The organism is Hymenobacter duratus, assembly GCF_014698995.1.
GTDB classification, from domain to species: domain Bacteria; phylum Bacteroidota; class Bacteroidia; order Cytophagales; family Hymenobacteraceae; genus Hymenobacter; species Hymenobacter duratus.
This window is the reverse complement of record NZ_JACWZZ010000004.1, coordinates 228,493-343,835: the sequence shown is the minus strand read 5'-3', so window position 1 is coordinate 343,835 and position 115,343 is coordinate 228,493. Positions and strand designations below refer to the sequence as shown.

At 58.7% G+C, this 115,343-nt stretch carries 102 protein-coding genes, 1 tRNA gene and 2 pseudogenes (2 of these 105 only partly in view); 72 read left to right on the top strand and 33 right to left on the bottom strand.

Features of this window, described 5'->3' with window-relative positions:
* Positions 1–311, bottom strand: the 5' portion of a protein-coding gene (locus IC231_RS17590) for a GlcG/HbpS family heme-binding protein (RefSeq protein ID WP_190785788.1). 97 nt of this gene lie to the left of the window's left edge; only the first 311 of its 408 coding nucleotides appear in the window; its start codon is at positions 309–311; its stop codon lies off the left edge, out of view.
* A 317-nt stretch (positions 312–628) separates the two neighbouring features.
* Here IC231_RS17590 and lepA point away from each other — a divergent pair, with 317 nt between their 5' ends.
* The 7 genes from lepA to IC231_RS17555 all read left to right on the top strand — a co-directional run bounded on the left by lepA (position 629) and on the right by IC231_RS17555 (position 7,645).
* On the top strand, positions 629–2,416 hold the full coding sequence (lepA, locus tag IC231_RS17585) for a translation elongation factor 4 (RefSeq protein ID WP_190785787.1): 1,788 nt from the start codon (positions 629–631) through the stop codon (positions 2,414–2,416).
* Between the two features lie 103 nt (positions 2,417–2,519).
* On the top strand, positions 2,520–2,699 hold the full coding sequence (locus tag IC231_RS17580; RefSeq protein ID WP_190785786.1) for a hypothetical protein: 180 nt from the start codon (positions 2,520–2,522) through the stop codon (positions 2,697–2,699).
* 15 nt (positions 2,700–2,714) lie between these two features.
* Complete coding sequence (locus tag IC231_RS17575) at positions 2,715–3,626, top strand: bifunctional 5,10-methylenetetrahydrofolate dehydrogenase/5,10-methenyltetrahydrofolate cyclohydrolase (RefSeq protein WP_190785785.1); 912 nt, start codon at positions 2,715–2,717, stop codon at positions 3,624–3,626.
* 139 nt (positions 3,627–3,765) lie between these two features.
* Positions 3,766–4,419, top strand: a complete 654-nt coding sequence (locus IC231_RS17570) for a 7-carboxy-7-deazaguanine synthase QueE (protein ID WP_211539164.1) — start codon at positions 3,766–3,768, stop codon at positions 4,417–4,419.
* A gap of 50 nt (positions 4,420–4,469) precedes the next feature.
* Entirely contained in the window at positions 4,470–6,374 is a 1,905-nt protein-coding gene (locus IC231_RS17565) for an OmpA family protein (RefSeq protein WP_211539163.1), read from the top strand.
* A gap of 292 nt (positions 6,375–6,666) precedes the next feature.
* Complete coding sequence (locus tag IC231_RS17560) at positions 6,667–7,032, top strand: hypothetical protein (protein WP_185886324.1); 366 nt, start codon at positions 6,667–6,669, stop codon at positions 7,030–7,032.
* 253 nt (positions 7,033–7,285) lie between these two features.
* Complete coding sequence (locus tag IC231_RS17555) at positions 7,286–7,645, top strand: hypothetical protein (RefSeq protein ID WP_190785783.1); 360 nt, start codon at positions 7,286–7,288, stop codon at positions 7,643–7,645.
* A gap of 75 nt (positions 7,646–7,720) precedes the next feature.
* Here the strand turns inward: IC231_RS17555 and IC231_RS17550 are convergent, their stop codons facing one another.
* The 5 genes from IC231_RS17550 to IC231_RS17530 form a co-directional block, all read right to left on the bottom strand.
* Positions 7,721–9,010 (bottom strand): citrate synthase, encoded by a 1,290-nt coding sequence (locus tag IC231_RS17550; RefSeq protein WP_190785782.1) that lies wholly within the window; start codon positions 9,008–9,010, stop codon positions 7,721–7,723.
* Between the two features lie 232 nt (positions 9,011–9,242).
* Positions 9,243–10,634 (bottom strand): tRNA uridine-5-carboxymethylaminomethyl(34) synthesis GTPase MnmE, encoded by a 1,392-nt coding sequence (mnmE, locus tag IC231_RS17545; RefSeq protein WP_190785781.1) that lies wholly within the window; start codon positions 10,632–10,634, stop codon positions 9,243–9,245.
* A gap of 103 nt (positions 10,635–10,737) precedes the next feature.
* Complete coding sequence (locus IC231_RS17540) at positions 10,738–11,397, bottom strand: metal-dependent transcriptional regulator (protein ID WP_190785780.1); 660 nt, start codon at positions 11,395–11,397, stop codon at positions 10,738–10,740.
* Between the two features lie 140 nt (positions 11,398–11,537).
* The gene (locus IC231_RS17535) at positions 11,538–12,548 is read right to left on the bottom strand and encodes a 3-oxoacyl-ACP synthase III family protein (RefSeq protein WP_190785779.1); all 1,011 of its coding nucleotides are present in this window, start codon (positions 12,546–12,548) and stop codon (positions 11,538–11,540) included.
* A gap of 100 nt (positions 12,549–12,648) precedes the next feature.
* Positions 12,649–13,752, bottom strand: coding sequence for a glycosyltransferase family protein (locus IC231_RS17530; RefSeq protein ID WP_190785778.1), 1,104 nt, complete (start codon positions 13,750–13,752; stop codon positions 12,649–12,651).
* A 139-nt stretch (positions 13,753–13,891) separates the two neighbouring features.
* On the opposite strand from IC231_RS17530, the gene IC231_RS17525 reads away from it, so the two are divergent.
* Together IC231_RS17525 and IC231_RS17520 are read left to right on the top strand one after the other, a co-directional pair.
* Positions 13,892–14,716 carry a 2,3,4,5-tetrahydropyridine-2,6-dicarboxylate N-succinyltransferase gene (locus IC231_RS17525; RefSeq protein ID WP_190785777.1) on the top strand — a complete coding sequence of 275 codons (825 nt, stop codon included), beginning with the start codon at positions 13,892–13,894 and terminating at the stop codon, positions 14,714–14,716.
* Positions 14,717–14,748: 32 nt separating this feature from the next.
* Positions 14,749–15,546, top strand: coding sequence for a hypothetical protein (locus IC231_RS17520; protein ID WP_190785776.1), 798 nt, complete (start codon positions 14,749–14,751; stop codon positions 15,544–15,546).
* 98 nt (positions 15,547–15,644) lie between these two features.
* On the opposite strand, the gene msrA is transcribed toward IC231_RS17520, so the two are convergent.
* Positions 15,645–16,187 (bottom strand): peptide-methionine (S)-S-oxide reductase MsrA, encoded by a 543-nt coding sequence (gene msrA / locus IC231_RS17515; protein WP_190785775.1) that lies wholly within the window; start codon positions 16,185–16,187, stop codon positions 15,645–15,647.
* A gap of 230 nt (positions 16,188–16,417) precedes the next feature.
* Positions 16,418–17,308 carry a 3-hydroxyacyl-CoA dehydrogenase family protein gene (locus IC231_RS17510; protein ID WP_190785774.1) on the bottom strand — a complete coding sequence of 297 codons (891 nt, stop codon included), beginning with the start codon at positions 17,306–17,308 and terminating at the stop codon, positions 16,418–16,420.
* Between the two features lie 355 nt (positions 17,309–17,663).
* Here IC231_RS17510 and IC231_RS17505 point away from each other — a divergent pair, with 355 nt between their 5' ends.
* Entirely contained in the window at positions 17,664–17,834 is a 171-nt protein-coding gene (locus IC231_RS17505; RefSeq protein WP_185886313.1) for a lmo0937 family membrane protein, read from the top strand.
* A 112-nt stretch (positions 17,835–17,946) separates the two neighbouring features.
* Here the strand turns inward: IC231_RS17505 and IC231_RS17500 are convergent, their stop codons facing one another.
* Entirely contained in the window at positions 17,947–18,777 is an 831-nt protein-coding gene (locus tag IC231_RS17500) for a hypothetical protein (RefSeq protein WP_190785773.1), read from the bottom strand.
* Between the two features lie 17 nt (positions 18,778–18,794).
* A complete protein-coding gene (locus tag IC231_RS17495; protein ID WP_190785772.1) occupies positions 18,795–20,417 on the bottom strand; it encodes an ABC-F family ATP-binding cassette domain-containing protein in 1,623 nt (540 codons plus the stop codon).
* A gap of 240 nt (positions 20,418–20,657) precedes the next feature.
* Here IC231_RS17495 and IC231_RS17490 point away from each other — a divergent pair, with 240 nt between their 5' ends.
* Together IC231_RS17490 and IC231_RS17485 are read left to right on the top strand one after the other, a co-directional pair.
* Positions 20,658–21,128, top strand: a complete 471-nt coding sequence (locus IC231_RS17490) for a DUF4199 domain-containing protein (protein ID WP_190785771.1) — start codon at positions 20,658–20,660, stop codon at positions 21,126–21,128.
* Positions 21,129–21,412: 284 nt separating this feature from the next.
* Positions 21,413–21,814, top strand: a complete 402-nt coding sequence (locus IC231_RS17485) for a hypothetical protein (RefSeq protein ID WP_190785770.1) — start codon at positions 21,413–21,415, stop codon at positions 21,812–21,814.
* A gap of 126 nt (positions 21,815–21,940) precedes the next feature.
* On the opposite strand, the gene IC231_RS17480 is transcribed toward IC231_RS17485, so the two are convergent.
* Positions 21,941–22,336 carry a hypothetical protein gene (locus IC231_RS17480; RefSeq protein WP_190785769.1) on the bottom strand — a complete coding sequence of 132 codons (396 nt, stop codon included), beginning with the start codon at positions 22,334–22,336 and terminating at the stop codon, positions 21,941–21,943.
* A gap of 143 nt (positions 22,337–22,479) precedes the next feature.
* Between IC231_RS17480 and IC231_RS17475 the strand changes: the two genes are divergently transcribed.
* A complete protein-coding gene (locus tag IC231_RS17475; RefSeq protein ID WP_190785768.1) occupies positions 22,480–23,271 on the top strand; it encodes a murein L,D-transpeptidase catalytic domain family protein in 792 nt (263 codons plus the stop codon).
* A gap of 79 nt (positions 23,272–23,350) precedes the next feature.
* Here the strand turns inward: IC231_RS17475 and IC231_RS17470 are convergent, their stop codons facing one another.
* Complete coding sequence (locus IC231_RS17470; RefSeq protein ID WP_190785767.1) at positions 23,351–23,545, bottom strand: hypothetical protein; 195 nt, start codon at positions 23,543–23,545, stop codon at positions 23,351–23,353.
* 188 nt (positions 23,546–23,733) lie between these two features.
* On the opposite strand from IC231_RS17470, the gene IC231_RS17465 reads away from it, so the two are divergent.
* Both IC231_RS17465 and IC231_RS17460 read left to right on the top strand, forming a co-directional pair.
* Positions 23,734–24,543 carry a M48 family metallopeptidase gene (locus IC231_RS17465; RefSeq protein WP_190785766.1) on the top strand — a complete coding sequence of 270 codons (810 nt, stop codon included), beginning with the start codon at positions 23,734–23,736 and terminating at the stop codon, positions 24,541–24,543.
* Between the two features lie 99 nt (positions 24,544–24,642).
* A complete protein-coding gene (locus IC231_RS17460) occupies positions 24,643–25,554 on the top strand; it encodes a diacylglycerol/lipid kinase family protein (protein WP_190785765.1) in 912 nt (303 codons plus the stop codon).
* Between the two features lie 4 nt (positions 25,555–25,558).
* On the opposite strand, the gene IC231_RS17455 is transcribed toward IC231_RS17460, so the two are convergent.
* On the bottom strand, positions 25,559–26,800 hold the full coding sequence (locus IC231_RS17455; RefSeq protein ID WP_211539162.1) for a metallophosphoesterase: 1,242 nt from the start codon (positions 26,798–26,800) through the stop codon (positions 25,559–25,561).
* Between the two features lie 147 nt (positions 26,801–26,947).
* Positions 26,948–27,580 (bottom strand): LON peptidase substrate-binding domain-containing protein, encoded by a 633-nt coding sequence (locus tag IC231_RS17450; RefSeq protein ID WP_190785764.1) that lies wholly within the window; start codon positions 27,578–27,580, stop codon positions 26,948–26,950.
* A 238-nt stretch (positions 27,581–27,818) separates the two neighbouring features.
* Between IC231_RS17450 and mtgA the strand changes: the two genes are divergently transcribed.
* Positions 27,819–28,520 carry a monofunctional biosynthetic peptidoglycan transglycosylase gene (gene mtgA, locus IC231_RS17445; protein ID WP_317173292.1) on the top strand — a complete coding sequence of 234 codons (702 nt, stop codon included), beginning with the start codon at positions 27,819–27,821 and terminating at the stop codon, positions 28,518–28,520.
* 143 nt (positions 28,521–28,663) lie between these two features.
* The gene (locus IC231_RS17440) at positions 28,664–29,119 is read left to right on the top strand and encodes a YybH family protein (RefSeq protein ID WP_190785762.1); all 456 of its coding nucleotides are present in this window, start codon (positions 28,664–28,666) and stop codon (positions 29,117–29,119) included.
* A gap of 41 nt (positions 29,120–29,160) precedes the next feature.
* On the opposite strand, the gene IC231_RS17435 is transcribed toward IC231_RS17440, so the two are convergent.
* Together IC231_RS17435 and IC231_RS17430 are read right to left on the bottom strand one after the other, a co-directional pair.
* Positions 29,161–30,339 (bottom strand): App1 family protein, encoded by a 1,179-nt coding sequence (locus tag IC231_RS17435; protein ID WP_190785761.1) that lies wholly within the window; start codon positions 30,337–30,339, stop codon positions 29,161–29,163.
* A gap of 132 nt (positions 30,340–30,471) precedes the next feature.
* Positions 30,472–31,284 carry a M48 family metalloprotease gene (locus IC231_RS17430; RefSeq protein ID WP_190785760.1) on the bottom strand — a complete coding sequence of 271 codons (813 nt, stop codon included), beginning with the start codon at positions 31,282–31,284 and terminating at the stop codon, positions 30,472–30,474.
* A 242-nt stretch (positions 31,285–31,526) separates the two neighbouring features.
* On the opposite strand from IC231_RS17430, the gene IC231_RS17425 reads away from it, so the two are divergent.
* Positions 31,527–32,654 (top strand): DNA topoisomerase IB, encoded by a 1,128-nt coding sequence (locus tag IC231_RS17425; RefSeq protein WP_190785759.1) that lies wholly within the window; start codon positions 31,527–31,529, stop codon positions 32,652–32,654.
* Between the two features lie 18 nt (positions 32,655–32,672).
* Here the strand turns inward: IC231_RS17425 and IC231_RS17420 are convergent, their stop codons facing one another.
* Complete coding sequence (locus tag IC231_RS17420) at positions 32,673–34,262, bottom strand: hypothetical protein (RefSeq protein WP_190785758.1); 1,590 nt, start codon at positions 34,260–34,262, stop codon at positions 32,673–32,675.
* A gap of 296 nt (positions 34,263–34,558) precedes the next feature.
* On the opposite strand from IC231_RS17420, the gene IC231_RS17415 reads away from it, so the two are divergent.
* Entirely contained in the window at positions 34,559–36,055 is a 1,497-nt protein-coding gene (locus IC231_RS17415; protein ID WP_190785757.1) for a hypothetical protein, read from the top strand.
* A 32-nt stretch (positions 36,056–36,087) separates the two neighbouring features.
* Here IC231_RS17415 and IC231_RS17410 read toward each other — a convergent pair whose 3' ends face one another.
* From IC231_RS17410 to IC231_RS17400, 3 genes are all read right to left on the bottom strand, one after another.
* Positions 36,088–36,504, bottom strand: coding sequence for a hypothetical protein (locus IC231_RS17410; RefSeq protein WP_190785756.1), 417 nt, complete (start codon positions 36,502–36,504; stop codon positions 36,088–36,090).
* Between the two features lie 163 nt (positions 36,505–36,667).
* Positions 36,668–38,185 carry an exonuclease domain-containing protein gene (locus IC231_RS17405; protein ID WP_190785755.1) on the bottom strand — a complete coding sequence of 506 codons (1,518 nt, stop codon included), beginning with the start codon at positions 38,183–38,185 and terminating at the stop codon, positions 36,668–36,670.
* Between the two features lie 144 nt (positions 38,186–38,329).
* Complete coding sequence (locus IC231_RS17400; protein ID WP_190785754.1) at positions 38,330–38,800, bottom strand: ferritin-like domain-containing protein; 471 nt, start codon at positions 38,798–38,800, stop codon at positions 38,330–38,332.
* Positions 38,801–39,038: 238 nt separating this feature from the next.
* Between IC231_RS17400 and IC231_RS17395 the strand changes: the two genes are divergently transcribed.
* The gene (locus IC231_RS17395) at positions 39,039–39,476 is read left to right on the top strand and encodes a sugar 3,4-ketoisomerase (RefSeq protein ID WP_211539160.1); all 438 of its coding nucleotides are present in this window, start codon (positions 39,039–39,041) and stop codon (positions 39,474–39,476) included.
* Between the two features lie 23 nt (positions 39,477–39,499).
* Positions 39,500–40,453 (top strand): GNAT family N-acetyltransferase, encoded by a 954-nt coding sequence (locus IC231_RS17390; protein ID WP_190785753.1) that lies wholly within the window; start codon positions 39,500–39,502, stop codon positions 40,451–40,453.
* Between the two features lie 39 nt (positions 40,454–40,492).
* Here the strand turns inward: IC231_RS17390 and IC231_RS17385 are convergent, their stop codons facing one another.
* Entirely contained in the window at positions 40,493–41,674 is a 1,182-nt protein-coding gene (locus tag IC231_RS17385) for an AI-2E family transporter (RefSeq protein WP_190785752.1), read from the bottom strand.
* Between the two features lie 195 nt (positions 41,675–41,869).
* Between IC231_RS17385 and IC231_RS17380 the strand changes: the two genes are divergently transcribed.
* The 8 genes and pseudogenes from IC231_RS17380 to rplT all read left to right on the top strand — a co-directional run bounded on the left by IC231_RS17380 (position 41,870) and on the right by rplT (position 52,862).
* Entirely contained in the window at positions 41,870–43,780 is a 1,911-nt protein-coding gene (locus tag IC231_RS17380; RefSeq protein WP_190785996.1) for a DNA topoisomerase IV subunit B, read from the top strand.
* 248 nt (positions 43,781–44,028) lie between these two features.
* Positions 44,029–46,818: a DNA gyrase/topoisomerase IV subunit A gene (locus IC231_RS17375; RefSeq protein ID WP_190785995.1), complete on the top strand. Its 2,790-nt coding sequence runs from the start codon at positions 44,029–44,031 to the stop codon at positions 46,816–46,818.
* A 161-nt stretch (positions 46,819–46,979) separates the two neighbouring features.
* Positions 46,980–47,843, top strand: coding sequence for a tetratricopeptide repeat protein (locus IC231_RS17370; RefSeq protein ID WP_190785751.1), 864 nt, complete (start codon positions 46,980–46,982; stop codon positions 47,841–47,843).
* Positions 47,844–47,888: 45 nt separating this feature from the next.
* Positions 47,889–49,040, top strand: coding sequence for a tetratricopeptide repeat protein (locus IC231_RS17365; protein ID WP_190785750.1), 1,152 nt, complete (start codon positions 47,889–47,891; stop codon positions 49,038–49,040).
* Between the two features lie 127 nt (positions 49,041–49,167).
* A complete protein-coding gene (thrS, locus tag IC231_RS17360; RefSeq protein ID WP_190785749.1) occupies positions 49,168–51,129 on the top strand; it encodes a threonine--tRNA ligase in 1,962 nt (653 codons plus the stop codon).
* A 281-nt stretch (positions 51,130–51,410) separates the two neighbouring features.
* A pseudogene (gene infC, locus IC231_RS17355) lies at positions 51,411–51,968 on the top strand (translation initiation factor IF-3); the annotation flags it as partial.
* A 191-nt stretch (positions 51,969–52,159) separates the two neighbouring features.
* On the top strand, positions 52,160–52,354 hold the full coding sequence (rpmI, locus tag IC231_RS17350; RefSeq protein ID WP_190785748.1) for a 50S ribosomal protein L35: 195 nt from the start codon (positions 52,160–52,162) through the stop codon (positions 52,352–52,354).
* Positions 52,355–52,517: 163 nt separating this feature from the next.
* Positions 52,518–52,862: a 50S ribosomal protein L20 gene (gene rplT / locus IC231_RS17345; RefSeq protein ID WP_185886284.1), complete on the top strand. Its 345-nt coding sequence runs from the start codon at positions 52,518–52,520 to the stop codon at positions 52,860–52,862.
* A 94-nt stretch (positions 52,863–52,956) separates the two neighbouring features.
* Here rplT and IC231_RS17340 read toward each other — a convergent pair whose 3' ends face one another.
* Positions 52,957–53,550: an HD domain-containing protein gene (locus IC231_RS17340; RefSeq protein WP_190785747.1), complete on the bottom strand. Its 594-nt coding sequence runs from the start codon at positions 53,548–53,550 to the stop codon at positions 52,957–52,959.
* A gap of 113 nt (positions 53,551–53,663) precedes the next feature.
* Here IC231_RS17340 and IC231_RS17335 point away from each other — a divergent pair, with 113 nt between their 5' ends.
* On the top strand, positions 53,664–56,375 hold the full coding sequence (locus IC231_RS17335; protein ID WP_190785746.1) for a cyclic nucleotide-binding domain-containing protein: 2,712 nt from the start codon (positions 53,664–53,666) through the stop codon (positions 56,373–56,375).
* A gap of 137 nt (positions 56,376–56,512) precedes the next feature.
* On the opposite strand, the gene IC231_RS17330 is transcribed toward IC231_RS17335, so the two are convergent.
* The 4 genes from IC231_RS17330 to IC231_RS17315 form a co-directional block, all read right to left on the bottom strand.
* Positions 56,513–57,559: an adenylate/guanylate cyclase domain-containing protein gene (locus IC231_RS17330; protein ID WP_190785745.1), complete on the bottom strand. Its 1,047-nt coding sequence runs from the start codon at positions 57,557–57,559 to the stop codon at positions 56,513–56,515.
* The gene (locus tag IC231_RS17325; protein ID WP_190785744.1) at positions 57,549–57,947 is read right to left on the bottom strand and encodes a response regulator; all 399 of its coding nucleotides are present in this window, start codon (positions 57,945–57,947) and stop codon (positions 57,549–57,551) included. The genes IC231_RS17330 and IC231_RS17325 overlap by 11 nt, the downstream gene beginning before the upstream one ends.
* 36 nt (positions 57,948–57,983) lie before the next feature.
* Positions 57,984–59,366, bottom strand: a complete 1,383-nt coding sequence (locus tag IC231_RS17320) for an ATP-binding protein (protein WP_190785743.1) — start codon at positions 59,364–59,366, stop codon at positions 57,984–57,986.
* Positions 59,367–59,466: 100 nt separating this feature from the next.
* Positions 59,467–59,769, bottom strand: a complete 303-nt coding sequence (locus tag IC231_RS17315) for a hypothetical protein (RefSeq protein WP_190785742.1) — start codon at positions 59,767–59,769, stop codon at positions 59,467–59,469.
* Between the two features lie 463 nt (positions 59,770–60,232).
* Here IC231_RS17315 and IC231_RS17310 point away from each other — a divergent pair, with 463 nt between their 5' ends.
* Positions 60,233–61,879 (top strand): hypothetical protein, encoded by a 1,647-nt coding sequence (locus tag IC231_RS17310; RefSeq protein ID WP_190785741.1) that lies wholly within the window; start codon positions 60,233–60,235, stop codon positions 61,877–61,879.
* Between the two features lie 590 nt (positions 61,880–62,469).
* Here IC231_RS17310 and IC231_RS17305 read toward each other — a convergent pair.
* Positions 62,470–62,543, bottom strand: a tRNA-Met gene (locus IC231_RS17305).
* A gap of 136 nt (positions 62,544–62,679) precedes the next feature.
* On the opposite strand from IC231_RS17305, the gene IC231_RS17300 reads away from it, so the two are divergent.
* The 15 genes from IC231_RS17300 to IC231_RS17230 all read left to right on the top strand — a co-directional run bounded on the left by IC231_RS17300 (position 62,680) and on the right by IC231_RS17230 (position 79,115).
* Entirely contained in the window at positions 62,680–63,093 is a 414-nt protein-coding gene (locus IC231_RS17300) for an START-like domain-containing protein (protein ID WP_190785740.1), read from the top strand.
* 112 nt (positions 63,094–63,205) lie between these two features.
* Positions 63,206–64,639: an LptF/LptG family permease gene (locus IC231_RS17295; RefSeq protein WP_190785739.1), complete on the top strand. Its 1,434-nt coding sequence runs from the start codon at positions 63,206–63,208 to the stop codon at positions 64,637–64,639.
* Between the two features lie 115 nt (positions 64,640–64,754).
* Positions 64,755–65,030: a 30S ribosomal protein S15 gene (rpsO, locus tag IC231_RS17290; protein WP_022823754.1), complete on the top strand. Its 276-nt coding sequence runs from the start codon at positions 64,755–64,757 to the stop codon at positions 65,028–65,030.
* A 197-nt stretch (positions 65,031–65,227) separates the two neighbouring features.
* Positions 65,228–67,387 (top strand): polyribonucleotide nucleotidyltransferase, encoded by a 2,160-nt coding sequence (pnp, locus tag IC231_RS17285; protein WP_190785738.1) that lies wholly within the window; start codon positions 65,228–65,230, stop codon positions 67,385–67,387.
* Between the two features lie 132 nt (positions 67,388–67,519).
* Complete coding sequence (locus IC231_RS17280; protein ID WP_022823752.1) at positions 67,520–68,383, top strand: sigma-70 family RNA polymerase sigma factor; 864 nt, start codon at positions 67,520–67,522, stop codon at positions 68,381–68,383.
* 240 nt (positions 68,384–68,623) lie between these two features.
* Positions 68,624–69,571, top strand: a complete 948-nt coding sequence (gene trxB, locus IC231_RS17275; RefSeq protein ID WP_190785737.1) for a thioredoxin-disulfide reductase — start codon at positions 68,624–68,626, stop codon at positions 69,569–69,571.
* 146 nt (positions 69,572–69,717) lie between these two features.
* On the top strand, positions 69,718–70,842 hold the full coding sequence (locus IC231_RS17270; RefSeq protein WP_317173290.1) for a M23 family metallopeptidase: 1,125 nt from the start codon (positions 69,718–69,720) through the stop codon (positions 70,840–70,842).
* 74 nt (positions 70,843–70,916) lie between these two features.
* Positions 70,917–71,636 (top strand): bacillithiol biosynthesis deacetylase BshB1, encoded by a 720-nt coding sequence (gene bshB1, locus IC231_RS17265; RefSeq protein ID WP_190785735.1) that lies wholly within the window; start codon positions 70,917–70,919, stop codon positions 71,634–71,636.
* Positions 71,637–72,137: 501 nt separating this feature from the next.
* On the top strand, positions 72,138–72,830 hold the full coding sequence (locus tag IC231_RS17260) for a hypothetical protein (RefSeq protein ID WP_190785734.1): 693 nt from the start codon (positions 72,138–72,140) through the stop codon (positions 72,828–72,830).
* Between the two features lie 35 nt (positions 72,831–72,865).
* Positions 72,866–73,318 carry a hypothetical protein gene (locus tag IC231_RS17255; RefSeq protein ID WP_190785733.1) on the top strand — a complete coding sequence of 151 codons (453 nt, stop codon included), beginning with the start codon at positions 72,866–72,868 and terminating at the stop codon, positions 73,316–73,318.
* Between the two features lie 1,158 nt (positions 73,319–74,476).
* The gene (locus IC231_RS17250) at positions 74,477–75,451 is read left to right on the top strand and encodes an aspartate carbamoyltransferase catalytic subunit (RefSeq protein WP_190785732.1); all 975 of its coding nucleotides are present in this window, start codon (positions 74,477–74,479) and stop codon (positions 75,449–75,451) included.
* A gap of 153 nt (positions 75,452–75,604) precedes the next feature.
* Positions 75,605–76,885, top strand: coding sequence for a dihydroorotase (locus IC231_RS17245; protein ID WP_190785731.1), 1,281 nt, complete (start codon positions 75,605–75,607; stop codon positions 76,883–76,885).
* A gap of 89 nt (positions 76,886–76,974) precedes the next feature.
* Positions 76,975–77,313: a hypothetical protein gene (locus IC231_RS17240; RefSeq protein ID WP_190785730.1), complete on the top strand. Its 339-nt coding sequence runs from the start codon at positions 76,975–76,977 to the stop codon at positions 77,311–77,313.
* A 42-nt stretch (positions 77,314–77,355) separates the two neighbouring features.
* Entirely contained in the window at positions 77,356–77,868 is a 513-nt protein-coding gene (gene purE / locus IC231_RS17235) for a 5-(carboxyamino)imidazole ribonucleotide mutase (protein WP_190785729.1), read from the top strand.
* Positions 77,865–79,115, top strand: a complete 1,251-nt coding sequence (locus IC231_RS17230) for a 5-(carboxyamino)imidazole ribonucleotide synthase (RefSeq protein ID WP_211539155.1) — start codon at positions 77,865–77,867, stop codon at positions 79,113–79,115. The genes purE and IC231_RS17230 overlap by 4 nt, the downstream gene beginning before the upstream one ends.
* Before the next feature lie 164 nt (positions 79,116–79,279).
* Here the strand turns inward: IC231_RS17230 and IC231_RS17225 are convergent, their stop codons facing one another.
* On the bottom strand, positions 79,280–79,417 hold the full coding sequence (locus IC231_RS17225; RefSeq protein WP_190785728.1) for a helix-turn-helix domain-containing protein: 138 nt from the start codon (positions 79,415–79,417) through the stop codon (positions 79,280–79,282).
* A 254-nt stretch (positions 79,418–79,671) separates the two neighbouring features.
* On the opposite strand from IC231_RS17225, the gene IC231_RS17220 reads away from it, so the two are divergent.
* A complete protein-coding gene (locus IC231_RS17220; protein ID WP_190785727.1) occupies positions 79,672–80,481 on the top strand; it encodes a hypothetical protein in 810 nt (269 codons plus the stop codon).
* Between the two features lie 120 nt (positions 80,482–80,601).
* On the opposite strand, the gene accC is transcribed toward IC231_RS17220, so the two are convergent.
* Positions 80,602–82,110, bottom strand: a complete 1,509-nt coding sequence (gene accC / locus IC231_RS17215) for an acetyl-CoA carboxylase biotin carboxylase subunit (protein ID WP_190785726.1) — start codon at positions 82,108–82,110, stop codon at positions 80,602–80,604.
* A gap of 340 nt (positions 82,111–82,450) precedes the next feature.
* Between accC and IC231_RS17210 the strand changes: the two genes are divergently transcribed.
* Positions 82,451–83,701 carry an aminotransferase class I/II-fold pyridoxal phosphate-dependent enzyme gene (locus tag IC231_RS17210; protein ID WP_190785725.1) on the top strand — a complete coding sequence of 417 codons (1,251 nt, stop codon included), beginning with the start codon at positions 82,451–82,453 and terminating at the stop codon, positions 83,699–83,701.
* A gap of 241 nt (positions 83,702–83,942) precedes the next feature.
* Positions 83,943–84,113: pseudogene (locus tag IC231_RS20390) on the top strand (histone H1); the annotation flags it as partial.
* Positions 84,114–84,302: 189 nt separating this feature from the next.
* On the opposite strand, the gene tyrS reads toward IC231_RS20390, so the two are convergent.
* Positions 84,303–85,598 (bottom strand): tyrosine--tRNA ligase, encoded by a 1,296-nt coding sequence (gene tyrS / locus IC231_RS17200; protein ID WP_190785723.1) that lies wholly within the window; start codon positions 85,596–85,598, stop codon positions 84,303–84,305.
* A gap of 226 nt (positions 85,599–85,824) precedes the next feature.
* Here tyrS and holA point away from each other — a divergent pair, with 226 nt between their 5' ends.
* The 4 genes from holA (at position 85,825) to IC231_RS17180 (ending at position 88,341) form a co-directional block, all read left to right on the top strand.
* Positions 85,825–86,901, top strand: a complete 1,077-nt coding sequence (gene holA / locus IC231_RS17195; RefSeq protein WP_190785722.1) for a DNA polymerase III subunit delta — start codon at positions 85,825–85,827, stop codon at positions 86,899–86,901.
* A gap of 191 nt (positions 86,902–87,092) precedes the next feature.
* Positions 87,093–87,554, top strand: a complete 462-nt coding sequence (gene parS, locus IC231_RS17190; protein ID WP_190785721.1) for a type II RES/Xre toxin-antitoxin system antitoxin — start codon at positions 87,093–87,095, stop codon at positions 87,552–87,554.
* A gap of 2 nt (positions 87,555–87,556) precedes the next feature.
* Positions 87,557–88,018 (top strand): RES family NAD+ phosphorylase, encoded by a 462-nt coding sequence (locus IC231_RS17185; protein ID WP_190785720.1) that lies wholly within the window; start codon positions 87,557–87,559, stop codon positions 88,016–88,018.
* Between the two features lie 62 nt (positions 88,019–88,080).
* Positions 88,081–88,341, top strand: coding sequence for a hypothetical protein (locus tag IC231_RS17180; RefSeq protein WP_190785719.1), 261 nt, complete (start codon positions 88,081–88,083; stop codon positions 88,339–88,341).
* A 252-nt stretch (positions 88,342–88,593) separates the two neighbouring features.
* Here IC231_RS17180 and IC231_RS17175 read toward each other — a convergent pair whose 3' ends face one another.
* Entirely contained in the window at positions 88,594–89,235 is a 642-nt protein-coding gene (locus tag IC231_RS17175; protein ID WP_190785718.1) for a helix-turn-helix transcriptional regulator, read from the bottom strand.
* Positions 89,236–89,539: 304 nt separating this feature from the next.
* Between IC231_RS17175 and IC231_RS17170 the strand changes: the two genes are divergently transcribed.
* The 9 genes from IC231_RS17170 to IC231_RS17130 all read left to right on the top strand — a co-directional run bounded on the left by IC231_RS17170 (position 89,540) and on the right by IC231_RS17130 (position 101,221).
* Positions 89,540–92,749, top strand: coding sequence for a tetratricopeptide repeat protein (locus IC231_RS17170; protein ID WP_190785717.1), 3,210 nt, complete (start codon positions 89,540–89,542; stop codon positions 92,747–92,749).
* Between the two features lie 102 nt (positions 92,750–92,851).
* Positions 92,852–94,558 (top strand): hypothetical protein, encoded by a 1,707-nt coding sequence (locus tag IC231_RS17165; RefSeq protein ID WP_190785716.1) that lies wholly within the window; start codon positions 92,852–92,854, stop codon positions 94,556–94,558.
* Positions 94,559–94,657: 99 nt separating this feature from the next.
* Complete coding sequence (locus IC231_RS17160) at positions 94,658–95,842, top strand: HU domain-containing protein (protein ID WP_190785715.1); 1,185 nt, start codon at positions 94,658–94,660, stop codon at positions 95,840–95,842.
* A 1-nt stretch (position 95,843) separates the two neighbouring features.
* Positions 95,844–96,575, top strand: a complete 732-nt coding sequence (locus IC231_RS17155) for a MotA/TolQ/ExbB proton channel family protein (RefSeq protein ID WP_185886259.1) — start codon at positions 95,844–95,846, stop codon at positions 96,573–96,575.
* 92 nt (positions 96,576–96,667) lie between these two features.
* Entirely contained in the window at positions 96,668–97,078 is a 411-nt protein-coding gene (locus tag IC231_RS17150; protein WP_190785714.1) for an ExbD/TolR family protein, read from the top strand.
* A gap of 97 nt (positions 97,079–97,175) precedes the next feature.
* Positions 97,176–98,063 carry a hypothetical protein gene (locus IC231_RS17145; protein ID WP_190785713.1) on the top strand — a complete coding sequence of 296 codons (888 nt, stop codon included), beginning with the start codon at positions 97,176–97,178 and terminating at the stop codon, positions 98,061–98,063.
* Positions 98,064–98,213: 150 nt separating this feature from the next.
* Positions 98,214–99,545, top strand: a complete 1,332-nt coding sequence (locus tag IC231_RS17140) for a bifunctional folylpolyglutamate synthase/dihydrofolate synthase (RefSeq protein ID WP_211539154.1) — start codon at positions 98,214–98,216, stop codon at positions 99,543–99,545.
* A 92-nt stretch (positions 99,546–99,637) separates the two neighbouring features.
* Positions 99,638–100,300, top strand: a complete 663-nt coding sequence (trmB, locus tag IC231_RS17135) for a tRNA (guanosine(46)-N7)-methyltransferase TrmB (RefSeq protein WP_190785712.1) — start codon at positions 99,638–99,640, stop codon at positions 100,298–100,300.
* Positions 100,301–100,381: 81 nt separating this feature from the next.
* Complete coding sequence (locus IC231_RS17130; RefSeq protein ID WP_190785711.1) at positions 100,382–101,221, top strand: maleylpyruvate isomerase N-terminal domain-containing protein; 840 nt, start codon at positions 100,382–100,384, stop codon at positions 101,219–101,221.
* A gap of 9 nt (positions 101,222–101,230) precedes the next feature.
* Here IC231_RS17130 and IC231_RS17125 read toward each other — a convergent pair whose 3' ends face one another.
* Positions 101,231–101,860, bottom strand: coding sequence for a beta/alpha barrel domain-containing protein (locus tag IC231_RS17125; protein ID WP_190785710.1), 630 nt, complete (start codon positions 101,858–101,860; stop codon positions 101,231–101,233).
* Between the two features lie 195 nt (positions 101,861–102,055).
* Here IC231_RS17125 and mnmA point away from each other — a divergent pair, with 195 nt between their 5' ends.
* The 6 genes from mnmA (at position 102,056) to IC231_RS17095 (ending at position 109,839) form a co-directional block, all read left to right on the top strand.
* Complete coding sequence (gene mnmA / locus IC231_RS17120) at positions 102,056–103,228, top strand: tRNA 2-thiouridine(34) synthase MnmA (RefSeq protein WP_190785709.1); 1,173 nt, start codon at positions 102,056–102,058, stop codon at positions 103,226–103,228.
* 19 nt (positions 103,229–103,247) lie between these two features.
* Positions 103,248–104,018 (top strand): hypothetical protein, encoded by a 771-nt coding sequence (locus IC231_RS17115; protein WP_190785708.1) that lies wholly within the window; start codon positions 103,248–103,250, stop codon positions 104,016–104,018.
* Between the two features lie 184 nt (positions 104,019–104,202).
* Positions 104,203–105,900 (top strand): S8 family serine peptidase, encoded by a 1,698-nt coding sequence (locus IC231_RS17110; RefSeq protein WP_190785707.1) that lies wholly within the window; start codon positions 104,203–104,205, stop codon positions 105,898–105,900.
* A 152-nt stretch (positions 105,901–106,052) separates the two neighbouring features.
* On the top strand, positions 106,053–106,376 hold the full coding sequence (locus tag IC231_RS17105; RefSeq protein ID WP_185889877.1) for a hypothetical protein: 324 nt from the start codon (positions 106,053–106,055) through the stop codon (positions 106,374–106,376).
* 198 nt (positions 106,377–106,574) lie between these two features.
* Positions 106,575–107,282, top strand: coding sequence for a ribulose-phosphate 3-epimerase (gene rpe, locus IC231_RS17100; protein ID WP_190785706.1), 708 nt, complete (start codon positions 106,575–106,577; stop codon positions 107,280–107,282).
* A gap of 1 nt (position 107,283) precedes the next feature.
* Positions 107,284–109,839, top strand: coding sequence for a TonB-dependent receptor (locus tag IC231_RS17095; protein WP_190785705.1), 2,556 nt, complete (start codon positions 107,284–107,286; stop codon positions 109,837–109,839).
* A 91-nt stretch (positions 109,840–109,930) separates the two neighbouring features.
* On the opposite strand, the gene IC231_RS17090 is transcribed toward IC231_RS17095, so the two are convergent.
* The gene (locus tag IC231_RS17090) at positions 109,931–110,845 is read right to left on the bottom strand and encodes a DUF2911 domain-containing protein (RefSeq protein ID WP_190785704.1); all 915 of its coding nucleotides are present in this window, start codon (positions 110,843–110,845) and stop codon (positions 109,931–109,933) included.
* A 512-nt stretch (positions 110,846–111,357) separates the two neighbouring features.
* On the opposite strand from IC231_RS17090, the gene hisG reads away from it, so the two are divergent.
* From hisG to IC231_RS17070, 4 genes are all read left to right on the top strand, one after another.
* On the top strand, positions 111,358–112,209 hold the full coding sequence (gene hisG / locus IC231_RS17085) for an ATP phosphoribosyltransferase (protein WP_190785703.1): 852 nt from the start codon (positions 111,358–111,360) through the stop codon (positions 112,207–112,209).
* A gap of 123 nt (positions 112,210–112,332) precedes the next feature.
* Positions 112,333–113,634 carry a histidinol dehydrogenase gene (gene hisD / locus IC231_RS17080; protein WP_190785702.1) on the top strand — a complete coding sequence of 434 codons (1,302 nt, stop codon included), beginning with the start codon at positions 112,333–112,335 and terminating at the stop codon, positions 113,632–113,634.
* Between the two features lie 186 nt (positions 113,635–113,820).
* Positions 113,821–114,873 (top strand): histidinol-phosphate transaminase, encoded by a 1,053-nt coding sequence (hisC, locus tag IC231_RS17075; protein ID WP_190785701.1) that lies wholly within the window; start codon positions 113,821–113,823, stop codon positions 114,871–114,873.
* 80 nt (positions 114,874–114,953) lie between these two features.
* On the top strand, positions 114,954–115,343 hold the 5' portion of the coding sequence (locus tag IC231_RS17070) for an Imm50 family immunity protein (protein ID WP_190785700.1). Its footprint extends 21 nt past the window's final position; 390 of the gene's 411 nt are visible here — the first part of the coding sequence; it begins with the start codon at positions 114,954–114,956; its stop codon lies beyond the right edge, outside the window.

Genomic DNA, 115,343 nt, shown 5'->3' with positions numbered 1-115,343 from the left:
TGGGCGTCTTTAATCGGGATGCCGCCGGGGAAGGTGATAAGCCCGCCATTGGAGTGCTCGATGTTGTAGAGCGAGCCGCCGGGCTGCGACAGGCCTCCAATGGCGCCGGTGGGCATATCGAAGAAGCGCGCCGTTTTGGCCTTCTTGATGGAAATGTCCAAGGAACCCAGCCAAGCGTCGTCCATGCGGATGAAGGCCGTGAGGTTGGCACCCGCATCCACTACAGCAATATTCATTTTGACGCCCATCTCAATGGACTTCTGATGCGCGGCCTGCACAGCGGCCTGTGCCTGTTCGAGAGTTATGCTCATGATGAAGTGGGGTTAGAAAGTGGAAACGATGCCTTCAACAACGCGAAACTTAATCTGTTGGCCAATCCAAGCAGCATAGTTGCGACGATATATGCTGCTTTTGCGACGATAGTACAGTTCGCTCTCAGGTATTGCCAATAGCATTAGCCCGCCCGCCAGGCCAGGACTTGGTTTCCGCTATAAAAGGAGGGAAGCAGGGTGCCGCAGTGGGCTGCTACGGTGGCGGAAAAGGCCATACGGCCAGCGGTTGCTGCCGGGCTTAGTTAGCTTTTCCGCCCCTTGTTTCGTACCTTCGCCCTCGGAAAAAACCGCCTCTAGTGAAGAACATCCGCAATTTCTGCATCATTGCTCACATCGACCACGGCAAAAGCACGCTGGCCGACCGTCTGTTGGAATTCACCAGCACCGTGGCCAAGCGCGACATGCAGGCCCAGCTGCTCGACAACATGGACCTGGAGCGGGAGCGGGGCATCACTATCAAGAGCCACGCCATTCAGATGCAGTACCCCTACAAGGGGGAAACCTACACGCTCAACCTGATTGATACGCCCGGCCACGTCGATTTCAGCTACGAAGTATCCCGCTCCATTGCGGCCTGCGAAGGCGCGCTGCTGATTGTGGATTCGTCGCAGGGAATTGAAGCCCAGACGATTTCGAACCTGTACCTGGCCATCGGCTCCGACCTGACCATCATTCCGGTTCTCAACAAAATCGATTTGCCGCACTCCATGCCGGAGGAGGTGTCCGATGAAATTGTGGACCTGATTGGCTGCGACCGGGACGAAATCATCCCGGCTTCGGGCAAGTCCGGTATCGGTATCAAGGAAATCCTGGACGCCATCTGTGAGCGGATTCCGGCCCCGAAAGGCGACCCGGACGCGCCGCTGCAGGCCCTCATCTTCGACTCCGTTTTCAATTCCTACCGGGGCATCGAGGTCCTGTTTCGTATCAAAAACGGTACCATGCGCAAGGGCGACAAGCTCCGCTTCATGGCCACCGGCAAGGAATACGGCGCCGACGAAATCGGTATTCTGGGCCTGAACCAGGAGCCGCGCCCCGAAATGAGTGCCGGCAACGTGGGCTACCTGATTTCGGGTATCAAAGAAGCCCGCGAAGTGAAGGTAGGTGACACCATCACGCACGTAGCCCGGCCCACGACGGAAGCCATTCAGGGCTTTGCGGATGTGAAGCCGATGGTATTTGCCGGTATCTACCCCGTGGATACCACCGAGTACGAAGAGCTGCGTTCCTGCATGGAGAAGCTGCAGCTCAACGATGCCTCCCTCGTGTGGGAGCCCGAAACGTCGGTGGCGCTGGGCTTCGGCTTCCGCTGCGGCTTCCTGGGCATGCTGCACATGGAAATCGTGCAGGAGCGGCTGGAGCGCGAGTTCAACATGACGGTGATTACCACTGTGCCCTCGGTGCAGTTCCACGCTACCGGCACCAAAGACCAACTGCTGACCATCAACGCCCCGAGCGAAATGCCCGAGCCGAATATGATCAAGTACATTGAGGAGCCCTACATCAAGGCCCAGATCATTACGGCGGCTGACTATGTGGGGCCTATCATCACGCTTTGCATGGAGAAGCGTGGCATCATCAAGGGCCAGAGCTACCTGACTTCCGAGCGGGTGGAGCTGTCGTTTGAGCTGCCGCTGTCGGAAATCGTGTTCGACTTCTTCGACAAGCTCAAAACCATCAGCCGCGGCTACGCCTCGCTGGACTACGAGCTGATCGGCTTCCGCGAGTCGGATATGGTGAAGCTGGACATCATGCTCAACGGGGAGAAGGTCGATGCGCTGTCGGCCATCGTGCACCGCTCCAAGAGCTACGAGTGGGGTCGTCGCCTCTGCGAAAAGCTCCGGGAATTACTTCCGCGCCAGCAGTTCGAAATTGCCATCCAGGCCAGCATCGGGCAGAAAATTATTTCGCGCGAAACCGTGAAAGCCCTCCGCAAAAACGTAATTGCCAAGTGCTACGGCGGCGATATCAGCCGCAAGCGCAAGCTGCTTGAGAAGCAGAAGGAAGGCAAGAAGCGGATGCGCCAGGTAGGTTCCGTGGAAATACCTCAGGAGGCCTTCTTGGCCGTTCTGAAAATCGATTAAAGAGTGGAACGCGCCCCGCCGGGGCGCGTTTTTTTGTGCTGCTTTCCAATTTTTCACCTCATACACTTCTTGACACGGCGTGATATGATTATTCATCAAACAAATGCCTGACAAACTCACCAAGAACTGTACGAGCCAGGAACAGCTGGAAAAGATCATCAAAGGGCAGGAGCGCAAGTTCCGGTGGAGAGACGACTGGCCCACAATGGAAGCCGCTCTCCAGGCCGCCGGCACGGCCGCCATTGCCGCCCACGAAAGCAAAAAAACTTCCGACCAAGCTTAAACTTCTGTTTCCTGCATGAGCACTGCCCCCGACGCCACCACCTACCGCCTCATCGACGGCAAGCAAACCGCCGAGGCCATTAAAGAGGAAATTGCTGCCGAAGTGGCCCAGCGCAAAGCTGCCGGCCAGAAGGTGCCTCACTTAGCCGCCATTCTGGTGGGCCACGATGGGGGCTCGGAAACCTACGTGCGCAACAAGGTGCTGGCCTGCGAGCGGGTAGGCTTCGAGAGCACGCTGCTGCGCTACGAGGACACTATCACCGAGGCTGAGCTGCTGGCCAAAGTGGAAGAGCTGAATCAGGATGCCAGCATCGACGGGTTCATTGTGCAGCTGCCGCTGCCGCGCCACATCGACACCAACAAGGTGATAGAGGCGGTGCGGCCGGAGAAGGACGTGGATGGGTTTCACCCCATGAACATCGGGCGGATGGTGGCCGGGCTGCCCGCCCTGCTGCCCGCTACGCCCTCGGGAATCGTGGAGCTGCTGCGCCGCTACGAGTTGCCTACCGACGGGAAGCATTGCGTGGTAATCGGGCGTAGTAACATTGTGGGTACGCCGGTTAGCATTCTACTTGCCAAGAACTTAGAGCCTGGCAACTGCACCGTGACTTTATGCCACTCCCGCACTCAGAATCTGCCTGAAATTACCCGCACCGCCGACATACTGGTGGCGGCTATTGGCCGCCCCGGATTCGTGACGGCGGACATGGTAAAGCCCGGCGCCGTGGTTATTGACGTAGGTACCACCCGCGTAGATGATGCCGCTAAAAAATCGGGCTGGGCCTTACGAGGCGACGTAAATTTCTCTGAAGTTGCGCCCAAGGCATCCTACATCACCCCGGTACCGGGTGGGGTAGGCCCCATGACCATTGCCATGCTGCTCCTGAACACGTTGCGTGCTGCCAAAGGCGAGGTGTATCCGCGCTAGAATCCAATAAAAACCGCCCCGGACTTTTGATTTTCGGGGAGTTGTACTACTTTTAAAGTCGGGCCGACGGCGAAGGAGCTGAATTACGTAAATTCAGAATGCCTGCCGCCAGCCCGGCTTTACTTGTTTCAATACCGTTTTGCTGCACCAACTTCCTCTTGTGTCGGCGGCCTCCGTTTCCTCTGAGGCACCGGCTCCCGCGCTGCCCTTAATGGAGCAGTTCTACACCATTCAGGGTGAGGGCTATAACACGGGCCGCGCAGCCTACTTCGTGCGCCTGGGTGGCTGCGACGTCGGCTGCGTCTGGTGCGACGTGAAAGAGTCCTGGGATGCCGATAAACACCCGCGCGTAGCCATTCCCGACATTGTGGCGTCTGCTACGGCCCATGCCGGCCGCAACGTCGTCATCACTGGCGGTGAGCCGCTCATGTACAATCTGGGGCCCCTCACACAGGCTTTGCACGCGGCCGGTTGCCAGAACTGGATTGAGACTTCCGGGGCGTATCCGCTCAGCGGGGAGTGGGACTGGATCTGTGTGTCGCCGAAGAAATTCAAGGCTCCCTTGCCCGAAACATTGCGGCAGGCGCATGAGCTGAAGATTATTGTATTCAACAAATCGGATTTTGCCTGGGCCGAGGAACACGCGGCGCAGGTAGGGCCCGGCTGCCGGCTGTATCTGCAGCCCGAATGGAGCAAGTCGCTGCAGATGATGCCGCTGATTGTGGAGTATGTGAAAGACAATCCGCGCTGGCAGGTGTCGTTACAGACTCATAAATACCTTGATATTCCGTAGGATTTCGCTCTATGCGCCTAGTACTATCTGCCGTACCACTGTTGGCCTGTGTGTTGCTGTCCCTGAACGGAACTGCTCAAACCACCTTAGCTACGGCTAATACTAAAGCCCGCAGCCTGTGGGAAAAGGCGCAGACGCAGGCTAAGGAGCGTAACTTCGATAAGGCCATCGAGACGCTGACGGTGCTGAACCAGAAGTTTCCTTCGCTGGGCGAGCCACACGTGCTGCGCGGTTCCCTGCTGAAAGCAATGGGTGAAAACCGGGCGGCGTTTGAAGCCTACCGGGACGGACTGGCCAAGCTGCCCGCCGACCCGAACCGGGCTACCGATTACTATACGCTGGGCGAACTGGCCATGAGTTTCGGGGAATACCAAACGGCTTCTGAAAGCTACAAGCGGCTGCTGAAATCAGGAGGCCCCAAAGCCCAGCGCTTTGCCCCGCGGGCGCAGCGGCAGCTGCTCAACTGCGAGTTTGCCCTCAAGGCCATGGCCGCGCCTATCGGGGTGCAGCCGGAGCGGCTGCCGGCTCCGCTCAATACCTTCCGGTTCCAGTATTTCCCGGCTCTCACCGCCGATAACCGGTTTCTACTGTTTACAGGCCGGGCAACATCCGAAAGCGGCGAAGATCTGTTTGTGTCGAAGATGAACAAGGACGGTACCGTTGGCGACCCGGCGTCTATTTCGCCCTTCATCAACACGCCCTATAACGAAGGCGCCGGCACCATCTCCGGCGACGGCAAAACCCTGGTATTCGCCTCCTGCGACCGGCCGAACTCAGTTGGTAACTGCGACCTTTATATCTCGCGCCGTACCGGCAACAGCTGGAGCAAGCCGCAGAACCTGGGCCGCACCGTCAACTCTGTGGAATGGGACTCGCAGCCTACGCTTTCGGCGGACGGACGCACACTGTACTTCACTTCCACGCGCCGGGGCGGGCAGGGGCAGGAAGATATTTACATGACCACCCTGGACAGCAACGGCAACTGGACTCCGGCCCGCAACCTTGGTAAGCCGGTCAACACGCCCGGTAAAGACATGGCGCCCTTCATCCATGCCAGCGGCACCACGCTCTATTACGTCACGGACGGGCTTGTAGGGATGGGCGGCCTAGATGTATACCGGTGCGAAATGCAGAGCGCTACCGCTTGGACTGAGCCACAGAACTTAGGATATCCCCTTAATACACACGAGAATGAAGCCTCGCTCTTCATCTCCTCCGATAACCGCCGGGGCTTTTGTTCCCGCTCCCGTGCCGCTGAGCCCGGCGTTAAGCAGGAGCGCGACAGACCGGTAGAGCTGTTTGGATTTGAAGTGCCGCAACAGGTTCGTTCCCGCGAAACCAGCACCTACACGCAGGGCCGCGTGTTCGATGCTATTACCAAAAAGCCCATTCGGGCGGAGGTGCAGCTCTACGACCTGAATACCGACGAGCTGACACAGTTCGTCACATCGGACTCGGAAGATGGCGACTATACGGTGGTGCTGAACGAGGGCCGGCAGTACGCCATGTATGCCGCCGCCGACAAATACCTGATGAAAAGCCTGAGTTTCGACTACAGTGATAAGCGTACTTTCGACCCGCTGACGCTCGATATCTATCTGGAGCCGGTGCGGGCCGGGCGCAGCATTGTGCTGAACAACCTGTTTTTCGACACCAAGCAATACGACCTGAAACCCAAGTCCCGGACAGAGCTGAACCGGCTGGTAGGCTTTATGAAGCAGTATCCCGACGTGCAGGTTGAAATCAGCGGCCATACCGACGATGTAGGCTCTGATGACGACAACTTGGCGTTGTCGCAGAATCGGGCGAAGTCAGTATACACGTACCTGGTTAGTCAGAAGGTACCGGCCACCCGGCTGCGCTTCAAAGGGTACGGAGAAAATAAGCCGCTCGTCCCGAACGATTCGGACATGCACCGGCAACAGAACCGCCGCATCGAACTGCGGATACTATAGCAGGTAGAGAGGGGAGGAGCAAGGACCAGATGGCCCGGCAACACATGTTGCCGGGCTTTTTTTATTTGGAGTATTTCTTTTTGGTGGAATATTAAGTTGCTGACAATCAGAATAGATGAATGCAGGCGTAAAATGATTTAATTAGAAAAATTATAAAAAATATTTGTTAAGTTAAATTATGTGTTTATATTTGACCATCCAATCAGGATGCTGAAGCTCCTCCCCCATTAAGCTTCTCTCCTGCTGGCACCACATTGACGTCTTCTTTTTCTCACTTCCAATCCTTCCCATTATGAAGAAAGTTCTTCTCCTCGCTGGTCTGGCAATTGCCCTGGTTTCTGCCGCACATGCCAAGTCTGGTGGTGATGCCTCTGCCACCGCTCAGGCCCGGGCTACCGCCCTCACCCGCATTCAGGCTGAGAAAGCCCGCCTCGATGAAGGTCAGTATCTGAAAGTGAAGCAGCTGAACATCCGGATGTTCTCCGAAATGGAAGACCTCAAGACACGCTTCGCCGCCGACTTGGCTATTCTCGACGAGCGGCTGGCAGTTGCGCAGGTTCGCTACGAAATGGAGCTGACTTCTATCATGCGCCCCGCACAGCTGGCTATGTTCCAGAAGTCGCGCAACACCATGACGGCGCTGAGCACCTCCCGCTAGAAGTCTGCCCACACACGAGCCCATAAAAAAGCCTGCCGCGAGCAGGCTTTTTTATGGGCTCGTGTGTGGGCAGCGCAGTCAGGATTATGGCGAATGATAGTGAATCGTATTAGTGTAAATATATTCATAAAATATGCTGACATTATTTAATAATATAGTATATTCATAATAGAAACAATAGAAAGTCGGCAATCCTGAAAATGGAGCCACCACCGGAACCTGCTACTATCTACCCTCTAAAAACTCCCACGTCATGAAACACATTTCCGCTTCTCTGATCTTCCTGCTGGTTCTTGCCGGCAACCTGGTATCTGCCGGACCCGGCGACCAGAACAAGCTGACCATGCGGGCCACGCAACTGACGCGCCAGATGGCACAGAAAACGCCCCTCAACGAAGGGCAATATGTGAAAGTCCGCCAGCTGAATATGCGGCTGCTAGCTGAGGTGCAGGCTGCCCAGGCGCGTTTCGCCAATGACCTGGTTGCCCTCGATAAGGAATTGGCTGAGGTTCAGACGCGCTACGAATGGGATTTGGCCACGATACTCTGGCCGCGCCAAATGATGGCTTACACGCAGGCCAAAGCCGACCTGATGGCGTTCAGCAACCGCTAACACTGAAGCTATAGAAACAGGAAGGCCCGCTCTCAATTGAGAGCGGGCCTTCCTGTTTAGCGGTAGAGCCGATTACTAGTTGCGGTTTTCGATGCTGACATAGTCACGCTCCAACTCGCCGGTGTAAATCTGGCGTGGGCGTCCGATTGGCTCTTTGTTTTCGCGCATCTCTTTCCACTGCGCAATCCAGCCGGGCAGGCGGCCCAGCGCAAACATCACCGTGAACATCTCCGTTGGGATGCCGATAGCACGGTAGATGATGCCGGAGTAGAAGTCGACGTTGGGGTACAGCTTGCGCTCAATGAAATACTGATCCGTGAGGGCAGCCTGCTCCAGTTCCTGCGCGATTTTCAGCAGCGGGTCATCAATACCAAGAGCAGCTAGCACGTCATCGGCGGCTTTCTTGATAATTTTGGCGCGCGGGTCGAAGTTCTTGTAGACACGGTGCCCGAAGCCCATGAGGCGGAACGAGTCGTTTTTGTCTTTGGCTTTGGCAATGAACTTGCTGGTGTCGCCGCCATCTTTCTGAATTTCCTGCAGCATCTCCAGCACTTCCTGGTTGGCGCCGCCATGCAGCGGGCCCCACAGCGCATTGATACCAGCCGATACCGAACCGTAGAGCGACGCATTGGCCGAGCCAACGAGGCGCACAGTAGAAGTAGAGCAGTTCTGCTCGTGGTCGGCGTGCAGGATAAGCAACTTGTTCAGGGCGCTAACAATCCGGGAATCAATTTCATACTTCTCCGTAGGGAAGCTGAACATCATGTACAGGAAGTTAGAGCAGAAGTCGAGGTCATTGCGCGGATAGTTCAGCGGATGACCCATGTTGTTTTTGTACGTCCAGGCCGCAATGGTCGGCATTTTGGCCATCAGGCGAATCACGTTCAGGTCAATTTCCTCCTTGCTTAGGTCCGGCGACACGCTTTCGGGGTAGAAAGCAGTGAGCGAGCAGATCAGGCTGCTCAGGATGGCCATGGGGTGCGCCGCCGACGGGAAACCGTCGAAAATTTTGCGCACGTCTTCGTGCACCAGCGTATGCTTGGTAATCTGGTGGCTGAAGTCTTCGAGTTCTGCCTGGGTGGGCAGCGCACCGTAAATCAGCAGGTAAGCTACTTCCAGGAAGCTAGACTTTTCGGCCAGCTGCTCAATCGGATAGCCCCGATACCGCAGAATGCCTTCTTCGCCGTCCAGGAAGGTGATGGCGCTTTTGGTAGCCCCCGTGTTTTTGTAGCCCGAATCGAGCGTCACGTAACCCGTTTGGTCGCGCAATTTGCCGATATCGAATGCCTTTTCGTGTTCAGTGCCTTCGATGACGGGCAGGGAGTATGACTTCCCGTCGAGGATCAATTCAGCAGACTCTGCCATATGAGAGAATTAGAGGGTGGTTCGGGGGCGAAGCTAAAGAATAACCGGCAAGCCGGAAAGCCTGTGGCTGGTTTGTGTACTGCTACTACAAAACGTCCCCTTGGGTTGTTTGAGAAAGAATGTAGCTACAAAGAAAAGCAGTACGGCAAAATACGCGGCACTCAGACTACGATTTAATGTGCAATTAATTCCGGATTCAGCGAAAATTCGCTCTCAGAGGCTGCAACGGAAGTTATTTGCCAATGCAGAACTGCGTGAAGATGCTGGTGAGCAAATCATCGGACGAAATTTCCCCGGTTATCTCGCCCAGCGCGGCCAGTGCATGGCGCAGGTCGGCGGCCAGCAGTTCGGTGCCCGCCCCGGTGGCCAGCCCGGTCAGCACGGCGTCCAGGGAAAGGGCGGCTGCTTCCAGGCTGCGGGCGTGGCGTAGGTTGGTGACAACGGTGCTGCTGCCAAGCCGGTCGAGCCCTTCGCCGCGTACCCGCTGCAGCAATGCTTCCTGCAACTCGTCGAGGCCATCACCACGGCTGGCGGCAATCAGAACCGTATCCGGCCGCTCCCGGAACGCATCGACTTGCTGGTCGGAGGCGGTATCTAGTTTGTTGCCAACGGCTATGACCGGTATCTGAGCCGGAAGCTTCAGGGCCTGAATCTCTTCTTCAAGCATGGCAGGGGTAGTTATCGTAATATCAAACAGATATACGACCAACGCTGCCTGCTGCACCCGCTTCATTGTGCGCTCCACCCCAATGGACTCTACTACGTCGGTGGTGTCGCGCAGGCCGGCCGTGTCCACGAACCGGAAGCGGATTCCATCTAGGCTGACTTCGTCTTCTATCAGGTCGCGGGTGGTACCGGCAATGGCTGATACGATGGCCCGCTCCTCGTTGAGCAGCGCATTGAGCAGTGTGCTCTTGCCCGCATTCGGGCGGCCGGCAATGACGGTAGTTACGCCGTTCTTGATGACGTTGCCTAACTCAAAAGACCGGAGCAGGCGGCGTACCAGCGCCTGCACTTCCTGCAGCAGCGCTACCAGACCGGTGCGGTCGGCAAACTCTACGTCTTCTTCCCCGAAGTCCAGCTCCAGTTCCAGCAACGCCGCGAACTCTACGAGTCGTCCCCGTAGATCCTTCAACTCGCGCGAGAAGCCGCCCCGCATCTGCTGCATGGCCACTTGGTGGGAAAGCTGCGAGTCAGCGGCAATCAGGTCGGCTACGGCCTCGGCTTGGGCCAAATCGAAGGCGCCATGCAGAAAGGCCCGCTTAGTAAATTCGCCGGCTTCTGCCAGCCGCGCACCACGCCGCGTGAAAAGCAGCAGCAACTCCTGCACGATATAGTCGGAGCCGTGGCAGCTGATTTCTACTACATCCTCGCGGGTGTAGGAATGCGGCCCCCGAAACAAAGACACCACCACCTCATCCAGAATCCGGTCACCGTCGCGGATGGTGCCATAGTGCAGCGTGTGACCAGCTTGGTCGCGCAGGCGTTTGCCGGTAAACGCGGCATCTGTAAGAGAAATGGCTTCGGGTCCAGAAAGGCGCAATACAGCAATAGCGCCCGCGCCGGGTGGCGTAGATAGCGCAATAATGGTATCGGACAGTGCGGGCGGAAATGCGAGGGCCACAGGCAGGAAGCAGAGTTGAAACACAAAGGTACGGAACCCTGCTCCGCAGACTGTTCTTCTGCACCAACCCTGACAGGATAGGAAAACTACAGGCGTATTATAGCTAGCCGGCTACGAAAAGATTACGGCTTGCTTCTGCCGAAAGCATTGTAGTTGTGTTTTTATTAATTCTGATTTCAAGTGAGTTATCAAATTCAATCTTATCCACCACTTCAATATGAGAGCCAAGCTTCAGGCCTGCCTTATCCAAGTACTGCAGAAAGGTAACAGACGTGTTTTTGACGGCCACAACCGGGCCCTGTTCGCCAGGATTTAGGTCGGCGACCAGTCGGTGGCGGGGGCGAAGCATGGCACCATCCTCGGTAGGAATTGGGTCGCCATGCGGGTCGAGGCGCGGGAAACCCAGGAACTCGTCTAGGCGCCGAACCAGCAGCGGAGAGTCGATATGTTCCATCTGCTCGGCTACGTCGTGCACCTCATCCCAATTGAACCCCAGCTTCTGCACCAGAAACACTTCCCACAGGCGGTGCTTGCGGATGGTAAGCAGGGCCAGCTGCCGGCCTTCGGGCGTGAGCGAAACGCCGCGGTAGCGCTGGTAGTGGAGCAGCCCTTTTTCGCTGAGGCGGCGTAGCATATCCGTCACCGATGCCGGGCGTGTCTGCAGCACTTCGGCAATGCTGTTGGTGCTTACCTCCGAGCCTGGAGCAGCCTCGGCAAGCTTATAAACGGCTTTTAGATAATTCTCTTCAGTGAAGCTGGGCATTTCGCAGGGTTAGAAGCCCAAAATTATACATTCTGAGCTACGGATGCGGAATCGGACGGGCGGCCGGGTTTTGCACACAAAAAAGTGGCCGGCAACTGCTGCCGGCCACTTCTAGTTTTTCTTCTTCTGCCAGGCGGAGGCTACCATTTGATCAGGGCTGACGCCCAGGTGAAGCCGGAGCCAAAGGCCGCCAGACACACCAGGTCGCCGCGCTTGATACGGCCTTCCTGTACTGCCTCGCTCAGCGCAATGGGCACGCTGGCCGCAGTTGTATTGCCGTAGCGCTGCACGTTGCTGTACACCTTGTCGTCGCTGAGGCCCATTTTCTGCTGCACATACTGCGTGATGCGCAGATTGGCTTGGTGAGGAATCAGCATGTCTAAGTCCTGAGGCTGATACCCGTTTTGGTCCAGCGCTTCTTTGATAACCTGCGGAAAACGCACAACAGCGTGTTTGAACACGTTCTGGCCGTTCATGATGGGGTACATGTCCAGCTCGTTGGTTACCACGTATTCCACGCGCTTATTGCGGTTTGAGCCCGGCTCCTTCACAATCAGCTCTTCAGCATGCTCGCCCTGCGAGTGAAGGTGCGTGCTCAGGATGCCGTGCCCTTCGCGAGTGCTGGGGCGCAGTATCACGGCGCCCGCACCATCTCCAAAAATGACGGAAACGTTTCGGCCACGGGTACTGATATCGAGGCCGGACGAGTGAATTTCGGAGCCTACCACCAACACAGTATCGTACATACCGGTCTTCACAAACTGGTCGGCCATCGATAGCGCATACACAAAGCCGGAGCACTGGTTGCGCACATCGAATGCCGGAATGGTGGCCTTGATGCCCAACTCGCGCTGCAGCAGTACGCCGGAGCCCGGAAAGAAATAGTCCGGCGACAATGTGGCGAAGACAATCATCTGCACATCGTCGGGGGTGAGGCCGGCCATTTCCAGAGCCTTACGGGCTGCGTTAGCCGCCATGTTGGCCGTAGTATCCTTGCCCTCCTCAAACCAGCGCCGCTCCCGAATGCCGGTGCGTTCCTGAATCCACTCATCGGTGGTATCCATAAGCTGGGTGAGGTCGGCGTTGGTGACAACCCGCGCGGGTACGTAGTGGCCGACACCGGCAATTTCAGACTGTCGTAGAGTGGACATGTGGGGAGGGAATTAGGCAGGCAGAGAAACAGCGCAAAAGGTGCCGAAAAGTAATAAAAAGTAGGCTGCTGGTTCTCTAACGGCCGGCAAAGGTCGGCAGTTACCGGATAGAATCTACTACGGCCTGTAATTTTATAGCTTCCGACTGCCAGAAGGCGTCAGTTGGGATGCCTTGCGGGTAGAACTGGTAGCTTGTAAGTTGCTCCGGCAACTGTTCTGGCACTGCCGGGAAATGCACCGGCAAGCCGGCCCTATGGCGCTGGGCCACTTGCAGCCAGAGCGGATTAGGGGGCAGCAACATAGGAAGGCCCTGCGCTAGGTATTCGTAGAGTTTGGTTGGGATGCAGCGCCACGAGCTGGGGTGCTCCCGGTAGGGTAGCAGGCCCAGGTGGCTGCGCTGAATTTCCTCAACAATCCGGTCGTGCGGAACCAGTTTGTTACCTCCAATCAGCGTGATACTCGTGTCATTAGCTAGTAAGGTCTGCAAGCGGGCCAGCACTTCGGGCTGCTGGCAAAAACCGATGATTGTCAGCTGTGTAGCCGGCCAGTAGCGCTGCAACTCTCGCGTGAATCGCACGGCCTCAAACACGCCATTCAGCTCCGAAATGGTGCCTGAGTATAACAGCCGTAGCGGCTGGCCGGGCATGGGCAGCTGGCGTGGCTGTGTGACCAAGGCCTCACCGGAATAAGGCTGATACTTGTTTTCCAACACCACCGTGTGCTCAGGCTGCGCAAACGGCAGCTCATCGGCATAGCTGCGTTCGGCCAATAGGACTTTAGCAGCCCGACGAGCAGCCAGCGTTTCCAGAATCCGTACGGTTCCGGCCAGCAGTCCGCGTAGCCAGGCTGGGTACACCTGCTGCGTCCGGATATTGAGGGCATAGTTCTCGCGCACATCATAGAGAAAGCGCCGGCCGGGTTTCAGGAGGTGCCACAACAGCGTAAGGGGCAGCAATTCGGGGGCATGCACAAGTACCAGCTGGGGCTGCAGATGCTGTAGCAAGCGCCAGTAGCGAACCTGCGCGCCCAGCCGCTCCCAGCTCAGGCGGGTGCCGTTCAGCAGCGCGTGGGTGTGCAGAGTAGCGGGAGCCTCTGCCGGGTGTGGTGCCTGGCGCCCCGCTACGTGCACTATTGTATTGGGCCGGCTGGTCAGGGTGCGCCCAAACTTCCCGAACATGCGGGTATCGTTCAGCGGTTTGAGCACCGAAGCGAGTAAAATGACGGTTGGCGGCGGCAGATGCGGCATTGTGGCAGCGAAGATGGTAAGTTTGCGCTTCCTCTTATGTATTTCCGACTCCGGTCGGCAGTCGTAACGAGCTTCACTCCCTAGCAATTAAGAACTAATGACCGACCTGCAACAAACCATCGAAGCAGCCTGGAACGACCGGAGCCTGCTGCAGCAAGCCGCTACCACGGAGGCCATTCAGCACGTAATCGAAGAGCTGGATAAAGGCCGCCTGCGCGTGGCCCAGCCCGCCACCGACCGGGAAGGCGGCTGGTTGGTAAATGACTGGGTGAAAAAAGCTGTCATCCTGTATTTCCCCATCCGCCAGATGGAAACCATTGAAGTTGGTCCGTTTGAGTTTCGCGACAAAATGCGCCTCAAGACCAACTATGAGCAGCAGGGCGTACGGGTGGTGCCGCCGGCAGTGGCCCGCTACGGCGCCTATCTGGCTCCCGGCGTTATCATGATGCCGAGCTACGTGAATATCGGAGCGTGGGTGGGCGAGGGTACGATGGTTGATACCTGGGCCACGGTTGGCTCCTGCGCACAGATTGGCGCGGGCGTGCACCTGAGCGGCGGTGTGGGCATTGGAGGTGTGCTGGAGCCGGTGCAGGCCGCGCCTGTTATCATCGAGGACGGTGCTTTCGTGGGCTCGCGCAGCATTCTGGTGGAAGGCTGTTTTGTGGGTAAAGAAGCCGTAATCGGGGCGGGCGTGACCATCACGGGCAGCACCAAAATCATCGACGTGACAGGTAGCCAGCCGATTGAATACAAAGGCACGGTGCCCGCCCGCTCGGTGGTCATTCCGGGTTCCTACGCCAAGCAGTTTCCCGCTGGGGAGTACCACGTGCCCTGCGCCCTCATTATTGGGCAGCGTAAGCCCAGCACCGACCTCAAAACCAGCCTCAACGACGCATTGCGCGAGCACAACGTGGCGGTATAGCGTATCTTGACTGCGTAAAAATTCCCTTTTCCATGAACACGAAATCTGGTCCGGTATCGGCAGCGGAAGCCCGCGACGAAATCCGGAATTACATTGCCGCCGAGCTGGAGTGCCCCGTCAATGACGTGCAGGCCAAAGTCATCTTCAACATGGATCTGCCCTGGGTAGATGGAGCAGTGCAGCCCTGCTTCCTGGTAGAATGGTTTGCCGGCCTGCACAACGGCGTAGCCGTGACGGGCCCCTATACCTACAACATGCCGGAGCTGAACGTGGGCGAGGCCCGGCAGCTGGGCAACATCAATGAGTGGCGCCAGCAGCTGCTGAATCTGTATGCCGGCTGCGAAATAGCCACCATGGCCCGGCTCATGATGCCTTTTTCGGAAAATCCTGACCCAACCCGGACCAAAACCATTCTGGAAAACCTGCAGAACCGACAGTATCCGCGGGTGGCCATCAACTGCTCGGTGCGGGAGTTTCTGCGCGTCAACACGGACGAATACTACATCTTCAACGGCGACTGGGTCTATAATCCGCATTACTCATATTCGGCTACGTTCGGCTTCAAGCCTCGCCAGGAAGACACGACGCTCGTGCTGCCTGAGGACGAAAGCACTATTCGGATAGCGCCGCACAAGTTCCTGACTCCCGTGCCGGCCGTGGGCACCGACGGTGCCTTTCCGGGTGAGCAAACAGGCTTCATCATGATGAAAAACGGCAGCATCGTGGAGTACAACGCCATTTCCGCCACCCGCTCCGTTGTCGACAAAGTGGCCATGTTCTACCTGCTCGGCCAGGAAAACGGCCCGTTTGCCATTTCCCGCAACCCGTAATCCGTACCCGGTAGTCCCAAACCCAATAGTGCTGGAAATAGCAAAAGCCCTTCCTGATTTTCAGGAAGGGCTTTTGCTGTCAATTTTCTGCTGGTTGCCTACTGCACTGTGGCTTTCTTGAGCTTCTCACCGAACACGGCGCGTACCTTATCTACTTTGGGCCGCACCACAAACTGGCAATACGGCTCACGGCCGTTCTGCTTGTAGTAGTTCTGGTGGTAGTTTTCGGCCGGGTAGAAGCTTTTCAGCGGCTCAATCTCCGTCACGATAGGGCTTTCGAAGGCGTGTGCGTCGTTGAGTTTCTGCTTGTATTGCGCTGCAAGGCGGTGTTGCTCTTCGTTGTGGTAGTACACCCCCGAGCGGTATTGGGTGCCGGTATCTGCGCCCTGGCGGTTGAGGGTGGTGGGGTCGTGCGTTTTCCAGAATATCTCCAGCAGCTCTTCGAAGCCGATTTTGGTCGGATCGTAGGTCAGCTGAATGACCTCCGCGTGGCCCGTGAGGCCACTGCACACTTCGCGGTAGGTAGGGTTGGCGATACGGCCGTTGGAGTAGCCGGACACGACCTTTTCCACCCCTTCAAGGTCCTGAAATACGGCCTCGACGCACCAGAAGCAGCCGGCACCGAAAGTTGCCTGTTCCATTTGTTTAAAAATCGTAGTTGAAGTTTAGAATGTCCGCTCTGCTCAAGTAACGAGCAGCCCTGAAAAAGGGCGAAGCGGGAGCCTGTAACTGATACGTATAAGGGTTTTGAAGGCGAAAAAGTTTGATCTGTACTCAGTGCCCACCAATACAGAACGGCGCCTCGTGCGGCCGCTCCGCAGCGCGGAACCGGCAATGCACGAAGCGCCGCTTTATGAGCAAGGCAGTAACCCTATTTCAGGAACCGCTCTGCTACCACCAGATCTTTGGTGCCGTGTCCCCAGCTGTAGAACCCTTCGCCGGATTTTACGCCCAGGCGACCGGCCATTACCATGTTCACGAGCAGCGGGCAAGGAGCATACTTGGGGTTGCCCAGGCCGTCTTGCAATACGCGCATAATAGCCAGGCACACATCCAGCCCAATAAAATCGGCAAGCTGCAGCGGCCCCATCGGATGTGCCATACCCAGCTTCATAACCGTATCAATCTCCTCTACGCCTGCTACGCCCTCGTGCAGCGAGATGATAGCCTCGTTGATCATCGGCATCAGGATGCGGTTGGCCACGAAACCCGGGTAGTCGTTCACCTCGGTCGGCGTTTTGCTCAGCTGCCGCGACAGGTCCATGATGCGCGCCGTTACTTCATCCGAAGTAGCATAGCCCCGGATTACTTCCACTAGCTTCATCACCGGTACCGGGTTCATGAAGTGCATGCCAATCACCTTGTCGGCGCGCTTGGTAACCGCCGCAATTTTGGTGATGGAAATAGACGACGTGTTAGAGGCCAGAATAGCATCCTGCGGGGCGTGCAGGTCCAGCTCCCGAAAGATGTTCAGCTTGAGGTCTACGTTTTCGGTGGCCGCTTCCACTACCAACTGCACATTACTCACACCTTCGGCCACGCTGGTATAGGTCTGGATGCGGCCGATGGTAGCGGTTTTGTCCGCTTCGCTGAGGCTGCCTTTGGCTACTTGGCGGTCCAGGTTTTTGGCGATGGTGCCCAGCGCCTTGTCCAGCGCCGGCTGGCTGATATCAATAAGGGCAACCGGAAAACCGTGCTGAGCGAATACATGAGCAATACCATTGCCCATGGTGCCCGAGCCAATAACGGCGACGTTGATCATGCGGTAAAGTGAAGGAAAGGGTGGGAGAAGAGGAACAATGGCCCTGATTGTGGGCGCAGGCAAAGCTACTTCGAAAAACAGATCCGAAAACAGCAGGGGAGCGTATCCGGTGCCGCTGAGCCTATCAGAACAGCAAAGTCCGCAAAAAGTTGGAATTCCCGAAAAGCGGGTTTGTAGCTAATGGGGCGCTTTTTTTGCCTGAATAGCACTGAAAAGCCAAAATTTTTTCCTCCGAATATATCCTTTTGGTACTCCCCGCGTACAAAACCGCAATTCGGCTTCCAAATAGCAGTCTGGCTGCTGTCAGAGCCGAAAACTTTCCATCTCTCTCCACCACCAACTCAATCCTAGCACCATGGGAAATCTATTGTACATCATTGCCGTCATCCTCATCCTCATCTGGGCTTTGGGCTTCTTCGGCGTACTGGGCGCAGGCATGCAGGGCAACAACCTGATCCATATTCTGCTGGTAATTGCCATCATCGCCATTCTGCTGCGTGTAATTCGTGGCGGACGCGTAGTCTAGTGCTACGCAGCCTGCCTGCATAGGGTCTGGCTGAAAAATAAGTCTGAAAAACCTAAAAAGGGCCATCCGGGTATCCGGATGGCCCTTTTTAGGTTTTCACAACAAGACAGTTCTATTTCAGATCGAACAGGAAGCTGAAGCGAATAACCGGCTGCCCGTATGGGGAAAGCGGATAGCCCTGCGCATCATACCCGTTGTTGAAGTTGTAGAGCAATACGATGTCGGCCGCTGCCCGGTCGCTAAGCTGGGAACGGTAGCCGGCGCCGGCCAGCGGGGTGTTCATCGTACGTTTGGTCTTGATGGCTATCAGCTGCTGAGGACCGGTCTGATAAATGTTGTAGCTCTCCGCTTTGGTCACTTCGTATTCGGCGTGCAGAAAGAACTGGTCGAACAGAGTGTACTGCAGAAACCCTTTGATGCCTACACTGTGCAAACCCAGGCTATTGGGCAGGCCCGCCGCCTGGTAGACATCCGGAAACGAGATGTTGTTGTAGGCATAGCTTATGCCGGGGCCCAGCGCCAGCTTATCGGTTACACGGTAGCCGATAGACGGGCTCAGGCTGGCGCTGAACTGGCCGCCATCATACGGATTGCTGCTGTAGCCCAACCCAAAGTTTGAGTACAGAAAATACCGGCGTAGCGGCTTCGGTTGCTCGCTGGCCCGGCTGCCGGTCGGAAAATCGAGCCCCGACGGCTTATCGGTGGACGGCTGCGGTACGGGCATAGGCTCGTAAACCGGCGCTGGGGCTGGCACTGGCACCGGCTGGTTTTGGGGCCGGGAAGCCGGAGTGGCTGGCCGTGGCGCCGTGCCGGGAGGGGCGGTATTCAGCTGTGGCTTTACAGTGGAGGTGCTGTCGGTGCGCTGGGCGTGCGCAGCCGGGGCCAGCGCCAGTCCGCCCAGCGAAAGGGCAGCCACACACAGGAAACGGGAAGAAGCGTTCATACCGGAAGGTAACGCGGTTAGGAGACGAGTTGGTATTTGCGCTGCCGCAACGCCTTGATTTGCTCATCGGCCAGGTATTCCTCGTAGTTCATGCGCCGGTCGATGATGCCGTCGGGCGTGAGTTCAATGATACGGTTGGCAATAGTTTCGATAAACTGTAAGTCGTGCGACACAAACAGCAGCGTGCCCTGGAATTCCTGCAGGCTGTTGTTCAAGGCAGTGATGCTTTCCAGGTCCAAATGGTTGGTTGGGTCGTCCATTACCAGCACATTTCCCGATTCCATCATCATTTTCGAGAGCATGCAGCGCACTTTCTCGCCACCGCTTAGCACGTTGCTTTTCTTCTGCGACTCTTCGCCCGAAAACAGCATACGGCCCAAGAAGCCACGAATAAACGACTCGTCCTTCTCGGTGCTGTACTGGCGCAGCCAGTCCACGAGGTTCAGGTCGGTATCGAAGAACTCGGAGTTTTCTTTAGGGAAGTAGCTCGGCGTGATTGTCGTGCCCCATTTGAAGGAGCCGGTATTGGGCCGGGTTTGCTCGAACAGGATATCGAACAGGAGGGAAGGTGCCCGGTCGTCGCGGCTGATAATGGCCACTTTGTCCTTCTTGTCAAGCGCGAAGCTCACGTTGCGGAATACCACTTGCCCGTCTACGGACTTGCTCAGGTCTTCCACGGTCAGCAGCTGGTTGCCAGCTTCGCGCTCCGGCTTGAACGCAATGTAGGGGTACTTGCGCGACGAAGGTTTGATTTCTTCCAGCGTGAGTTTCTGGAGCAACTTCTGGCGCGAAGTGGCCTGCTTGGACTTGGAGGCGTTGGCCGAGAAGCGGCGCACAAACTCCTCCAGTTCCTTGCGCTTGTCTTCGGTCTTCTTGTTCACGTCCTGGCGCTGGCGCAGGGCCAGCTGGCTGCTTTCGTACCAGAACGAGTAGTTGCCGGGGTACATCGTAATCTTCGAAAAATCGAGGTCGGCCATGTAGTTACACACAGCATCCAGGAAGTGACGGTCGTGGCTCACCACAATCACCGTGTTCTGGAACGAGTCGAGGAAGTTTTCCAGCCAGAGCACGGTTTCGGCGTCGAGGCCGTTGGTTGGTTCGTCGAGCAGCAGCACATCGGGGTTGCCGAACAGGGCCTGCGCCAGCAGCACGCGCACTTTGTCGGAGCCACCCAGGTCACCCATCATGGTCTGGTGCTTGTCTTCACCGATGCCAAGGCCAGAGAGTAGCTCAGCGGCTTCGTATTCGGCGTTCCAGCCTTCCAGGTCTGCAAACTCGCCTTCGAGCTGGGCTGCCCGCTCACCATCAGCATCCGAAAAATCGGGTTTGGCATACAACGCATCCTTCTCCTCCATCACCTTCCACAGGCGCGTGTGGCCCATAATGACGGTCTGGAGCACCGGAAAATGGTCGTAGGCAAACTGGTCCTGGCGCAGTACCGACAGGCGCGAGCCGGCCGGCATCATCACAGAGCCGGTGTTGGCCTCAATGTCGCCGGCCAGAATCTTGAGGAAGGTTGACTTGCCGGCGCCGTTGGCCCCGATGAGGCCATACACGTTGCCGGGCATGAATTTGATGGTAACGTCTTCAAACAACACGCGCTTACCGTAGCGCAGGCTGACGTTGGAGGTGCTAATCATATAGGGAGAAAAGGCGAAAAATTCGAAATACAGAGCCCTGGCCGGAGCGGGCCCGCAAAAATACGCAAAATGCCCCGCGTGCCCGAACGCAAAAAAAACGAGTGATTCTACAACACAACGGTGGTATTCCGGTATAAGAATGAAAAGCGGCTTGAAGGGCCAAGGCTCTGAGCAACAGTGTAGCACGCGCCAGGGTTCCGCCGTTTTGGTTTCCCGTCCACCTTTAACCGGTTCCTTTTTATGAATGATGCTCGCATTTCCCTGGAAGGCAATGGGGTCCGCTACGGTCTGCTGACGGCGCTTGGTATGGTTGTCTACTTCATTGTAGCGGCTCTGCTGGGTCTTGCCGACCGAATCGAGTTCAGCTTCCTGAACTTTGCCATTATGGTAGTAGGTATCTGCCTGTCTATCCATCATTTCAAGCAGTCCCGCAACGACCGGATGCCCTACCTGCAGGGCTTTGGCACGGGCATCGTAACGGCTATTGTGTCGTCATTGGCGTTTGGCTTCTTCTTTATCATTTTCTCCCTGCTACGCCCTGATGTAATGGACCAGATTCACGCCCAGGACTTTTTCGGCTTTGAGCTTTCAGTAACCATTGCTTTTCTGGCCATACTACTGCAGGGCGCCATGGCCGGCGTCATTATTTCCTTGATTGCCATGCAGTACTTCAAAAGCCCCGACCACAAGCCGATTGAGGGAGTAGAGTAAGGGAGACCTGTTTTGCGTGGTTCCGATTTTTTGAAGAATGGCCGTTTCTTAGTAAGAGCGGCCATTTTTTATTGTTCATCGGGCACTTTCCAGATGCGGGAAGGGTTGTCTCAGAATCAGAAATAAAAAAATACACTGAAAAATTGTTGTTGTTATTTTAGCAACATATATTTGTATTAAATATAGTGAAAGTAAAATTTAGTAGAGTATCAATCCTACTTCTGTACTCTTCTCACGTTTCTGACCGTTTGTTTTTCAACCGTTCATTCTTTTAACCACCGAATATGAAATCCGCAGTCTTTACTCTGTTGTTGTTGGTTGGCCTTGCAGGCACTGCCGTGGCGCAGAAGCAGGACCGCCATGCCGAACTTCCCGGCACCGGTGACCCCGCCCCGTCCCGCGTGGAGGAACTCACCCGCCAGATGTGTAATTCGCTTCGTCTCAACGAAGCCCAGTATATCCGTCTGCGCACGGCCAACCAAATCAAGCTGGCTCGTCTGGAGGAAATTACATGGCAGTACAAGGACAACTTGGCTGAGCAGCATGTGAAGCTCAACGAACTGGACGCCCAGTACGAAGCCGAATGCAGCCGGATCCTGACTCCTTCCCAGCTCAGCCTGTTCCATGCAGAGCAGCAGCGGGACTCACCCGCCAAAACAGATCCTTTGGAAGGTGGTATCGGCTGAAAAACCGCTAGCCAGCCTGAAGTATAGAGCAAGGGCACTCCTTATGTGGGAGTGCCCTTGCTTTTTTTGGCTACTTTGGCCTGTTCGGACAACAGGATAAAATAGCAGATTGCTATAAGTTAAGTGCTATTGCCTGGTGGCCGGCTTATTCGTCAGGATTTCCGTAACCGTGCCAAGGGAGCCGAAGCGGAGGCTAAGTTTGTTTGCGGCGGAGCGCTGGTGAGGGAGCTGGCACTGCGGGCCGGGCTCCAGGTAGTAGTTGTATATCTTCTCGGTTTGCTCCGCTAGCTCTTCTTCGTCGGGGCGGCCTAGTAGCAGCTCGACGGTAGATGTGCGGGTGCCGTAAAGCTGCTCCTTGCCCTGCAACAACGCTTTTAGCTGAGTACGCCGTACGCCCTTACACCCGTATGAGTCACTGCGCCAGATTGTGGCGTCGAAGCCGGGCAGCTCTGGCGGAGCACTGCTGCAGGAGGCAAACAGGAGCGTTGCGGGCAGTAGCGAATAAGACCAGCGAAAGAACATAGGCGTGGGTGAGGGAACTCACTATCTGTGAAATGCGGTTGGGCCAAGCAGAATTGGTTGCGCTAAAATACTATTTTTGTATTCCGGGCGTTAAGTCCGGGCCGCCCCACCGTCATTTTCCACCTGCTTCGCCTACTCAGCCGATGACATTTGCACCGACTGCCCTTGCCACCCTGCTTGTAGCTACTGGTTTGCTTTCCTCCTCACCTGTAGCCGGCTCACGTGCTGCTGCTCCGGCTGCCGTGGCTCCGGCCAGCATAGTGCGGGCCCAGCAACTGGCCGCTTTCGATCAGTATGTGTTGACGAGCTACACCGGAGCGCATCTGACGTCGTACGGTATGTCGCCTGCGGTGTACCGGGAAGCGCTGCTGGGGTACTATACGCTTACCAAGAAAGGGGCGGCAGCGGCTGGCCGCCAGGTACTCACTATTATCGACTATGCTCGCCCCAGCAGCCAGAAACGCATGTGGGTGATAGATCTGCGGCGCCAGAAAGTGCTGTTTCATACGTTGGTAGCCCATGGCAAAAACACTGGCAACGATGTCGCCCAGACGTTTTCGAACGTGGAAGGCTCTGAAATGAGCAGCCTGGGATTCTACGTGACGGGCCAGCCATACCAAGGCAAGCATGGCCTCTCGCTGAAGCTGCACGGCCAGGATGCCCGCTACAATACCAACGCCGCTACCCGCGCCGTGGTGGTACATGGGGCTGACTATGTAAGTGAAAATTTTGTTCGCCAGCACGGGCGGCTGGGGCGCAGCCAGGGCTGCCCGGCACTGCCGGTACAGCAGGCGCCCCAGGTTATTCGCACCATTCAGAACGGGACCGTAATCTATGCCCATGGGCCCAGCAGCGTGAACTTCTCTTCGTCATGGTTGCAACTGGACCCGGCTATCAATGCATTTGCCCAGCTGCGCGGGCTGCAGGGAAGCTAGTCAGACTACCTTCCGCCCCCAACAAAAAGGCCTCCCGATATAGTATCGGGAGGCCTTTTTACTGCATGAAACAGTCGGGCTACGCTCGGTCACCGGTGGCTTTCACCAGATTGATGCCGGCAAAGAAGAAAATGAGACCTACTGCAAACGGTACGAGAGAGTTGAGCTTGCCCAAGGCAACCCCGCCTACCTGCATGAAGCCTAAAGCTCCGTAGATGATTCCGATAATACCAAGGATGGTGAGAATGGCGCCAAAAGTGCGTTTCTGATTCATGAGAGGGAGGTTGTAAGGTGGTTGAAAGGGAGAGCAGCGCTGAAAGAGCGAATTGAGGACTGATACGGGGAAGCGAGGAATTTGGGTACCTGAACCGGTGGCAACCCTGTTGCGCCCGTAGCGTTACAAGCCCTGAAGCCACGTCAGTGGCGTTTTCATCTCCCGTTCCCTTTTCCACCAACCCAATCATGAGAGGAAATCTTCGCTACATAATAGCCCTGCTGATGGCCGGTATCACGCTGGTCACCTACTACTGCAAACGCTCCGTAAACGAAGTGACGGGCGAAGTGCAGCACGTCGATATGACTGCCGAACAGGAAATAGCCCTGGGTTTGCAGGCGGCCCCCGAAATGGCCCAGCAATACGGCGGCCTGCACCCCGACCGCCAGGCCGGTGCCCGGGTTGAGCAGATTGGGCAGCAGATAATTCGCAGCACCAAAGCGGGCCAGAGCCCTTACAAATTCCAGTTTCATCTGCTGGCCGATGAAAACACGATTAATGCCTTCGCGCTGCCCGGTGGGCAAGTATTTATTACGGCCGGCCTTCTGAAGAACATGAAGACGGAAGGGCAGGTGGCCGGTGTGCTGGCGCACGAAGTGGGCCACGTAGTGGGCCGCCACTCGGCCGAGCAGATTGCCAAGTCGCAGCTTACGCAGGGCCTGAGCGGTGCTGCTGCCATTGGCATGTACGACCCTGACCGGCCTGGTACCGCAGTGGGCTCCGCTGCTGCCGCTATGGTGGGCAAGCTGATGACCCTGCGCTTTGGCCGCGAGGATGAACTGGAGTCGGACCGGCTGGCCGTGCAGTACACTGCCGCCGCCGGCTATGACCCACGCGCCATGATACAGGTGATGCAAGTGCTGGAACAGAGCGGTGGCGGCAGCCGGCAGCCGGAGTTTCTGAGCACCCACCCCAATCCCGGAAATCGTATCGGGGAGCTGGAACGGGCTATTTCGGCAGAGTATCCGCAAGGCGTACCGGCCGGTTTGAAGCCCTAACATTCTAGAAAGCTGAATTGTCGGAAGAGGCCCACCAAATAGTGGGTCTCTTTCGTTTGCAGAAGCTTTACCTTGTCAGTCTTACCACATTTACGCCTTATGGCTGCTTCCGAACCAGCACCGCTACGCCGCCTGCTGTTTGTACTGAATCCGGTTTCCGGCGACATCAACAAAGCAGAGCTGGAGGGCTCCATCGTATCGTATTGCACGGAGCGGGGCCGCACGGCCGCGTTTCACCATACTACCGGCCACCAGGACCTGCGCCACCTGAAAGAACGGCTGCAGCAGCATGCCTACGATGCCGTTTTTGCGGCCGGCGGTGATGGTACCGTGAGCCTGGTAGGAGAAGCGCTGCAGAACACCCAGGTGCCACTGGGTATTCTGCCTCTTGGTTCCGGCAACGGTCTTTCCAAGGACCTGGGCATTCCGCAGGAACTGCCGGGGGCGCTGCGTCTGATCTGGGAGCATGAGCAGCGCACCATGGATACGCTGCAGGTGGGAGGGCACTTTGCCGCGCACCTCGCCGATCTGGGGTTTAATGCGCTGGTTGTGGAGCGTTTTGACAAAGGCGACACGCGTGGGCCAGGAGCGTATGTGCGCATTGCCACCCAGGAATACCTGGGCTACGAACCCGCCACCTATTCCATCGAGACTGACCGGGAAAGCTGGGAAGGGCCGGCGTTTATGCTGACTATTGCCAATGCCAACACGTTCGGCAGTAACGTCATCATCAATCCGGACAGCCGGATTGATGACGGTGAGTTTGAAATCTGCCTGATTGAGCCTTTTCCCGGCGCGGCGGCTCCCGGCATTCTCTACCGCCTCTACACTTCTGACTTCGATGCTTCCTTCTATACCCGCCGGCTGCGCTGCCGCCACGCCCGCATTACGGTGCCCGGCCAAACCGAGGCTCTAATACAGATTGACGGTGAGCCCCGGCGTCTGCCGGTTCCGGTCGAGGTGGAAATCAAACCAAGGAGCTTGCGCGTGCTGGTACCTATTGCACAGTAACAAGCTACCTGACGTCAGCCGGAACCTGCAACACGTTGGCTGTAATGATAGGGGCGGCCACTACGGGGCCAGGGTGCAGGCGCTGCCGGAATACTTCGGCAAGCGGCTGCCCGTCAGCATCAGGTTCGAGAGTGCGCAACCAGGTTTCGCCATTGGTATAGAAATCGAGGCTAAAAAACCCGGTGTGCTCATGCACGAAGGTGGCCTGACCGCCTTTTTGTACGAAGGCGGTTTTGCTGCCGGCACCGCTTACCAAAAAATGGCTGCCACTACGCTCGAAATACTGCAGATTGTGGTCGTGGCCGGCGGCATAGATAAGGTTAGGGTACTCGTGCAATACCCGCAGCAACCGACGGCGCATCTTGCGGTAGCGCGGGTGAGCCATATCTTCAGCAGCGCCTACCAGCTTACGGTAAAGCGGCAGCAACGAGCCTACAAAAGGCAGTGGTACGTAAGCCCTCTTATATACAGTTGTCAGCGGAAATACGTGTTGTTTGGCCGTAAACTTTCCGCCATGTAAGGCATTAGAATACAAGGGGTGGTGCCCTACCACTACCACCCGCTGATGGCGGTTCTCGTTTAGCAGTTTCCGCAGTTTCCGGAACGGCTCTTTGGGGTCATGGGGAGGTCGGGCGCCCTGCTGTACCCACCATTGCGTATTCAGTACAATCAACACCAGGCCTTCTGCCAACTGTATGGATGTAGGTCCGGGTGTGCCGCCGGGTGGCAGATAGAAGGCGGTGGGCAGATGTTCTGCTACATACGCCTCCTGACGCAGCAGGTACTCGTAGCCATCAGGGCGGCCTTTGTTCCAGTCGTGGTTGCCGCTGAGCAATATCACCCGCCCGGAAAAGGTGCCTAAGGCCGCAAGCAAGGTGTTCAGGCGCTTTTCGGCAGCAGCGCGGCCAGTGTGTTCTGGGGCGGGTAAACCGGTTGGGTATACATTGTCGCCGAGCAGGACGATGGTACCCTCGGCCTGCGTTTCCTGTTGCCAATGCGTCAGCAGTTTCAGAATAGCGTCCGTGCCGTCGGTGGCCACAGCGCCCGGGTCGCCAAGCAGGGCAACGCGGTGCAGGAGCGTGGCCGTAGGAGCCGGCTGGTGCAGGAGCCAGTCGTTGCGGGTAGGGGCCACGTAGGGCCGGCGTCGGTAGTGCCGCTCTTGGAAGTAGCGTAGCAGCAGCCACCCGGAAAGCAGCGCCGCCGGAACTGCCAAAAGATACGGAAGCAACAAGTTGAAAGTGTCCACGGCGGTAAGAGGAGAGGTGCAGCCTGCTATACGGGCAAACCGCCCTGCACCGTTCCGCACCGTGCAGGCTGTAGCTGACCCAACTGCAGAGTTGCTTCAAAAGAAGGTCAGCTAATGAGTTGATATGGTAATAACCCTGATACGGAATCAGAAGTTAGGCGGAGTCAGGTTTTTGAAATGGCCATTGAGACGCACCCGCTCTTTCAGCCGCTCGGTTTCCAGCAGAACTGGCAGAATGTGCTCCAGATGTTCCACCACCAGTTCCTGCCGCTCCACCTCGGTTTCGGCCTCCAATAGCTGGTATTCCTGTTCCGTATTGAGCCCCAGGTGGTGCGCAATATCATAGATACGGTAATCAGGTGGCAGCTCCTGCATCAGCCGGCGCAAGCCCAGCACGTCGTATAGCTGTTCCATGTAGGACGTGATGCGCGCCTGCAGCAGGGCATCCTGCGAGTTGTTGTCAGGCAGATCTTCTACCAGGCCTCCGGCGTAGAGTTTGCCAGGCGCCTGCCGGTAAAACTCCTCAATCCGGAACACGCCCACCGCACGGGTACGGATGTCCAGCTCACCGCTGTCGTAGGTTCTCTCAACGCCAATCAATTGCACTTCGGTGCCCAAAGAACTCACGGCTTCGTTGCGGTAGGGCGGAATGCCAAACGTAATGCCCTCACTCAGGCAGTCGTGCACAAGCTGGCGGTAGCGGGGCTCAAAAATGTGCAGATTGAGTTTTTCGCCGGGAAACACGACGAGGTTCAGCGGAAACAGAGCGAGTGTGCGCATATACTCAAATGTGCAGGTTTATAACGTGTTTTCAACAGGGTCCCCGGCGTATAGTTACGGGCAAAAGCGCTGGCAGCAAGTTGGGGGCAGCTTACCGTGAAATGCAGAAAAGAGCAGCTTTTGGCCCCGAAAGCATTACTTTTGCCGGCATCCTATCCAGGCGGATACGGAACTACAACAGACGTTTCTTTCCGGTTTGGTAACTGACTATAAAAAATTGTGGCGGCAGGGCCGGCAAGTGGCCCTGCAGGTTGTAGCGGCTTTGTTTCTGACCTCTGTAGCCTGGGTATTGATTTACCGCTGGGTGTCGCCGCCGGCTACCTGGCTCATGCTGGACCGTCGCGCCCACGCGCCGGTTGGCCTTGGCTACCACGGCATTCAGGAGGATGACCGCCGGATTCGGTACTACTTCAAAAGTCTTGATGAGGTATCGGCACAGGTGCCGCTGGCATTGATTGCGGCCGAAGACCAACGCTTTCTGCTGCACCATGGCTTTGATGGGAATGCGCTGTGGAAGGCGGCGCAGTATAATTTTAGCGGGGGCAAAAAACTGCGTGGTGGGAGTACCATCTCGCAGCAGGTAGCCAAAAACGTATTTCTGTGGCAGGGGCGCAGCTATGTGCGCAAGGCTGCCGAGGCGTATTTTACGGTGCTTATTGAGTTGTTCTGGGACAAGCGCCGCATCATGGAAATGTACCTGAGCGTAGCTGAAATGGGGGACTGCACCTTTGGCGTAGAGGCGGCTTCGCAACGGTATTTCCACAAATCCGCCGCCAAGCTTAATCGCGCTGAAGCAGCGCTGCTGGCGGGCGTATTACCCAACCCGCTGCGTTTTCGGGCCAGCAACCCCGGCCCCCAGGCCCGCGCCAAGCAACAACGCGTGATGCGCAATATGAGCCGGCTGGGCGGAACGGTTTATGTGAAGGAACTGCTGGATTAGCTTTAGATACTTAAGCGGCTTTGTATAGCGTCTCAGGTGCCAAGGCCGTTCTACGACTTACAGGTAGTAGAAACTAGCTTCTGCTGCCTGTAGTAGTTCTCGCTAGCAACTGCCTTGCACCCGAAACCTGTATACTTACCGCTATGAAACCGAAAGTACTCGCCGCTTTTTCGCTGGGGCTACTGCTCTGCGCCTGCTCTTCCGACTACTCCGACTCCCGCGACTCTCCGGCAGAAACACGCCGCGCCATTGCGCAACTGCTCGGCACCCAGACGGCCGCCTGGAACCGTGGAGATGTAGCAGGGTTCATGCAGGGCTACTGGCAGCATGATTCGCTGGTGTTCATCGGCAAACGAGGCCTTACCTACGGCTGGCAACCGACCCTCGACAACTACCGCCGTAGCTACCCCGACGCTGCTGCCATGGGCCAGCTGCGCTTCGAGGGCCTACGCATCATACCCGATGGGCCAAATACCGCGCACGTGGTAGGCCGCTGGCACCTGACGCGGCCAGCCGCCGGCGACCTGCAAGGCCACTACCTGCTGGTGTTGCGCCGCCTGAATGGCCAATGGGTCATCGTTGCCGACCACTCTAGTTAAGCTTGCTAGGCTGTATGCCTGAAAATTCTCTTGGTGCCAGACTACTGCATCACCGGTTCGCCGGTGCCTTCGCCATCCAAGTCCGATTCGGTATCGGCGGCTTCATCCTTTTGCTTCTCCTGCTCCACAGCAGATACTGCTTCCCGGAAGATAAAACCAGCATCAGCCGCGTGCTCAGCGGCCTGTACGGTGTCTTTCACGAGTAGCATTTCTACCTTGTCAGCGCGCAGTTCCTCCGTTACCCGCTCTACTAGGGCAGCCCGCTCAGGAAGGTTCACGTCGCGGATATAGATGGCTAGGATGCGGCCTGGGTGGCGGCGTACCACTTCACGGTAGATATTGGCATCCTCCTGTCCAGAGTCGCCGATGAGCACGAACGGCAGGGTTGGATAGGTGAGAAGCAGATTGTCGATTTCCTTGAGCTTGTGGCCGTGGTGAGCGGTGGCATCACCAGACTTCTTGCCAGCAACCGCCATGTCGCGCAGCAAAAGCGGGCCGGGCGGAATATCGTTGAGGTCCAGGAAGTCTTCTAGCAGGTCGTAGAGATTCCAGGGTGAACTGCTGACGTAGAAGAATGGGTTGTTGCGCTTGCCGTTGCGGCCCAGCTGCAGCTGCCGGTAAAACTCGGCCACCCCCTTGAACGGCAGGCGGGAGCGGGCATTCCGGATCAGTACAGTACGGGCCATGCGCAGCAGGTTGGTAGCCGACGTCTGGATAACCGTGTCATCGAGGTCGGATATGATGCCATACTCAGCATCAGCAGGGGGGATGAGCACCGGCGCGGCGGCGCGCAACTCTTGCGCAGTAAACGGATGTGGCACCTGCTGCAGGAGTACTTCCACCGGATACCACAGAAAATCTACTGGCTCCGGCAGGCTTTGGGGCTCTAGGTTCAGCGTGAAATAGCCTTCCTCATCCGTCACGACCGGATGCTCCGAGCCGTCTGCAGGGCGTACTACCAGTTGTGCGCCTCTGATTTCGTTGCTGTCGAAACGGCGGTACATATTCAGCAGGTTGTGCAGCCGCGAATCGGAAGCGTCGGGTTCCGTAATGCCTTTGTCGGTGAGCAACCGCCCTTTCACATAAAGACGAGTGGGCGTGCCGTAGCTGCGGTAAGGCAATAGCTGCAACGGATGCAGCATGCCCAGCCGGGCACGAGTGCGCGTGAGTAGGTCGTCGGCGCGTTCGGCAAAACTGCCAAGTTTGTTGAGGAGAGACATGGCTGCAAGTACGAAGTAAGTAGCGTAAATGATACCGAGAATGAGGTTTTGAGTGACTAGAAAACACAAAAAAGCCAGCCGTGTATACGGCTGGCTTTTTAGGTGGCTGGCTAAGAGCAAATAAGCCTTAGACTAAATAATCCGCTTCAGCTCCTCAAAACCGGTATTCGAAATAGTACGGTTCTGGCAGTTCAGCTCTGCGGCTTTCGCCTGAATTTCCTGGATGCGGGAAGCAGGAGCTGGGTGGGTGCTGAGGAAGGCCGGACCGTTGCCGCTCTGGTTTTGTGCCTCGGCCTTGATGAAGAAGCCAGCGGCGCCGTCGCAGGCATATTCCGTTTTATTGAGGTAGATGACCGAGTATTGGTCGGCCTCGCTTTCATCGTCGCGGCTGAATTTAAGCTGACCCAAACCGGCAGCAATTTGCACCAGTTGGTTTGGGTTGTCACCTACCAGGATGCTCAGCAACAGGCTGATACCGTATTGCTGCTGCAGCTGCTTGGAAGTATGCCGACGGTCGGCGTGGGCAATTTCATGGCCCAACACGCCTGCCAATTGGTTCTCGTTTTCGAGAAACTTGATCAGACCGGAAAATACGTAGATGTGGCCGCCGGGGGTAGCAAAGGCGTTTTGCACGGCATCATCCTTGATGATCTTAACATCCCAGGGAAACTCGGTGCGGTACTTCACTTCGCCGGAATTGAGCACCTTATTTACTACGCCATCGAGCAGCTGATAAGCACGGGCATTTGTAGAGTTGCGCTCTAGCAGCTGGCCTTTGGCCCGGTAGGTAGAGTCGGTTTGGGCAGCTACCTGTTCGCCAAGTGCTTTGTCGTCCTCCACCGAAAACAGGAGAACCCCGTCGCCATCAGAGGAGCAGGCGGCAGTACCGCCGAGGGTGGCAGCCAGGGAAAGCAGGAGCCAGGGTTTGAGCAAAAGACGGCGCATGAAAATCGGATTTGGGGTGTAGAAAGGGTGGTAGTCTGCGGCAGGCGGAAGAAAAAACGATGCCAGAATCACTGGATCGGGTACGGGAAGTGGCTTTTGGAGGTTGTCTGCGGAACGCATTCTGGGCTAAGGCACCGAAAACCAGTAGGAAAAAAAGCCTTTCGCTCCGCACGCCACCTTTTTCGGGCTGCCACCCGTACACCGGAAGCCGCCATTCCGGCGCTCATACTTTGCTATCTGTCATGTCCGCTTCTGCCACTACCCACGCCCGCCCCAAAACCCGCAAAAAGCACCTGCTTCCTCTGGAGGAAGCGCACGAATTGTACAAGGATCCTGCTCGGCAGGCCGAGCTGGCTGGCTTGCGTTACCAAACCGATACCAAGCCGGGCATCACCCGCAAAGCTACCCGCAACGGTAATTTTGGCTACTACACTGCGCAGGGTGAGAAAATTACGGACGAGAAAGTGCTCAGCCGTATCCAGCGCTTCGTGATTCCGCCAGCCTGGACGGAAGTCTGGATTTCGCCTTCGCCCAACAGCCATTTGCAGGTAACGGGGCGTGACGCTAAAGGCCGTAAGCAATACCTCTACCATGCCGCCTGGGACCAGGCACGCGCCCTCACCAAGTTCAGCCGGTTGCGGGCTTTCGGGGAAAAGCTGGCCGAACTGCGGGCCCAGATGCATAAGGACCTGGCCCGCCCGCAGCTGGACAAGCAAAAGGTGATGGCGCTAGTGCTGACGCTCATGGACAAATCATTCATCCGGGTCGGCAACCGTGAATACGCCGAAAAGAACAAAACCTATGGCCTCACGACTCTGCGCGACAAGCATGTGCAGGTGACAGGAGCCGATGTCCGCTTTGCCTTTGTGGGCAAAAAAGGAGTAGCCCACGACCTGACTCTGCACGACCGAAAGCTGGCCCGGCTGGTGCAGAAGTGCAAGGAAATACCAGGCCAGCACCTGTTCCAGTACTACAGCACTGATGGGCAACGCCAGGAGCTGGAATCGGGTGATGTAAATGAGTACCTGCAGCAGGTTACGGGCATGAAGCTTTCGGCGAAGGACTTTCGGACCTGGGGCGGCACCGTAAAAATGGTGGAATGCCTGGAGCGGGTACTGGACGAAGAGCCGGACTTCCCCAAGCCCAAGACACTGAAGCGGGCCCTAAAAGACGTGGCCCACGACCTGGGCAATACGCCCACAGTCTGCTCCAAATACTACATCCATCCGCAGGTAATGGAGCTATTCAACTCGGATAAGCTCATCGACTACCTGCGCCGCCACGACGCGGACCCCGCCGAAAACGACCTACTCACGCCCACCGAACACATGGTGCTGGACATGCTGGCCGAGTTGGAAAAGGCGAAATAATGAAACGGGGAGGGCCAATTACCTCCCCGAGCCGTCCCGGTCGAAGGCGTGGCTTTCTACGCCTTTGGTCGTGTTGTTCTTTAGCTCCGGAGCAGGTTCAAAGTCGTTGTTGCGCTTGGTGTCGTAGAAACGCGTTTTGCGGCGCAGGCCGGTCACGCGGGACTTATCGCGCACTTTGTCTTCGTCGGGCCCACCGTAGATATGCACGAACGGGCTGCGGCGTACAGAACCACTCAGCTCAAATACATCGTCGCCGTGCAGGCCGTGTAGTGCTATGCTGTGCGTTTCAGCGGGATTGAAGACGCGGCGGTACAGCAGCGAGTCGGGCCGTTTGGCGGAAGGCTCCAGCTCATACACCGACACGACCGTAGCCGTGTCATTGAGCCGTTCAACCACAAACCGCTCGTCAGCATCGGTACCAGCTACCAGCACATCGTGGGCGCGGAGGCGGTAGTAATCGGTGGCCGCTTTGGGTAGAGCTTCGCGACGAGCACGCAAAGCGGCAATCATCGTTGGGCCCTCACGGCGAAATACCTCCCGAGGTAGGCCCTGACGCACGGCCTGCGTAATCACCGAGTCGGTGAGGCGGCGCTGTAGGTCCTGTGCGGTGGCGAGGTAGGTACGGCGGTTCAGTTCGGTCAGGACGTGCGTGTCGATGTAGCGGGAATTGCGGGTGTAGCCCTCTATACTTTCATAGCGCGGCCCAAACGTCCGGAACTTCGCTACCGCCTTGCTCATTAGCCAAGACAGCACACCATCGTCAAACCGGAAAAAAACCTGGTCCCGATCCTGCGGTATGGGTACCCAGCGGGTCTGGCCCTGCGCCTGCGGGTAGGCAGCCCAGGTCCATTGGCCCTCATGCCGGTCCCAATCGCCGAGCCACAAATCCAGCAGGCGGGCCCGTAGAAAAGCGGCTTCATCAACGGTATTTTTCGGCGACTTATACCGTTCAGCCAGGATGTTGTCGCTCTCCTCTAGATCTGTAGCGCCGGGCAGGCGGCCGGCTATGTTTTCCTTGCCTTCCAGCTTTTCTTCCAGTAGCACTACTCGCCCCTGATACCGCTCCGAGGCTGCCCCGAAGCCAGTTTCGTCAGAGCGGACATAATAGGCTTTGGGATTGGTGTGGAGCACACCGGCGGCCTCAGCTAGCCGAGGCACTACAAACGCACCATACGGCTGTCCGGCTGCCGTGGCATCGCGCACTACATTCAGCACAAAGCTATGACGCAGCACTTTCGGCAGGGTGCGGTAGGGGTCTTTGTCGATGGAGCGAAGCGCGTAGCCTCGGCCATCTGCTCCTAGCACTGTCATGCTGATAGTCTGAAATCCACCCCCGATTTTGCCGGCTTTGAGGCCTCCAGGCACAGTGGTAGCCACATCAAGCACGGGCAGCATCACAGGCCGAGCCCAGGCCGCCCGATGGTGCTGGCCCAGCAAAAACCGCCCAATAGGGCCGCGCTGATAGTGCCGGCCGGCTGTCACCCGGGCACTATCGGCACCGGCTGCAAGGGGCGCGGTGTCAGGGCGGGCATCAGGCTGAAAGAAGGTCTGGCGGGCGCAGCCAGCCGTCAGGAACAGGAAAAAGGGGAGGGAGTAGCGAAAAATCATGCGGGGCGGAAAGCGCGGCTGGTATCCTTCAACGCAGATACGATGGACTTGTTAGCTGAACAGGCCAGGGTAACGGAATTCGAGTAGGCATGGCACTTCATACCGGCCGTTGCCAACCCCTACGGCTGTGTTTACGGTATAAGACAGTCCGCCAGCCCGGCGGCAGCTAATTGCTTTGCCGCGTGTCACGTTTTTTGCTACCATCCCGAGGTCTGTGGGCCGGCGGACTTTGTATTGGGTTGTTGTGCCATGCCTGCTCAGCTCCGGCCGCACCGCCCGTGCCGCCCGTGGCCCGTATGCTCACTGATTCCACGGTGCAGATAGCAGCCGGCCCACAGTACCAGCGTTCCGGCCTGCACACGTTCTTCTGGGGCAAGCACTACCGCGACTTGTGGGCTTTGCCCGTAACGGTACCAGTGCTGAATCTGCGCACCGTGGTGCCCGGCGGACTTACTCCGGTGCGGGAAGGCGGCTCATTCCAAACCAAAAACCTGCGCCTTGTAGACCGAAACGGGGTGCAGTACGTGCTACGCTCCGTAGATAAAGACGCAACCAAAGCTCTGCCCGAAGGCCTGCAGGATGGCCCTATTGGGCGGTTGATGAAGGACCAGACCAGCGTCATCAATCCATACGGTGCCTACGTAGTGCCTCGGCTGGCCCGGGCGGCGGGCGTTTACCACACCAATCCGCGCTTGGTATACGTCGGCGACGACCCCGCCCTGGGCGAGTACCGCCAGAGCTTTGCCAATGCGCTGTATCTGTTGGAAGAGCGGCCTGAGGGCGACCAGAGCACCGTGGCCAGCTTCGGCAACTCTTCGCGCGTGGAAAGCTCCCGCAAAGTGTTTACCAACCTGATGGCCAACCCGCAGTTTCGGGTGGATGCGCGGCGCTACCTGCGGGCGCGGCTGTTTGATATGTGGCTCGGCGACTGGAGCCGCCGGGAAGATCAATGGCGCTGGGCCAGCTTTGAGGGGCCAACTGGTGCGGTCCGGTACCATCCTATTCCGCGCGACCGGGACCATGCTTTCTTCAAGTTCAATGATGGACTCTTCACCCACATGATCGGATGGGTGAAGTCCAACTACCAGACCTTCGGCGAAAAAATCCGGCTGTCTGATGTGGAAGGGCTAAACCGCGCCGCCCGGCCCATGGACAAGTCGTTGCTGGTGTACCTGAGCCGCGACGACTTTCGCCAGATTGCCGACTCGCTCCAGCAGCAGCTGCCCGATCCGGTAATTCGGGAGGCGCTGGCCGTGTGGCCCAAAGAAGTATATGCGCTGGCCGGGCAGGAGTTTGAGCGCAAGCTCAGCCAGCGCCGCGACCAGCTGCCGGCCGTTGCCGACAAGTTCTACACGCTGTTGGCCCGCAACATCGAGCTGCCCGGCACCGACCAGCCCGAACGGTTCGTGCTCGATTCGCCTTCCGCACAGCTGGTCCGGGTTCGGGTGTACCAGCTGGGGGCCAGCCGCCCCGACAGCTTAGTGGGCCAGCGTACGTTCAGCGCCACCGAAACCAGTTCGCTCAAACTGTTTGGGCTGGGCGGCAATGATGTATTCGAATTCCGGGCACTGCCTCCCACCAGCATCACGGTTGAACTCTACGATGGCGCCGGGCAGGATGTAGTGCTGGGCCCAACGGCTGCGACCGGGCAGGCCCGTACCCGCAGCACCATATTCGAAAGTGGAGACGGCAACACGGTACTGGTTCCGAAGCCCCTGAAGGTGGAAAAATACCGTCCTGCCGCCACCGAATTTGACGCGGCTGGCTGGCTGTTGCGGCATCGGCTCTACTAAAAAGGCACACGGCAGTCCGCTACCCTGGCAAGCTATGCCTGCAAGGCAAAGGCGGTATTGCGCACCCAGTTCCGGGCTTCTTCCACGGTCTGAAACCACGCGGTGCTGAGAGGGGCCATAGGGCCCGCGCGGTGCATTATCTGGGTTACACCCTGCCGGTTCAGCACGTCCTCCGACTCTACAATGGCCATGTGCGTGATGTTAAGCTCCGCAAACCGCGGAAACCATTCCTCATTCAGCCACACCTGGTCTATGGGGCGGATAACGTGCATGCCGCGTAGGTTACCAATCCAGGCCCGGACGTTGTAGAGGCTGGCCAGGCGCAGCCCTTCCCACATTCCTTCGCGCAACTGTGCGCTGTTGGCAAAATCAAGCCATTCCAGTTCCAGCGCGTGCCCGAATCCATCATGATGAATAAGCAGGTGCGGAGACGTAAAGAGCGTTTTCATAGGCACGAAGACAAACAGAACGGCAGGGGCCGGCAGCCCACATACTTAATATACATTTTTCCTAATGCTAATGATAAGCATGTAGCAAAAACCTTCCGACTTTATAAAAAAAATACCCTGCCGTATGAGCAGGGTACAAACTTTGGCGGCAAGGCATGCCTCCTTATTTGAAAATTTTCACTTTGTCCTTGTGCTTGGTTCGCAGATACTGCCGGATAATCTGCTGCGCATCCTTGTTGTCGTTGTAGCGGGTGATGACGTTCTTGAAATCAGCCAGATTGCGGGCCGAAAACGACTCGGTGTCAACGTAGGCAAAGCCCTGATAACGGCCGTTTTCGACCAAAACTATCGTCTTTTCGTCCTCGCGGCGGCCCTGCCCAATCACCACAAATGAGCCGTGCTCATACGTAAACGACTCAATGGCTTCCTCTACGCGCTGGTTGTACTCTTCGGGCGGCTCCAGCCCTAGGCAGGCACCTTTGCAGCGGTGTACCTGATAGTCGAAACAGGCCCCTGTGGTTTTGTATAAGTCGCAGAGCTTCTGGCACAGATTGAACTTGGAAACCTTGTGAAACAGGAACCCTTTGGCCTTATACTGGTTGCCCAGCGCAATGAGCGGGTGCGACTCCGTATGGTCATCGGCGCGGCCGTAGTAGAGGTGTTTGTAGCCTTGCTCGTCGGTGCGCAGGAAAATACCGGCCGGAAACACGGAGCGCCGCAGCTTCCGATTGTAAAGAGGCTTCAGCCGCTTGATTTCGTGCGACTCGTAGAGCAGCGCCACCAACTCCGAGCCGGTCAGCTCCCAGGTAATGTCGGAGATGGAATTCTTGAATTCTATACTCTTGCGCGACTTGTAGTCAACCGCGAAATGCTGCTGGATACGCTTGTAGATGTTGATGCTCTTGCCCACATAAATCACCTCGCCCTGCTCATTATGGAAATAGTAGACGCCCGCCGTATGCGGCAGCGAAGCAACTTTTTCCGGCGTGATGTTGGGCGGCAGCAAGGCCGTGCGGATGGCTTCCTGCACTGCTTTTATCTTGCGGGCCGAAGGCGCTTTCGTGGCGGCCGTGGCCGGGCTGGCGGTGGCTTGCGGAACCGGGCGGCGGCCGGCCGGAGCGTTGGCATCCACGGCGGCCAGCGTATCGGCCGGCGACAGGCCGGGCTTGGTCAGCGCCTCTTCCTGCTGGCTGATTTTGAGCAGCCGGTCAAACAGAATAGCGGTAGCAGCGGCGTCGCCGGCGGCCCGGTGGCGGCCGTTCAGCGGAATCCCGATGTTCTGGCACAGCTTGCCCAGGCTGTAGCTGGGCTGGCCCGGCATCAGGGAGCGGCTGAGGCGCACGGTGCACAGCGTTTTGCGCGAATAGTTGTAGCCTAAGTCGCCAAACTCCTTTTTCAAAAACGAATAGTCGAAGCGTACGTTGTGGGCCACGAATACGCATCCCTCCGTCATTTCCACCACTTTGCGGGCCACCTCGTGAAACTTGGGTGCGTCGCGCACCATCTCATCGTTGATGCCGGTGAGCTGGGTGATAAAAAATGGAATGGAGCGCCCCGGATTTATCAGCGTATCGTACTGGTCCACCACTTTTTCACCATCATGAATGAAGATGGCTATTTCCGTAATGCGGTCCTGCGTGGGCTGTCCCCCGGTAGTCTCAAGGTCAATGATGGCGTACAAAAGCGGCGCGGTATCAGGTACTAAACAATACTAATGCAATTGGTAACAAAGATACAGCCCGAGAGGTTGCAACGACCTGTTCCGGCACCGCGCCCAAAAAAAAGACCCGCACGGGGCGGGTCTTTTTCAATAGCTGCCAGGAGCTTAGCGGGTCGCCTTCTGCTGGGTAATCCAGTTCTTATCGGACAGGATGGAGCCATGCTGGTGCTCAATGACAGTGCGGGCTTCGGCCGGCAGCTCCTGCGACTTCAGGGCCGTTTCGTACGACTGCAACGCCACTGAATCGCCGTTTTCGCACTCGCCCAGAATAGCCGAATCGTCCTGGCCCGTAATGGCGGATTTAATGTTGATCCAGCCCCGGTGCACAGCCGCGGCGGCATCGGCCAGCGTTGCTTCCACGGTGCTTTCCTGCGCCGGATTGATGCCGAACTGCTGGGCATGCTGCGTGAGGGCGGCGGCAAACTGCGCGCGCTGCTGGCTCATCTGGCTCAGCTTCGATTTCAGATTAGCATCAGAAACCTCCTCAGCGGCTTCCTGGTAGCCTTTGGCGGCTGTCTTATTAATTTCAACCAAGTCGTTGTATGCGCGGGCGGTTTCGCTGGTAATAGCTGCCATGGGGTAGAAGTTTAGGTGGAAAAGAGAAGTTCGGAAGCGGCCCCTTCCGGAAGGGCTGCGCCTGGGAAGTATACTTGGTGGTGGGGTGGGGAGTTGTAGCAGAACGGAATAAAATTCTGGCGTGCCGACGGGTTGCGGCTGGCTGGGTTATCGGGGCCGAAGGTTGGGCGGGTACGTGAGAAACGCTACTTTTGACCGCTCCGCTCAGTAGTTCCGGCGGGGTTGTTTGTTTGCTCCCATGTCCTTAGTGCCTGCCGAAGCCCTGCCAGTACCGTGCCTGATGCCGCTGCCCGTCATCGGGGACGCAGCTTCCGGCTACACCGTGGCGGTTGAGCCGGGGCAGCTGCCCTTTGCCGTTGCGCGCGTCTACTGGACCTATGGTACCCCGGCCGATGTACTTCGGGGGCATCATGCTCATCGCACGCTGGAGCAGCTGTTGGTTGCTGTTAAGGGCCGGCTGGATGTTACCCTCGAAAATTCGGCCGGTGAGCAGCAAAAGTTTACGCTGGAGCGTCCGGATGTAGGCTTGTACCTGCCGGGCCTGTACTGGCGCACCATCCGCTTCCACGAGCAGGCCGTGCTATTATGTCTGGTGTCGCAGCCTTACTCCGAGGCCAGCTACATCCGCGACTATGCGGCTTTTCGGGACCTGGCGAAAGCGCCCGACACGCTATGAGCCGCGTGCCTGCCGTAGCCCGGGTGGAACCGTACGCAAAAGTGCATGAAGCAGCCTGGAATGCGCTGATAGCCGCCTCCGACAATGGGCCGTTTCTGTTTCAGCAGTCCTTTCTCACCTATCACCAGGACCGTTTTCAGGACCAGTCGTGGCTGGTATGGCAGGGGCAGGAGCTATGTGCCGTTTTTGTGGCAGCCACTGCGCATACCACTACAGAGCCCGATGTGCTGATGGCTCACCCCGGGCTGGCCTACGGGGGGCTTGTGACGGTTGCAAAACCCAAATACTCTGAGGTAGCTGCCTGGCTGGAGCTGCTGCGCGCTGCCTGGCAGGCGGCTGGGTTCCGGCAGCTTGTTCTGAAGCCGGTGCCGCGGGTATTCTGCCGCCAGCCTTCCGATGGGCCGTTGTTCTGGCTGCACCAGCAGGGAGCCCGCCTCACTGGCCGCGAGCTGAACTCTGTTATCGACCTGACGCGGCCCTTCCGGATTGGCACCTGGCGGCGGGGCAATCTGCGTAAAGCGCGCCAGCACGGGGTGGTAGTGGCCGCTACGGCAGCTGACTCAGATTATGCCGCCTTCTGGGAAATCCTCACCCGAAATCTGCTCCAGGTGCATGGCCGCCGCCCCGTACATACGCTGGCTGAAATATGCCGCCTGCGCGACCAGAACCCGGACCATATAGAGCTCTGGGTGGCTCGAATAGGAGCAGACGTTGTGGCCGGGGTAGTAGTGTTTCAGGACACGCACCAGGGGTTTGTGCATACGCAGTACATAGCCGGAAACCCTTTCGGCAAGCAAACCGGCGCCGTTGATGCCGTTCTGGCGCATCTGCTTGAGGTGAAGTCAGCGCATTTTCAACGGTTTTCATTCGGCATTTCTACCGTGCACGGAGAGGTAAACCAAGGCCTGCTGAACCAGAAAGAGGGCTTCGGAGCCACGGCCGAAACCACGGACACTTACACCCTCAACTTACTATAAACAAGCAGCGCCCGGCGGTTGGCCGGGCGCTGCTTGTTATCATTCCTTGTTCAAGAGCCGCCGCCAAAGCTTCTGGACACTGTTCGGCTCGTTGTTTTCGGGCTTGGTGGAGTCCTCTCCTTCGGCCGTGTCGCCGAGCAGGAAACCCCAGGGCTCGGTGGCTTTGTTGGCATCCAGCACCACTTTGGCCACGGCCATCAGCGGAATGCTGAGAATCATGCCCGGCGTGCCCCACAGCTCCGCCCCCAGAATCAGGGCCAGAATAGCGGCCAGCGGATTGATGCTGACCTGCGAGCCGGTAATCATGGGCGTGATGAAGTTGCCTTCCAGAAACTGCACCACCACAAACACGCCGATGACCAGCGCCGCCTGAACCGGGGAACCGGTTTCGACCAGCGTGATAATGGCCGGTACCGTAGCCCCAATCATGATGCCGATGTAGGGAATGATGGCCAGCACCGAAGCAAAAATGGCGAAGAAGATGGCGAATTTCACGCCCAGCGCCAGCAGCCCGATACCGTTGAGAATGGCCACAATCACAATGACCTTGAGCAAACCCGAAATGTAGGCCTGTACCACGGTCTGGATGTTGTCGACGGTGTGCAGCACGGAGGTGCGTTTGTCAGGAGCCACGAAACGGAACATAAACTGCCGCAGATGGTCGCGGTAGAGCAGCAGGCAGAAGATGTAGATGAGTACCTGCGCCAGATTGCTGAGTACGGCCGTCGTGGTGTTGAGCGTAGTGCCCAGATAGGAGCCGCCGGATTTTTTCAGATTCTTTACCGTGGTTTCTTTCAGGTCGTCGATGCTCATGGGCTTGTAGCCAAACTTCATGTGCGCCCATTCCTGTGCCTGAGTGAAGAATTCCATCATCTTGGTCTGCAGCTTGGGCAGCTCACTCTTGAACTGCGCCAGCTGCGAGCCAAACCCCAGAATAACCCCCGCAAAAATGGCCAGCACCAGCAGCAGGCACAGAATAATGGCCAGCACCCGCGGCAGGCCGCGCAGCTCCAGCCACCGGCAGATGGGCAGCAGCAGCAGCGTAAACACCGCCGAGAACAGCAGTGGCAGCAGGATGTCGTCGAGGACTTTCAGCGAGTAGACCAGCAGTACCGCGCCAAGCAGAAAGAAGGCAAACTGAACGACGGGCGTCTGCTTGACTATCGGACTGGGCTTATGGCCGGAAGGAGGCAAATGATGCTGAGCAGCAGGAGTAAGCATTTTGCTAATATTGTTGGTAAAATTGGGAGAGAGAAAAGCGCGGCTGTGAAGTGTTTGTATTGAAATGTCCCGGAACAAACACCGGTAGTACTGGGTTGAGAAAGGAGATTTTGCTAACTTTACTAGCGAAATGGAAACGTGGAAAAGGTCCGTTTTCTGCGTTATTTTACTCCGGAATTGAATTTCGATCTACTGATGAGTGAAGAACAGATATCCGTTGCGACGCACGGCTACACCGAAGACAGCATTCGTTCCCTCGATTGGCGCGAGCATATCCGGTTGCGGCCTGGTATGTACATCGGCAAGCTCGGCGATGGTTCGGCGTACGATGATGGCATCTATGTGTTGGTAAAGGAAGTCATCGACAACTCGATTGACGAACACGTGATGGGCCACGGCCGCACGATTGAAATCAAGATTTCTGACCACCGGGTGCAGGTGCGCGACTACGGCCGCGGCATTCCGCTGGGCAAAGTGGTGGATGTAGTCAGCAAAATTAATACGGGCGGCAAGTACGATTCCAAAGTCTTTCAGAAGTCTGTGGGGTTAAACGGGGTCGGTACCAAAGCGGTTAATGCACTCAGCAATTACTTTCTGGTGCAGAGTGTCCGCGACGGACTGATGAAGTCGGCTGAGTTTGCGCAGGGCATCCTGACCAGCGACCCTAAGCCGGTGAAAACCAGCCAGCGCAACGGCACCCTGATGACGTTCCAGCCCGACGATACGATTTTCCGCAACTACCGCTTCATCCCGGAGTATCTCGAAAATCAGATCTGGAACTACGTCTATCTGAATGCTGGCCTTACCATCAACTTCAACGGCCAGAAGTACTACTCCGAAAACGGCCTCGCCGACCTGCTGGCCCGCAAAGCCGACCCCGAGAGTCTGCGCTACCCGGTCATCCATCTCAAAGGCGAGGATATTGAGATGGCCATCACGCACGGCAACGACTACGGCGAAGAGTACTATTCGTTCGTGAACGGGCAGTACACCACGCAGGGCGGCACGCACCTGGCCGCTTTCCGTGAGGCGGTAGTGAAAACGGTGCGCGAGTTCTACAAAAAAGAGTACGACGCTACCGATGTTCGGGGCTCCATCATTGCCGCCATTTCGGTGCGGGTGCAGGAGCCGGTGTTCGAAAGCCAGACCAAAACCAAGCTGGGCTCCATGAACATGGGGCCCGATGGCCCCACGGTACGCGGCTTTATTCTGGACTTCGTAAAAGAATCCCTCGACAACTTCCTGCACAAAAACCCCGCTACTGCCGAGGCGCTGCGCAAGCGTATTGAGCAGAGCGAGCGGGAACGGAAGGATATGGCGGGCGTGAAGAAGCTGGCCAACCAGCGCGCCAAAAAGGCCAACCTGCACAACCGCAAGCTCCGCGACTGCCGCTTCCACTTCGGCGAAGGCAAACAGGAAGCCGAAGCCCTGACCACGCTGTTCATCACCGAAGGTGACTCCGCCTCGGGCTCCATCACCAAGAGCCGCAACGTGGAAACGGAGGCCGTGTTTAGCCTCCGCGGCAAGCCGCTGAACTGCTTCGGGCTGAAAAAGAAGATTGTGTACGAGAACGAGGAGCTGAACCTGCTGCAGCACGCCCTCAACATCGAGGAAGGCATTGAAGGGCTGCGCTACAACCGCGTGGTCATTGCCACCGACGCCGACGTGGATGGCATGCACATCCGGCTGCTGCTGCTCACATTCTTCCTGCAGTTCTTCCCGGATCTGGTGCGCAATGGCCACGTGTTCATTCTGGAGACGCCGCTGTTCCGCGTCCGCAACAAGAAAACGACCATCTACTGCTACAACGAGCAGGAGAAGCAGGCGGCCATGCGCCAGCTCGGCCGCAACCCCGAAGTGACGCGCTTCAAAGGCCTCGGCGAAATCAGCCCCGACGAGTTCGGCAAGTTCATCGGCGACAACATCAAGCTGGAGCCCGTGATTCTGCAGTCGGACCGCAGCATTCAGCAGGTACTGACCTATTATATGGGCAAGAACACACCGGCCCGCCAGGAATTTATCATCGAAAACCTGCGTCAGGAGAAGGACTTGGTAACCTCGGATGTGCTGCCCGTGGCAGAAGTGCCCGAGGAAGATTTAGCGTAATTTTGAGTTTCCTCCGGGTGTGGCCGCGCCATAGCAGGAGAGAGGTACAAGGATAATAACTGTGGCAAGCGCCACACCCCGCCGTGTCAGAAGAGAATACTCCCCACACCCCCGAGCAAGCTGCGGCCGACCTGTTCACGGCCGGCGACACTGTTGAACTTGGGGCTGCTCCCGCTGCATTTACTGCTGCTGGCCCCGCCGGCATTCCCGCCGATTCGGATGAGGAAACAGTGGCACTACTAAGCGAAATGGCCACGGCCGAATCCTCCACTGAGGAAACGGAACCAGCCGAAACCGAAGAAATTGCGGAAGCAGAAGAAGAGCCGAAGTTCGCACCTGGCGAAACCATCCACGATGTAGCCACCGTGAATGGGATGTACCAGAACTGGTTTCTGGACTACGCCAGCTACGTGATTCTGGAGCGTGCCGTGCCCGCCATTGAGGATGGACTTAAGCCGGTGCAACGCCGCATTCTGCACGCCATGAAGGAGATGGATGATGGCCGCTTCAACAAAGTGGCCAACGTCATTGGCCAGACCATGCAGTACCACCCCCACGGTGACGCCAGCATTGGCGACGCTATGGTGAACCTGGGGCAGAAGGACCTGCTGATTGAAACTCAGGGTAACTGGGGTGACATCCGGACCGGCGACGGCGCGGCGGCTCCGCGTTACATCGAAGCCCGCCTGAGCAAGTTTGCGCTGGACGTCGTGTTCAACCCCGACATCACCGAGTGGCAGATGAGCTACGACGGCCGTAAGCGTGAGCCGACTACGCTGCCCGTGAAGTTTCCGCTGTTGCTGGCACAAGGCGTGGAAGGCATTGCTGTGGGCCTGAGCACCAAAATTATGCCCCACAACTTCCGCGAGTTGTGCAAAGCCAGCATTGATGTACTGCGCGGCCGGGAAATCCAGCTGTTTCCGGACTTTCCGACCGGTGGCCTCTGCGACGTCACGAACTATAACGGTGGCCTGCGCGGCGCCAAAATCCGGCTGCGTGCCACCATCGAGAAGGTCGATAAGACCATGCTGGTTATTCGCGACATTCCATACGGCACCACCACCACGGCGCTGATGGAAAGCATCGTGAAAGCCTCGGAAGCGAATAAAATCAAGATCAAAAAGGTAGTCGACAACACCGCTGCCACGGTAGAAATACAAGTACATCTTCCCACCGGCGTTTCGCCGGACCTGACGATGGATGCGCTGTATGCTTTCACCGACTGCGAGGTTAGTATTTCGCCCAATACCTGCGTCATCATCGAGGACAAGCCACGCTTCGTGGGGGTGGAGGACATGCTGCGCCTGAGCACCCAGAAAACGTTGCGCCTGCTGGAGCGGGAACTAGAAATCCGGGAAGAAGAGCTGCAGGAAAAGTGGCATTCGGCTTCGCTGGAGAAGGTTTTCATCGAAAACCGCATCTACCGCCGGATTGAGGAGTGCGAAACCTGGGAGGAAATCCTGCAGACCATTGATGCGGGCCTGAAGAAATTCGTGCGCATCGAAGGCGAGAAGCCCAAGGCAAATGACACACGTATTGTGATGCGCCGGTCCATTACCGAAGACGACCTCACCCGCCTCACCGAAATCCGCATCAAGCGCATTTCCAAATACGACGGCTTTAAGGCCGATGAGTACATTCAGCGGCTGGAAACTGAGCTGGCAGAAGTGGCCGACCACCTCGCCAATCTTACGCGCTACGCTATCAACTACTTCGAGGGGCTGCTTAAAAAGTACGGTCAGAACCGGGAGCGGAAAACGCAGCTCCGCACCTTTGATGTAGTAACGGCCCAGAAAGTGGCCGTGGCCAACCAAAAGCTCTACGTAAACCGCCGCGACGGTTTTGTAGGCTACGGCCTGAAAAAGGACGAGCAGGTAGAGCATGTCTGCGACTGTTCCGACCTCGACGACATCATCAGCATCAAGCGGGATGGCACGTTCACAGTGACCCGGATTGCGGAAAAAACCTTTGTGGGCAAGGACATTCTGCACGTCGGGGTATACAACAAGAACGACGACCGGCTGGTATACAACATGATTTACCAGGACGGTGCTTCGGGCATCAGCTTCGCCAAGCGCTTCCTCGTGACGGGCATCACCCGCGACAAGGTGTATGATCTGACCAAGGGCACGAAGGGCACCAAAACGCTCTACCTCACGGCCAACCCCAATTCGGAGTCGGAAATCGTGGGCGTGCAGCTTTCTGACAAGGCGCCGGCCCGCGTGAAGCAGTTCGACTTTGACTTTGCTGAGCTGTCAATCAAAGGCAAGGGCTCGATGGGCAATATCGTCACGAAGCAGCCCATCAAGAAAATCACGCAGAAAAGCCTCGGCGACTCGACGCTGGGCGGCCGCGAAATGTTCTTCGATAGTGTGGTGGGCCGCCTGAACACGGCCGGCCACGGCCGCTACCTGGGTACCTTCGATACCGACAACACGATTCTGGTGGTGTACAAGGACGGCAGCTACGAGCTGAAGTCGCCGGATCCGGCGCACCACTTCGATGTGCCCAACATCGTGCTGCTGCGCAAGCTCGACCCCGATACCGTGCTAAGTGCTGTGTACGTGGAAGCGGAAACCAAAATCCACTACATCAAGCGGTTCAAGATTGAAACCAGCACGCTGGACAAGCGCTTCACATTTATTTCCGAGCCCAAGGGCAAGCTGCTGGCCGCTACCGCCAACCCCGAGCCGCAGGTGGAAGTGAAGCTACAGCGCGACAAGAAAGCGGATAAGGAGACCGAGAAAATCAACCTGCACGAGTTCATTGACGTGAAAGGGTGGAAGGCCATGGGCAACAAGCTCAACTACTTCCGGATTCATGCCGTGACCCTGCTGACGGATGAAGGCCCTGAGCCCCAGCGCCGCGAAGTGAAGAAAAAGGCCGGCCCGGCCACCATTCCCCGGTCGGCTGCCGGGGCCAGCGAGCCGGAAGGCCCACTGCCCGACCTGACCGGCCCCGTGGACATTTCGGCCGCCGACATTGCCCAGGCCCAGGCCATTCTAAAGACTCCCAAGTCGCAGCTCAAGCTGTTTTAAGTAGCAAAAAGCCCCGCAGTTGCAACTTGCGGGGCTTTTTCATGAACTTGCAGTACGCTTGCCCTGTAGTAGGCAGCAGTTTCGCCAACAGAGTGGAGCATCCTGTGAAAAGCTGCAGCTTTGCGGCACAGTCTGCGGTAGTTGTTTGCATGGTAGTGCCTTTGGGTCGTTTCTTTTGGCTGATACTGCTTCTGGCGGGCCTGCTGGCTGTGCCTGCCGAAGCCCAATGGCGCCGGCCCTCCAAGGCCACGCCCAAGCTGCCCACCGAAACGCCGGAAACAGCGCTTGTCGCGAAGCTGCTGCGGGAAGGGCAGGAGCTACAGAGCCAGTACAAAGACTCCGAAGCCCTGGGCAAATACGAGCAGGCTCTGGCGCAGGCCCCGGCTACGTACGAAGCCCTGTGGCGGGCCGCGGTGCTCAGTGTCCGGATTGGGGCCCGCTACACCGATGAAACCCGGAAAATGGCCTACTTCTCCGCCGCCCGGCTTTACGCCAGCCGGGCGCTTGTCGTACGGGCTGAGGGGGCCGAGGGGAATTATGCGGAAGCCTTGGCGCTGGCCAACCAAGCCACCTTGCTCACTGCCCGCAGCAGGTTGCTTTCATATAAGGAGATGAAGCCATACGTGTTTAAGGCTGTGGCGCAGCGTCCCGATTTTGCGGATGCCTGGCAGCTGCTGGGCCGCTGGCACTACCGCGTCGACCACTACAACATTCTGGAGCGGATATTCAGTCGGGTGTTTCTGGGTGGTATGCCTTCTGGAGCCAGTACCCGGGCCGCCATAGAGGCACTTTCCAAAGCGCATGAACTGAACCCCAAGCGCATTGAATATGCTTACGACCTGGCGCGGGTGTACTTGAACCAAGGCTACAATACCCAAGCAACTGCGGTGCTGCAGGATGCCGTGGAGCTAACACCGGTTACGGCCGAGGAGCTGGAAATTAGCCGGCGCTGCCGTAAGATGCTGGTGCAGCTGAACCGGCGGCTGGTAAAGCAGGTGCATCGGCACATGCGCAACGTAGACTAGCCGGCCCGTGCTATCCGGCTGCTCCCTTCCGTATCTTTGCCCCCGATGTCAGCTACCGTTTCTTCCTTCCTGGGTTTTTTGCGCCCGTTTCTGCTGCTGCCTCTCACGGCACTGCTTGCTACGGCCTGCGGTGCCGGCGCCGAGGAGCAGCCTGAGACAATGGTGGACCTGAAAACAGTACAGAGCGGTCCAAAAATTCAGGCCGAAGAACTAGACGGGGCCATAGCCCGCCAACCGCGCAATGCTTCTCTTTATGCCCGCCGAGCTGCATTTCGCCTCGATGCCGGCCAGATTGAGCCTGCCTTGCAGGATATAACCCAGGCCCTCGACCTGGACGATACGCCCGGTGAGTTCTACTTCCTTAAAGCGCGGGCCCTGCGTGCCCAAGGCAAGCTTCAGAGTGCTCTGGCCGCCGCCGATATTGCGTCGCGGCGTGGCTATGCGTCTGCCGAATTGAACCTGCTGGTGGGCGAAACGCATCTGGCCTCACGCCACTACCAAACGGCCATCGACTACCTCGACCGTGCCCTGCAGCAGGAACCCGACCACACAGCTGCCCTTTTCTACAAAGGCATGGCCCACGTTGGGCTACAGGATACCACGCAGGCCCTGGACTACCTGCGCGCCAGCCTGGCTCGCGACCCGCGTCAGCCCGAAACCCTGCACCAGCTGGCCTTTCTGTCGAATGCCTACCGCCAGCCGGCTAATGCAGCCCTGTATGCAGCTCGTGGCCTGAAGGTAGCGCCCAATTATGGTCCGCTCTGGTATGACTATGGCCGTCAGTTTGAGCTGCAAAACCAGCCTGACAGCGCCGTGCGCATTTATGCCCGTACCGTGCAGCTGGATACCACCTTTTATCGCGCTGATTATCGTTTGGCATTGGCTGCGTTCAAAACCCGCAAGTATGCCGTGGCCATTCCGCACCTGCAGCGTGCCTTGCGCCGCGCACCCCGCCTAGCTGGCGCCCGCCAGATGCTGGCAGAAAGCCTGGAAAGCCTTGGCCGCTACCCAGAAGCCGCCGACCAGTACCGCCTGTTAGTAGCCGAGAACCCAGGCAACCGGCACTGGACCTACAAAGCATGGAAGGTGAGCAACCGGGCCAGAGGTATCATTGTGGACGAAGCGCCACGCCGCACCGTCGAGCCAATCGAGCCCATTTCCATTCAACGGCCGGGTCTCCCAGGATTAGGGCTCTAAGCAGTTGGCGGAGTGCTGAGTTAGGGAGTAATCAGCATCAACTTGCTGGTGCAGCAACTTTCCATTTCGCCATTTCCTTAACTTGCGGCTTCACGGCTGCTTGTATAGCCATTATCTCCCCAATTCAATGCTTAACATCACCCTCCCCGACGGCTCGGTGCGCCAGTTTGTAGATGGCGCCACGGGCTACGACGTTGCTGCCGGCATCAGCGAAGGCCTCGCCCGCAATGCCCTTGGCGTGCGCGTCAACGGCGAAGTGCGCGACCTGCACCGCCCGATTGACCAAGATGCGCAGGTTGCCATCCTGACCTGGAACGACCCCGAAGGCAAAGCGTCCTTCTGGCACTCTTCGGCTCACCTCATGGCCGAAGCCCTCGAAGCTCTGTATCCCGGCGTGAAGCTGGGCATCGGCCCCAGCATCGAAAACGGCTTCTACTACGACATCGACCTGGGCGAAGGCCGCTCGATTTCGACCGACGACCTGCCGGAAGTCGAGAAGAAAATGCTGGAGCTGGCTAAGAAGAAAAGCCAGTTTGAGCGCAAGGAAGTAAGCAAGGCCGACGCCATTGCCTACTTCACCGAAAAGCAGGACCCCTACAAGCTGGATCTGCTGGAGCGCCTCGAGGACGGCTCCATCACATTTTACACGCAGGGCGACTTCACTGACCTCTGCCGCGGCCCGCACATCCCTGATACTTCACCTATCAAGGCTGTAAAACTGCTCAACGTGGCCGGTGCTTACTGGCGCGGCGATGAGAAGAACAAGCAGCTCACGCGCATCTACGGCATCACCTTCCCAAAGGCCAAGGAGCTGACGGAGTACTTGGAGCGGTTGGAAGAAGCCAAGCGCCGCGACCACCGCAAGCTCGGTAAGGAGTTGGAGCTGTTTGCGTTCAGTGAGAAAGTAGGAGCGGGGCTGCCGCTGTGGCTGCCCAAAGGCACCGCTCTGCGCGAACGGCTGGAGCAGTTTCTGCGCCGCGCCCAGATCAAGGCTGGTTACCAGCCCGTCGTGACGCCCCACATCGGTTCCAAGGAACTGTACGTAACCAGCGGCCACTACGAGAAGTACGGCGCCGATTCGTTCCAGCCCATCAAGACGCCGAACCCGGGCGAGGAGTTCTTCCTCAAGCCCATGAACTGCCCCCACCACTGCGAAATCTACAAAACCAAGCCCCGCTCGTACCGTGACCTGCCGGTGCGCTTCGCCGAGTTTGGCACCGTGTACCGCTACGAGCAGTCGGGCGAGCTGCATGGCCTGACACGGGTGCGGGGCTTTACGCAGGATGATGCCCACATCTTCTGCCGCCCCGACCAGGTGAAGGAGGAGTTTCTGAAGGTGATTGACATCGTGCTCTACGTGCTCAAGGCTTTGGATTTTCCTGATTTTACGGCGCAGATTTCCCTACGTGACCCCGAGAACAAAGCCAAGTACATCGGCTCCGACGAAAACTGGGAGAAGGCTGAGCGCGCCATTATTGAGGCGGCCGCTGAGAAGGGCCTGACCACCGTTACGGAGCTGGGCGAAGCGGCCTTCTACGGCCCCAAGCTCGACTTTATGGTGCGCGACGCCATCGGCCGTAAGTGGCAGTTGGGCACCATTCAGGTAGACTACAACCTGCCCGAGCGGTTCGAGCTGGAATATGTGGCCTCCGACAACTCCCGCCAGCGCCCCGTGATGCTGCACCGCGCCCCGTTTGGTTCGTTGGAGCGCTTTGTGGCGGTTCTCATTGAGCACTGCGGCGGCAACTTCCCGCTGTGGCTCTCGCCCGAGCAGTTTGCGGTGTTGCCCATCTCGGAGAAGTACCAGGAGTATGCCCAGCAGGTATACGACCAGCTGGTGCAGTCCGAGCTGCGCGGCACAGTAGACCACCGCGACGAGAAAATCGGCCGTAAAATCCGCGACGCCGAGGTTTCCAAGGTGCCCTACATGCTCATCGTGGGCGAGAAGGAGCAGGCCGAAGGTATCGTGTCGGTGCGCCGCCACGGCCAGGGCGACGTGGGCGCCATGCCCATTGCCGAGTTCATCAGCAGCTTCCAGCAGCAGGTAAACGACATGATGGACGGCAAACCAGCCACTACCATCCACTAAGCCTGCCACAGGCAGCAGCTGCCAAAAGCTGACTTCACTACTACAAGCCCTTGCCATGTTTCATGGTGAGGGCTTGTTTTTTGGAGCAGCGCACTTCTGCAAGGGAAGAATTCCCTGAGTCAATCAGCAGAAAAGGACAATTTCAGGTCGATTTTATACAGGCTTTGTTGAGGGTTTGGAAAAAATGGCGGATATTTGCCCGCTGATTGAACCCAACAGGCTGCGTAAGCCTCCTGATCAATCCCAGCAAAAACCGACTTTCACCTAAAGGAGAAAAAGCCATAGCAACCCCTAACCGCCGTTATATCCCTCGCGCCCAGGTCGAGGAGCCGTTCAAAATCAATCAGAAGATTACGGCCCGCGAAGTCCGTCTTGTTGGCGACAACATCGAACAAGGCATCTATTCCATTGAGCAAGCCCGGCGCTTTGCTCAGGAACAGAACCTGGACCTCGTGGAAATTTCGCCCACGGCTGTACCGCCCGTGTGCCGCGTTATCGACTACTCGAAATTCAAGTACGAGCAGAAGAAGAAAACCCGCGAGCTGAAGGCCAAGCAGACCAAGGTCGTTATCAAGGAAATTCGTTTCGGACCCAACACCGATGACCACGACTTTGCCTTTAAGCTGAAGCACGCGCAGGAATTTCTGCGGGAAGGCGCCAAAATCAAGGCGTATGTGCATTTCGTAGGCCGAAGCATCGTGTTCAAGGAGCGGGGCGAAATTCTGCTGCTTAAGTTTGCTCAGGCCCTCGAAGACCTTGGCAAAGTAGAGCAGCTGCCCAAGCTCGAAGGCAAGCGGATGTTCCTGTATCTAGCTCCGAAAGCAGTAGCTCCGGCAAAACCGGCTAAGCCCGCTGCTCCGAAGGAAGGTGGCAAGGACGCTCCTAAGGAAACCAAACCGGCTGCTGCCCCTGCTCCCGCAGACAGCGCTGCTGAATAGCTTTTCCGGGGCTTCGGCCCCATATGTTGCGCTGGCGCACCGGCCCTAGGCAGCCGACCGCCGCAGTTTTTCACCTTTTTATCACCACCACAATGCCGAAAATGAAGACCAAGTCCGGCGCCAAAAAGCGTTTCTCGCTGACCGGCACGGGCAAAATCAAGCGCAAGCACGCGTACAAGAGCCACATCCTGACCAAGAAAACCACCAAGCAGAAGCGTGCCCTCACGCACGTTGGTCTGGTTAGCTCGGCCGACATGAACCGCGTAAAGGACATGCTCAATCTTTAATTAGTAATTGAAGAATTAGTAGTTAAGAATGTCCGATAGCACACCCGGACTCCATAATTCTTAATTCCTGATTGTCAATTATTAACTCTTTTTTTCACCAGGCGTCCGGCTGAAACAAAAGCTGCGGCAACAGTCCGCCGCCGGCCGCCAAAAAAAACTGGTTATGCCAAGAAGTGTCAACCACGTGGCTTCGCGCCACCGTCGGAAAAAAATAATGCGTCTGGCGAAAGGCTATTATGGCCGTCGCAAGAACGTATGGACCGTTGCTAAAAACGCGGTTGAGAAAGGTTTGCTCTATGCTTACCGTGACCGGAAGGTTAAGAAGCGTGAGTTCCGGGCCCTCTGGATTCAGCGTATCAACGCTGGTGCTCGTGAGCATGGCCTGTCGTACTCGCAGTTGATGGGCGGCCTGAAAAAGGCTGGTATCGAGCTGAACCGCAAAGTTCTGGCCGACCTCGCTCTGAACCACCCTGCCGCCTTCAAGGGCATCGTGGAGAAAATCAAGTAAGCAGTTCTGCCTGCTGATAAAAAAGCCTGACCCTTCCGGTCAGGCTTTTTTTGTGCGTCTTGAAAAACGGTGGTTCAGCCACTTATCATGTATGCTACGCAATGGTGTTCAGCAGGGCCTGTACTTCCAGAATCCGGTCCTGTTTGTTGGCCTCGCGCCAGGATAGGGCGGAGGGCGTCCAGTACCGGTGCTGCTGCAGAAAGCGGAGCTGAAGCTGCTGCCACGCCTGTTCGCTTCCAACAAGGCCAAGGTCGAACAACTCGTTTCGCAGGCTGTGGCTGATGGGCCAGAAATCGGGACGGCCGAGGTAATCGAGGTCGGCGTCGCAGAGAATCTGGGCGGGCAGCAAGTTGCCGGGACTTTGTGGCACCTGCGTAGCCATAATCAGCTCGCAGATAAAATCGACCTGTTCTGGCGAGTAGCCGAAGTTGGGCAACAGTTGCCGCACCAGCTGGCAGCCGGCCGCTTCGTGGCCCTGGTAGGTCGTCAGGAAGCCGGCGTCGTGGTAGAAGGCCGCCGTACGCAGCAGCGCCAGTTGTTCGGGGTCGGTGAGGCCTTCCGCATCAGCCAACGCGCGGGCCCGGGCCACAACGTCGAGAGTATGATGAGGGCCATGGTAGTAGAGGTTGGCGGGAAGGTGCTGACGCAATTGCTCGAGCACGTAATCTTCAGCGCATTGGCAGTTCATCGGGGAAGGAATAGAATTGACAGACCTAATAACAGCAAAACCGGGCGAATTGACACTCCTCGCCGCTATCTTGCGGCAGCATCAGACCCGCAGGCTTATTATTTAAATTCCGAATGACGCTACTTGAACGCTGGCAACGGCTGCTAGGAATACGGGTGGAAGAAGGCCGTACGGTAGGGCTGTTTTTCCTGCACAATTTCCTGTTAGGCATTGGTACCATTCTGGTGTATGTAGCGGCCAACGTTATTCTGCTGGAAAACGACCCGGAACGCAGTCTGCCGCTGGCTTATGGCTTGGCGGCGCTGGCCATGATAGTAGCCGGTAAGGTATATGCGCATTTTGAGCATCATCTGGGGCTGGAGCGGGTGGCGGTGCGGGTGCTGCTGGCGGTAGTGGCCCTGATGGCGATACTGGGGGTATTGGTTGCAGTAGGCAATTCAATAGCCGCAGCAGTGGCTATTATGGCGGGCTACCGCGTCATATACCTGCTCACGAACCTGGAGTTCTGGGGAGTATCGGCGGTGGTGTTTGATGTGCGGCAAAGCCGCCGGCTGTTCAGTGTCATCAGCTCGGGCGACATGCCGGCCAAGGCCCTGGGGGCCGTGCTGGCCATTCTGATTCACCATCATACTGATTTGCTCTGGCTGCTGCTCGTGGCATTTGCAGCGTACATCGGGGCGCTGCTGGTGCTGCAGGCCACGCGGCGGCAGCACGTGGTGGAAGCCCGCCCGGCCCCGCGCGCTGCCCGTCAGGGAGGCGTGGCACCACGGCTGCAGCAATGGTTCGGGGCCAGCCGGCTGGTACTGACGATGTGCCTGAGCATGCTGCTTATTGCAGCCGTTACCACGGGCATCGAGTATTCATTTTTTGTCAACGTCAAGCACAAGTTCCACGACCAGGCCACGGTGATGCGCTACGTCGGGACGGTGCTGGTGGCAACGTATCTGGTGGCGCTGCTTTTCAAACTGCTGCTTTCCCGCGTCACGCTGGACCAGGTAGGAGTCAGATGGATGCTGGTCGCGCTGCCCGCCATCATGCTGGCCGGGTTGCTGCTGGCCGGAGGATTGTGGCTGGGTCAGGCTGCCGATAGCACGCTGCTGCTGTACTTCTGCGGGCTCTATCTGACGCTGGAAGTGCTGCGCCGCGCCGTCTTCGACCCCGTTTTTCTGGTGCTCTTCCAGCCTTTGTCGCCGCCGGAACGCCTGCAGGCTCATACCCTGGCCAAAGGCCTATACGAGCCGCTGGGCATGGGCCTGGCCGGGGTGCTGCTGTATGTGCTGCATCGGCTGCCGGCCTGGGCAGACTGGGGGCCGTTTGTCTGGATGAGCCTGTTTATGGGGGGCGCACTGCTGCTGCTGAACCGGACGTATGGACACTACCTGAGCGAGCTGCAGCATGCGCTGAGCCGTCGGTTTACGCACGATCAGGAAACTGTGCCGGCTCCTGAAGCTGCGAACCATCCATCCTGGAACGTAGACCTGCCGGCAGCCTCTGCCACTGTTGGCCAATTGGTAGAAGCCCTGCAGGACCGGGCCACCCGTCCGGCTGCCATGCTACGTCTGGGCCGGCTGGGGCCAGCCGCTGTACCTGCTTTGGCCCAGGCTATGCAGACCAGCACCGACGACGTGCTGGTGCGGCGGCTGGCGCAGGTGTGTGGCCATATCCGGGTGCCAGCCAGTCGGGCGGCCTTGGTTGCGCTGGCCCGACAGCCGCAACTATTCCGGCGCGAAGCGGCCCTGCGTGCTCTGCGCTATTTTGACCAAGAGGCGGCCGACGCGCCTGTATTCCGGGCGTTGGTGCAGGACGAAATGCACCGCGCCCGGCACCTGCTCCGGGGCCTGTCCGTCACTACTGATCCTGTGTTGTCCCGCAGCCTGGAGTATGAGCTAGGACGGCTGGGGCAGCGCCTGTTCGGCTTGCTGCTGCAGCTGTATGCTCCGCAAAGTATAGCCGCTGCCCAGCGTGGCGTGCAGCATGCTGCGCGCGAACGGCAGGCCAACGCCCTCGAAATCCTGGACAACCTCATTGCCCGGCCCATCTATCAGGCGTTGCAGGCCCTGCTGGAAGTAGCGCCGGTTGCCGAAAAACTCCGCACCTTCGACCGGGTGCTGGGCTCGGCTCCAATGGAGGGCACCGTTGTTGACAGTATTGTAGAGCAGGGAGAAGCAGCCTTTACGGACTGGACTGTAAGCATCGCGCTGCCGCTTTGGCACCCTGCCGCCACGACGGCCGCCTACCTGCTGCCTCATCTGCAGAGTGGCAGCCTGCTGGTGCGCGAAAGCGCCTTTCAGGTGCTAGGACAACTCGCGGCGCAACAGCCCACCGTTTACGAACAGTTACTAACTACTCATCCTAACCTGCCTTTTCTACGCATGAATCATTCGTCGGGTACCGCCAGCATGTCGGCTGTGGAGCGCGTGGCGCTGCTGCAGCAAACCACTTTGTTTGCCGCAACACCCGCCAACGTGCTGAGCAGTATTGCTCCCATCATGAAGGAAGTCAGTTTCCAGGATGGCCAGCCGTTGTTTGCCAAAGGCGACCTGGGCACTTCCCTGTTTATCGTGCAGGCTGGTGAGGTAGGAATTTTCGCCGGTACGCAGCAGTTGGCCACGTTCTACGCCGGCGACTTTTTCGGTGAGCTGGCACTGCTTGATGCCGAGCCCCGCTCCGCTTCGGCCGTAGCGCGCGGGTCCGTGGTGGCGTTCCGGATAGACCAGGAGGATTTCTACGATGTAATGGAAGAGCGGGGAGAGGTGCTGCGCAACATTGTGCGCGTTCTGTGCCAGCGTTTGCGCCGGCAGAACGAGAAATCAGTGGTAGAATAGAGGGGCCGCCGCCCGCCGCGCGCGAAACCCGGTAGCCAACCGCTGCTTGGTCTCAGATCAAAACAACACGGCTCCCTTTCTGCCAGCGCAGAAAGGGAGCCGTGTTCAGTAAGTGCGGTTCAGGTACCCGCGTGGCCTTATGCCAGCACCTCGTAGATCATCACGGGTTTCGCCTTGTTCTTCAGCGTGACTTCGTGCATCGGGCGGCATTGGAACGACTCCTTGACCCGCTGGTAGGTGGCCTCCGTAATGATAATCTGGCCGGGCTGGGCAGCAGACTGCAGCCGCTGGCTCACATTCACGGTATCCCCAATGACGGTGTAGTCCAGCCGCTTGAGCGAGGCCGAGCCAATGTTGCCCGACACCATCTCGCCGGTATTGATACCGATGGATATCTGGGGCCGGTACAGCGTGCCATTGGGCAGGGTGTCTTCGTGGGCCTGCAGGGCAGTGCGCACGGCCAGGGCCGCGTCCATTGCCCGGTCGAGGTGAAATTTGTCGCGGAATACGGCCATTACCGCGTCGCCCATAAACTTGTCGACATAGCCGCCCTGCGCGATAATTTCGGCCACCATCTGGTCGAAATAGCTGTTGAGCAGCGTCACAACATCGGTAGGAGGCAGCACCTCGGCCAGCGACGTGAACCCGCAGATGTCAATGAACAGGACCGTGGCATCCACCGTTTCGCTGGCCATAAGCGTGTTTTCAAAACCCGGCCGGCCCATAAAATTAAGCACCGTCTCGTCCACATACATGCGCAGGATGTTGTTTTCCTGCACGGCGCGCAACGTCTGGCGCAGTTGCTGCACATGGTGGGCGGTTTTCTCCATCGTCACTTCCAGATCGGTGAAGTCTACCGGTTTGGTCACAAAGTCGAACGCCCCGCGGTTCATGGCCGTCCGGATGTTGTGCATGTCGCCGTACGCCGACACCATCACGGCCTTGATGACGGCGCTGGCATCGGGCAGATGGGTCAGCAGCGTCAGCCCATCCATGACGGGCATGTTGATGTCGGAAAGAATAATGTCGATGTCGGTCTGCTGGTGCAGCTGGTCCAGGGCTTCCTGTCCATTGCCGGCAAACACAAACTCGTAAGCGCCTTCCCGGATTTTGCGCCGGAATTTTTGCTTAATGAGCAGCGCCAGATCCGGCTCGTCATCAACCACTAGGACTTTAGTTTTCATGGATGCCGATTGCATGGAGCTTCTCTTTGAGAGCCGTAAAATCTACGGGCTTGGTCAGGAAATCGTTAGCGCCGAGCTGCAGCGCCTGTTGGCGGCTGTCAGCGTCGCCGTACGCTGTAATCATCATGACCTGAGGCGGAACCGGTGGAGGCGCATTGTATTCCTGGCGGATGCGTTTGAGCAGCTCAAGCCCACTCATGCCGGGCATATTGATGTCGGAGAGAATTAGTACGACCTCTGAGGCGTGCGCATGGATAAAATCCAGGGCCTCTTCGCCGGAATAAGCAAACGTGAAGGAATACTCGCCTTTGCGAATCTCGCGCCGGAACCGTTGTTCGAACAGTACGCGTACGTCTGTTTCGTCGTCTACTACCAATATCTTTATCATGAACAGGAGGGGTAACAGGTCGGTGTGGTAGTGGTGCTAAGCGGGCAGAGAAATGATGAATTCCGTGTACTCGCCTTCTTGTGTTTCAACGGAGAGCGTGCCTCCGTGCCCTTTCGTGACAATGTCGTAGCTGAGTGAGAGGCCCAGTCCGGTACCTTCGCCGGTGGGCTTGGTGGTGAAAAACGGCTGAAAGATTTTCTGCTGAACTCCTTCCGGCATGCCGGTGCCGTTGTCGCGCACACGCACTTCCACGGTATCATCGGGGCCCCGTCGGGTAATTACGCTCACGGTCGGCATGTAGCCATTAATTGAGGGCTGCATTTCCTTTCTTTTCTGAACGGCATAGAAGGCATTCGTGAACAGGTTCAGCAGCACGCGTCCCAGATCCTGCGACACGGCCTCTACTTTGCCCAGGCTCATATCAAAATCGGTGTGCAGCGTGGCATTAAAGCTCTTGTTTTTGGCGCGCAGGCCATGGTAGGCCAGGCGCAGGTACTCATCGGCTAGCAGGTTGATGTCGGTAGGCTGCCGCTCACCGGAACTGGCGCGGGAATGCTCCAGCATGCCGCGCACGATGCTGGCCGCCCGCTGCCCATGGTGGTTGATCTTCTGTAGGTTCTGCTTCAGGTCGGCCAGCAGGTCGGCTTCCAGTTCGGCGTCGCGCTGGGGTTTTTGCTGCTCTTCTTCCAGCTCGCTCACCAGCTCCGTGCTGACATCGGAGAAGTTGGTCACGAAATTGAGCGGGTTCTGAATCTCGTGGGCAATACCGGCTGTTAATTCCCCCAGGCTGGCCATTTTTTCGGCCTGGATGAGTTGCGCCTGGGTGGTTTTGAGTTCGGTCAGGGCCTGTTGCAACTCTTCCGCCTGCGTGGTGAGCGTAGCGGTGCGCTCGGCTACCAGCCGCTCCAGCTCGGCGTTCTGCGCCTCAATCCGCTCCTTGGCTTTCGTTTCCTCTTCCCGCAGCAGCCGCTCGGCTTCCAGGGTTTTCTTCTGGCTGCGGGCAATGAATACGAAGGTGATAAGCCAGATCAGCGCAAAGCCTTGGGAGGTTTCAAAAATGTCATCGTAGCGCTTCATCAGCTCCCGGCCCGTCACGGCCAGAACCAGCTCAATGGCCGAATACACAACGTACGGCGCCAGCGCCAGCAGCAGCGTGCGGGCCGGCCGATAGTCGCGTAGGCGTGCCAGAACCAGCAGCACCGATGCCAGCACGAAGAGCATATACAGCTCGTCCAGCTGGTCGGTTCGCCACCGGAACACAGTCGCCAGCAGGGTCAAGGCGGCTCCCGGCACCCAGATGTAGGTCAGCAGCGCATTGAGCCGCGGTATTCGGGTGGGCAGGTCCAGAAACCGTCGGAGCGCGCGGACGATTAGCAGGGCCATCAGAATACTGATCAGGAGCGAGGTATTCAGGCTCATAAGGAATGCCGGTCAGGTGTGGAGTGTGGAGGACACAGGCGCTGGTGGCCTCTGTCGTGCCGTCCGGCAGGTGCAAACTAGCGTTTTGTGGCTAATCGTGCTACTTCTGCGGGGTGCGGGCCGCGTCTTTGCTGCCACCCCAGTTGCCCGGAAGCGGCAGCGTAAGCTTCATAACGGGGTTGCTGGTGCGTGGCGCCCGTTTCAGGGCGGCTTTCTTGTCCTTGCCTTCGTCGCCGGAAAACAGGATGGTGGCATAGTCCTTCACCACGCCCACCGCCGAAGGCAGCGTGAGCGTCACAACCAGTTGCCGCTGCGTTTTACCGGTCGGCTTGCCCGGTGGCAGGCTTTGTGCCAGCCCTTCCTCCGCCCGCAGCCCGCCCGCTCCAAGTAGAAAAAGTAACAAATAAAGCCTGACGTGAATCATATAAGTGCGGATGCAGGCGAACCGGAATAGATAGGAGGCGCCGGGCTCACTGGATATCGGTCGGCAAGGTATCATGCGGCAGCGGCCAATGCAATGAAAAACTGTCGGCAGTGCCCGTTGCGGGTAAAAACCCTCCGGTTTATCTGATGCTTGCTTTGGCCGATGGGTTGCCTGCGCCCCTGCTGCTGGCCTAGCGCCTAGCCTGCTGCTACGCCACGCCAAGGCGGCGCTCAAGAGTCTTGGTGCTCGACGGGCTGGAGACAGCCGGCCAGTACCAGTTCCAGACCCCGGCCTATACTACCGTGTGGTAGGATCTGCTGTGCATTTGGGCGTAGGAGTAGGCTGGTTTGTGCTTGATAAACAGAGGTATATACCTATAATTAGGTATTCCGAAAACAGGAGCTGACCAGTAGTTTTGCCATGTATCATTTCAAGGCAAGTCATGAAAAAAATCTACTCAATTCTCGCACTGCTTCTGCTCGTCTGGGCGGTCATCTCGTGTGATAAGAAGTCGCCGGAAGACCCAATGCCGGAGGAGGAGGTCAACATTGAGCGGCATGAAATTCAGGGGGCCGTTGTGATGCCAGCCGGTAGCACACGCAGTGTGAACGGCCTCACTGTCAACTCGCCCGTTGGGCAAATGACCGTCGCCAACGGCCAGTATCAGATTACCACGCTGCAGAACGAGTTTACCACGCAAATGGTAACCGATGCTGGCGGTGAGCCGGTCCTGATGGGCTACAGCTATCCTGGGCAAACGGACTTCACTATCAATTCCCGTTCCACGGCCCTGGCTATGCTCATGAGTACGCCGACGGCCTATTCGCTCAGTGCAGCCGGCAAACGACAGTTGATTACCGAGGTTCAGTCCGATCCGGCCTTCGCCGGGGTTGTGCAGCAAGTAGAGTACTTACTGCGAGGTTCTACGCCCTTACTGTCGCCTAGCAGCAACGTGCTGGCCCAGGTATTGAATACGCTTTTCACTAGTGTTGCGAACCGGGGAACGGCCACGGGTGCCAGGCCCATCAAGATCCTGCGTAGCGGCCGCAACTTTGTGTTCCAGAATACCGGCGTTGGACATGCGTCGGTTGTTGGAATTTACAAGGATAACGTCCTGCAGAAGCGAGTGACCGTGGGGCCAGTCAACTATATCCCCACCTCACTGGCGGACGTAGTTCGGCAGGGCATTGGAGGGCTGAATCCCGTGCAAGAGGAGTATGCGCTCAGCGGAGACGGCCTGTTTCAAATCAAGATCCGCACAGGTAAACCCAGCAGCGTCGACAACAGCGCGGAGTTTGCCAGTGCCTACCATGAGAATTTGACGGACATGAGTCTGCAATTGCTGCTAGGGGCCTTGCCCCACCTGAAGGGCAACAAGACGTGTCTTGCCGCTGTCCGCACGACTATGGTTGGGATTATACGCGACATTACCTCTACTATCGCTACGCCCACTTCTTCCTCCGTGGCCGCCTTTAGCTCTGTTGTAACCGTGGTGACCAGCTCCTCGGTAACCTTACTGCAGACGGCGCTGAGTTGCGTGGAGAGCCAGGCCGAGCAAGGCAAGGGTAGTGCCTTCCTGGCAAGCATGAAGAAGTGGTATACCTTTACTTCTACTCAATTCAATACCATTGCGAATGTGGGGGCTACGCTCAACGTGAGCAAATCCATCTTCGACTGGTATACCACTGCGCCCGCCCAGGATACGTGCTTTCAGGTTAATGGCACTACAGTACAGGGTACCTGCTGCGATGACCCTGCCCGGTTTGCCCTGCTCAGTGGCGGCAGCAGCAAGGTGTGGCGCTACGTAGCCATAGATGGCCGTGCTGTTGCCCCTTATTGCGGCCGCTACGACACGAAGACCTTCACCAGTGCCCGGCTGATGACCAACACGATTTGGGGAGGCGACCCGGTCAACTGCACCTCTGTCAACAATAGCATTACCGTGCAGATGTGCGGCGATAAGCTGGGCTGGGCCGGGCAGAACGGGGTGATTGGCTTTCCCTATCGTATCATTACCCTTACGGCCACCGAATTTACCTTTGAAGCACCTGCCGATAACGGGCTCCATATTTTCACCTACCGGCCGTGATTTCCACACACGTTCTTAGATAGATTTGCTCATTCCATACAACAAGGGCCGCTTCAGCTGATTGCTGAAGCGGCCCTTGTTGTATGGAATATTCTGATGTTAGTGAATTTCTGCTGCCACGGCTGCTCTTTCACCGGCTTACCAAGACCGTGTGAGAGGATGTACGCTATATTCAGGCCGAGCCCAAGTCAGCGCCCTGCGAACTGCCTGCGGAAATCAACCTTTGGGGTACGCCCGAATGCGCCGCAAAGCGAGAGTGTAGGGCTCTGCGCCCGATGCCGGTCGCAGCTTTGCGTTCCACTACCCACTCAGCTCCAACAGGAGCTGAATTTCTTTGAGTTTGTCTTTGCTCACCCGCCGCCGGTCGCGCAGGGTACTATTCATGCCCGTATACTGCTTGCGAACGAAGGCTTGCTTGTCGGTATCCCAGATCCGGTGTCGATGTACCGCCGCTTGGACATGTCGCCATCCGCGTCAAAAAGGCGGGGTTAGTACTCAGGCGAAAACATGGAGCGGTGATAAAACTGTGATACAAATATTAAAAATCAACAAAAACGGCCTCTCCGTAATGGAAAGGCCGTTTTAAAAAGTAGCGGGGACGAGAGTTGAACTCGTGACCTCAGGGTTATGAATCCTGTGCTCTAACCAACTGAGCTACCCCGCCGGGTTTTGGTGCTGCAAAGGTAAGAACAAGATTTGTACTGGCGCAAGCCTGTCGACAAAAAAAACCCGTGTATATTGGCTCCCAACCGGCATTCTTCGTGGCGCCGGACTAGTACCTTCTTCAGTCTGTTCTGCTTATGCCTCTTTCTGCCACTCGTCTCAAACATCGGTTTACGGTCGAATACCCCATCAACGCGTCGCCCAAAATTCTGTACCCGTACCTGGCCTCCGCCTCGGGCCTGTCGCAGTGGTTCTGCCAGGATGTGCGGATCGACGAAGACCACCGGTTCAATTTTATCTGGGACAACCAGCCTCATTTTGCCGAGATGAGCTCGCACCGCACCAACCGCTCCGTGCGCTACGTGTTCCTCGACCAGAACAAGCGCCATACGCCTGATGCCAATTACCTCGACTTCACGCTGGAAGAGTCGCAGCTGACCCAGGAAGTATACCTGCGGGTGTTGGACTACTCGGAAGAAACCGATGAAATTGAGCTGCAGGAAATGTGGGATAGTCTTATCCTGAAGCTGCGCGAACTGGTAGGCGGCTAAATACGTTTTCCGGATACGGAAGCCGAGCGGACGCGAAACGGACAGTACCTTCGTTTCTCGTTCGCTCTTTTTTGTGGCCGTCCCTGCGGTAGGGGCAGGCAGCAGCGCAAGCATGAAAAAACTCGATAAGCTGATTCTGAAGGCGTTTGCCGGCCCGTTTCTGCTCACTTTCGCGGTGGTGCAGTTCATCCTGCTCACCCAATACATGCTCAAGTACCTCGACGACCTGGTAGGCAAAGACCTGGGGCTGGAGGTAATCGGGCAGCTGCTGTTCTTTTTTAGTGTGCTGATGGTGCCCGTTTCGCTGCCGCTGGCCGTGCTGCTCTCGTCGCTGATGACGTTTGGCACCCTGGGCGAGCACCACGAGCTGACGGCCATCAAGACGTCCGGCATTTCGCTGACGCGCATTCTGCGGCCGGTGCTCCTGACGAGTGCCGCGCTGGCGGTGGGAGCGTTCTGGTTCAACAACACCATTGTGCCCAAGGCCAACCTCAAAGCTTACAGTCTGCTCTGGGACCTCCGGCAGCAGAAGCTGGCGCTTGACATTCGGCCGGGCGTGTTCTACAGCGGTATTCCCGGCTACACCATCAAGGTGAATGAGAAGCTCGGCGAAGACGGCGAAACGCTGATGGGCATCATGATTTATGACCACACGCAGGGCTCCGGTAACATGCGCGTGATTCTGGCCGATTCCGGCCGCATGTTCACGCGCTTCGGCGGGCAGTATCTGGGGCTGGAGCTGTTTCGGGGGCAGAGCTACGTGGAGCAGCCCGATGCCCGCAGCCGCTCCGGGGCCACCTTCATTCGGCAGGCCTTTAAGCGCAACATGATTACGTTCTCGCTGGCCTCCTTCAGCCTCGACCGGACCAAAGAAGAGCTGTTTGCGGAGAACAAGATGATGAAGAACATTCCGCAGCTGACGGCCTTCATCGACTCGCTGCAGAAGCGGCTTTACGCCGAACGGAGCCAGGTACCCCATCAGGTAGCGCCCTATTACTCCTATCTGCGCTTCGATACCACCGGGCAGGCGCAGAACCGCCGGGCCGAGGAGGTGGAAGTGTCCGATGCGCGCCTGCCGGTGGTGAATGCCAACGTGCTCGAGCAGGCGACCAACCGGGCCCGCAACCTACGTGCTTTCGCTGGCACTACCGGCGAACGGCTGGCAAATCTGGCGAAGGAATCAGGCAATTACCGTATCGAAATCTACCGCAAATACGTGCAGTCTACTGCCATTCTGCTTATGTTTTTGATTGGAGCGCCACTGGGCGCTATCATCAAGAAAGGCGGTTTGGGCGTTCCTATTCTGGTATCCATTCTTTTTTTTATCGTCTATTATATCCTCTCCATCATGGGCGAGAAGTACGGGCGGGAAGGAGTGATGCCGGTGAGCTTCGGTATGTGGATGTCAACGCTGGCTTTGCTACCGTTTGGCTTGTTCTTTCTGTATCAGGCCCGCAACGACTCCGGCCTGCTCGACTGGGACCTGCGGCGTTGGCTGCCGGCTAAGCTGCGCTGGCCGTTCCGTGGCTACCGCAAAGCGGCGTAGTTCGCCTCACGTCTAGCATCCTGAAACTATTTTCCTTACCTTTGCGGCCACCCCGAAGTGCGGGGTGAATCTTCTTCTTCCATTTTTAATCCAAGACGGGGAAACCTATCTGCCGATGAAACTTACTACCGAAGCAAAACAGGCCATTTTCGAGAAAAACAGCCTGCAGAAAGTGGCCACCGACACCGGTTCGGCCGAAGCTCAGATTGCGCTGTTCACGCACCGCATCACGCATCTGACTGAGCACCTGAAGGTGAACAAAAAAGACTTCTCGACCCGTCTGGGCCTGCTGAAGCTTGTTGGTAAGCGTCGTCGCATGCTGGATTACCTCCAGCACCGCGAAATCAACCGCTACCGCGCCATCATCAAGGAATTGGGCATTCGTAAGTAAGCTCACGGTCCGGAGCAGGGGACCTTCCACCACGGAAGGTTCCCTGCTCTTTTTTTGTCCGAATCTAAGTGCACCATTTACTGGGTTCGGGCGTTGCCTTTCCAGAATTTAATTTTTTAGAGCAAAATAGGGCCGCTGCCGGCTCTGTTTTTACGGCTGCTCGCCCGCTGCACGCTTTCCACAAGCAATCCTCTCAGATGCCCAATTACACCGCGGTTACCAAACACATTACGCTGCCCGACGGGCGGCAGATTTCCATCGAAACCGGCAAGCTGGCCAAATTCGCTGACGGCGCCGTAGTGGTGCGCCTCGGCGACGCCATGCTGCTGGCAACGGTCGTGTCGCAGCCTAGCTCGCGCGGCGACGTGGATTTTCTGCCCTTGTCGGTTGACTACCAGGAGAAATTCGGTGGTGCCGGCAACATTCCCGGCTCGTTCCAGCGCCGCGAAGGCCGCCTCTCGGATTACGAAATCCTGGTGTGCCGCATCGTAGACCGCATCCTGCGCCCGATGTTCCCCAAGGACTATCACTACGAGGTGCAGGTGATGATTACCCTGATTTCGGCCGATAAAACCGTGCAGCCCGATGCCCTGGCCGCGCTGGCCGCCTCGGCTGCCCTCTCGATTTCCGATATTCCCTTCGCTGGTCCTATCTCGGAGGTTCGCGTAGCCCGCATCGACGGCAAGATGCAGATCAACCCCCTCACCGCCGACATTGCCCGCGCCGACATCGACCTGATTGTAGGTGCCACGGCCGACTCGGTAGCTATGGTGGAAGGCGAGATGAACGAAGTGAGCGAAGAGGAAATGGTGGAAGCCATTGCCTTCGCCCACGAAGCCATAAAGGAGCAGGTGCGCGTGCAGCTGGAACTGGCCGCTGAAGTGGAGAAATCCCACGTGAAGCGTGAGTACCCCAAGTACGAGGAGAACGACGACCTCAAAAAGCGCATTCAGGAAGGTGTGTACGAGCACGCTTACAAAGTGGCGCACTCGGGCAACCCAAGCAAAGCCGGCCGTAAGGAAGGCTTCGGCGCTATCAAGAAGTCGCTGACCGAGAAACTGCTGGAAGAGCAGCCTGAGTTAGACATGAAGATGTTCGGCCGTTACTATTCGTCGGCAGAGAAAAAGGCTATCCGCGACATGATGATCAAGGAGCGCACCCGCCTCGATGGTCGTCAGCTCACCGAAATCCGCCCGATCTGGAGCGAGGTGAACTACCTGCCCGGTGCCCACGGCTCGGCGCTGTTCACCCGCGGCGAAACCCAGTCGCTGACCACCGTAGCCCTCGGTACCAAGCTCGATGAGCAGATCATCGACACGGCCATGACGTCGGGCTACAGCAAGTTCATGCTGCACTACAACTTCCCGGCCTTCTCGACCGGTGAGGTGAAGCCTAACCGCGGCCCCGGCCGCCGCGAAATCGGCCACGGCAACCTGGCGCAACGCTCGCTGAAGAAGGTAATGCCTTCCGACGACGAGAACCCCTACACCGTACGCATCGTGTCGGACATCCTGGAGTCTAACGGCTCTTCGTCGATGGCCACGGTGTGCGCTGGCTCGATGGCCTTGATGGATGCCGGCATTCCGGTGCGCGCTGCCGTTTCGGGCATTGCCATGGGCCTCGTGCAGGACAAGGAAACCGGCGAATACGCCGTGCTTTCGGACATCCTGGGCGATGAGGACCACCTCGGCGACATGGACTTCAAAGTAACCGGCACCGAGAAAGGTATCGTGGCTTGCCAGATGGACATCAAAATCCAGGGCTTGAGCGCCGAAATCATGACGGCTGCCCTGCACCAGGCCCGTGAAGGCCGCCTGCACATCCTGCGCGAAATGGCTAAGACCATTTCGGCGCCGGCCGCTGAGCTGAAGCCGCATACGCCTCGCTCGCACAAAATGCTCATCGATAAGGAATTTATCGGTGCAGTAATTGGGCCAGGTGGCAAGGTGATTCAGCAGATCCAGAAGGATACCAACGCCACGGTTATTATCGAGGAGAAGGACGAAAAAGGCCACGTAAGCATCTACGCTTCCAACCAGGAAGACATGCAGGCAGCCATCGGCCGGATTCAGGCCATTGCGGCCGTGCCGGAAGTGGGCGCTACCTACAAGGGCAAAGTGCGCAGCATTCAGCCGTACGGCGCGTTTGTGGAAATCATGCCGGGCAAAGATGGCCTGCTGCACATTTCGGAAGTATCGCACGAGCGCCTCGCCGCGCTGGAAGGCGTGCTGGAAGTAGGGCAGGAGATTGACGTGAAGCTGCTCGACATCGACAAGAAAACGGGCAAATACCGCTTGTCGCGCAAGGTGCTGCTGCCGAAACCGGAGCGCGCTGCTGATTCCAACGGCGCAGCGTAACCGCTGCCGCCGAACTTTCGCGGGTACCGGGGTGTTGCTTTCAACTGACCCGGTACCCGCGTTTGGGTATCCCTCGTATACCGGACCAACACGACCTTACTAGCATTAACACTCCATTCTCTCGCGCCCGCAATGAGACAGTTAAAAATCAGCAAGCAGATCACCAACCGCGAAAGCCAGTCGCTGGATAAATACCTCCAGGAGATTGGCAAGGTGGATCTGCTCACCCCCGACGAGGAGGTGACGCTGGCGCAACGCATCAAAGAAGGTGACCAGCAAGCGCTGGAAAAACTCACCAAGGCCAACCTTCGCTTCGTGGTGTCCGTGGCCAAGCAATACCAGAACCAGGGCCTGAGCCTGGGCGATTTGATCAACGAGGGAAACCTTGGCCTGATCAAAGCCGCCAAGCGCTTCGATGAAACCCGGGGCTTCAAATTCATTTCCTACGCCGTTTGGTGGATTCGCCAGTCGATTCTGCAGGCCCTGGCCGAGCAGTCGCGCATTGTGCGTCTGCCCCTGAACCGGGTTGGCTCGCTGAACAAAATCAGCAAGTCGTTCTCGGAGCTGGAGCAGAAATTCGAGCGTGAGCCTTCGCCCGAGGAAATTGCCGAAGTGCTGGAGCTGACTACCTCGGAAGTGGTGGACACGCTCAAGATTTCGGGACGCCACGTATCGGTGGATGCTCCGTTTGTGCAGGGTGAGGAAAACCGCCTGCTCGACGTACTCGAAAACGAGGACGAAGAATCGCCCGACACCGGCCTGATGAACGACTCGCTCCGCAAGGAAGTGCAGCGCGCCCTGAGCACGCTCACCAAGCGCGAAGCCGACGTAATTACGCTCTATTTTGGTCTGAACGGGGAACATTCGCTCACGCTGGAAGAAATCGGCGAGAAGTTCAACCTGACCCGCGAGCGGGTTCGTCAGATCAAGGAAAAAGCCATTCGCCGCCTGCGCCATACCTCGCGCAGCAAAGCGCTGAAGCCGTATCTGGGGTAAGTTTTTCTACCCCGCCGCAGAAAACCCTGACCATTGGTTGGGGTTTTTTGTTGACGTACGGTACCGCAGCTTCCCATTATCCACCTTTCTCGGCGTTTCAGACAACGTAATGAACTGCGGGAGTTGCCTTAATTTCGGTAACGCAAAGCTGAACCGGCCGAAAATCCGGCGTACTTGTACTTTTGCACCCCAACTTAACTCTACACGGCGCTGGCTAAACCCAACGCTTCGAACTTTCTCATGGCGACAACCACCCCGGAACACATTAAATGTCTGATTATTGGATCCGGCCCGGCCGGCTACACGGCGGCCATTTACGCGGCCCGCGCCAACCTCAAGCCGGTCATGTACCAGGGCCTCCAGCCCGGCGGCCAGCTCACGATTACCAACGACGTCGAGAACTTCCCCGGTTACCCCGACGGCATCATGGGTCCCGAAATGATGGAGGACCTCAAGAAGCAGGCCGCCCGCTTCGGTACCGATATTCGCTACGGCATTGCCACCTCGGTGGACTTCTCGGGCCACCCGCACCGCGTGATAGTGGATGAGAAGGTGGAGCTGACGGCTGATACCATCATCATTGCCACCGGAGCCTCGGCCAAGTGGCTGGGGCTGCCCTCGGAGCAGCGCCTGAACGGCTCGGGCGTATCAGCCTGCGCCGTGTGCGACGGGTTCTTCTACCGGGGCAAGGACGTGGCCATCGTGGGTGCCGGCGACACGGCGGCCGAGGAGGCTACCTACCTGGCTAATCTGTGCAACAAGGTGTACATGATTGTGCGGAAAGGGGAGATGCGCGCCTCCAAAATCATGCAGAAGCGCGTGACCGACAACCCCAAGATTGAGGTGCTCTGGAACACCGTGACGGATGAAATACTGGGCGAGCACGCCGTAGATGGGGCCCGCGTGAAAAACGTGCTGACCCATGAAACCCGTGACCTGGCCGTGGAAGGCTTCTTCGTGGCTATTGGCCACGAGCCCAACTCCAAAATCTTCCAGCCCTACCTGCACCACGACGAGCAGGGCTACCTGAAAACCATTCCCGGCACCGCTAAAACCAACGTGGACGGTGTATTCGCCTGCGGCGACGTGCAGGACTACACCTACCGCCAGGCCGTAACGGCCGCCGGCTCCGGCTGCATGGCTGCCTTGGATGCAGAACGGTATCTGGCGGCGCTCGGCGACCATTAAGTGGATGAGCGAATGAGTGAATGAGTGACCTGGTGGAGACGCTACACTTTATAACTGGTGTAGCACGTTCAAGCTGCCAATTCACTCCTTCACTCCTTCACCCACTCACTCCTTCACTCATTAACCTTTTGCCCTTGCTGAATTTTGTGAAACACTGGCTGCTGCCGCTGCTACTGATCGGGCTGTTTCTTGGCTTGCCCGGCCAGTTGCTGGCCCAGCGCCGCAAAGCGCCGCAGCCGAAGGCAAAAGCCGGCGCGGCGGGCAAGCGGAAGGATTTCTTTCGCATCAAATCCCCGACCATCCGCTACGTGCGGCCTGATACTACCATCCTGATTGAAACGGAGGAATTGCCCGACGAAGGCTCCGACGCGGCGAAATCAATCTTCTTCAACCCGGCCAAAAAGCTGTCCATCGTAAGCGAGGACACGACCACACTCAACGAGGGCGGCCAGCATATTGTGGAGGTGAAGGAAGAAGTTCAAATCGACTCTTCCTGGATTCAGGTAGCGGGCTATTACGCCATCTGGGATACGCACAACATCAACCCGTACCGGGTAGATGGCCGCCGCATCCGGGACACACTCAACCTGAAGCTGACCGAGCCGGAGCGGCAACGCTACGCCAAGATGCCATTGGTAAAAACGCCGCTTACGTCTGACTTTGGATTTCGGGGCTACCGCTGGCACTATGGGGTGGACCTGGACCTGGAAACCGGCGACTCGGTAAAGGCGGCCTTCGACGGGGTGGTGCGCATTGTGAAATGGGACGGTTCGGGCTACGGCAACTACGTGCTTATCCGCCATTACAACGGCATCGAAACGCTCTACGGGCATATGCAGAAGTCCCTGGTAACGCCAGGTACGTTTGTGAAGGCCGGACAGCTAATTGGCCGGGGCGGCAGCACGGGACGGAGCAGCGGCTCGCACCTGCACTTTGAGGTGCGCTACGAGGGCAACCCCATCGACCCGGAGCGCATGTATGACTTCCCGGATTACCGCCTGATCAAGGATAACTTCCAGATTACTTCCGGCCTGTTTGCCTACTACAGCAAGTCGTTGAAATACCGGGGCGGCAGCGTGCCGGGTGCAGCTGCGCGCAGTACCAGCAGCGGAAAGCCCACGCAGGCTCGCCGCATTGTCAGCCACAAAATCCGGAGCGGTGATACGCTGTCAGAAATTGCCGACAAGTACGGCGTTTCGCAGGCCCAGATTCGGCGCCTGAACGGCGGCACTGCCGTGCTGCGTGTAGGCCGTGTGCTGCGGATTAAATAAGTTTCCAGTTACGCGTTGCCCGTTGCCAGAACGGTGCTGGTAACACGCAACTGACAATGGACAACTAATTGCAAATGAAACTTGATATCCTGGCTTTTGGGGCGCACCCCGACGATGTAGAAATGTCGGCCGCCGGTACGCTGCTGGCGGCGGCGGCGGCCGGCAAGAAAATCGGCATCGTGGACTTTACCCGGGGCGAACTGGGCACGCGTGGCACGCCCGCCACCCGCGCGCAGGAGGCCGAGGTAGCCAGTCGTATCCTGGGACTGAGTGCCCGCGAGAACCTAGGCCTGCCCGACGGCTTCTTCCGCAACGACCGGGAGCATCAGCTGCCCGTTATTGCCGCCATCCGCCGCTACCAACCTGATATTATCCTCTGCAACGCCATCCATGACCGGCACCCCGACCACGGCCGGGGCGCGCAGCTGGCCTCCGAATCGTGCTTTCTGAGCGGACTGCGCATGATTGAAACCTTCGGCGACGACGGCCAGCCCCAGCAGCCCTGGCGGCCGCGCCTGGTATTCCATTACATCCAGGACCGCCAGATTCCGGCCGATTTCGTGGTGGATATTTCGTCCCACTGGCCGAAGAAGTGGGAAAGCATCCAGGCCTACCGCACCCAGTTCCACGACCCCGAAAGCACGGAGCCGGGCACGTATCTGTCTACGCCGGTTTTCAGCAACTTCATGGAAGCCCGCGCCCGTGAGTTCGGCCACCTGATAGGAGTGGAGTTCGGGGAAGGCTTCACCCGCGAGCGGCCTTTGGGCGTGCGGGAAATTACGGAGCTGATATAGGGTTGCCTTTGAAAATGCCGGAACGTCATGCTGAGCATGTGGCGCATCAAGCCAGGGACCGAAGCATCGCTACTGCTTCGTTGTTTCACTGCGCTTTGCAGGCGTGAAAATGGAAGCACCGAAATGCCGCGGTCAGCGCGGAATGACGGTCTGCTTGACAGTGAGGCGGTAAGCCAATTCATTCCCTCATCACTACTCTGCGTGTACTGCCTCAGTACCCAAAAAGCCCGTTCCTTCCAGGCCGGGCTTTTTATATGGAATTCAGCTCAAAACGAGAGAATTGAAGGGACGTGCGAGGTAAGCTTAAAGTCTGATAAAAGAGGGAAAAAACCAGCTTTGGTGTAGAGAAAGGGCTTTTTCGTGAAGAGAAAAAAGTCTGATGTGCAGAAAAGTTGCTCTGGCCCTTCAGCTGCCAGTCTGCTACTTCGGACATCCTTTCTGCATCGGCTGTTCTTCGGAGCTGGCAGGAGGGAAGGTACCCCACCTCATTTCTCTTCGCTTATGAAACGTGTTCCCGCCCGCCTGCCGCTCTGGTTAAAACTGGCCTTCACCGCCTTTCTGCTGGTGATAGTGCCGGTGTACTGGGTGAACTACGGCCCCACCAACTTCCTGTACTTCTGCGACGTTTCGCTGCTGCTGTGCCTGGTCAGCGTGTGGACGGAACGCCGCCTACCAGCTTCTATGGCGGCTGTGGGGATTCTGCTGCCCCAGGTGCTGTGGTGCGCCGATTTTGTGGGGGAGCTGTGCGGCCACCATCTGCTGGGCATGACGTCCTATATGTTCGATGAAAACCGCTCGTTGTTTCTGCGGGGCCTGTCGTTCTTCCACGGCTGGCTGCCCTTCCTCATCCTGTTTCTGGTGAAGCGCCTGGGCTACGACCGGCGCGCTTTGCCGGCCTGGACGCTGCTGGCCTGGGGCCTGTGCCTGGTAGCTTACTTCTGGCTGCCACCCGCCGGAGCCACCATGCCTGACCCCAAGATTCCGGTGAACATCAACTACGTGTTTGGCTTCGATGACGCCCACCCCCAAACATGGCTGTCCGCCCCGGTGTACTTGGTGGGCTGGATGCTGACGCTGCTGGTGGTCATCTATCTGCCTACGCACTGGGCCCTGCGCCGCTGGCTGGCCCCAAAGTCGGCAATGGGGCAGGTAACGGCGGAGTACCCGGTTAGGTTGGCGCTGAAGCAGGCGTAAGCTTCGATGATTTCTCTTTGATACACTATCTTGTTATGAAAATCACGCGCTTTACCGCTTCCGTTACCCGGCTATTCCTGATGTCTATTCTCGGCCCTGAGCAATTCCCTGACGCCAATGCCCAGCCTGCTACCGGCCGCCGCCAGCGCCTGGCCGGGGCCGCCGCTACCACCGCCACCCAGTTGCTGCCGCTGCTCAAGCTGCTCGATACCATCCAGCCCCAGGTGTGCAGCGACTCGGTGTTTCACCTGCGGCGACTGAAAATTCAGGCCCACTTTGCCGAGGTGCGCCAGGAAATGCGGGCGGAGCGGCCCCGGCGGCAGGCCCTGCAATTCGCCCTCCACGCCCTCACCGAGCTGGTGCGCGAAGAAGCCCGCGACATCAGCCGCGACGAGTTGCAGCAAGCCGCCAAGGAAGTGGTGCTGGCAACGCTCAAGAATGCGCCGGCTTTGGTGAACGTCGCCAATCAGGCGCGGCTGCTGGCGTGAGAAGCCGGGTTGCTTTACCAGCTAGTGAGCCTCATCCACTTATCTCTCTTTTATGAAGTACGAATTTATGAAGTACGAATACATTTTAATAGCAGGGTTTGTCCTATGTTCCAACCGCACGTTCAGCCAAACCAAGTCAAACCAAATCATAGAAGGAGAATACTCCTTTTGTCAAGGAATAGGTCGGCTTGATACTTTAGGCAGGCCCTCACCCACAGGCAAATATGCTGGTTGGAAGTATATGTTTTACGCAAATGGAAGATTCGTCGCTACTGCGTTTCTAAATAACTCGGCATTCGAGAGCCGTGGCACATGGAAACAGACCGCAACAGATTTGACGCTTGATGTTGATGATACACCCACTCACAAGCAGCATCCTTTCACTCGGCCACTATTTTGGTTGAACAGTGACTTGTTCTATACTTTGGGCCAAGAGGGAAAGAATGGTCCACTTGTTTATGATTACTATAAGAGAATAAGGAAAAATAGATAAACAGGCAGGATGTGTAGATTTCTCAATGTGAGCATTCTTACTTCCCCCACACTCCAATCGGTTGTGCTTCCAGGCGGAGCTGGTAACAGCCGGCGCATCGGCGGCAACGCCCGATTGCTTCTCTGTCAGGAGCATCTAGACCACTTCAGGAAGATGGCCGGCGTTGGTAAAGCAAGGAGTAATGCCCACCAGAATTTTTGACGTGGCCGGCCCGCAAAACGGCCTAGTATAGCCCCCGTTGGGGCTAAAATGAACGGTGGGAAAAGCAGGATGGAAAAAATTACCTGCACCGATGCGTTACCGGGCGTAACAATGCCGTAGTTTTGCAGCATGCTTCAACCCCAAAACCTGTTGATGAAGCGTGGAACCCTGCCCGGCAAGGACCCGCGAGTAGACCAGAAGGTCTTCGCCGCCGTCGGTTTTTCCGATTTTGCCGCTGCTGTTTCCGTTATTTTTTCTGCCTGTTGCCCCACCGCCGTTTCGGATTCCGAAACGGTTTTTTTATGCCCCTTGGGTTCGTCAGACGCTACCACTCCGCCCAACGCGCGGTGGTGGCCCGCGCCCCGGCTCCCATGGGTAGCTCGTTTCTCCGGCCCAGGGAATAGCCGATAAGACTTTCTATTGTCCGTTTTAGTCCGACAACCTCACTTTTCCTCATCTCCGGTATGGCACGTAAAGACCTCCTTGACATTGCATCCCTTCACCGGGAGGAAATCGAGTTTTTGCTCGATCAATCCACGTCCTTCAAAAAGCTGTTCACCCGCTCGGTGAAGAAAATCCCCGCCCTGGAGGGCAAATCCGTGCTCATGCTGTTCTACGAGGCCAGCACCCGGACGCACTCCTCCTTTGAGGTGGCCGCCAAACGCCTTTCAGCGGAGGTAACGAACTTCGACGTCGCCCACTCCTCCATCACCAAGGGCGAATCGGTGCGCGAGACGATTGAGACACTGCAGGCTATGCGCACCGACTACATCGTCGTGCGCCACGGCCACCCCGGCCTGCCCGCCATGATTGCCCGCCAAACCACAGCCTCGGTCATCAATGCCGGCGACGGGGCGCACGAGCACCCCACCCAGGCGCTGCTGGACGCCTTCACCATCAAGGAAAAATTTCCCGACCCCCGGGGCAAAAAAGTCCTCATCATCGGCGACATTCTCCATTCCCGCGTGGCGCGCTCCACCAGCACACTGCTGCAAAAGCTGGGCGTGGAGGTGGCGTACCTCGGCCCGGGCTCCTTAGTGCCCAAGTACGGCCCGACCACTATTCCCCGCTTCACCGACTACGAGGCGGCTATGGCCTGGGCGCCCGATGTGGTGTACCTGCTCCGTGTGCAGATGGAGCGCCAGGACGTGCAGTTTTTCCCCAACGTCCGCGAATACCACCGGGTCTACGGCATCACCACCGCCCGGCTGGCGGAAATCCGCGACAAAGGTCTCTACATCATGCACCCCGGCCCCGTGAACCGGGGCGTGGAGCTGTGCGACGCCGTGATGGACTACGAGCGGAGCCTCATCACTAACCAGGTCGAAAACGGCATTTCCATTCGCATGGCCGTGCTCGACTGGCTGACGCCGGGCGGGGATTTCCCGAGGCAGGAAGCCTATGCCGCCCGGCAGCAAGCCGGCTCATCAGTGATGTAGCGCGAACTTTGTGGTTCGCGTCCCCGCGCCGTTAGAGTCAGCCCAGCGGCGCGGGGACGCGAACTACAAAGTTCGCGCTACTGAGCATTCCACAACAGTAAGTATTTACCTCTTCTACCCACCCCTTTGCCGGTTCTCCGCACTTCTCCCTCCATGCTCCTGCTCCAAAACGCCCGCATCGCCGCCGAAAACTCCCCCGTGCTTGTTGAGAGCGACGTGCTGATTGTTGAAGGAATCATTCAGCAAATCGGTACCAGCCTGGCTATTCCCGAGGGCGCCCGCGTCATTGATGCGCGGGGCCGGGTGCTACTGCCGGGCATGTTTGATGCCCACGTCCACTTCCGCGCCCCCGGCTTCGAGAACAAGGAAACCATCACCACGGGCAGCGAAGCGGCCATCAATGGCGGCATTACCGGCGTGGTGATGATGCCGAACACCCGCCCGGCGCTCGACTCGGCAACGGCCATTGCCACCGTGCTGGACAATGCCCGGCACCGCGCCCGCATTCCGGTGTACACCTCCGGCTGCGTCACCAAAAACCGCGAGGGCAAGGAACTGGCCGAAATTGAGGGCATGCACCGGCTCGGCGTGATCATGCTCACCGACGACGGCGACACCACCGCCGACCCGGCCGTGCTGCTGCGGGCCATGCAGTATGCCACCGAGTTCGGGATGTTTTTCGCCAGCCACTGCGAGGTGCCGGAGCTGGCCGGGCCGCGCGCCCTCAACGAAGGCGTGATGAGCTACCGGCTCGGTATCAAAGGCTCGCCGGCCTGCGCTGAGGAAATTATCATCGACCGGGATATCCGCCTGGCCCGGGCGGCGGGCGCGCACGTGCATATTCAGCACGTATCCAGCAAGATGGGCATGGAGACGATCCGCTGGTGGAAGTCGCGCGGCGACGTGAAGGTGACGGCGGAAGTGGCCCCGCACCACCTGCTGTTCACCGACGAGCACATCGGCGACTACGACACCAACTACAAGATGAACCCGCCGCTGCGCACCCAGGCCGACTGCGACGCACTGCTGGAAGGGCTCAAGGAAGGCGTATTCGACCTCATTGCCACCGACCACGCCCCGCACACGCCGTTCGAAAAAGCCCAGGATTTCATCAGCGCGCCCAACGGCATTACCGGTCTGGATACGGCCCTGGTTTCGCTCTACCACTTCTTCGTGGAGCCCCGCAAATTCGGGTGGGATGTGGTAGTGAAGCGCTATTCGGCCGAGCCCCGCCGCCTGATGGGCCTGCCGGTAGCCGCCATTGAAGTCGGCCAGGAAGCCAACTGCGTGTTGTTCGATACTGAGGCTGAAACTACCTTCACCAAGGAGTTTATGAAATCCAAATCCCAGAACACGCCCTTCATCAACCAGACGCTGCAAGGCCGGGTGGACCTGGTGATTCTGGGCTCCGAAATCCTGCTGGAGCGGGAATAGCAACGCTCGGATAAATAATAACGTCATGCTGAGCGCAGCGAAGTATCTCTACCGCTTCGTTGAGTTGTTTCACTCGACCCATTAAAGCAATGGATGCAAATCAGTATAAGCAGATGAAAGAACACGGAAACGTTCTGGATTTTGCCACTCTGAATGACACACGCAAAGTTTTGGCGCAACGTGGTCAAGCGGATCTTGCTGACCTTGTTACCCGCATTCTGTCAAACGGCAAGATTGACAAACCCCGTTTGCATAATGCTCCACTGGAACACTTCTCCGATTTCTATCGGGTCAGCTTAGCCGCTGAAGATGTGGCGGCTATTGTTTCAGTCCTATTCGACTACGAAACTGAAGTAGTCGACATTAATCCATCAGCAGCTGAATTAATTGACAGATGGAACAACCTAAATGAGCTACTGAATCGGTAGAGATGCTTCGGCTTCGCTCAGCATGACGACCAACAAATTTCGATGAGTACTACTTCCTCCTCCAATACCCCCAAACCCTTAATCGGCGTCGTCATGGGCTCCAGCAGCGACTGGGACACCATGCAGCACGCCGTGCAGATTCTCACGGAATTCGGCGTGGCCCACGAAGCCCGCGTGGTGTCAGCCCACCGCATGCCCGACGATTTGTTTGCCTACGCCGAACAAGCCGGTCCGCGCGGCTTACAGGCCATTATTGCCGGCGCGGGCGGGGCGGCCCACCTGCCGGGCATGCTGGCCGCCAAAACCACCGTGCCCGTGCTGGGCGTGCCGGTAGCCAGCCGCCATTTGCAGGGCGTTGATTCGCTGCACAGCATCGTGCAGATGCCCAAGGGGGTGCCGGTGGCCACGTTTGCCATTGGCAACGCCGGTGCGGCCAATGCCGCGCTGTTTGCGGTCAGCCAGCTGGCTTTGCACGATGCTGCTCTGGCGGACAAGCTGCAAGCGTTCCGGGTCGCCCAGACCGAAGCCGCCCGCGCCATGACGCTGCCGCTATGAGCCAGGGAACTGACCTGACGACCATGACGCCGATTTTCCCGGGCAGCACGGATGCCGCCGGCCAGCGGGCCACGCTGGGCGTGCTGGGCGGCGGTCAGCTGGGCCGCATGTTTGTGCACGCTGCCCAGCGCCTGGGCTATTTCACCGCCGTGCTGGAGCCCGATCCGCAAAGTCCCGCCGGGCTGGTCAGCCACCATCACATCCAGACCGGCTACGACGACCCGGCCGGACTGGCGCAGCTGGCCCAGCTCTGCCAAGCCATCACCACCGAGTTTGAAAACGTGCCCGCCGAGACCCTGCACACGCTGGCCCACACCCGACCCGTGGCCCCCGGCGCGGCCGTGGTGGCTATTGCCCAAAACCGCATCGAGGAAAAAGCGCACTTTACGGCCTGCGCCGACGTGTCGGGGGTGACCTGCGCGCCCTACCTGGTGCTGGAAACGCCGGCCCAGCTGCAGGCCGTGCTGGCTGAGCGGGCAGATTTGTTGCCCGGCATCCTGAAAACCGCCCGTATGGGCTACGATGGCAAGGGCCAGGTGCGCGTGCAGACCGCCGGGGCGCTGGCCGCCGCCTGGGCCGAGCTGGGCCACACCGCCTGCGTGCTGGAAAAAATGCTGCCGCTCACCGCCGAGTGCTCGGTGCTGGTAGCGCGCGGCTGGGACGGGCAGGTGGTCAGCTTCGCCCCGCAGCGTAACGTGCACGTCGGGGGTATTCTGGCCGTGACGCACGCTTACGAAGGCGCGCTGCCGCCCGCTCTGGCCGACCGGGCCCGGGAGGCGGCCGTGGCCATTGCCCGGCATTTGGGCTACGTGGGGGTGCTGTGCGTGGAGTTTTTTGTGGTGGACGACGGCAGCGCCGACGGCGGCCTGGTGGTCAACGAAATGGCCCCGCGCCCCCACAACAGCGGCCACTACACCCTCGACGCCTGCGACGCCTCGCAGTTCGACCTGCAGGTGCACGCCATGGCGGGTCTGCCCTTGCCGCAGCCGCGCCAGCACTCCCCGGCCATCATGCTCAACCTGCTGGGCGACGTGTGGCTGGATGCCAGCGGGCAATTGCGGGAGCCCGACTGGCAATCCGTGCTGCGCCTGCCGGGCACGCACCTGCACCTGTACGGCAAAGTGGAAGCCCGCGCCGGCCGCAAAATGGGCCACCTGACCATCACCGGCCCGGACGTCGCCAGCGTTATGGCGGTAGCGCGGCGGGCGGCGGCGGTGCTTGGGCTGCCGGGGCTGGAGGCTATTTAGACAGGCTTGTGTCCTCACCAAACTGCCGCACGGCCTGCGTCATCAGCCTGAATGAGTTAATGATGCAGGCCGTGCGGCAGTTTGGTGACTGACTGGCGCGAGTTTAGCGGAGCGTAACTCGTGCCAGTCATTACCGGGAGGCTTTGCCTCCTCTGGCAGAACGACTAACGCCGCCCGGCCTCTACGTGCGCCACCACCGCTCCGCTCACGCCCACAAACCGGCCCAGCTCTTCCTGAGTAAGCCCAAAATGGGTGCGGACCGCTGCCGTGAGGCTGCTGGAGGGAAGGGCTTTTCGGGCCATAAGGAAATGTTGTAGGGTTGCTCTTATTTTTATCCGCAACCCTACAAACTAACCGCCCCACCCGTGTAGAGACGCATACTTGCATCTCATCGTTGAACGATAGAATAAGTGCCGCCCGGCTGCGGGGAAGTACTGCTTCTTACCGCTTCCCCGCAGTCGCTCGGCTATACCGAGCAACTGCGGGGGAAATTTCTTTCTTTAGCACATATAAATTGTGTGCTGTCACCGATATTCTAGACGACTACAGAGTAAATATGTCTACAAAGAAGAAGCCAGTCAACGCTATTGACAACCTGATTGATGCTGTAGCAGGAACAATCCTTCAAGGCAAGAATTCGGATTTATTCCTGAGAGAACCAGAAAATCTCCGTCTGCTGGACTTTTTCATCCGCCATATAGCTGACTTGCAGAACTTCATTGGTCTGTTCAAAACCCATTATCTACCGGCTGCGAATAAATCAACAGTGGATGCGAGAAAGCAAGTAGCTTCCTCTAAGTACAAATCCTTTTTTGACTTAACGGACGAAGACTTGAAGGAAAACGTTTACGAAACAGTTCGCTTAGGATATGTGGGCTTATATCACAAATTGGAAATTTTCGTGGAAGGCGTCGGTAATCAACGTTCCGTCATCAAAGAAACCTACCTCGAAGATGATGAGGAATACAAATTTGAGAACATTTTCAAATTCCTGCATTCCGAGTTTGGCCTTTTGCGTACTGATCTGAAAAAGGACATTAACCCCAAAATCAATCGGATCCGACTCATCTGCAATAAAGTCAAGCACGATGATGGCATCATTAGCGGCGCTGATGATAAGTTGGTGCTCTCGAATCCAATCTTTCTCTTAGACAAAGGCAGACGCTTAAGGTTACCTGCTGAGGTGTTATTTGCTGATGCTAATTACATAAAAGATTTTATGAAAGATGTTTTCATTCTTATCAACCTTGTATCTGTCTACTACCGATTCAGCAAAGGCTCTTTTGCTGAATCTAAAGAAGGAGAAGAGCATTTAGCTAACTTGAAGACAAGTATTAAGAATTACGTAGACCTACTCCGTAAATAACCCCCACGATACAATACCCACGTGGCTTTCCCAATTAGGCAGGTCACTCAAGAATATAGAACTAAAGCGAAAAGCCCGGCTAATAGCCGGGCTTTTCCAATTCTGCGAAAACTACATCCACTACCGCGCCCCCAGCCGGTTGCGCTTCCAGGCTGAGCCGGTGGCGGCTGGCGCATCGGCGGCGGCGGGAGTTGCGGGTTTCTTCTCCGTCAGGAGCATGGCGGTGAGGACGGCGGCGAGCCTGGCGGTGGCTTCATCGGGGGCGGCGGGTTTCAGGGCGTCGGCCGGGAAATGGTCGCGGATGAAGTTGGTGTCGAAGTTGCCGCTCACGAAAGCCGGGTGCTGCAGCACGTAGCGGCCGAAGCCCAGCGTGGTTTCGATGCCGGTAATCTGGTACTCCTCAATGGCGCGCAGCATCCGGGCAATGGCCTCCTCGCGGGTAGCCCCGAAGGTGACGAGCTTGGCAATCATCGGGTCGTAGTAAATCGGGATGTCCATGCCCTGCTCGAAGCCGTCGTCTACCCGCACGCCGGGACCCTGGGGGCGCACGTAGGTGGTCAGCGTCCCGATGTCGGGCAGGAAGTTGTTCTGCGGGTCCTCGGCGTATACGCGCAGCTCCAGGGCGTGGCCGGTGATGCTCAGCTCGTCTTGGCTGAAGGCCAAAGGCAGGCCCTGGGCCACTTTAATCTGCTCCTTCACCAGATCGAGGCCCGTAATCTGCTCCGTCACGGGGTGCTCCACCTGCAGGCGGGTGTTCATCTCCAGAAAGTAGAAGTTGCGCTGGTCGTCCAGCAGGAACTCCACGGTGCCGGCGCCGGTGTAGTTGCAGGCGCGGGCCACGTCCACGGCGCAACGGCCCATTTCGGCGCGCAGCTCGGGCGTGAGCACCGAGGAAGGCGCTTCCTCAATCACCTTCTGGTGGCGGCGCTGAATCGAGCATTCCCGCTCAAACAAATGCACGATGTTGCCGTGCTCGTCGCCCAGGACCTGAATTTCGATGTGGCGCGGGCCGGTCACGAACTTCTCAATGAACACCGAGCCGTCGCCGAAAGCCGAGGTGGCCTCGTTGATGGCCAGCTGCATCTGCTCCTCGAAATCCTCGGCCGAATTTACGATGCGCATGCCCTTGCCGCCGCCGCCGGCCGAGGCCTTGATCAGGATGGGGAAGCCCACGGTGGCCGCAATGCGCTTGGCCTCTTCCACGTCGGAAATGGCTTCGTCGGTGCCGGGCACCAGCGGAATGTTGTAGGCTTTCACGGCCTGCTTGGCCGAGAGCTTGTCGCCCATCACGTTCATGGCCTCTGGCGAAGGCCCCACGAAAATCAGCCCGGCCTCCGTGACCATGCGGGCAAACTCGGCGTTTTCGCTCAGGAAGCCATAGCCGGGGTGAATGGCATCCACGCCCAACTGGCGGCAGACTTCCAGGATTTTGTCGCCGCGCAGGTAGCTGTCTTTGCTGGCGGGCGGGCCCACGCACACGGCCTCGTCGGCGTAGCGCACGTGCAGGGCGTTGCGGTCAGCCTCAGAGTAGATGGCCACGGTCTGGAGGCCCATTTCCTTGGCCGAGCGCAGCACGCGCAGGGCAATTTCGCCGCGGTTGGCAACCAGTAGCTTGGTGATTTTCTTCATCGGGAGAGAGGTGGAGCGGGTGGGAGAGAAGGAACTGATAGAGCAGGCGGCCCCGGCATCCCAGGGCTGAAACCCTGGGCTACGCAGCGAAAAACGGCAAGTCCGCTAACTAGCCCAGGGCTTCAGCCCTGGGAACCGGAGTGCGTGAGCAATGCCTTTTAATTACCCAAAGAAACGCCATTCCAACCGGACCATAAAACCGCGCCGCCCAATTCCCGGAAGGTTGGAAGCCTGCCGGCCAGCGGCTACCTTTGCGGATTGCCACAACTTTGTACATTCCCCGGCGGTTAGCCCTTCGCGGACAGCCGCTCGTTTCCTTTCACATTCAACCCGTTCCTTCGTGGATCTATTTGAGAAGATTGCCGCCAACCGCGGCCCGCTGGGTGTTCACTCGCATTACGCGCACGGCTATTTTGCTTTCCCCAAGCTGGAAGGCGAAATCAAACCCCGCATGATTTTCCGCGGCAAGGAAGTGCTTACCTGGAGCCTGAATAATTATCTGGGCCTGGCCAACCACCCCGAAGTGCGCAAAGCCGATGCCGAGGCCGCTGCCGAATACGGCATGGCGCTGCCCATGGGGGCGCGCATGATGTCTGGCAATTCCAACCTGCACGAGCAGCTGGAAAACGAGCTGGCCGAGTTTGTGATGAAGCCCGACTGCATGCTGCTCAACTTTGGCTACCAGGGCGTAGTGAGCATCATCGACGCCATGGTGAACCGCCACGACGTGATTGTGTACGACGCTGAGTCGCACGCCTGCATCATCGACGGGGTACGCCTGCACGCCGGCAAGCGCTTCGTGTACGTGCACAACGACATGGCCAGCCTGGAGAAGCAGCTGGAGCGCGCCAAGCGCATCACCGACGAAACCGGCGGCGGCATCCTTGTCATTACGGAAGGCGTGTTCGGCATGTCGGGCAACCAAGGCGACCTGCGCGGCGTGGTGGCTCTGAAGGAGAAATACCAGTTCCGTTTGTTCGTGGATGACGCGCACGGCTTCGGCACAATGGGCACCACGGGCGCCGGAACGGGCGAAGAACAGGGCATTCAGGACGGTATTGACCTTTATTTTTCGACGTTTGCCAAGTCCATGGCCAGCATTGGTGCCTTCGTGGCGGGCCCCGAGAACGTAATTGAATATTTGCGCTACAACATGCGCAGCCAGATTTTCGCCAAAAGCCTGCCCATGCCGCTCGTAGTGGGCGCTTTGAAGCGTTTGGAGCTGCTGCGCACCCAGCCCGAGCTGAAGGAAAACCTCTGGACCATCGTGCGGGCCCTGCAAAGCGGCCTGCGCGAAAAAGGCTTCAATATCGGCTCTACTTCCTCGCCCGTTACGCCGGTGCTGCTGCAGGGCGAACTGACCGATGCAACCCAGGTAACCTTCGATCTACGTGAGAATCACGGCATTTTCTGCTCCATCGTGGTGTATCCGGTGGTGCCGAAAGGCGTTATCATGCTCCGTATCATTCCAACGGCAGTCCATACCCTGGATGACGTGGATATGACCATTAAGGCCTTTGAAGTAGTGCAGGAGAAGCTTGCAAAAGGGCTTTATTCTAAAGCAGAGATTCCTGCCGGCCTCCAAGGCTAGTTTGAGCTTCGCTAAATACAAAAGCCGGCGCCTGAGAAGGTGCCGGCTTTTGTATTTAGGACTATTCCGATAGCAAGGCGAAGGCTGAGGGTAGCTGGACAGGAGGTATTTTAGCTTAAAAGTGCCTTTGAGGGCTGTGAAACGGCTTTGAGAAAAAAACTTGTCAACTTGCTTGTATTTGAAATCCCTGTATATTAGGCCCGTTCAAACTAATTTTTCCACTCCACACAACCCCTCTCACATGAGCAATTTCAGCCAACTCAAGGACCTCGTTATGGGCCTGGAAAGCGACTTCGAGAAATTCTATGACAAGAACAACTCGGCTGCCGGCACCCGCGTGCGCAAAGGCATGCAGGAGCTGAAGAACATGGCGCAGAGCATCCGTACGGAAGTACAGAACGCCAAGAACAGCGCTGCTGGTGCTGCTCCGGCTGCTGGCAAAGCTGCTCCGGCTACTAAGAAAGCTGCTCCCGCTGCTGCCAAGAAGGCTGCTCCCGCTGCCAAAAAGAAGTAGTCTGGTGCCACGCCCTGCGTGGTAGCTACACTCACAAAAAGGCCCTGCCGATAGTTCGGTAGGGCCTTTTCTTTGGGGCAGGCCGGATTACACCAGCTTAATTAGAAAGTAGCTTTTGCCTTTCTGTGCTACCAGATACTTGCCCAGCAGCGGGGCCACGGCCTGGGCGGTCTGCTCCAGCGTGACTTTCTGCCGGTTGAGCTTCACGCCGTTGTTCTGCACCATTTTGCGGGCCTCGCCCTTGGAAGAGAAGATGACGTTGCCGGAAGCCGTGCTCAGCAGTGTGAGGGCGTCCTGACCTTCCAGCTCGGCGCGCGGCACTTCTACGTGCGGTACGCCGGCAAACACGTCGAGCAAGGTGGCTTCGTCGAGGCTGCTCAGCTCGCCACCGCCGAACAGCACCTGCGAGGCCGCTACGGCCGCCTCGTAGGCGGCCTGGCCGTGCACGCGGATGGTCACGTCCTGGGCCAGTGCTTTCTGCAGAGTGCGCAGGTGAGGGGCCTGGGCGTGCTCGGCTTCCAGCGCTTCGATTTCCGGCTGGCTCAGCAGCGTGAACACCCGGATCAGGCGCGGCACGTCGGCGTCGGCGGCATTCAGGAAGAACTGGTAGAACTGGTACGGCGACGTCATGGCCGGGTCGAGCCACACGGTGCCGGTTTCGCTCTTGCCGTATTTGGTGCCGTCGGCCTTGGTGATGAGCTGGCCGGTGAGGGCGTAGGCCTTGCCTTCGCCGCCCGACATGCGCCGGATCAGCTCCGTGCCCGTCGTGATGTTGCCCCACTGGTCGCTGGCGCCCATTTGCAGGGTGGTGCCCAGCTCTTTGTAGAGGTGGTAGAAGTCGTAGCCCTGCAGCAGCTGGTAGCTGAACTCGGTGTAGCTGATGCCCTCGGCCCCCGATTCCTCGTTGCCGCCGATGCGGCGCTTCACCGAATCCTTGGCCATCATGTAGTTTACGGTGAGGTGCTTGCCCACTTCGCGCAGAAACTGCAGGAAGCCGAAGTCCTTAAACCAGTCGTAGTTGTTCATGACGCGGGCCCCGGTGGGCGAGTCGTCGAACACCAGGAAATTCTTCAACTGAGCCTGAATGCCGGCCTGGTTGCGGCGCAGGGCCTCCTCATCGAGCAGGTTACGCTCCGCCGATTTGCCCGAGGGGTCGCCAATCATGCCGGTGGCGCCGCCTACCAGCGCCAGCGGCCGGTGGCCGGCGCGCTGCAGGTGCACCAGCAGCATAATCGTGGCCAGGTTGCCGATGTGCAGTGAAGGCGCGGTAGGGTCGAAGCCGATGTAGCCGGTGATAGGCGCGTTCTTCAGCAGGTGCTCCTCGGTGCCGGGCATCATGTCGTGAAACATGCCCCGCCAGCGCAGTTCGTCGATTAGGTTCAAAGTGGAATTAGTAATTAAGAATTAGGAATTAAGAATTGGGGCAGCGGTGCGGCGGGAAGTGCCGCAGCGTGCGTGAGCCGTGCCCGGTAGGCCAGCCCAATTCTTCCAAAGCTGTTCGGCAAAGGTAAGAGGCAGGCCGTACCTTTGGGCAGGAAGAATTACAAAGGTGTCCACCAGTGCGCCCGCACAAATTCTTAATTACTAATTGCTCATTACTAATTAAACATTGACCCTCACGCCCGACGAAATCCTGAAGCAGCTCCAGCAGCGGCAGTTTGCGCCCGTGTACTTTCTGCAGGGGGAGGAGCCGTACTATATTGACTTGGTAGCCGACCTGCTAGAGAAAACCGTACTGCAGGAGCACGAAAAGGGCTTCAATCAGGTGGTGCTCTACGGCAAGGACACCGACGTGGCCGGCATCCTGGGCCAGGCCAAGCGCTTCCCAATGATGGCGGAACGCTCGGTGGTTATTGTGAAGGAGGCGCAGGCCGTGGTCGACCTGGAAAACGAAAAGACGTGGCCGTTTCTGGAGGCATACCTGCGCAATCCGCTGCAAAGCACCGTGCTGGTGTTTTGCTACAAGCACAAAACCCTGGACGCCCGCAAGAAGCTGGGCAAGCTGCTGGCCGGCGACAAGAAGGAGCCCGCCCCGGCCGGCACCGTGCTGCTCACCAGCAAAAAGATCTACGACAACCAGGTGGCGCCCTGGCTCAGCCAGTACGTGCGCTCGCAAAACCAGCAGATCACGCCCCAGGCCACTCTCATGCTGGCCGAGTACATCGGGGGCGAGCTAAGCCGCCTCACCAACGAGGTAGACAAAATGCTCATCAACCTGCTGCCCGGCCACAGCATTGATGAGGACCTGGTGCAGCGCATGGTGGGCATCAGCAAGGAGTACAACATCTTCGAGCTGCAGAGCGCCCTGGTGCGCCGCGACGTGCTCAAGGCCAACCGCATCCTGCTCTACTTTGAGGCCAACCCCAAGAACAACCCGCTCATCCCGAACCTGACGCTGCTGTTCAACTACTTTTCCCGCCTGCTGGTGCTGCACCAGAACCCCAACCCCTCGGAGGCCGACTGGCTGAAGATGGGCCTGCGCTTTCCCATGCAGCGCCGCGACTACCAGACCGGTCTGAAGGTGTTCGACTTTCACCGCACCCGCGACATCGTGCACCTCATCCGCCGCGCCGACGCCCAGAGCAAAGGCATCAACTCGGGCTCTATGACCGACGGCGAAATCCTGCGGGAGCTGATCTGGCTCATCATCCACCCCGTACCGCTGCATGCGGTGGTAGGGGCCTGAAGTATACACCGCCTGTCATCCTGAGCCTGCGAAGGACTTTCTCACCTCTAAACGGTATTCTTTGACAGTACTCCAGACGTGGTAAGGTCCTTCGCAGGCTCAGGATGACAGGCGGCAGTCGAACCAAAAGAAATTTTTCCGCGTTAAGAAGAAAAATTTCCATAGCTTCGACTGCTGATTTCTTTATTGCCATGGCCACTACGCTCGCAAAACCCAAAGTCACGACTACGCTTCCTGCGCCTTTGCGGAAGAAATGGGCGGCCTGGAGCCGTACCGGGCAGGATTCGTTTGCCCTAGTGATGGAAGCGCGCAAAGGCCTGCCGGCCGCTACGGCTTTCGAGGTAGCCGATGCGTTTCAGCTGCAGGCCAGCCAGCTGGAGGCCATCTATGAGCTTTCCACCAAAACGCTGCGCAGCTACACCCAGGAAAACCGCAACCTGAACGCCTCCAGCAGCGAGAAGACGCTCAAGATCATTGCGCTCTACGAAACCGGCATTGAGGTATTTGGTGATGCGGCGGCGTTTTTGCGCTGGCTGAGCAAGCCGGCCCACGGCCTCGATGGCGAGGTGCCGCTGCGCCTGCTCGAAACCAGCGGCGGCATTAACCTGGTAGAGGAGGAGCTGACGCGCATTGCCTACGGCGACCTGGCCTAACGATGCAGGTATACCGCATCTGCCTGGCCAAATACGCCGACGACCTGTTTGCCTCCGGCCGCCGTGCCCGCTGGAACACCCAAGACAAATTCGTGATTTATACGGCGGCTTCCCGCGCCCTGGCCTGCCTCGAAAACGTGGTGCACCGGAGCGGCGAAGGCCTCAACGACCCGTTTCGGGTGCTCGTGATTGATGTGCCCGATGACGTGGCCGTGGAGGAAATATCGGCCGCCCAACTGCCCGCCGGCTGGGAAAAAGCCAGCCGCTACAGCCTCTGCCAGCCCCTCGGCGACGCGTGGTATGAGCGGCGCAGCGCGGCCGTGCTGCGGGTGCCTTCGTCCATCGTGCCGCAGGAGTTCAACTACATCCTGCACACCCGCCACCCCGATTTCAAGCGTATCCGCATCGTGGCCCGCGAGGCGTTCAGCTTCGACAGCCGCATCAAGGCGGAGGATGTGGGCTGAGTAGAACTAGTGTCATGCTGAGCTTGCAGAAGCATGACGTTTTGTAAAACATTCCCTCCTTTATGCAAGTCCTCGACATCATTCCGGTATCTCCCAAAGAAACCTTCTTCATCGGCTACCTGACGGGGGTGGTGCAGCCGGGCCAGTGGGAGCTGCGCCTCAACGGCGAAACCGTGGCCGTGCTGGACATAGTAGGGGAGGCCCAGGTGCAGACCGGCCCGAAAGGCAAGCTGGCGCCGCCCCGCGTGCTGGAATGCCGCGGCCCGGTAGACAAAAGCCGCATCGACTTTACCCGCGACGAGGTGACGCTGGAGCGGCAGTAGTTCCCGCGCGGGTTCAGCACCACACAAAGAAGCCCCCGGCACACGGTGCCGGGGGCTTCTTTATTGAAGAGCAGCGGCGTCGTGCCGGCCGGCTAGGCGCTGAGCTTGGCCCGGCGGTCGGCAATGCCGGCCAGCGCGGCCGTCAGGTAATCAAGAAGGCCCGCTGTACCCCGAAGCGGCGCTTCGGCCGTTGACCGATGGCCAAGTGGCGCGCGTGGCCGAAGCGCCGCTTCGGGGTACTGACTTGGCGGACTACGCCGGCGGTATGGTAGCGGCCAGGGCGGCGGCTTCGGCCTGCAGGCCGGCAGCCTGGGCGCGTAGGCGGTGCAGGCGCGTGGCCTCGGCGGCCGTCAGGGACTGCGCGCGGTGCGTGAGCCAGCCCCGCAGCCAGCGGGCGTGAGCGGGCGCGCGGGCCGGGTCGTGGGGGGCGTAGGCCAGGGCCAGGGCGGCGGCCAGCGCCTGGCTGGCCGGCGTGGCGGGCGCGGCAGCGGTGGCGGCCGGGTCTTCGGGTGGGAGCAGGGCGGGCAGGGCCGCCGCCCAGCGGGCCGCTATGTAGGCGCGGGCCGTCAGGGCATCGGCTTCCTGGAGCAGGCGGGCGGCGCGGTGCAGGCACTGGCGGCGGCGCTGCTCCAGCTCGGCCGCATCGGGGAGGGGCGTGGTGGGCGGCAGGGCCGTGCCGCCAACTGTGACCGGCACGTTAGGCGGCGGCAGCTGCAGCAGCAGCGGCTGCAGGGCGGTGCGCACGGCTGGCGTGAGGGGGCGCTGCCCAGCCTCGATGGCGTGAATCAGGGCCTTGCTCACGCCCAGGTACAGGGCCAGCTCGTGCAGGTGCAGGCCAAACCAGGCCCGCACTCGGGACAGTACAGAATCAGAAAAAGCGGCCGGACGCGGCATATACGCAGAAAAGAAGTGCTTTGTGAATTATTTTTTTAATTATTTTTATAAGTCACATCATTCATGTGTCGAATTGTGACTTATTTATGTAAATATAAAAATAGTTTACAAACGACAGGCTGCAAGAAAGTATTCGGCGAAAAAGCACCGTGCCGAGGGGCGCCGTCACCCGGCCGGTTACACCAAACCCACCCACTGGCGCGTTAGAAGCAGCTAAAAGGCAATTCTGCCGCAACCCAAGCGGGTTTTTCGCTACTTTTGGCCATATCCGGCCCTACTGGGCCGCTTCCCGTAACGCCGAGCAATGAAGTTTATCCCCCGGATTGCGCTGGCCGCCTCCCTTGGCGCCGCGGCGCCGCTGGCCGCCCAAGCCCAGCAAACCCAGGTGTTCGCCTCCGACGAGCGCCATTTTCAGGAAGGTCTGGAACTGTTCGACCGTGGCAAGTACGGCGCCGCCCAGCAGGCTTTTCAGCGCTACCTCGACCTCACGCAGCGTCGCACCGGTGAGCTGCGCGACCGAACCATCGACGCCGAATACTACTACGCCGTAGCCGGCCTCTACCTGTTTCATCCCGACGCCGAGGACCGGATTCTGTCTTTTGCCACGCAAAATCCGGCTCATCCCAAGGCGGCTGTGGCTTTCTTCGAGTTGGGCAAGTTCTATTTCGATAAGAAGGACTATGCCAAGTCCATCGACTACCTGCAGCGTGTGGGCGCCGACAACCTCACGCTGGAGCAGCGCGCCGAGTCGGAGTTTAAGCTTGGCTACAGCTACTTCGCGCAGAAGGAGTTCGACAAGGCCAAGCTGCAGTTCGACCGCAACAAGCAGGGCACGCACCAGTACCGCTACGCCAGTTCCTATTACGCCGGTTACCTGGCATTCCGGGCCGGCGACTACCCCGGCGCCCGCCAGGATTTGGCGGTGGCCGAGCAGAACGATGCCTACCGCCCCGTGGTGCCGGCCGTGATGAGCCAGATCTATTACAAGGAAGGCAACTTCGACGGCCTCATCGACTACGGCACCAAGGCGCTGGCCCAGACCCCGCCGCCGCAGTCGGCTGATGAAATCCAGCTGCTGGTAGGGGATGCCTACTATCAGAAGCAGGATTTCAAACAGGCCGCCGAGTATTTCGACAAGTATGCCGCTGGCCGCAAGAAGATTGAGCCCGAGGTGCAGTACAAAATCGGGTACGCCAACTACAAGCAGGGGGATTTCAAAGGAGCCATCGGCTCGTTCAAAGGTGTAGCCGCCCGCCGCGATTCGCTGGGGCAGAACGCCGCCTACCACCTGGGCCTGAGCTACCTGCAAACCAACCAGAAGCAGCTCGCGCTAAACTCGTTTGATGCCGCCCGCAAGGCCACGTTCGACAAGAACATCAGCGAAAACGCCACGCTCAAATACGCGCAGATCAACTACGAGCTGGGCAACACGCCCGAGGTAATTGCCACGCTCAAGGATTTCGGCAAGAAGTACCCGCGCTCCAAAAACCGCGAAGCCGCCGACGACATCCTGAGCGAGAGTTTCCTCAACTCCTCCGACTACGCGCAGGCCCTCAACTACCTCGACAACCTCGACGACCGGAGCACCAAGCTCAACGCCACCTACCAGCGCGTGTCGTACCTGCAGGCGGCCACGCTCTACAACAACAGCCGCTACTCCGAGGCCCTGCCGCTGCTCGACAAGAGCCTGAAATACCCGCAGGACGACGCCTTGCGCGCCGCCGCCCAGGTGCTGAAGGGCGAAATCTACAGCGTGGGCCAGAAGTACCCCGATGCCATTACGGCCTACACCGCCGCGGCCCGCACGGCCCGGCAGGGCGGCGTCACGGCCAGCGAGAAGGATTTCGAGCAAAAGGCCCGCTATGGCCTCGGCTACGCCTACTACAACACCCAGCAGTACGACCGGGCCCGGCCGCAGTTCCAGGCCTGGCTGCAGGATCCGGTGGCCAAGCCCGCCGACCTCAACTACTACGACGTGACCCTGCGCCTGGCCGACACCTACTACGTAGCCAAAAACTACCAGCAGGCCCTCGACCTCTATAATAAGGTCATCACGGCCAATGCCGCCGACAAAGACTACGCCTACTACCAGAAGAGTGTGGTGCTGGGGCTGCTCGGCCGCCGCGACGAAGCCGCCCAGACTCTGGGTACGCTACTGCGCACGTCGCCCACGTCGCGCTACGCCGACGATGCCGTGTACCAGCAGGCGCAGCTCGATTTCGAGGCCGGCTCATTCCAGCAGGCCGTGGATGGTTTCTCGAAGCTGATTGCCAACCGCCCCAACTCCCAGCTGATTCCGCAGGCGCTGCACAAGCGCGGCGTGGCCTACGCCAACCTGGACCAGCACGAGAAGGCCGCCACGGACTTCAAGCAAGTGCTGAGCCAGTATCCGCGCACCAAGGCGGCCAGCAGTGCCATCTACTCGCTGCAGGAAAGCCTGTCAGCGCAGGGCAAGACCGAGGAATTCGACCAATATCTGGCCCAGTTCAAGCAGCAGAACCCCGACAGCAAAGCCACCGAAAGCGTGGAGTTTGAGGCGGCCAAGTCGCTGTATCTGGCCGAGAAATACGCCCAAGCCATTCCGCGCCTGGAGTCGTACCTGAAGCAGTACCCCGACAACGCGCTGGCCGCCGATGGCCGCTATTTCCTGGCCGACGCGCTGCTGCGCACCGGCAAAAAGGCCGAGGCCCTGCCTAAGCTGAAAGCCGTAGTGCAGGAAGGCAAGTCGGAGTTTGTGAACCGCGCCGTGGGCCGGGTGGCGGATCTGGAGTTCGAGAACAAGAACTATCCGGAGGCTATCATCTACTACGGCCGCTTGCGCACCTCCTCGCAGAACAAGCGCGAAATAGCCAACGCCGGGCTGGGCCTGATGAAAAGCTACTACGAAAGCGGCGACCTGGAAGGCACCCGCCGCGTAGCCCAGGAACTACAGGCGCAGGCCGCGTCGCCGACGGCTACCAACGCCGCGCTGCTCTACCTGGGCAAAGCCAGCTTCAAAGCCGGCAACTACGACCAGGCCATTGCGGAGCTGAACACGGCGGCTACTACGGCCGCCGCCGACGAAAACGGCGCCGAGGCACAGTATCTGGTGGCCGACGCGCTGTTTCAGCAGAAGAAATACCCCGAAGCGCTGGATGCGGCCTACAAGACCAACACCTCGAACTACGAGCTGTGGCAGGGCAGGGGCTTCCTGCTGATTGCCGACATCTACGCCGCGCAGGGGGAGAATTTCCAGGCCCGCGCCACGCTCAATTCCATCATCGATAACAAGTTTCCGGTGGCTGAGGTGATTGCCGGCGCCAAGCAACGGCTGGCCGCGCTGCCCGGCGAAACCCCGGCCGGCGGCACCAAACCCGCCCCGGCCAAGCCCGCTACCACCAAGCCCGGCACCACCAAAACCACGCCTGCGCCGAAAGGCAAAACCGCCGGCCGCAGCTCCCTGGTGCCCAGCACCACACAGCCCACCGACACGGTTACCAACCGCACGGATGGGCCGGTGGGCGAGGAGGAATAGGAGTGAAGCTGCTGGTCGTTTGCTGAAAATAAAAAACTGAATCTTAACCGGTTGCTGCCGGCGTGCTAAACCGCTGCCTGTAGTAGAGCCACCCCTGACTATATGACGCTTCATCCGTCGAAACTGCTGGCCCTGGCCGGACTGCTGGCTGCCGTGCCGGCCGTGGCACAGGCCCAACCCACGCGCACCACGCCTCGTGGCAAGATTGAAGAGGCCGAAATTGAGATTGTGAAGGAGCGCGTCAATCAGCTGCCCGAGGCGGCCCGCAACTTCGAGAAAATCAAGATTGACCCGCCGGCCAAAACCACGGCCAAGGTGCCCTACACCTACCCCGATTTCAAGCTGCCCGCCGACCTGCTCAACCCCTCGGTGCGGGTGCTCACCATCCGGCAGGAAGAGCTGGCCCCGCAAACCGGCAACTACCTGAAGGCGGGCGTCGGCAACTACGGCACGTTCCTGGGCCGGGCGCACCTGCACAACACGCGCAGCAACTCCGCCTCCTACGGCTTCGATTTGAACCATCTGTCTTCGGCTAGCGGCCCGATTGACAAGAAGAACTCGGGCCAGAGTCGCACCAGCCTGGGCGTGCACGGCGAAACCTACAGTGGCGCTACGGCGCTGGGGGCCAAAGTGGATGTGGGAAGGGAGCGGTACAACTTCTACGGCTACAACCGCAACCGCCCCGAGCTGCCCATAGCCGACAGCCTCAAGCAAACCTTCTTCCGGGCCGATGCCAAGGTATATGCCCGCAACCGCGCCACCGACGCGGCTTTCCAGTACGATGTAGCGCTGGGTTTCCGGCACTGGAACGACCGGTTCGAGGCTAAGGAAAACAACATCTACGCCGAGCTGCGCTCCAGCTACGCCCTGGGCGAAACGAGCCGCGTGAGTGTCAACGGCGACTTGTCGTTCATCTCCTTCAAAGACTCGCTGAGCTACAGCCGGCCGTTCGTGCAGGTGACGCCCGCCTACGAGCTGACGCTGAACCGGCTGGCCGTGTCGGTAGGAGCCACGCTGGGCTACACCGGCGACACCATCCGTGACGTGTCGCAATTCAAAATCTACCCGGCTGTACGTTTAGCGTACACCGTCACCGAGGACAAATTCGTGGTGTTTGGCGGCTTGGGTGGCGGTTTGCAGCGCGTGACGATGTACGACCTGACCACCGAAAACCCCTGGCTGGCGCCCAACCAGCGCGTGGCCGACACCCACCGCGGCCCAACTGTGTTCTTCGGCTTCAACGCGGCCCCAGCCCGCGCGCTGGAGGTGAATGCCAAGGTGACGCTGAGTAACGACCGGAACCTGTACTTCTACAACAACTCCCGCCGCGACTCCACCAAGTTCGACCTCGTCTATGACAAGAAGGCCACGCAGCTGATCAATGTACACGGCGAAATTATTTACAACGCGGCCGAAAAAACCCGCATCGGGCTCAAGGCTGACTACAACGGCTACAAAGTGAAAACGCTGGCTCAGCCGTTCCACCGGCCGGCGTTCCAGTCGGTGCTGTTCGCCACGCACAACGTATATGAGAAGCTGCTGCTGGGCGCCGAACTATACACGTATAGCTCCAGCTACGGCTCCAGCTACAAGCCGGGGGCTTTCGATCCGGCCTTCGTGCCCGGCCGTGAAATTGTGCGTCCTACCGACTCCGTCATCGACCTGAACCTGAAGGCAGATTACCGGATTATGGAAAATCTGAGCATCTTTGCTCAAGGCAATAACCTGCTGGGCCGTAAATACGAGCGGTTCCTGAACTACCCCGTGAAAGGAATCAACGTCTTGGCAGGAGTTACCTACGACTTTTAAATCTGCGCCTTGAGATACCGAATCGTCTGTCAGCCTGCTGTCTGCAGCGGCTGACAGACGATTTTACTACCTCTGCTTTTCATCCCAGACCGCTACACCTTGCCGCTATCCGACCACATCCGCACGTTGCTCCGGGACCATGACTGCGTCATCATCCCTGATTTTGGCGGCCTGATTGCCGACTACGCTCCCGCCCGCATTCATCCGGTGCGCCATACGCTGGCCCCGCCGGCCAAGCGCGTAGCCTTCAATCAGTCGTTGACCCGCAACGACGGTCTGCTGGTAGATGCGTTAAGCCAGCACCTGAATCTGAGCCCGGCCCAGGCCCGGCAGATGGTTCGGGAGGCCGTGGCTCGCATGCAGCAGGAACTGGAAACCGGCCAGCGTACCGAGTTGAGCGGCATTGGCATCTTCCGCCGCTCGGCAGGCCGTGGTCTTGAGTTTGAATACACGGGTACCGACAATCTGCTTTCCGCCAGCTTTGGCCTGCCAGAACTAGTATCGCGCCCGGTGCGCGCTACGGATGCGCTGAACTCGCGTGAGCGGCAGCCCGCCGCTCCGCAGCTGGCGACAGTGCGCCGCCGTGCTTCCCGGGTCGTGTATAATGCCCTGACGGCGGTGGTTGTAGGCCTGATGTTCTCGGCCAGCTACATGTTTGCTGATCAGCAGGGCTACCTGCCCGATTCGCTGCGTCTGCCCGCCCAGCTTTCAGTGTTTGAAACCCGTCCAGAAGCTCCGGCTGCTTCGCAGGCCGCTACCGAAGCCGTTATCAGCCGCCAGCAGGCCGCTCTCACGCCCGCCGACAACTTCGTAGCCAAGCGCCCAGCCAGCAGTTCTGCTGAGTTGCCTGCTGCCGCACCTACCGTAGCTATAAAGCCGGTTGCTGACGCTGCAAAGCCAGCTGCTGCCTCCGTGGATGTGCAGACGCCGGCCGCCGCGAAATCTAAAGCCAAAGCTGCTGCAGCCAAGCCGGCTACAAAAGCACCGGGCTGGGAAAAGGCGCGGGCCACCAATGCAACTCCGGTAGCCGAAACCGCGACAATTAAAAGCCGCACGGGCCGTTACTACGTGGTGGCAGGCTCTTATACCAGCCTGGCCAATGCCGAAAAGGGGCGTCAGGCCCTGGTTCGGTTGGGCCACCCGGCCCGCGTAATTCTGCCGCAGGCCGGCAGCCGCCAGTTCAAGCTCTCCGTTGCCGACTACGCCGACCGGACTTCGGCCGACCGTCAGGCTACCATTCTGCGCAAGCGGATGGGTTCTTCTCTCTGGGTACTCAATTACTAGCATGACCTTTTTGCTTTCTCTGCTGCTCCAGATGCAAGTCGGCAGCACGCCCGATGCCGGGGCTGCCGCCGCCGACTCAACCGCCACTGCTGCCAACGCCGCTGCCAACGCCGCCGCCGCCGACCTCTCCCTGATTGACCTGATTGTGAAAGGCGGCTGGATCATGCTCCCGCTGTTTTTGCTCTCGTTCGTTTCGCTCTACATCATCATTGAGCGGTACATCACCATTCGCCGGGCGGCCTCGGTGCCGGAGTCGTTCATGCCCGGCATCCGCAACCTGATGGTGAAAGGAGACCTGCAGGGTGCCAAAATGCTCTGCGCTCAAACTGCCACGCCGCTGGCCCGCATGATTGAGAAAGGCATCCGCCGCATCGGGCTGCCGCTGAAAGACATTGAAACCAGCGTTGAAAATGTAGGCAAGGTGGAAATTGCCCGCCTCGAGAAGAACATCAGCATTCTGGGCATCATTGCCGGTATTGCACCGATGCTTGGTTTCGTGGGTACCATCATCGGGGTAATCAAGATTTTCTATGCCATCAGCGCCACCGGCGACTTTGGTATTGCCCAGATTTCGGGCGGTCTGTACACGAAAATGGTGACTTCCGCTACGGGTCTTATCGTCGGTATCATTGCCCACATCGGCTACCACTGGCTCAGCATCATGGTAGAGCGCCTCGTGTTCCGCATGGAAAACTCGGCCATCGAGTTCATGGACATCCTGCAGGATAATTAGTGAATGATTGAATGAGCGGATGAGTGAATGTCGTTTAATCGGCCACTGGTGTCTGCCTATTCACTTATCCACTCATCCAATCATTCGCTCAAATGAATCTCAGCCGCCGTCGTAAGCTTTCTTCGCACGTTGAGACTGGCTCGATGAACGACATCATGTTTTTCCTGATGCTGTTCTTCCTGATTGTCTCGACGATGGTGAACCCCAATATTATCAAGCTGATGCTGCCCAATGCCAAAAGCAGCAAGCAGATGATGAAGCAGCCCATTACGATATCCGTCGATGGGGCTGGTCAGTATTTCATCGACCGGCAGCCGACGACGGCGCAGCAGCTGGAAGGCGAGCTGCAGCGGCGCGTACAAGGGGCCGAAAGCCCTACGGCCGTGCTGCGCGTAGACGCCTCGCTGAACGTACAGAAGCTGGTGGATATTCTGGAAATCGGCAACCGCCTCAAGATTAAGATGGTGATGGCCACGCAGGCGCAACAGGCCGCCGGGAAATAGTTTTGGGCTAATAATTGTTGATTGCTAGTTGTTGGTTACTGGCAACCTCAACCCAGCAACTGGCACCACGTAACCAACAACTAGCAACTAACCAGGTATGGACTACCGCGAAGAACACCGGAAAGAAGCCTTGCTGGGCACCGTGCTGCTGCACGCGGCCTTGGCGGCGGTGTTCTTTTTTACCGTCTTCAAAGGCCCCGACCCACCACTGGACAGTCTGGGCGGCGACGGCGTGGAGCTGAACTACGGCGTTGACGAGGCCGGCTCTGGCGACGTGCAGAGCTTGGCCACCGCCAACGATTCCAAAAACCGCGAGGACAGCCGCCCGCCGGCATCCAATCCCGATCCACAACCGACGCCCCCTCAGCCCCAGGCAACTCCGCCCGTGCCACAGCAGGCCGCCGAGGCCCGCACCGTCACGAGTGAGGCCGAGGAAAGCCCGGTAACGGCTCCGCCCGTGGAGAAGCCTTCCCCGGCGCCGAAAGAAGAAGTGAAAGAAGCACCTAAACCCGTGGAGCGCCCTCGTACCCTCTACACGCCGAAAGGCAGCGCCAGCGGGGGCGGCAACGGCGTAAACGGCACCAGCAACGCGGCCACCGGCAACAACAACGGCGACCGTCCCGGCTCCGTCGGCGACCAGGGCGACCCGAATGGCTCGCTCGACGCGAAGGCCCTGTACGGCCAGCCCGGCAGTGGTGGTAGCGGCAGCAGCCCCGGTTCGGGTGGTCTGGAAGGGATGAGCGGCTGGGCATTTGTGAACCGGCCCAGTGCCCCGGCTATCGATAACACATCGGGCTTCGTCCGCTTCAAAATCAAAGTGAATGCCGACGGCGAAGTGGAGGCTGTCACGAAGGTTTCCGGCAACGTGTCGGCGGCGCAGGAAAAGGCATGTCGCGACGCGCTGGAAAACGCCGAGTTCCGCCGTACTAACTCGGCCAATGGTGGCGCTACGGGCTTCTACACGTTCAAATTCACGGTGCGCTAAACCGCGCCAGTTCTTTCGTTACCGGGCCGCCGGTCGGAGCAATCCGGCCGGCGGCTTTGTTTTGCTGCTGCTTTGCGAACCGTCTGCCCGCAAAGCTACCTTTGTGCTGTTGTGCGGCACCCTGGTAGGAATAGGCTCGTCTGCACAAGAATGAACTACTTATTTTGTGTTGCCTGGCTCATGACCTACGCCGAAACCCTTGACTATCTATACAGCCAGCTGCCCATGTTTCAGCGGATAGGGGCGGCCGGCTATAAGCCGGGGCTGCAAACCACCGAGAAACTTGCCGCTGCTATGGGCAATCCGGAGCGGCTGGTGCGCTGCGTGCACGTGGCGGGCACCAATGGCAAGGGCAGCAGCTCCAACCTGCTGGCCGCCGTGCTGCAGGCGGCCGGCTACAAAACGGGCCTCTATACTTCACCGCACCTGAAGGAATTTACGGAACGCATCAAGGTGAACGGGCAGGATCTGACACCGGATTACCTGGTGCAGTGGGTAGCCCGCTGGCAGCCGCTGTTTGCCGAGCTGCAGCCCTCGTTCTTTGAAATGTGCGTGGCGCTGGCGTTTTCGTATTTCGCCGAGGAGAAGGTAGATGTTGCCATCATAGAAGTAGGGCTGGGTGGCCGGCTCGATTCAACCAACATCATCCGGCCGCTGGTGTCGCTCATCACCAACATCAGCTACGACCACCAGAACCTGCTCGGCGATACCCTACCGCAGATTGCGGCCGAAAAAGCCGGCATCATCAAGCCCGGCGTGCCGGTCATCATCAGCCAGACCCAGCCCGAAGTACAGGCGGTGTTTGAGCAGAAAGCTGCCGCGGAAGGGGCTCGCCTGTTGTATGCTGATCAGCACTACCGCACGGAGCTGGTCAGGATGCCCGCCCCGGATGAAGACTCTCAGCAACTCCTGTTTACCGTCGATGGCCACCCCTTGCTGGATGAAGTGACGCTGGGTCTGGTAGGCGACTACCAGCGCCTGAATCTGCCGGGTGTGCTGGCCACCTTGGACGAGCTGCGGCAACAGGGCTTCGTGCTTCCGGAAGAGGCTGTGCGCGAAGGGCTGCGCGACGTCCGCCGCCTCACGGGCTTTCGGGGGCGCTGGACTATTCTGGGCCTCCGCCCGCTGGTCGTCTGCGACACGGGCCACAACGAGGCGGGTATCCGGTTTGTAGTGCAGCAGTTGGCCCGCCTGTCGCAACGGCATCTGCACTTTGTGCTTGGCGTCGTCAACGATAAGGACGTAACGAAGATGCTGGCGCTGCTGCCCAAATCGGCCACGTACTATTTCTGCCAGGCGTCTATTCCGAGGGCGCTGCCGGCTACGGAGCTGGCCGAGCAGGCGGCAGCAGCGGGTTTGCGGGGCCGGGTATATGGTCCGGTGCCGGAAGCCGTGGCGGCGGCCCGGGCCGCCGCTGCCCCGGATGAGGTGGTGTTCATTGGCGGCAGTACCTTTGTAGTGGCCGAAATAGAGAACCTCTAGACCGGCTCACATTCCAGAACTACTGCATGGTGCCCGCCGACAGCCTGCTTTGCTTTCTGCATGCACCATTTCACTTTTCCATTTCACCCTTCGTGAGTCGAATTAAACTGAAGCGCTTTGCCGAGAATGCAGAGCGAAATGACATTGTAGAGCCCGGCAAAGCCAACTATGAGCAGCTGCGCGGCCGCTGGCACGAGGAGTTTTTCCGCAACGACCACCCGATAACGCTGGAGGTCGGCTGCGGCAAAGGCGAGTACACGGTGGGGCTGGCCGCCCGCTACCCGGAGCGCAATTACCTGGGCCTCGACATCAAGGGCGAAAGAATCTGGCGCGGCAGCAAGCGGGCCGAGGCACTGGGCCTGACCAACGTGGGCTTTGTGCGGATGCGCGCCCACGACCTGCTGCAGCACTTCGCCCCGCACGAGCTGGACGAAATCTGGATTACGTTTCCGGACCCGCGCCCGCGTGACCGGGACATTAAGCGCCGCCTGACTTCGCCGCGCTTCCTGGAGCTGTACCGGCAGCTGCTGCGGCCCGGCGGCCTCGTGCACCTCAAAACCGACAACGCCGATCTGTTCGACTACACCCTGGAAGTGCTGGCCGAGCGGCCCGGCACCACGATTCTGGCGCAAACCAAAGACCTCTACGCCACTCCGGAGCTGCTGCCGCACGCCGAAGACATTGAAACCAACTTCGAAAGCAAGTACCGCGCGCAGGGTGTTCCTATCAAATACGTGCAGTTTCGGCTGAGTTAGCCGAAAACCCTTGCCACCGAGAAGCCGGAAGCCAGTGCGTATATTTTCGCCTTGCTTCCGGCTTCTTTCTGCTTACGTCTTATGCAGCCACTTCCGGTCTTATCTACTGCGCCTCTATTCCCAATTCTCGATGCGCACCTGCTGGCGTTGCTTCGGGCCTTAGATCCGGCGGACTGGGAACGGCCTACGCTGGCCCCACAGTGGCGCGTGCGCGACGTGGCTTTACATCTGCTTGATGGCAGCCTGCGCACGTTGTCGGTGCTGCGCGATGGGCATTTTGGGGCTGGCAGCCCGGCTAGTCCGGCTTATGCTGATGTAGTCAGCTACCTGAATCAGGTGAACCAGGAGTGGGTACTGGCCGGGCAGCGCCTCAGTCCGACCCTTATTACGTGGCTCTTGGAACTGAGCGGGCCCGCCTACAACGCGTACATCAGCTCGTTGCCGCCGCACGCGCCGGCCGTGTTTCCGGTAGCCTGGGCCGGCGAGCAAACGTCGCTCAACTGGTTTCACGTAGCCCGCGAATACACCGAGAAGTGGCACCATCAGCAGCAGATCCGGCAGGCAGTAGGGCAGGAAGCGCCGTTGCTCACCGCAGCGCTGTATCATCCTTTTCTAAGCACCTGCCTGCGGGCGCTGCCGCACCACTACCGCAACGTAGAAGCCGCGGCGGGCACAGTAGTTCAGCTTATGATCAGCGGGGCGGGCGGCGGCACCTGGTATCTGCGGCGGACTGCGGCGGGCTGGGAGTTGGGCACCGACTACACTGGCGCGGTTGCCACGAGCATCACACTGGCCGGCGAGGTAGCCTGGCGGCTGTTCACGAAAAGTCTTCCACGCCAACTGGCGGCCGGCTACCTGCAGGCTACCGGCCAAACCGAGCTGGCCGAGCCGCTCTATAGCCTGGTAACGGTAATGGCCTGATGCAACAGGTTAAGCTTCCAATTCCTCGAACACAGCCTCCATTTCGGAGAAATCCCGCAGGCCGGGCTTGATTTCGTCGCCGCCTTCCAGCACTATGCCCGTCGGCCGGACCAGTTCAATCAGGTTCCGGACAGAGCCGCCGGTGCTGGCCGCGAAGCCGGTGCCGAGCCATATTGAAAACATGCGGGCCTGCTGGATAAGGTGCGTAACCTGCGTTGTCGAGAGGGTTTCCGTTGGGGGGTGGGCCAGCACGAAACCAGCTACGTCGTCTTTCTGGGCGCGGAAGCGGCTGTCCACGTCTTCGGGGAGCATATCCGCAATCCACGGAATCAGCTTGAGGGCCGGCCGGCTGAGCAGAGCCACCTCTTCGGCGGTGCGGCGGCGGTGCAGCAGGATGCCGTGCAGGCCGCAGCGCTGCACAATGTCATTGATGGCCGCTGCGGGCAGAGTATCAAACTCGCCGACCAGCTCCACGCCGGACACCCAGCCGCTTATTTCCTGCACGGCTTCCGGCGTCAAATGCCCCGGCAGGGCGGGGTCGAGGCGGAAGGTGAGACGGTCGGCTCCCATGCCGGCGCAGTAGCGGGCATCGGAGAGATTATTAATGCCGCGCACCAGCACGGATGTAAGCAAAGCCATGGCAAACAAAAGTTGGAGCCCGTGCCAGCCTGCATCGGAAAGCGCAGGCAGGAGCAATCTGAACCCAAAAGTACGGAATCCGGCCCGCTCGTAGTTGCCAGCAGCGGGCTTTCAGTAGAAAGAAACTCCGACTGGCGCGGCTGTGTTATCTTTGCCACGTGGCCGCGGACCTTGACTCCACGGGCGCTTTCCTATATGACGCACTCTGCACCTTCCCCAACGACGCCCGCCCGTGGGCGCGTTCTCGTCGCCATGAGCGGCGGCATCGATTCATCTGTAGCGGCCGTGCTCCTGCACGAACAGGGCTACGAAGTGGTCGGGATGACCATGAAAACCTGGGACTACGCCTCGGCCGGCGGCTCCAAGAAAGAAACCGGCTGCTGCTCGCTCGACAGCATCAACGATGCCCGCCAGATTGCTGTGGAGCTGGGTTTTCCGCACTATATCATTGATATCCGCGACGAGTTCGGCGATTTTGTTATCTCCAATTTCACCGAGGAATACCTGGCCGGCCGCACGCCCAATCCGTGCGTGCTCTGCAACACCCACATCAAGTGGGACGCGCTGCTGCGCCGTGCCGACCAGCTCGGCTGCGAGTTTATTGCTACCGGCCACTACGCGCAGGTGCGCCACGAAAACGGCCGCTACGTGGTCAGCAAAGGCCTCGACGAAAACAAGGACCAGAGCTACGCGCTGTGGGGCGTGAGCCAGGAAAGCCTGAGCCGCACGCTGTTCCCGCTAGGCCAAATGCGCAAAACTGAAATCTACGACGAGGCCCGCCGCCGCGGCTTCACGGAGCTGGTCAACAAGCCCGAGAGCTACGAAATCTGCTTTATTCCCGACAACGACTACCGGGGCTTTCTGCGGCGCCGGGTGCCGGGCCTGGAGGAGCGGGTAGCGGGCGGCAAGTTCGTGACGCGCGACGGCACCGTGCTGGGCACCCACGAGGGCTACCCGTTCTACACCATCGGGCAGCGCAAGGGGTTGGGCGTGGCGCTGGGCTTCCCGGCCTACGTGACCGAAATCCGGCCCGATACCAACGAAGTCGTGCTGGGCAATTTCGATGATCTGGCCAGCACGCGCACCACCGTGAGCAAGCTCAATATGGGCAAATACGCGTCGCTGGAAGGCATGGGGCTGGTACCGAGCCGCACGAAAGTGCGCTACAACCACAACGGCGGCGCGGCCGCGTTTCTGGAGCAGGTCGGTGAAAAAATCAACGTCTACTTCGAGGAACCCGTGCACGCCGTGACGCCCGGCCAGGCCGCCGTATTCTACGACGGTCAGGACGTCATTGGGGGCGGCTGGATTGAGCGGCATACCATCGGCGAAACTCCCGTATCTTCGGCAGCTGCGGCTGCGTTATAAGCCGCAACCTTTCTGCGCTATGGCTTCGATATTAACTCCTGTTCCCACGGTTACTCTCACTGTTCGCCGCTGGCTTGTTCCGGCGCTGCTGGCCGTGGGGCTGGCCAGCTGCAAAAATGAGGTGGAGAAGGTAGAGCCGATTGATACCAGCTACTATCCGGTGCAGGTTGGCGACTTCCGCATCTATGAGGTGACAGATACTACCTGGCTGCGCAACGTCAAGACTATAGCCCGCTACCAGTTCCGGGAGCAGGTGACGGAGCAGTATACTGATGCGGCTGGCCGCACGGCTTTTCGGGTGGTGCGCTCTAAACGCAGTACGCCCGCCGATGCCTGGCTTTCCGACAGCGTGCTGGCCGTAAGCCCCTCGGCTGCCAACGTGCTGGTGACGCGCAACAACCGCCGCACCGTGGAGCTGGTATATCCGGTCCGCACGGGCTATTTCTGGAACCTGAATGCTTTCAATGAGCTTAACCCTATTGAAAAGAGCGACATTCATTTCAAGCAGGTGGGGGAGCCGTTCACGACGACCAATACGGCCGGCCAATCCGTAACGTATCCGAAAACGGTGACAACGGCGCTGCGCGAAACCGATGCGGAAGAAGGCGGCGAGTACATCAACCTGTATTACTACTACCGCAACCGGCAGGTGTATGCGCCGGGCATAGGGCCCGTGTACCGCAGCCGCCGCCGCTTCATCTACTGCGCGGATGGCAACTGCATCCCGTCGCCTAGCTACATCCACAGCGGCTCGGCCCGCACGGAGATACTGCTCGAATCCGGTAAATAATAAGCGAAGCAGCTGCTTCGTTGTCCGAATCTAATATGAATTGCTGGAAAGCCGTTCTGCACGTGGTGCGGAACGGCTTTTTACTTTTTGCCTGGCCTGTAGTTGTACTCTACCTATTAGCCGTGCAAACCGGAGTATGGGGCCAAATTCGTATCTTCCGGCACGTCATTTAGCTCTACTTTCCATGCGTCTTTCTTACTCCGCGCTGCTGGGTGGTCTGGCAGTAGCTGCCGCGCTGGCTTCGCCGGTTGCCGCGCAGGCCCAGACCAATTCCGTGCGCAAGCATCTGGTGTATTTCCGCGACAAAGCCGGCACGCCGTTCACCGTTGGCCAGCCGCAGGCTTTCCTGTCGGCGCGGGCCGTGCAGCGCCGCACCCGCCAAAGCATTGCCGTGCAGCCCCGCGACCTGCCCGTGACGCCCGCCTACGTGTCGCAGCTGCGGGCCGTGCCGGGCGCTACCGTCTGGTACACGTCGCGCTGGTTCAATGCCGCCGTGGTGTCCTGCGACTCGGCCACGTTGCGCAACCTGCAGGCTCTGCCGTTTGTGCGCAGCGCCACTACGCTGAACCGTACGGCCAACGTAACGCCCTCTACGCCCCGGCCCCGCAGCTCGGAAGATGCTGAAGAACCGCAACTGCAGCGCACCCAGGCCAACCCAGTCTATGGCATTGCCTACAACCAGGCCCTAATGCTGGGTGCCGTGGACATGCACAACGCCGGCTTCCGGGGCGAAGGCATGAACATTGCCGTATTCGACGATGGATTTCCCGGCGTCGATCAGACCTCGCCGTTTGCCTCCATGCGGAATGAGAACCGCTTGGCCGACGTCTATAACTTTGTGGAGCGCAACACGGCCGTATATGGCCGCGACAGCCACGGCACGCATTGCCTGTCCACGATGGCCGCCAACGAAACTGGCAAGTTCATCGGCACGGCTCCTAAAGCCACGTACCGGCTCTATCTCACCGAAAATATCATCGGCGAAAACCCAATAGAAGAGGTAAACTGGCTGCTGGCCGCCGAACGGGCCGATTCCGCCGGGGTGGACGTCATCAGCTCCTCGCTCGGCTATAGCAGCTTCGATACGCCCTACGGCAACTACACCTACTCCGACCTGAACGGCCGCACGGCTATTTCGACGCGGGCGGCCAGCATTGCCGCGCGGGTGGGAATGGTGGTCGTCAACTCGGCCGGTAACGAGGGCAACAGCGCTTGGCAGCGCATCCTGGCGCCCGCCGACGCTGATTCCATTCTGGCCGTAGCCGCTGTCGATTCGTTCCGCAACCGGGTTGGCTTCAGCTCCATCGGTCCCAGCGCCGACGGTCGCATCAAGCCCAATCTGGCCAGCCAGGGCCACCAGACAGCTATTGTGAATGTGGCCGGCGTGCCTACCCGCGGCAGCGGCACCTCGTATGCTTGCCCGGTGCTGGCCGGTATGGTGGCTTGTTTCTGGCAGGCTAACCCTACGCTCACCGCGCAGCAGGTCATCAGCTTTCTGCAGCGCTCTGGCTCGCAGTTTGCCTCACCCGATAACCTGCTCGGCTACGGAATTCCCAATTTCGTGACGGCCTACAACCTGGCTAACCCAAACGCCCCGCTCTCGGCTGCCGACCCCAAGGTGGCGGCTGGCCAGTTGTTTATTTATCCCAATCCGGTCAGAAACAACGAGCTATATCTGCAGTTGACGGAAGCTTTTCACGGCAAGCCGTTGCGCGTCCGGTTCTACGATGCCCGTGGGGCGCTGGTAGCAGAACAGACGCTAGCTGCCACTGGCACCAACGAAGTGCGGCTTACGCCCGGTCCGCTGGCGAAAGGAGTGTACACCTGCGACGTATCGGCAGGGGAGAAAGTGCGCCGTACGGTGCGGTTCGTGAAGCTGTAAGTGGTGCGTGGTCTGTTTTTTACAGGGAAACCCAATTGAGTTAGCACGAAAAAGCAAATATTATTAGTACCTTGGAAAGGAATTCGGACGAGCCGGGTTCCTTTCTTTTTTCAAGGGATATACTTCCCACAATCCGCAATACCATGTTGCAAATGATGATTTCGAAGCGTCTGGGGCGTCGCCAGTTCCACTTCACCGTGTCCGGTAACAACCTCCACGAAGTGGTGAGTGAATATGAGCGGCTGAGCTTTCCGGATGTAGCCAAGTGCGGCATCTGTGGCTCCGACAACCTCGACCTGACAGCCCGTGTGGCGCAGGATAAGTTTAAGTATACCTCGTTGCGTTGCCTCGACTGCCGTGCCGATGTAACGTTCGGCAAGCGGCAGGAAGACGACCAGACCTATTTCCTGCGCAAAACAGAGGATGGTAAGCTGGACTGGCGTGCGTATGAGAAAAACGATTCAGCCACGAAATAAGCAGGTAACCGGGTAGCGAATACAGGACTCGGGATACCATACGAAGAACCTTTTGCGAGCAAGCACACTGGGCTGAACAATAAATGTTCGGGCCGGAGTCGTTAGGCTGGCAGAAGGTTCTTTTTTTGTGGTTGCGGCGCAGTTGCATAATCGGCCTTTTCCGCCTATCTGTCGCCTAATCCTGCTTACCTTCGCGGTATGACTCTGAACCGCCGCCGGGCGCCGTTGCTGGCTCCTTCTTTGCTCGCTGCCGATTTCGGCAACCTCCAGGCTGAAACCGAACGTCTCGCGGGCAGCGCTGCCGACTGGCTGCACTGCGACGTGATGGACGGCCGTTTCGTGCCCAATATCTCCTTCGGTATTCCGGTGTTGCAGGCTATTCACCGGCATGCCAAGCAGCCGCTGGATGTACACCTCATGATTGAGGAGCCCCAGCATTACCTGAGCGCCTTCCGCGACGCCGGCGCCCAAAATATTACGGTGCACTATGAGGCCTGCACCCACCTGCACCGTGTCATTCAGCAGATTAAGGCCCTGGGCTGTAATGCCGGTGTGGCCCTGAACCCGCACACGCCGGTGTGGGTGTTGGAAGACATAGCCGCTGACCTCGACCTGGTGTGCATTATGTCCGTGAATCCGGGTTTCGGAGGGCAGGCTTTCATCCCGAACACGCTGCGCAAAGTGACGGCCCTGAAGGAATTGTTGGTTGACAGCGGCTCCGATGCGCTGATAGAAATTGATGGTGGCGTCACCCGCGACAATGCGTCGGCGCTGGTGGAAGCAGGGGCCGATGTGTTGGTAGCCGGCTCGTTCGTGTTCAACTCGCCCGACCCCGTGGCGACACTGTCGGAGCTGCGGGCCCAACTTATGGCTACCGTAGGGGCCGCAGAAGAGGAGGAACGCTAGCATGCCGCATCTTTCCTCCCGGGCCAGCCATTTGCCGCTGGTCGTGCGCTTGGCAGTGTTTAGTCTGCTGCCGACTGCTGCCCTGACGCTGGCACCACTGCTTACTGCCGCCCAGCAAACCGACCGGATAACCATCAGGGGGACCGTGCGCGATGCGGCGGGCCAGCCGCTGGAGCAGGTGGGCGTGGGCGTGGAGGGCCAGCCGGGCGGCACCGTTACGGATGCTAAGGGCCGCTTTTCGCTGCAGGTGGCACGCACCGGCCAGGCGGCGGTGCTGGTGGTGCGCAGCCTGCGCTACCGGCCCTTGCGCGTGCCTGTCACGCTCACCGAAGACCGCCGCGACTTAACACTGGCGCTGCAGGCTGATTCGCGCGCGCTGGGCAACGTAACCGTGCGGGGCCGATCCGACGAGGCCGATACCCGCGAGCAGGTGAGCATGATCAAGCTGGACCCGCGAACGGCCAAGGTGCTGCCGTCGCCGTTCGGCGACTTCAATGCTATTCTGAAAACGCTACCCGGCGTGCAGTCGACGAACGAGCTGACGAGTACCTATTCGGTGCGCGGCGGCAACTACGACGAAAACCTGGTCTACGTCAACGGTATCGAAATCTACCGGCCGTTTCTGATATCGGCGGCCCAGCAGGAAGGCCTTAGCTTCGTGAACCCGGACCTGGTAAACAAGGTGGAGTTTTCGACCGGCGGCTGGCAGCCCAAGTACGGCGACAAACTCTCCTCGGTGCTGAGCATCGAGTACAAGCAGCCGACGAAATTCGCGGCATCTGCTACGGGGAGCCTGGTAGGCGGCGCCGTGCACGTGGAGGCGGCTTCGCCCAACAAGCGCCTGAGCTACCTGGCCGGTGTCCGCTACAAAAATGCCACCTATGTACTGAGCTCGTTGCGCCAGCAGCAGGGCGGCTACAACCCCACGTTCTACGACGGGCAAGCGTACATCAATGCCAACCTTGGCCCGAAAGGCAACGAGGACCGCACCTCGCTGGGGTTGCTGACCACCTTCGCGCACAACGACTACCGCTTCACGCCCGAAACTGGCCAGAGCACTTTCAGCACGGCTACTAACCAGGTGACGCGCCTGTTTATCGTGTATGAGGGCCGGGAGCGGATGCAGTATGATATGGCCCAGGGAGGCCTGAATCTGAAGCACAACTTTTCGTCGCGGTTTCAGACCGAACTGCTGGGGGGGCTGGTGTACTCGCGCGAGCTGGAATACCGCGACGTGGAAGCCAAGTACAGCCTGGCCGATATCAACCGCGACCCAAGCTCGAAGGATTTCAACCAGGCTGTGCGCCAGCGCAGCGTCGGTTCGCGCTTCGACCACTCGCGCAACAACCTGGAGGCCCGTATTGCCACGGCCGAGGTCCGCGCCCGTTGGACACCGGGCAACCGCCATACCGTCCGTTTTGGCGTAAAAACAGGCCGTGAGCGGATTGAGGACGTGCTCAACGAGTACAGTTTCGCCGACTCGGCCGACTACGTGCCCGATGCCCGGCGGAGTCGCCTCACGTCAGACCTCGACTTGCAGAGCACCCGCACCCAGGGCTACGCGCAGCACACCGTGGAGCTGGATTCGATGCGCACCTTCACGTATGGGGTGCGGGCCCACTATTGGTCCGTGAACAAGCAGCTGGTGGTGAGCCCGCGGCTGCAATACTCCTTTATTCCGCGCCGCCACACCAACCACTCCTATAAGGTAGCGGCTGGCATGTATTACCAGCCGCCGTTTTACCGCGAACTACGCGACCAGCAGGGCAGCCGCGCTACGCCGGGCAGTCCGCTACTAGTGGAAGCCAGCTTGAATCCAGAGCTGCGGGCCCAACGCTCCCTGCACTTTATTGCCGGCAACGAAATTCGGTTTGAGAAGTACGGCCGGCCGTTCCGCTTTACCGGCGAAGCCTACTTTAAGTATCTCACTGATGTCGTTCCCTACGATATTGACAACGTGCGGCTGCGGTATTTTGCCAAGAACCTGGCTACGGCCTACTCAGCCGGTGTGGATGCGCGCGTGGGCGGCGAGTTTGTGAACGGGGCAGAATCGTGGTTTACGCTGGGCGTGCTGACGACGCGCGAAAACCTGCAGGGCGACTCGCTCACCCTCTATAGTGCTACCGGCGACACCATTGGGCGGCAGGCCAAAGGCTATATCCGCCGCCCGCAGGATCAGCGCGTGAACCTGAGTATCTTCTTTCAGGACCATCTGCCCAACAACCCATCGGTGCGCGGGTATGTAAACTCGGTATTCGGAACCGGGCTGCCGTTTAGCCCGCCGAACAATGAGCAGGAGCGGGGCACCACCGAACTCACCCGAGCCTACTGGCGCGTTGATCTGGGCTTTTCCAAGGTTCTGGCTTTGAATACAGAGCCCAACCGGCGGGTGGGGAAGCTGGAGAGCCTGTGGCTGGGGCTGGAAGTGCTGAACGTGCTGGGCCGCAACAACGTGGCCGGCTACAGCTACATTCAGGACCTCAACGGGCGCACCTATGCCGTACCCAACTACCTGTCCCAGCGTCTGGTGAATCTGCGAGTTATTGCGCGGTTTTAGCGTGTCGCTCGAACAAAAAAAAGGCCCGCTCCGATGCGCATCGGAGCGGGCCTTTTTTCTGTTTTTTACTGCTTCACTATTCTCGTTATCACTAGTACGCTTTGCCCTGCCATTCTATCAGCGAAACCCGCATGGAAGGCAACTGCGCCCGGAAGGCCTCATCGTCCTTGTCGCCGAGCTTAATGGCTTTGCGCCCATAGACGATGGCTGTGTCATAATCGAGCTTAGAAGCCAGCAGGCGAGCCTTGATCCAGTTGTTGGTATACACGTCGCGGAGGCGGATGGATTCGTTTATGAAATACAAGGCCCGCTCAGCATTGAGGTTGTTCTGCACCAGGTAGTCGGCGGCCTGTGCCAGAAGCTGCCAGTCGCCGGGGCGCTGAGCCACGGCTTTCTCAATACCTGCCACTACGCGCGCCTGTACATTAGTGTCGATAAAGAGACTAACGGTTTTCTTTTCCCAGCTCAGGTTTAGATGGGCGCTGCCTGGCTTTACATCCGAAAACCAGTACAGCAATGTTTCGTGAAATTCCGTGGCTTCCGGCACTACCGGAACGCGCAGTACGTCGTCCTTCTCATCGTACTTCTCCGTCCCCCAGTGCGTCGTTACCCGGTTAAAGACCATGTCCCAGTCCTGGTCGGAGCGCGGGAACACATAGAAGGAGTACTGGCCCGCGGGCAGCATTTTGCCATTGACGCGCACCGTATCCGCAAACGTGATGACCGTGTTTTCGTTGGCGCCCGCCCGCCAGATCTGATTATAAGGCACCAGTCCTTCCCAGATAACGCGGTTGCGCACGCTCGGAGCGTGGTAGTCAACCGTTACTTCCGACAGCCCGATGGTGTGGTTGAGCAGCACGTGGGGGCTGGCCTGCGGCAGCGGCAACAGCGAGGCTGCCGGCATGGCGGAGGCAGTGGTCTGGGCATGAGCGGCCGGACCCGGCAACAGGCTCAGCACTGCACTGCAGGCAACGGCAATGGCAAGCGGACGAACAAACAAACGCATAGCAACGCAATAGGGTAGAACTCAGGACGGGCAACCGCAGCAGGCAGCATGAAACAATTATGCCAAACGCTGGTTGGAAACACAACGGGAGGGCAAAGGTCCGGGTTCCGGAGAATTTTTCCGGATAAAATTTCATTTTGGACGTTTGCCGTGTACTTTTGCCCCGCAACTCTGCTTCTATGCCCGCATCGGCCGCGCTTTTCTTCTGCACCAACAGCCCCGTGGCTGCTTCCGCCAGTGGCGGAGCTACGGTTGGGCTGCGCGCGGCGCATCATCATCTGCACGGGTACCATTCCTCTTTTTAGAGGAATAACACACGCATATTGTCCCGTTGGGCGAACCGCACTTGGTTCCCCGGCCCCCGAAAGTGGTGGCCCGGCCAAATCATGGCCATTTCCCAACGTCCGGGTCCTGTTCCCCGTTTGCCCCCAACCTGTTCCGAATTATAATTAAGCCCTGGCCCCACCGGTCAATTCTTAATTCCTGATTCTTAATTCCTAATTGAAAGAAACATGCTCCGTCTGGCCATCCAGAAATCGGGCCGCTTAAGCGAAGATTCCCTGAACCTGATTCGGGAATGCGGCATCAGCTTCCTCTCGGCTTCCTACAAGCTCAAAACCGAAGCCACCAACTTCCCCCTCGAAATCCTCTACCTGCGCGACGACGACATTCCCGGCTACGTGCAGGATGGCGTGGCCGACCTGGGCATCGTGGGCCAGAACGTGCTGGTAGAAGCGGGTTTTCCCGGCCTGGAGGTAGAAGGCCTGGGTTTCAGCAAGTGCCGCCTGAGCCTAGCCGTGCCCCGCGCCGCCGCCTACGATTCCATTGAGGATTTGCAGGGTGTGAACATTGCCACCTCGTACCCTCAGATTCTGGGTCAGTACCTCACCGAACGTGGCGTGAAAGCCAACCTGCACACCATCAGCGGCTCGGTGGAAATTGCCCCCAGCATCGGGCTGGCCGAGGCCATCTGTGATATTGTGAGCAGCGGCTCCACGCTGCTGGGCAACGGCCTGCGTGAAGTGGAAACCGTGTTCCGCTCCGAGGCCGTGCTCATTGCCAACCAGAACCTGAGCGCCGAGAAGAAGGAGCTGCTCGAGCAGCTGCAGTTCCGGATGCAGGCCGTGCGCCGCGCCCGCCGCAACAAGTACATCCTGCTCAACGCCCCCGTGGCGGCCCTGGATGCGGTGAAGCAGCTGCTGCCCGGCATTAAGTCGCCGACGGTAACGCCCCTGGCCGAGGAAGGCTGGGTATCGGTGCAGTCGGTAGTGAACGAGGACGACTTCTGGCACATCACCAGCCAGCTCAAAGCTGTCGGTGCTGAAGGCATCCTGGTACTCCCGATTGAGAAAATGATTTCGTAGCAGGGACTTAGGGGCTTGGGGACTCAGGGTTAGTTGATGTTCGAATCAACTAAAGCAGCCTCTGTAGTTCGTCGTAGTTCATCAGAACAGTATCCAAGCCCCCAAGCCCCCAAGCCCCAAAAGATGAACATCTTCCAATATCCATCCCAGCCGGAGTGGGCGGCGCTGCAGCAGCGGGCGGCCCAGCAGCAGGCCCAGGACGTGGAGCAGCGCGTGCAGCAGATTTTCGAGGACGTGCGCCTGCGCGGCGACGCGGCTCTGCTCGACTACGCCCGGCAGTTCGACGGGGCCGACCTCGCGGGCGGCCTGCGCGTGGGGCCCGAGGAGCTGGCCGCCGCCGCGGCCCAGGTGCCGGCCGAACTGCAAACGGCCATCCGGCAGGCGCACGCCAATATTCTGCGCTTCCACAAAGCCCAGGTGCCCGTGGAGGAGCGCGTAGAAACCATGCCGGGCGTTACGTGCTGGCGGCGGGCGGTGCCCGTGCAGCGCGTGGGCCTCTACATTCCGGGCGGCTCGGCGCCGCTGTTCAGCACGTTGCTGATGCTGGGCGTGCCCGCCCGGCTGGCCGGCTGCCCTGAAATCGTGCTGTGCACCCCGCCCCAGAAGGACGGCTTGGTGAACCCGATTATCCTGTTTACGGCCCAGCTGCTGGGCATCACCATCATCGTAAAAGCTGGCGGGGCCCAGGCCGTGGCCGCGCTGAGCGGCGGTACCGATTCGGTGCCGGCCGTGGACAAGATTTTCGGCCCCGGCAACCGCTACGTGACGGCCGCCAAGCAGCTGGCCACCCGCTACGGCGTGGCCATTGATATGCCGGCCGGCCCCTCGGAGGTACTGGTTATTGCCGACGAATCGGCCACGCCGGCCTTCGTGGCTGCCGACCTGCTCAGCCAGGCCGAGCACGGCCCCGACTCGCAGGTGATTCTGCTGTCCGACTCCCTGTCGATGCTGGAGCAGACCAAGGCCGAGGTGGAACGCCAGCTGCGCGAGCTGCCCCGGGCCGAGGTAGCCGCCCAGGCCCTCACCGAGAGCCGCGCCATTCTGCTGCGCACGCCGGAGGAAATGCTGTACTTCTCGAACCAGTACGCCCCCGAGCACCTGATTCTAGCCGTAAAAAATCCAGAACAGTTGGCCGAAGGCGTCACCAACGCCGGCTCCGTGTTCCTGGGCCACCTCACCCCGGAAGCGGTGGGCGACTACGCTTCGGGCACCAACCACACGCTGCCCACCAACGGCTACGCCCGCAACTACAGCGGCGTGTCGCTGGATTCGTTTCTGAAGAAAATCACCTTCCAGCGCCTCACCCCCGAAGGCCTGCTCAGCGTGGGCCCCGTGGTAGAAACCATGGCCGAAGCCGAAGGCCTCCGCGCCCACGCCCGCGCTGTCACCCTCCGCTTGGAAGCCCTGGCCGGCGGGAAGGAATAAGTATAGGATAACAGTAGAACGTCATGCTTGATCTAGCGTCCGCTTGTTGAAGCATCTCGCTTGCCGACGCCAAAACGACAACCGCTCCATAGCCCAGGGTTTCAACCCTGGGCTACTGAACCGAACTGCCGCCTGACGCTCTACAAAATCCGTGAAATCCGAATAATCCGTTTAAATCTGTGATTCATGTTCAACCTCGATAGCCTCGTACGCCCCAACCTGCGGGATATGAAGCCCTACTCGTCGGCCCGCGACGAATTTCAGGGCGAGGCCCAGGTCATGCTCGACGCCAACGAGAACAGCCTCGGCAGCGCCGGCCCCGACCAGTTCAACCGCTACCCCGACCCGCTGCAACGCGCCGTGAAGCAGGAGCTGGCCCAGCTCAAAGCCGTGCGCCCCGAGCAGATTTTCCTCGGCAACGGCTCCGATGAAGCCATCGACCTGCTGGTGCGCCTCACCTGCGTGCCCGGCCACGACAGCCTGCTGATCCTGCCGCCTACCTACGGCATGTACGAGGTGGCCGCCAACCTGAATGATGTGCGCGTGGAGCGCCTGCAGCTGACGCCCGACTTCCAGCTCTCGCCCGAAATCGTGGCCGGCGTGCTGGCTTCGAATGCCAAAATCGTGTGGCTCTGCTCGCCTAACAACCCCACCGGCAACCTGCTCCACGCCGAAGCCATCGAGGAAATTCTGCGCGGTTTCCGCGGGCTGGTAGTGGTAGATGAGGCTTACGCCGATTTCGCCGCTGCCCCCAGCTGGACTACCCGCCTGGCCGAATTCCCCAACCTGGTGGTGCTGCAAACCTTCTCGAAGGCCTGGGGTCTGGCCGGTCTGCGCCTGGGCATGGCCTTCGCCTCGCCGGAAATCATCGGCTACCTCAACAAAATCAAGCCGCCCTACAACGTGTCGGAAGCCACGCAGCGTTTCGCCCTGCAGGCGCTGCGCGACGCCGACCGGTTCGAAGCATTACGCCAGCAGTTGCTGGTAGGCCGCGCCTGGCTGGCTGAGCGCCTGCCCGCGCTGCCCATCGTGGCGGAGGTGTTCCCTTCGGATGCCAACTTCCTGCTGGTCCGTTTCCACCCCGACGCCACGGCCGTGTACGATTTTCTGGTCGCCCGGGGCATCATCGTGCGCAACCGCACCACCCAGCCCGGCTGCGCCGGTACGCTCCGCCTCACCGTAGGCACCCCCGCCGAGAACGAGCTGCTGCTCCAGGCTCTTCGGGAGTTTGCGGGGTAGTATACTATAAAGAGTAGGGAACGTCATGCTGAGCTTGCCGAAGCATCTCTACCGTTTCGTTGTTGAATCTGGATTGAGTTATGATTGATAACCCTGCGATTCACCGAATAGTCAACTCCGAAGTAGTTGTGCAGCATTTCGGTTACTGGCCTGGCTTTCATGATGCGGAAGTTGTAAAGGTGACCTTTGAAGCCAATCCAGGATACTATCCGAAGGTTACGTTTCTGATTGCTGCCTTTGAAACGACAAAGGCAACCGATGAGCGGGGATACTTTCTGCAGGCCAGGCACTGCGAAATCGAGCTTCGGTTTACGGGCATCAAGGAAATCGACTTTGATGGATTCGGTCATCAAAACGTCATCTTCAGTTTGAAATTTGATGAGCAGGACGCCGACCTTACCTGCACGCTCGATTCGGCGGTCGGGCTGAATGCTTTCCTTGTAGCCCAAGCTGCAGAAGTCGTCAGCCTG

What these genes read in the sequence shown, in the direction of transcription:
- IC231_RS17580 (WP_190785786.1), top strand. Translation starts at nt 2,520, where the DNA reads ATGCCTGACAAACTCACCAAGAACTGTACGAGCCAGGAACAGCTGGAA.
- IC231_RS17575 (WP_190785785.1), top strand. Translation starts at nt 2,715, where the DNA reads ATGAGCACTGCCCCCGACGCCACCACCTACCGCCTCATCGACGGCAAG.
- IC231_RS17560 (WP_185886324.1), top strand. Translation starts at nt 6,667, where the DNA reads ATGAAGAAAGTTCTTCTCCTCGCTGGTCTGGCAATTGCCCTGGTTTCT.
- IC231_RS17555 (WP_190785783.1), top strand. Translation starts at nt 7,286, where the DNA reads ATGAAACACATTTCCGCTTCTCTGATCTTCCTGCTGGTTCTTGCCGGC.
- IC231_RS17550 (WP_190785782.1), bottom strand. Translation starts at nt 9,010, where the DNA reads ATGGCAGAGTCTGCTGAATTGATCCTCGACGGGAAGTCATACTCCCTG.
- IC231_RS17540 (WP_190785780.1), bottom strand. Translation starts at nt 11,397, where the DNA reads ATGCCCAGCTTCACTGAAGAGAATTATCTAAAAGCCGTTTATAAGCTT.
- IC231_RS17535 (WP_190785779.1), bottom strand. Translation starts at nt 12,548, where the DNA reads ATGTCCACTCTACGACAGTCTGAAATTGCCGGTGTCGGCCACTACGTA.
- IC231_RS17525 (WP_190785777.1), top strand. Translation starts at nt 13,892, where the DNA reads ATGACCGACCTGCAACAAACCATCGAAGCAGCCTGGAACGACCGGAGC.
- IC231_RS17520 (WP_190785776.1), top strand. Translation starts at nt 14,749, where the DNA reads ATGAACACGAAATCTGGTCCGGTATCGGCAGCGGAAGCCCGCGACGAA.
- msrA (WP_190785775.1), bottom strand. Translation starts at nt 16,187, where the DNA reads ATGGAACAGGCAACTTTCGGTGCCGGCTGCTTCTGGTGCGTCGAGGCC.
- IC231_RS17510 (WP_190785774.1), bottom strand. Translation starts at nt 17,308, where the DNA reads ATGATCAACGTCGCCGTTATTGGCTCGGGCACCATGGGCAATGGTATT.
- IC231_RS17505 (WP_185886313.1), top strand. Translation starts at nt 17,664, where the DNA reads ATGGGAAATCTATTGTACATCATTGCCGTCATCCTCATCCTCATCTGG.
- IC231_RS17500 (WP_190785773.1), bottom strand. Translation starts at nt 18,777, where the DNA reads ATGAACGCTTCTTCCCGTTTCCTGTGTGTGGCTGCCCTTTCGCTGGGC.
- IC231_RS17495 (WP_190785772.1), bottom strand. Translation starts at nt 20,417, where the DNA reads ATGATTAGCACCTCCAACGTCAGCCTGCGCTACGGTAAGCGCGTGTTG.
- IC231_RS17490 (WP_190785771.1), top strand. Translation starts at nt 20,658, where the DNA reads ATGAATGATGCTCGCATTTCCCTGGAAGGCAATGGGGTCCGCTACGGT.
- IC231_RS17485 (WP_190785770.1), top strand. Translation starts at nt 21,413, where the DNA reads ATGAAATCCGCAGTCTTTACTCTGTTGTTGTTGGTTGGCCTTGCAGGC.
- IC231_RS17480 (WP_190785769.1), bottom strand. Translation starts at nt 22,336, where the DNA reads ATGTTCTTTCGCTGGTCTTATTCGCTACTGCCCGCAACGCTCCTGTTT.
- IC231_RS17475 (WP_190785768.1), top strand. Translation starts at nt 22,480, where the DNA reads ATGACATTTGCACCGACTGCCCTTGCCACCCTGCTTGTAGCTACTGGT.
- IC231_RS17470 (WP_190785767.1), bottom strand. Translation starts at nt 23,545, where the DNA reads ATGAATCAGAAACGCACTTTTGGCGCCATTCTCACCATCCTTGGTATT.
- IC231_RS17465 (WP_190785766.1), top strand. Translation starts at nt 23,734, where the DNA reads ATGAGAGGAAATCTTCGCTACATAATAGCCCTGCTGATGGCCGGTATC.
- IC231_RS17460 (WP_190785765.1), top strand. Translation starts at nt 24,643, where the DNA reads ATGGCTGCTTCCGAACCAGCACCGCTACGCCGCCTGCTGTTTGTACTG.
- IC231_RS17450 (WP_190785764.1), bottom strand. Translation starts at nt 27,580, where the DNA reads ATGCGCACACTCGCTCTGTTTCCGCTGAACCTCGTCGTGTTTCCCGGC.
- IC231_RS17440 (WP_190785762.1), top strand. Translation starts at nt 28,664, where the DNA reads ATGAAACCGAAAGTACTCGCCGCTTTTTCGCTGGGGCTACTGCTCTGC.
- IC231_RS17435 (WP_190785761.1), bottom strand. Translation starts at nt 30,339, where the DNA reads ATGTCTCTCCTCAACAAACTTGGCAGTTTTGCCGAACGCGCCGACGAC.
- IC231_RS17430 (WP_190785760.1), bottom strand. Translation starts at nt 31,284, where the DNA reads ATGCGCCGTCTTTTGCTCAAACCCTGGCTCCTGCTTTCCCTGGCTGCC.
- IC231_RS17425 (WP_190785759.1), top strand. Translation starts at nt 31,527, where the DNA reads ATGTCCGCTTCTGCCACTACCCACGCCCGCCCCAAAACCCGCAAAAAG.
- IC231_RS17420 (WP_190785758.1), bottom strand. Translation starts at nt 34,262, where the DNA reads ATGATTTTTCGCTACTCCCTCCCCTTTTTCCTGTTCCTGACGGCTGGC.
- IC231_RS17415 (WP_190785757.1), top strand. Translation starts at nt 34,559, where the DNA reads ATGCTCACTGATTCCACGGTGCAGATAGCAGCCGGCCCACAGTACCAG.
- IC231_RS17410 (WP_190785756.1), bottom strand. Translation starts at nt 36,504, where the DNA reads ATGAAAACGCTCTTTACGTCTCCGCACCTGCTTATTCATCATGATGGA.
- IC231_RS17400 (WP_190785754.1), bottom strand. Translation starts at nt 38,800, where the DNA reads ATGGCAGCTATTACCAGCGAAACCGCCCGCGCATACAACGACTTGGTT.
- IC231_RS17395 (WP_211539160.1), top strand. Translation starts at nt 39,039, where the DNA reads ATGTCCTTAGTGCCTGCCGAAGCCCTGCCAGTACCGTGCCTGATGCCG.
- IC231_RS17385 (WP_190785752.1), bottom strand. Translation starts at nt 41,674, where the DNA reads ATGCTTACTCCTGCTGCTCAGCATCATTTGCCTCCTTCCGGCCATAAG.
- IC231_RS17380 (WP_190785996.1), top strand. Translation starts at nt 41,870, where the DNA reads ATGAGTGAAGAACAGATATCCGTTGCGACGCACGGCTACACCGAAGAC.
- IC231_RS17375 (WP_190785995.1), top strand. Translation starts at nt 44,029, where the DNA reads ATGGCCACGGCCGAATCCTCCACTGAGGAAACGGAACCAGCCGAAACC.
- IC231_RS17365 (WP_190785750.1), top strand. Translation starts at nt 47,889, where the DNA reads ATGTCAGCTACCGTTTCTTCCTTCCTGGGTTTTTTGCGCCCGTTTCTG.
- thrS (WP_190785749.1), top strand. Translation starts at nt 49,168, where the DNA reads ATGCTTAACATCACCCTCCCCGACGGCTCGGTGCGCCAGTTTGTAGAT.
- rpmI (WP_190785748.1), top strand. Translation starts at nt 52,160, where the DNA reads ATGCCGAAAATGAAGACCAAGTCCGGCGCCAAAAAGCGTTTCTCGCTG.
- rplT (WP_185886284.1), top strand. Translation starts at nt 52,518, where the DNA reads ATGCCAAGAAGTGTCAACCACGTGGCTTCGCGCCACCGTCGGAAAAAA.
- IC231_RS17340 (WP_190785747.1), bottom strand. Translation starts at nt 53,550, where the DNA reads ATGAACTGCCAATGCGCTGAAGATTACGTGCTCGAGCAATTGCGTCAG.
- IC231_RS17335 (WP_190785746.1), top strand. Translation starts at nt 53,664, where the DNA reads ATGACGCTACTTGAACGCTGGCAACGGCTGCTAGGAATACGGGTGGAA.
- IC231_RS17330 (WP_190785745.1), bottom strand. Translation starts at nt 57,559, where the DNA reads ATGAAAACTAAAGTCCTAGTGGTTGATGACGAGCCGGATCTGGCGCTG.
- IC231_RS17325 (WP_190785744.1), bottom strand. Translation starts at nt 57,947, where the DNA reads ATGATAAAGATATTGGTAGTAGACGACGAAACAGACGTACGCGTACTG.
- IC231_RS17320 (WP_190785743.1), bottom strand. Translation starts at nt 59,366, where the DNA reads ATGAGCCTGAATACCTCGCTCCTGATCAGTATTCTGATGGCCCTGCTA.
- IC231_RS17310 (WP_190785741.1), top strand. Translation starts at nt 60,233, where the DNA reads ATGAAAAAAATCTACTCAATTCTCGCACTGCTTCTGCTCGTCTGGGCG.
- IC231_RS17300 (WP_190785740.1), top strand. Translation starts at nt 62,680, where the DNA reads ATGCCTCTTTCTGCCACTCGTCTCAAACATCGGTTTACGGTCGAATAC.
- IC231_RS17295 (WP_190785739.1), top strand. Translation starts at nt 63,206, where the DNA reads ATGAAAAAACTCGATAAGCTGATTCTGAAGGCGTTTGCCGGCCCGTTT.
- rpsO (WP_022823754.1), top strand. Translation starts at nt 64,755, where the DNA reads ATGAAACTTACTACCGAAGCAAAACAGGCCATTTTCGAGAAAAACAGC.
- pnp (WP_190785738.1), top strand. Translation starts at nt 65,228, where the DNA reads ATGCCCAATTACACCGCGGTTACCAAACACATTACGCTGCCCGACGGG.
- IC231_RS17280 (WP_022823752.1), top strand. Translation starts at nt 67,520, where the DNA reads ATGAGACAGTTAAAAATCAGCAAGCAGATCACCAACCGCGAAAGCCAG.
- trxB (WP_190785737.1), top strand. Translation starts at nt 68,624, where the DNA reads ATGGCGACAACCACCCCGGAACACATTAAATGTCTGATTATTGGATCC.
- bshB1 (WP_190785735.1), top strand. Translation starts at nt 70,917, where the DNA reads ATGAAACTTGATATCCTGGCTTTTGGGGCGCACCCCGACGATGTAGAA.
- IC231_RS17260 (WP_190785734.1), top strand. Translation starts at nt 72,138, where the DNA reads ATGAAACGTGTTCCCGCCCGCCTGCCGCTCTGGTTAAAACTGGCCTTC.
- IC231_RS17255 (WP_190785733.1), top strand. Translation starts at nt 72,866, where the DNA reads ATGAAAATCACGCGCTTTACCGCTTCCGTTACCCGGCTATTCCTGATG.
- IC231_RS17250 (WP_190785732.1), top strand. Translation starts at nt 74,477, where the DNA reads ATGGCACGTAAAGACCTCCTTGACATTGCATCCCTTCACCGGGAGGAA.
- IC231_RS17245 (WP_190785731.1), top strand. Translation starts at nt 75,605, where the DNA reads ATGCTCCTGCTCCAAAACGCCCGCATCGCCGCCGAAAACTCCCCCGTG.
- IC231_RS17240 (WP_190785730.1), top strand. Translation starts at nt 76,975, where the DNA reads ATGGATGCAAATCAGTATAAGCAGATGAAAGAACACGGAAACGTTCTG.
- purE (WP_190785729.1), top strand. Translation starts at nt 77,356, where the DNA reads ATGAGTACTACTTCCTCCTCCAATACCCCCAAACCCTTAATCGGCGTC.
- IC231_RS17230 (WP_211539155.1), top strand. Translation starts at nt 77,865, where the DNA reads ATGAGCCAGGGAACTGACCTGACGACCATGACGCCGATTTTCCCGGGC.
- IC231_RS17225 (WP_190785728.1), bottom strand. Translation starts at nt 79,417, where the DNA reads ATGGCCCGAAAAGCCCTTCCCTCCAGCAGCCTCACGGCAGCGGTCCGC.
- IC231_RS17220 (WP_190785727.1), top strand. Translation starts at nt 79,672, where the DNA reads ATGTCTACAAAGAAGAAGCCAGTCAACGCTATTGACAACCTGATTGAT.
- accC (WP_190785726.1), bottom strand. Translation starts at nt 82,110, where the DNA reads ATGAAGAAAATCACCAAGCTACTGGTTGCCAACCGCGGCGAAATTGCC.
- parS (WP_190785721.1), top strand. Translation starts at nt 87,093, where the DNA reads ATGGCCACTACGCTCGCAAAACCCAAAGTCACGACTACGCTTCCTGCG.
- IC231_RS17185 (WP_190785720.1), top strand. Translation starts at nt 87,557, where the DNA reads ATGCAGGTATACCGCATCTGCCTGGCCAAATACGCCGACGACCTGTTT.
- IC231_RS17180 (WP_190785719.1), top strand. Translation starts at nt 88,081, where the DNA reads ATGCAAGTCCTCGACATCATTCCGGTATCTCCCAAAGAAACCTTCTTC.
- IC231_RS17175 (WP_190785718.1), bottom strand. Translation starts at nt 89,235, where the DNA reads ATGCCGCGTCCGGCCGCTTTTTCTGATTCTGTACTGTCCCGAGTGCGG.
- IC231_RS17170 (WP_190785717.1), top strand. Translation starts at nt 89,540, where the DNA reads ATGAAGTTTATCCCCCGGATTGCGCTGGCCGCCTCCCTTGGCGCCGCG.
- IC231_RS17165 (WP_190785716.1), top strand. Translation starts at nt 92,852, where the DNA reads ATGACGCTTCATCCGTCGAAACTGCTGGCCCTGGCCGGACTGCTGGCT.
- IC231_RS17155 (WP_185886259.1), top strand. Translation starts at nt 95,844, where the DNA reads ATGACCTTTTTGCTTTCTCTGCTGCTCCAGATGCAAGTCGGCAGCACG.
- IC231_RS17150 (WP_190785714.1), top strand. Translation starts at nt 96,668, where the DNA reads ATGAATCTCAGCCGCCGTCGTAAGCTTTCTTCGCACGTTGAGACTGGC.
- IC231_RS17145 (WP_190785713.1), top strand. Translation starts at nt 97,176, where the DNA reads ATGGACTACCGCGAAGAACACCGGAAAGAAGCCTTGCTGGGCACCGTG.
- IC231_RS17140 (WP_211539154.1), top strand. Translation starts at nt 98,214, where the DNA reads ATGAACTACTTATTTTGTGTTGCCTGGCTCATGACCTACGCCGAAACC.
- IC231_RS17130 (WP_190785711.1), top strand. Translation starts at nt 100,382, where the DNA reads ATGCAGCCACTTCCGGTCTTATCTACTGCGCCTCTATTCCCAATTCTC.
- IC231_RS17125 (WP_190785710.1), bottom strand. Translation starts at nt 101,860, where the DNA reads ATGGCTTTGCTTACATCCGTGCTGGTGCGCGGCATTAATAATCTCTCC.
- mnmA (WP_190785709.1), top strand. Translation starts at nt 102,056, where the DNA reads ATGACGCACTCTGCACCTTCCCCAACGACGCCCGCCCGTGGGCGCGTT.
- IC231_RS17115 (WP_190785708.1), top strand. Translation starts at nt 103,248, where the DNA reads ATGGCTTCGATATTAACTCCTGTTCCCACGGTTACTCTCACTGTTCGC.
- IC231_RS17110 (WP_190785707.1), top strand. Translation starts at nt 104,203, where the DNA reads ATGCGTCTTTCTTACTCCGCGCTGCTGGGTGGTCTGGCAGTAGCTGCC.
- IC231_RS17105 (WP_185889877.1), top strand. Translation starts at nt 106,053, where the DNA reads ATGATGATTTCGAAGCGTCTGGGGCGTCGCCAGTTCCACTTCACCGTG.
- rpe (WP_190785706.1), top strand. Translation starts at nt 106,575, where the DNA reads ATGACTCTGAACCGCCGCCGGGCGCCGTTGCTGGCTCCTTCTTTGCTC.
- IC231_RS17095 (WP_190785705.1), top strand. Translation starts at nt 107,284, where the DNA reads ATGCCGCATCTTTCCTCCCGGGCCAGCCATTTGCCGCTGGTCGTGCGC.
- IC231_RS17090 (WP_190785704.1), bottom strand. Translation starts at nt 110,845, where the DNA reads ATGCGTTTGTTTGTTCGTCCGCTTGCCATTGCCGTTGCCTGCAGTGCA.
- hisG (WP_190785703.1), top strand. Translation starts at nt 111,358, where the DNA reads ATGCTCCGTCTGGCCATCCAGAAATCGGGCCGCTTAAGCGAAGATTCC.
- hisD (WP_190785702.1), top strand. Translation starts at nt 112,333, where the DNA reads ATGAACATCTTCCAATATCCATCCCAGCCGGAGTGGGCGGCGCTGCAG.
- hisC (WP_190785701.1), top strand. Translation starts at nt 113,821, where the DNA reads ATGTTCAACCTCGATAGCCTCGTACGCCCCAACCTGCGGGATATGAAG.